The organism is Streptomyces sp. NPDC048604 (genome assembly GCF_043199435.1).
Lineage (GTDB): Bacteria > Actinomycetota > Actinomycetes > Streptomycetales > Streptomycetaceae > Streptomyces.
Map to the genome: position 1 here is coordinate 210,693 of NZ_JBICVX010000010.1, position 99,805 is coordinate 310,497.

82 protein-coding genes, 1 tRNA gene, 1 rRNA gene and 1 other RNA gene (1 of these 85 running past the window's edge) are annotated in these 99,805 nt (G+C 72.7%); 35 read left to right on the plus strand and 50 right to left on the minus strand.

What is annotated here, in order from left to right:
• The 9 genes from ACGFMM_RS21900 to ACGFMM_RS21940 all read left to right on the plus strand — a co-directional run.
• On the plus strand, positions 1 to 879 hold the 3' portion of the coding sequence (locus tag ACGFMM_RS21900) for a nicotinate phosphoribosyltransferase (protein WP_393648053.1). The gene continues 450 nt to the left of window position 1, outside the view; the window shows 879 of its 1,329 coding nt (coding positions 451–1,329); its start codon lies beyond the left edge, outside the window; the stop codon is at positions 877 to 879.
• A 211-nt stretch (positions 880 to 1,090) separates the two neighbouring features.
• Positions 1,091 to 1,681, plus strand: coding sequence for an isochorismatase family protein (locus ACGFMM_RS21905; RefSeq protein WP_393648054.1), 591 nt, complete (start codon positions 1,091 to 1,093; stop codon positions 1,679 to 1,681).
• 72 nt (positions 1,682 to 1,753) lie between these two features.
• Positions 1,754 to 2,833, plus strand: coding sequence for a LuxR C-terminal-related transcriptional regulator (locus tag ACGFMM_RS21910; RefSeq protein WP_393648055.1), 1,080 nt, complete (start codon positions 1,754 to 1,756; stop codon positions 2,831 to 2,833).
• A gap of 142 nt (positions 2,834 to 2,975) precedes the next feature.
• Positions 2,976 to 3,176 carry a hypothetical protein gene (locus tag ACGFMM_RS21915; protein ID WP_393648056.1) on the plus strand — a complete coding sequence of 67 codons (201 nt, stop codon included), beginning with the start codon at positions 2,976 to 2,978 and terminating at the stop codon, positions 3,174 to 3,176.
• On the plus strand, positions 3,167 to 4,120 hold the full coding sequence (locus ACGFMM_RS21920; RefSeq protein WP_393648057.1) for an aldo/keto reductase: 954 nt from the start codon (positions 3,167 to 3,169) through the stop codon (positions 4,118 to 4,120). The genes ACGFMM_RS21915 and ACGFMM_RS21920 overlap by 10 nt, the downstream gene beginning before the upstream one ends.
• Positions 4,117 to 4,929: a BTAD domain-containing putative transcriptional regulator gene (locus tag ACGFMM_RS21925; protein WP_393648058.1), complete on the plus strand. Its 813-nt coding sequence runs from the start codon at positions 4,117 to 4,119 to the stop codon at positions 4,927 to 4,929. The genes ACGFMM_RS21920 and ACGFMM_RS21925 overlap by 4 nt, the downstream gene beginning before the upstream one ends.
• 116 nt (positions 4,930 to 5,045) lie before the next feature.
• Positions 5,046 to 5,618: a hypothetical protein gene (locus tag ACGFMM_RS21930; RefSeq protein ID WP_393648059.1), complete on the plus strand. Its 573-nt coding sequence runs from the start codon at positions 5,046 to 5,048 to the stop codon at positions 5,616 to 5,618.
• A gap of 85 nt (positions 5,619 to 5,703) precedes the next feature.
• The gene (locus ACGFMM_RS21935) at positions 5,704 to 6,363 is read left to right on the plus strand and encodes an ATP-binding cassette domain-containing protein (RefSeq protein ID WP_393648060.1); all 660 of its coding nucleotides are present in this window, start codon (positions 5,704 to 5,706) and stop codon (positions 6,361 to 6,363) included.
• Between the two features lie 43 nt (positions 6,364 to 6,406).
• Positions 6,407 to 7,288, plus strand: coding sequence for a hypothetical protein (locus ACGFMM_RS21940; RefSeq protein WP_393648061.1), 882 nt, complete (start codon positions 6,407 to 6,409; stop codon positions 7,286 to 7,288).
• An 80-nt stretch (positions 7,289 to 7,368) separates the two neighbouring features.
• On the opposite strand, the gene ACGFMM_RS21945 is transcribed toward ACGFMM_RS21940, so the two are convergent.
• Positions 7,369 to 7,671 (minus strand): hypothetical protein, encoded by a 303-nt coding sequence (locus ACGFMM_RS21945; protein WP_393648062.1) that lies wholly within the window; start codon positions 7,669 to 7,671, stop codon positions 7,369 to 7,371.
• 122 nt (positions 7,672 to 7,793) lie between these two features.
• Complete coding sequence (locus tag ACGFMM_RS21950) at positions 7,794 to 10,229, minus strand: immune inhibitor A domain-containing protein (protein WP_393648063.1); 2,436 nt, start codon at positions 10,227 to 10,229, stop codon at positions 7,794 to 7,796.
• Between the two features lie 443 nt (positions 10,230 to 10,672).
• Between ACGFMM_RS21950 and ACGFMM_RS21955 the strand changes: the two genes are divergently transcribed.
• Complete coding sequence (locus ACGFMM_RS21955) at positions 10,673 to 10,930, plus strand: hypothetical protein (RefSeq protein WP_393648064.1); 258 nt, start codon at positions 10,673 to 10,675, stop codon at positions 10,928 to 10,930.
• 64 nt (positions 10,931 to 10,994) lie between these two features.
• Here the strand turns inward: ACGFMM_RS21955 and ACGFMM_RS21960 are convergent, their stop codons facing one another.
• Together ACGFMM_RS21960 and ACGFMM_RS21965 are read right to left on the minus strand one after the other, a co-directional pair.
• Entirely contained in the window at positions 10,995 to 11,813 is an 819-nt protein-coding gene (locus ACGFMM_RS21960) for an RDD family protein (RefSeq protein WP_393648065.1), read from the minus strand.
• A 62-nt stretch (positions 11,814 to 11,875) separates the two neighbouring features.
• Complete coding sequence (locus tag ACGFMM_RS21965; protein WP_393648066.1) at positions 11,876 to 13,345, minus strand: RDD family protein; 1,470 nt, start codon at positions 13,343 to 13,345, stop codon at positions 11,876 to 11,878.
• 302 nt (positions 13,346 to 13,647) lie between these two features.
• Between ACGFMM_RS21965 and ACGFMM_RS21970 the strand changes: the two genes are divergently transcribed.
• On the plus strand, positions 13,648 to 14,184 hold the full coding sequence (locus ACGFMM_RS21970; RefSeq protein ID WP_393648067.1) for an SsgA family sporulation/cell division regulator: 537 nt from the start codon (positions 13,648 to 13,650) through the stop codon (positions 14,182 to 14,184).
• 17 nt (positions 14,185 to 14,201) lie between these two features.
• Here ACGFMM_RS21970 and ACGFMM_RS21975 read toward each other — a convergent pair whose 3' ends face one another.
• A complete protein-coding gene (locus ACGFMM_RS21975; protein ID WP_393648068.1) occupies positions 14,202 to 15,569 on the minus strand; it encodes an FAD-binding oxidoreductase in 1,368 nt (455 codons plus the stop codon).
• Positions 15,570 to 15,667: 98 nt separating this feature from the next.
• Between ACGFMM_RS21975 and ACGFMM_RS21980 the strand changes: the two genes are divergently transcribed.
• Positions 15,668 to 17,212 carry a tetratricopeptide repeat protein gene (locus tag ACGFMM_RS21980; RefSeq protein WP_393648069.1) on the plus strand — a complete coding sequence of 515 codons (1,545 nt, stop codon included), beginning with the start codon at positions 15,668 to 15,670 and terminating at the stop codon, positions 17,210 to 17,212.
• A 292-nt stretch (positions 17,213 to 17,504) separates the two neighbouring features.
• Here the strand turns inward: ACGFMM_RS21980 and hppD are convergent, their stop codons facing one another.
• The gene (gene hppD / locus ACGFMM_RS21985; RefSeq protein WP_393648070.1) at positions 17,505 to 18,650 is read right to left on the minus strand and encodes a 4-hydroxyphenylpyruvate dioxygenase; all 1,146 of its coding nucleotides are present in this window, start codon (positions 18,648 to 18,650) and stop codon (positions 17,505 to 17,507) included.
• A gap of 121 nt (positions 18,651 to 18,771) precedes the next feature.
• Between hppD and ACGFMM_RS21990 the strand changes: the two genes are divergently transcribed.
• Positions 18,772 to 19,245 (plus strand): Lrp/AsnC family transcriptional regulator, encoded by a 474-nt coding sequence (locus ACGFMM_RS21990; RefSeq protein WP_393648071.1) that lies wholly within the window; start codon positions 18,772 to 18,774, stop codon positions 19,243 to 19,245.
• Positions 19,246 to 19,415: 170 nt separating this feature from the next.
• On the opposite strand, the gene ACGFMM_RS21995 is transcribed toward ACGFMM_RS21990, so the two are convergent.
• The 4 genes from ACGFMM_RS21995 to ACGFMM_RS22010 all read right to left on the minus strand — a co-directional run bounded on the left by ACGFMM_RS21995 (position 19,416) and on the right by ACGFMM_RS22010 (position 24,622).
• Positions 19,416 to 20,210: a S16 family serine protease gene (locus ACGFMM_RS21995; protein WP_393648072.1), complete on the minus strand. Its 795-nt coding sequence runs from the start codon at positions 20,208 to 20,210 to the stop codon at positions 19,416 to 19,418.
• A 91-nt stretch (positions 20,211 to 20,301) separates the two neighbouring features.
• The gene (locus ACGFMM_RS22000; RefSeq protein WP_393648073.1) at positions 20,302 to 20,943 is read right to left on the minus strand and encodes an IclR family transcriptional regulator; all 642 of its coding nucleotides are present in this window, start codon (positions 20,941 to 20,943) and stop codon (positions 20,302 to 20,304) included.
• Between the two features lie 261 nt (positions 20,944 to 21,204).
• Positions 21,205 to 22,995, minus strand: coding sequence for a DEAD/DEAH box helicase (locus ACGFMM_RS22005; protein WP_393648074.1), 1,791 nt, complete (start codon positions 22,993 to 22,995; stop codon positions 21,205 to 21,207).
• 157 nt (positions 22,996 to 23,152) lie between these two features.
• Positions 23,153 to 24,622: an MFS transporter gene (locus tag ACGFMM_RS22010; protein ID WP_393648075.1), complete on the minus strand. Its 1,470-nt coding sequence runs from the start codon at positions 24,620 to 24,622 to the stop codon at positions 23,153 to 23,155.
• A gap of 220 nt (positions 24,623 to 24,842) precedes the next feature.
• On the opposite strand from ACGFMM_RS22010, the gene ACGFMM_RS22015 reads away from it, so the two are divergent.
• Positions 24,843 to 24,914: transfer RNA gene (locus tag ACGFMM_RS22015), tRNA-Cys, on the plus strand.
• A 97-nt stretch (positions 24,915 to 25,011) separates the two neighbouring features.
• On the plus strand, positions 25,012 to 25,395 hold the full coding sequence (locus tag ACGFMM_RS22020; RefSeq protein WP_393648076.1) for a hypothetical protein: 384 nt from the start codon (positions 25,012 to 25,014) through the stop codon (positions 25,393 to 25,395).
• Positions 25,396 to 25,435: 40 nt separating this feature from the next.
• On the opposite strand, the gene ACGFMM_RS22025 is transcribed toward ACGFMM_RS22020, so the two are convergent.
• The 9 genes from ACGFMM_RS22025 to ACGFMM_RS22065 all read right to left on the minus strand — a co-directional run bounded on the left by ACGFMM_RS22025 (position 25,436) and on the right by ACGFMM_RS22065 (position 36,095).
• A complete protein-coding gene (locus ACGFMM_RS22025) occupies positions 25,436 to 27,751 on the minus strand; it encodes a xanthine dehydrogenase family protein molybdopterin-binding subunit (RefSeq protein WP_393648077.1) in 2,316 nt (771 codons plus the stop codon).
• A complete protein-coding gene (locus ACGFMM_RS22030) occupies positions 27,748 to 29,148 on the minus strand; it encodes a 2Fe-2S iron-sulfur cluster-binding protein (RefSeq protein WP_393648078.1) in 1,401 nt (466 codons plus the stop codon). The genes ACGFMM_RS22025 and ACGFMM_RS22030 overlap by 4 nt, the downstream gene beginning before the upstream one ends.
• Positions 29,145 to 30,020: an FAD binding domain-containing protein gene (locus ACGFMM_RS22035; RefSeq protein WP_393648079.1), complete on the minus strand. Its 876-nt coding sequence runs from the start codon at positions 30,018 to 30,020 to the stop codon at positions 29,145 to 29,147. Before ACGFMM_RS22035 ends, ACGFMM_RS22030 begins: the two co-directional genes overlap by 4 nt.
• 188 nt (positions 30,021 to 30,208) lie before the next feature.
• Positions 30,209 to 31,882, minus strand: coding sequence for a beta-N-acetylhexosaminidase (locus tag ACGFMM_RS22040; protein WP_393648080.1), 1,674 nt, complete (start codon positions 31,880 to 31,882; stop codon positions 30,209 to 30,211).
• Between the two features lie 83 nt (positions 31,883 to 31,965).
• Positions 31,966 to 32,796, minus strand: a complete 831-nt coding sequence (locus tag ACGFMM_RS22045; protein ID WP_393648081.1) for a carbohydrate ABC transporter permease — start codon at positions 32,794 to 32,796, stop codon at positions 31,966 to 31,968.
• Positions 32,793 to 33,677, minus strand: coding sequence for a carbohydrate ABC transporter permease (locus tag ACGFMM_RS22050; RefSeq protein WP_393648082.1), 885 nt, complete (start codon positions 33,675 to 33,677; stop codon positions 32,793 to 32,795). The genes ACGFMM_RS22045 and ACGFMM_RS22050 overlap by 4 nt, the downstream gene beginning before the upstream one ends.
• Entirely contained in the window at positions 33,674 to 35,002 is a 1,329-nt protein-coding gene (locus ACGFMM_RS22055; protein ID WP_393648083.1) for an extracellular solute-binding protein, read from the minus strand. Before ACGFMM_RS22055 ends, ACGFMM_RS22050 begins: the two co-directional genes overlap by 4 nt.
• A gap of 205 nt (positions 35,003 to 35,207) precedes the next feature.
• Positions 35,208 to 35,504, minus strand: coding sequence for a DUF3039 domain-containing protein (locus ACGFMM_RS22060; protein WP_393648084.1), 297 nt, complete (start codon positions 35,502 to 35,504; stop codon positions 35,208 to 35,210).
• 30 nt (positions 35,505 to 35,534) lie between these two features.
• A complete protein-coding gene (locus ACGFMM_RS22065) occupies positions 35,535 to 36,095 on the minus strand; it encodes a YqgE/AlgH family protein (protein ID WP_393648085.1) in 561 nt (186 codons plus the stop codon).
• 301 nt (positions 36,096 to 36,396) lie between these two features.
• Here ACGFMM_RS22065 and murA point away from each other — a divergent pair, with 301 nt between their 5' ends.
• Positions 36,397 to 37,737, plus strand: a complete 1,341-nt coding sequence (gene murA, locus ACGFMM_RS22070) for a UDP-N-acetylglucosamine 1-carboxyvinyltransferase (protein WP_393648086.1) — start codon at positions 36,397 to 36,399, stop codon at positions 37,735 to 37,737.
• A gap of 105 nt (positions 37,738 to 37,842) precedes the next feature.
• Here the strand turns inward: murA and ACGFMM_RS22075 are convergent, their stop codons facing one another.
• The 7 genes from ACGFMM_RS22075 to ACGFMM_RS22105 form a co-directional block, all read right to left on the minus strand.
• On the minus strand, positions 37,843 to 38,124 hold the full coding sequence (locus ACGFMM_RS22075) for an HU family DNA-binding protein (RefSeq protein WP_393648087.1): 282 nt from the start codon (positions 38,122 to 38,124) through the stop codon (positions 37,843 to 37,845).
• Between the two features lie 332 nt (positions 38,125 to 38,456).
• Positions 38,457 to 39,893 carry an NAD-dependent malic enzyme gene (locus ACGFMM_RS22080; protein ID WP_393648088.1) on the minus strand — a complete coding sequence of 479 codons (1,437 nt, stop codon included), beginning with the start codon at positions 39,891 to 39,893 and terminating at the stop codon, positions 38,457 to 38,459.
• A 374-nt stretch (positions 39,894 to 40,267) separates the two neighbouring features.
• On the minus strand, positions 40,268 to 42,625 hold the full coding sequence (locus ACGFMM_RS22085) for a HelD family protein (protein ID WP_393648089.1): 2,358 nt from the start codon (positions 42,623 to 42,625) through the stop codon (positions 40,268 to 40,270).
• 130 nt (positions 42,626 to 42,755) lie between these two features.
• Positions 42,756 to 43,652 (minus strand): anti-sigma factor family protein, encoded by an 897-nt coding sequence (locus ACGFMM_RS22090; protein WP_393648090.1) that lies wholly within the window; start codon positions 43,650 to 43,652, stop codon positions 42,756 to 42,758.
• Positions 43,649 to 44,284: a sigma-70 family RNA polymerase sigma factor gene (locus ACGFMM_RS22095; protein WP_393648091.1), complete on the minus strand. Its 636-nt coding sequence runs from the start codon at positions 44,282 to 44,284 to the stop codon at positions 43,649 to 43,651. The genes ACGFMM_RS22090 and ACGFMM_RS22095 overlap by 4 nt, the downstream gene beginning before the upstream one ends.
• A 22-nt stretch (positions 44,285 to 44,306) precedes the next feature.
• The gene (locus tag ACGFMM_RS22100) at positions 44,307 to 44,888 is read right to left on the minus strand and encodes an ABATE domain-containing protein (protein ID WP_393648092.1); all 582 of its coding nucleotides are present in this window, start codon (positions 44,886 to 44,888) and stop codon (positions 44,307 to 44,309) included.
• Between the two features lie 77 nt (positions 44,889 to 44,965).
• Positions 44,966 to 45,475 (minus strand): GNAT family N-acetyltransferase, encoded by a 510-nt coding sequence (locus tag ACGFMM_RS22105; protein ID WP_393648093.1) that lies wholly within the window; start codon positions 45,473 to 45,475, stop codon positions 44,966 to 44,968.
• 80 nt (positions 45,476 to 45,555) lie between these two features.
• On the opposite strand from ACGFMM_RS22105, the gene ACGFMM_RS22110 reads away from it, so the two are divergent.
• Positions 45,556 to 46,035: a DUF1772 domain-containing protein gene (locus ACGFMM_RS22110; RefSeq protein ID WP_393648094.1), complete on the plus strand. Its 480-nt coding sequence runs from the start codon at positions 45,556 to 45,558 to the stop codon at positions 46,033 to 46,035.
• A gap of 78 nt (positions 46,036 to 46,113) precedes the next feature.
• Here ACGFMM_RS22110 and ACGFMM_RS22115 read toward each other — a convergent pair whose 3' ends face one another.
• From ACGFMM_RS22115 to ACGFMM_RS22125, 3 genes are all read right to left on the minus strand, one after another.
• Entirely contained in the window at positions 46,114 to 47,253 is a 1,140-nt protein-coding gene (locus ACGFMM_RS22115) for a uroporphyrinogen-III synthase (RefSeq protein ID WP_393648095.1), read from the minus strand.
• Positions 47,254 to 47,344: 91 nt separating this feature from the next.
• On the minus strand, positions 47,345 to 48,697 hold the full coding sequence (locus ACGFMM_RS22120; protein ID WP_393648096.1) for a nitrate/nitrite transporter: 1,353 nt from the start codon (positions 48,695 to 48,697) through the stop codon (positions 47,345 to 47,347).
• Between the two features lie 131 nt (positions 48,698 to 48,828).
• Positions 48,829 to 49,797, minus strand: coding sequence for a LysR family transcriptional regulator (locus ACGFMM_RS22125; protein WP_393648097.1), 969 nt, complete (start codon positions 49,795 to 49,797; stop codon positions 48,829 to 48,831).
• A gap of 82 nt (positions 49,798 to 49,879) precedes the next feature.
• Between ACGFMM_RS22125 and ACGFMM_RS22130 the strand changes: the two genes are divergently transcribed.
• Positions 49,880 to 51,127, plus strand: coding sequence for an MFS transporter (locus ACGFMM_RS22130; protein ID WP_393648098.1), 1,248 nt, complete (start codon positions 49,880 to 49,882; stop codon positions 51,125 to 51,127).
• An 88-nt stretch (positions 51,128 to 51,215) separates the two neighbouring features.
• Here ACGFMM_RS22130 and ssrA read toward each other — a convergent pair.
• The 5 genes from ssrA to ftsE form a co-directional block, all read right to left on the minus strand.
• Positions 51,216 to 51,584, minus strand: a transfer-messenger RNA (tmRNA) gene (ssrA, locus tag ACGFMM_RS22135).
• Between the two features lie 80 nt (positions 51,585 to 51,664).
• A complete protein-coding gene (gene smpB, locus ACGFMM_RS22140) occupies positions 51,665 to 52,204 on the minus strand; it encodes an SsrA-binding protein SmpB (RefSeq protein WP_393648099.1) in 540 nt (179 codons plus the stop codon).
• Between the two features lie 18 nt (positions 52,205 to 52,222).
• Entirely contained in the window at positions 52,223 to 53,404 is a 1,182-nt protein-coding gene (locus ACGFMM_RS22145) for a S41 family peptidase (RefSeq protein WP_393648100.1), read from the minus strand.
• Between the two features lie 78 nt (positions 53,405 to 53,482).
• Positions 53,483 to 54,403: a permease-like cell division protein FtsX gene (ftsX, locus tag ACGFMM_RS22150; protein ID WP_393648101.1), complete on the minus strand. Its 921-nt coding sequence runs from the start codon at positions 54,401 to 54,403 to the stop codon at positions 53,483 to 53,485.
• 21 nt (positions 54,404 to 54,424) lie between these two features.
• Entirely contained in the window at positions 54,425 to 55,114 is a 690-nt protein-coding gene (gene ftsE / locus ACGFMM_RS22155; protein WP_393648102.1) for a cell division ATP-binding protein FtsE, read from the minus strand.
• 255 nt (positions 55,115 to 55,369) lie between these two features.
• Here ftsE and ACGFMM_RS22160 point away from each other — a divergent pair, with 255 nt between their 5' ends.
• The gene (locus ACGFMM_RS22160; RefSeq protein WP_393648103.1) at positions 55,370 to 55,564 is read left to right on the plus strand and encodes a hypothetical protein; all 195 of its coding nucleotides are present in this window, start codon (positions 55,370 to 55,372) and stop codon (positions 55,562 to 55,564) included.
• A gap of 79 nt (positions 55,565 to 55,643) precedes the next feature.
• Here the strand turns inward: ACGFMM_RS22160 and ACGFMM_RS22165 are convergent, their stop codons facing one another.
• The 4 genes from ACGFMM_RS22165 to ACGFMM_RS22180 all read right to left on the minus strand — a co-directional run bounded on the left by ACGFMM_RS22165 (position 55,644) and on the right by ACGFMM_RS22180 (position 61,119).
• A complete protein-coding gene (locus tag ACGFMM_RS22165; RefSeq protein ID WP_393648104.1) occupies positions 55,644 to 56,441 on the minus strand; it encodes a hypothetical protein in 798 nt (265 codons plus the stop codon).
• A gap of 415 nt (positions 56,442 to 56,856) precedes the next feature.
• Positions 56,857 to 57,963 (minus strand): peptide chain release factor 2, encoded by a 1,107-nt coding sequence (gene prfB / locus ACGFMM_RS22170; RefSeq protein WP_393648105.1) that lies wholly within the window; start codon positions 57,961 to 57,963, stop codon positions 56,857 to 56,859.
• A gap of 94 nt (positions 57,964 to 58,057) precedes the next feature.
• The gene (locus ACGFMM_RS22175; protein ID WP_393648106.1) at positions 58,058 to 59,293 is read right to left on the minus strand and encodes a serine/threonine-protein kinase; all 1,236 of its coding nucleotides are present in this window, start codon (positions 59,291 to 59,293) and stop codon (positions 58,058 to 58,060) included.
• A 128-nt stretch (positions 59,294 to 59,421) separates the two neighbouring features.
• Positions 59,422 to 61,119, minus strand: coding sequence for a serine/threonine-protein kinase (locus tag ACGFMM_RS22180; protein ID WP_393648107.1), 1,698 nt, complete (start codon positions 61,117 to 61,119; stop codon positions 59,422 to 59,424).
• A 538-nt stretch (positions 61,120 to 61,657) separates the two neighbouring features.
• Here ACGFMM_RS22180 and ACGFMM_RS22185 point away from each other — a divergent pair.
• The 4 genes from ACGFMM_RS22185 to ACGFMM_RS22200 all read left to right on the plus strand — a co-directional run bounded on the left by ACGFMM_RS22185 (position 61,658) and on the right by ACGFMM_RS22200 (position 68,927).
• Entirely contained in the window at positions 61,658 to 65,179 is a 3,522-nt protein-coding gene (locus ACGFMM_RS22185) for an FtsK/SpoIIIE domain-containing protein (protein ID WP_393648147.1), read from the plus strand.
• Positions 65,180 to 65,336: 157 nt separating this feature from the next.
• Complete coding sequence (locus ACGFMM_RS22190; protein ID WP_393648108.1) at positions 65,337 to 66,698, plus strand: ABC transporter substrate-binding protein; 1,362 nt, start codon at positions 65,337 to 65,339, stop codon at positions 66,696 to 66,698.
• A gap of 19 nt (positions 66,699 to 66,717) precedes the next feature.
• On the plus strand, positions 66,718 to 68,022 hold the full coding sequence (locus tag ACGFMM_RS22195) for a carbohydrate ABC transporter permease (RefSeq protein WP_393648109.1): 1,305 nt from the start codon (positions 66,718 to 66,720) through the stop codon (positions 68,020 to 68,022).
• Complete coding sequence (locus ACGFMM_RS22200) at positions 68,019 to 68,927, plus strand: carbohydrate ABC transporter permease (RefSeq protein ID WP_393648110.1); 909 nt, start codon at positions 68,019 to 68,021, stop codon at positions 68,925 to 68,927. Before ACGFMM_RS22195 ends, ACGFMM_RS22200 begins: the two co-directional genes overlap by 4 nt.
• A gap of 76 nt (positions 68,928 to 69,003) precedes the next feature.
• Here the strand turns inward: ACGFMM_RS22200 and ACGFMM_RS22205 are convergent, their stop codons facing one another.
• The gene (locus tag ACGFMM_RS22205; protein ID WP_393648111.1) at positions 69,004 to 69,615 is read right to left on the minus strand and encodes a TetR/AcrR family transcriptional regulator; all 612 of its coding nucleotides are present in this window, start codon (positions 69,613 to 69,615) and stop codon (positions 69,004 to 69,006) included.
• 153 nt (positions 69,616 to 69,768) lie between these two features.
• Here ACGFMM_RS22205 and ACGFMM_RS22210 point away from each other — a divergent pair, with 153 nt between their 5' ends.
• The 3 genes from ACGFMM_RS22210 to ACGFMM_RS22220 are packed head-to-tail and all read left to right on the plus strand — an operon-like array spanning position 69,769 to position 73,074.
• A complete protein-coding gene (locus ACGFMM_RS22210) occupies positions 69,769 to 70,680 on the plus strand; it encodes an ABC transporter permease (protein ID WP_393648112.1) in 912 nt (303 codons plus the stop codon).
• A gap of 46 nt (positions 70,681 to 70,726) precedes the next feature.
• Positions 70,727 to 71,485 (plus strand): ABC transporter ATP-binding protein, encoded by a 759-nt coding sequence (locus ACGFMM_RS22215; protein WP_393648148.1) that lies wholly within the window; start codon positions 70,727 to 70,729, stop codon positions 71,483 to 71,485.
• Positions 71,486 to 71,514: 29 nt separating this feature from the next.
• Positions 71,515 to 73,074 (plus strand): glycosyltransferase 87 family protein, encoded by a 1,560-nt coding sequence (locus tag ACGFMM_RS22220; RefSeq protein WP_393648113.1) that lies wholly within the window; start codon positions 71,515 to 71,517, stop codon positions 73,072 to 73,074.
• A gap of 141 nt (positions 73,075 to 73,215) precedes the next feature.
• Here ACGFMM_RS22220 and ACGFMM_RS22225 read toward each other — a convergent pair whose 3' ends face one another.
• Positions 73,216 to 78,165, minus strand: a complete 4,950-nt coding sequence (locus ACGFMM_RS22225) for an NAD-glutamate dehydrogenase (RefSeq protein WP_393648114.1) — start codon at positions 78,163 to 78,165, stop codon at positions 73,216 to 73,218.
• A gap of 383 nt (positions 78,166 to 78,548) precedes the next feature.
• Between ACGFMM_RS22225 and ACGFMM_RS22230 the strand changes: the two genes are divergently transcribed.
• The gene (locus ACGFMM_RS22230; RefSeq protein WP_393648115.1) at positions 78,549 to 79,106 is read left to right on the plus strand and encodes a DJ-1/PfpI family protein; all 558 of its coding nucleotides are present in this window, start codon (positions 78,549 to 78,551) and stop codon (positions 79,104 to 79,106) included.
• 162 nt (positions 79,107 to 79,268) lie between these two features.
• Here ACGFMM_RS22230 and ACGFMM_RS22235 read toward each other — a convergent pair whose 3' ends face one another.
• Both ACGFMM_RS22235 and ACGFMM_RS22240 read right to left on the minus strand, forming a co-directional pair.
• Positions 79,269 to 79,916, minus strand: coding sequence for an HAD family hydrolase (locus ACGFMM_RS22235; protein ID WP_393648116.1), 648 nt, complete (start codon positions 79,914 to 79,916; stop codon positions 79,269 to 79,271).
• 53 nt (positions 79,917 to 79,969) lie between these two features.
• On the minus strand, positions 79,970 to 80,476 hold the full coding sequence (locus tag ACGFMM_RS22240; protein WP_393648117.1) for a DUF6912 family protein: 507 nt from the start codon (positions 80,474 to 80,476) through the stop codon (positions 79,970 to 79,972).
• Positions 80,477 to 80,767: 291 nt separating this feature from the next.
• On the opposite strand from ACGFMM_RS22240, the gene ACGFMM_RS22245 reads away from it, so the two are divergent.
• Entirely contained in the window at positions 80,768 to 81,232 is a 465-nt protein-coding gene (locus tag ACGFMM_RS22245) for an Rv3235 family protein (protein WP_393648118.1), read from the plus strand.
• Between the two features lie 105 nt (positions 81,233 to 81,337).
• On the opposite strand, the gene secA is transcribed toward ACGFMM_RS22245, so the two are convergent.
• Complete coding sequence (gene secA / locus ACGFMM_RS22250; RefSeq protein ID WP_393648119.1) at positions 81,338 to 84,142, minus strand: preprotein translocase subunit SecA; 2,805 nt, start codon at positions 84,140 to 84,142, stop codon at positions 81,338 to 81,340.
• Positions 84,143 to 84,380: 238 nt separating this feature from the next.
• Here secA and ACGFMM_RS22255 point away from each other — a divergent pair, with 238 nt between their 5' ends.
• Both ACGFMM_RS22255 and ACGFMM_RS22260 read left to right on the plus strand, forming a co-directional pair.
• Complete coding sequence (locus tag ACGFMM_RS22255) at positions 84,381 to 84,953, plus strand: GNAT family N-acetyltransferase (RefSeq protein WP_393648120.1); 573 nt, start codon at positions 84,381 to 84,383, stop codon at positions 84,951 to 84,953.
• 30 nt (positions 84,954 to 84,983) lie between these two features.
• Positions 84,984 to 86,153, plus strand: a complete 1,170-nt coding sequence (locus tag ACGFMM_RS22260; protein ID WP_393648121.1) for a winged helix-turn-helix domain-containing protein — start codon at positions 84,984 to 84,986, stop codon at positions 86,151 to 86,153.
• Between the two features lie 54 nt (positions 86,154 to 86,207).
• On the opposite strand, the gene ACGFMM_RS22265 is transcribed toward ACGFMM_RS22260, so the two are convergent.
• From ACGFMM_RS22265 to mtrA, 6 genes are all read right to left on the minus strand, one after another.
• A complete protein-coding gene (locus ACGFMM_RS22265) occupies positions 86,208 to 86,963 on the minus strand; it encodes a response regulator (RefSeq protein ID WP_393648122.1) in 756 nt (251 codons plus the stop codon).
• 199 nt (positions 86,964 to 87,162) lie between these two features.
• The gene (gene hpf / locus ACGFMM_RS22270; RefSeq protein ID WP_393648123.1) at positions 87,163 to 87,852 is read right to left on the minus strand and encodes a ribosome hibernation-promoting factor, HPF/YfiA family; all 690 of its coding nucleotides are present in this window, start codon (positions 87,850 to 87,852) and stop codon (positions 87,163 to 87,165) included.
• Positions 87,853 to 88,126: 274 nt separating this feature from the next.
• Complete coding sequence (locus tag ACGFMM_RS22275) at positions 88,127 to 88,912, minus strand: ComF family protein (protein ID WP_393648124.1); 786 nt, start codon at positions 88,910 to 88,912, stop codon at positions 88,127 to 88,129.
• Positions 88,913 to 89,072: 160 nt separating this feature from the next.
• A complete protein-coding gene (locus ACGFMM_RS22280) occupies positions 89,073 to 90,839 on the minus strand; it encodes an LpqB family beta-propeller domain-containing protein (RefSeq protein ID WP_393648149.1) in 1,767 nt (588 codons plus the stop codon).
• A gap of 142 nt (positions 90,840 to 90,981) precedes the next feature.
• Positions 90,982 to 92,994 (minus strand): MtrAB system histidine kinase MtrB, encoded by a 2,013-nt coding sequence (mtrB, locus tag ACGFMM_RS22285; protein WP_393648125.1) that lies wholly within the window; start codon positions 92,992 to 92,994, stop codon positions 90,982 to 90,984.
• A 2-nt stretch (positions 92,995 to 92,996) separates the two neighbouring features.
• Complete coding sequence (mtrA, locus tag ACGFMM_RS22290; protein ID WP_393648126.1) at positions 92,997 to 93,674, minus strand: two-component system response regulator MtrA; 678 nt, start codon at positions 93,672 to 93,674, stop codon at positions 92,997 to 92,999.
• 431 nt (positions 93,675 to 94,105) lie between these two features.
• Here mtrA and ACGFMM_RS22295 point away from each other — a divergent pair, with 431 nt between their 5' ends.
• The 5 genes from ACGFMM_RS22295 to ACGFMM_RS22315 are packed head-to-tail and all read left to right on the plus strand — an operon-like array spanning position 94,106 to position 99,549.
• Positions 94,106 to 95,344 (plus strand): glycerophosphoryl diester phosphodiesterase membrane domain-containing protein, encoded by a 1,239-nt coding sequence (locus ACGFMM_RS22295; RefSeq protein ID WP_393648127.1) that lies wholly within the window; start codon positions 94,106 to 94,108, stop codon positions 95,342 to 95,344.
• Between the two features lie 4 nt (positions 95,345 to 95,348).
• Complete coding sequence (locus tag ACGFMM_RS22300; protein WP_393648128.1) at positions 95,349 to 96,038, plus strand: DUF4129 domain-containing protein; 690 nt, start codon at positions 95,349 to 95,351, stop codon at positions 96,036 to 96,038.
• Positions 96,035 to 97,249, plus strand: a complete 1,215-nt coding sequence (locus tag ACGFMM_RS22305; RefSeq protein WP_393648129.1) for a DUF4350 domain-containing protein — start codon at positions 96,035 to 96,037, stop codon at positions 97,247 to 97,249. Before ACGFMM_RS22300 ends, ACGFMM_RS22305 begins: the two co-directional genes overlap by 4 nt.
• Positions 97,246 to 98,229: an AAA family ATPase gene (locus ACGFMM_RS22310; RefSeq protein ID WP_393648130.1), complete on the plus strand. Its 984-nt coding sequence runs from the start codon at positions 97,246 to 97,248 to the stop codon at positions 98,227 to 98,229. Before ACGFMM_RS22305 ends, ACGFMM_RS22310 begins: the two co-directional genes overlap by 4 nt.
• Positions 98,230 to 98,238: 9 nt before the next feature.
• Complete coding sequence (locus tag ACGFMM_RS22315; protein WP_393648131.1) at positions 98,239 to 99,549, plus strand: DUF58 domain-containing protein; 1,311 nt, start codon at positions 98,239 to 98,241, stop codon at positions 99,547 to 99,549.
• Between the two features lie 164 nt (positions 99,550 to 99,713).
• Here ACGFMM_RS22315 and rrf read toward each other — a convergent pair.
• A 5S ribosomal RNA gene (gene rrf, locus ACGFMM_RS22320) occupies positions 99,714 to 99,805 on the minus strand; the annotation flags it as partial.

Below are 99,805 nucleotides of genomic sequence, written 5' to 3' on the forward strand. Positions count from 1 at the left end.
TCGCGGATGTCCGCCGCGGCCGGCGGCCGGCGGCTGATCGAGATGGGCGCCCGGCGCACCCACGAGCTGGCCGCCGTGGCCTCGTCCCGCGCCGCGTACGTCGGCGGCTTCGACTCCACCTCCGACCTGGCCGCCGGCTTCCGCTACGGCATCCCGACCGTCGGCACCTCCGCACACGCCTTCACCCTGCTGCACGACAGCGAGCGGGACGCCTTCCGGGCCCAGATCGACTCGCTCGGCAAGGGCACCACGCTGCTCGTCGACACCTACGACGTGGCCGAGGCCGTCCGCACCGCGGTCGAGCTGGCCGGCCCGGACCTCGGGGCCGTCCGGATCGACTCCGGCGACCTGCTCCTGGTCGCCCACCGGGTGCGCCAGCAGCTGGACGAGCTGGGGGCGACGGAGACCAGGATCGTGGTCACCTCGGACCTCGACGAGTACGCCATCGCCTCCCTGGCGGCGGCCCCGGTCGACGCGTACGGGGTGGGCACCCAGCTGGTCACCGGCAGCGGGCACCCGACCTGCTCGATGGTCTACAAGCTGGTCGCCCGCGCCGACTCCGCCGATCCGAAGGCCCCGCTGGTCCCGGTCGCCAAGAAGTCGACGGGCGGCAAGACGTCGATCGGCGGCCGCAAGTGGGCGGGCCGCAGGCTCGACGCCGAGGGCGTCGCCGAGGCGGAACTCATCGGCACCGGGCCCGTACCGGCCGAACTCGCCGACCGCCAGCTGCTGGTGGAGCTGGTGCGCGGCGGCGAGGTGATCGCCCGCGAGCCGCTCGACGAGGTCCGCGACCGGCACATGCGGGCCCGCGCCGGGCTGCCGATGTCCGCCATCCAGCTCTCCCGCGGCGAGCCGGTCATCCCGACGCAGTACGTGTAGGGCCTGTCCGGCGGATCAGGGTCGGCCCCGGCCATGATCCGCCGGACAGGCCCCAAGGCCGGACGCGCGTGTAGTCCGCCGGGGCGCGGGTAGCGCCCCGGCATGCCCCCTCCCGCCGGGCGGGGGAAGTCTCTACGCTCGACAGCACCCTCGACCGCACCGCCGCACCGCAGACCGACACCGTCCCCCCTCCCTTCGAAGGACTACCGCCATGCACCGCGCATTGATCGTCGTGGACGTTCAGAACGACTTCTGCGAGGGCGGCAGCCTCGCGGTGACGGGGGGTGCGGACGTCGCCGCCGCGGTCACCGACCTGGTCGGCGAGGCCGCGGGGGCTGTGTACCGCCACGTGGTGGCCACCCGGGACCACCACATCGACCCGGGCGACCACTTCTCCGACCGGCCCGACTACGTCCGCTCCTGGCCGGCGCACTGCGTGGCCGGCACCGAGGGCGTGGGCTTCCACCCGAACTTCGCGCCGGCGGTCGCCTCCGGCGCGATCGACGCCGTCTTCGACAAGGGCGCGTACGACGCCGCGTACAGCGGCTTCGAGGGCCACGACGAGAACGGCGAGACGCTCGCGCAGTGGCTGCGCGACCGCCAGGTCACCGAGGTGGACGTGGTCGGCATCGCGACCGACCACTGCGTGCGGGCGACGGCCCTGGACGCGGCACGCGAGGGCTTCCGGACGAAGGTGCTGCTGGACCTGACGGCCGGGGTCGCCAAGGAGTCCACCGACCGCGCCCTGGAAGACCTGCAGGCCGCCGGGGTAGAGCTGGCCGGGAAGCCGGTCGTCGTCTGAGCTGAAACGCCAGACCTCCACCCCGTCGGCGTGCGCCGCTACACTCCGCACCAAGATCCATTATCGGCCTGAATGGCCGAAATCACGGGGGTGGAAGCGATGGTGGGTGCCTCGGGCACGTCCGGCAGACGCCGCGCAGCAGGCAGACCGGGGGCGGCCACCCCGCTCCCCTCGCCGGACGGCGTGGAGTCCGCCCTCTACGCGTACGCCGCAGCGCGCGAGAGCCTCTCCCTGGACGAGCTGCTCGCCGAGGCGCAGATCCCGGAGGAGGAGGCTCGGGCCGCGGTAGGACGCCTGCTGGAATGGCGGCTCATCCGGCCGACGGGCGAGGAGGCGGACCGGTACGTGGCGGTGCCCCCGGCGACGGCCAGCACCCAGTTCCTGATGCCGGCCATCCGTGAACTCCACGAGCGCCAGCAGGAGATCAGCCGGGCCTGCGCCCAGCTCAACGCGCTGATTCCGGTGTACGAGTCCACCGCCCTCGGCATCACCACGCGCGACACGGTGCAGCGGCTCACCGACCTCGCCACCGTGCGCCAGGTCCTGACGGAACTCTCGGCCCGGGCCCAGGGCGAGGTGCTGACCTCGCAGCCCGGAGGGGCACGGCCCCAGCCCCAGCTCGACGAGGCGCTCAGCCGCACCACCCCGCTGCTCGACCGGGGCGTCAGGATGCGCACGATCTACCAGTACACCGCGCAGTTCCACCAGCCGACGGTGCAGCACGTCGCGCTGCTCACCGAGCGGGGGGCCGAGGTCCGCACCGTCGGCGACGCGCTGCCGCGGATGATCGTCTTCGACCGGGAGACGGCCTTCATCGACCTCGTCGGCACGAGGCAGGGCGCGGTCGTGCTGCGCGATCCCAGTCTGGTGACCTTCGTGGCGGACAGCTTCGAGCGGGCGTGGGCCCAGGCGCTCGCCTTCCCGCGGCCCGAGGACCGCGGTCAGGCCGCGCCGCCGGAGCAGCTGCGGCAGGAGATGCTGCGTCTGCTGACGGAGGGGCACGAGGACACCGTGGTCGCCAAACGGCTCGGCATGTCGGTGCGGACCCTCCAGCGCCACCTGTCCGAGATCATGCGGACCATCGGGGCGCGCAACCGCCTCCACGCCGGCTATCTCATCCACGAGGCGGGGCTCCTCAAACCGGCGAACTGACCCCCTCCCCGGGCCGGGCTGTCGCATCTGCGCCAGGCAGGGATCGGACACGGCAGCATCCTTGTCCCGCATTCCGCGCTCCGGGAGATTGTGATCGTTCCCGCACGACACAGGGGGAACGATCTTTGGGGAGGAGATCGCAATGATTCGTCGCACCGCTCTGAGCTGCTGCGTCGCCATGCTTTTCGTTCTCGGCCACGGGGCCGCGGCGCAGGCCGCCACCGTGGAGCGGGCGCCGGCGCGGAGCGCCGCCGCCGTCGATCCGGCCGACCTCTGCTCGCTGATCGAGCAGCTGATCGTGGCGCTGCCGGGTCAGATCGTGGACGACCTCGGGTGGGGCTGAGCACGGCGCCGCAGCGGGGCCTGTTCGGCCGGACCGGGCGCCGGGTGAGCCGGCTCGGGCTCACCACCAGCCAGCTGGTCTCGGCCAACTTCGTCCGGCACGAGGACGCGGTGGCGCTGGTCCGCGAGGCCGTACGGCTCGGCGTCGACGTCGTCGACACCGCTCCGCTGTACGGCCTGGGTGAGGCCGAGTACATGGTCGGCAAGGCGCTCGACCGGCTGCCCCACGAGGTCTTCCTGATCGGGAAGATCGGCCGCTTCGACCGGAGCATCGTCGCCGGCCACGGGGACGGCTGCTACCGCTCGGAGCCGCTGATCACCGCGCAGTTCGAGCACAGCCTGCGCCTGCTGCGGCGGGAGCGCCTCGACCTGCTGCTGGTGCACGAGAGCGACTGGCCGGAGTGGTGGGACGACGACTGGTGGAGCGCCGGAGGGGCGGCGGGCGTGCAGGGGCCGGTGCTCGACGTGCTGGAGCGCCTGCGGGAGCAGGGCCGGATCGGCGGCGCGGGCCTGTTCCCGAGCGGCCCGTCGCGTACCGCCCAACTGTGCGCCGGCGGCAGGTTCGACGCCCTGCGGCACCCGAACGACGTCCATCTGCTGCGTCAGGAGTCGCTGGCCGCGAGCGTCCGCTGTGCCGAGGCCCAGAACATGGGCGTGGCCGTCGGCACGGATGTCGGCACGACGCGTGCGGCGTTCTCCGCGCGGGCGGAACCGGCCCGGGCGCTCGCCCGGGAAGCAGGGCTCTCGCTGCCGGAACTCGGTCTGCGCTGGCTCCTGTCCCAGCCGGGCGTGCACACCGTCCTGGTCGGCCCGCGCGACCAGGAGGAGCTGGAGCGGGTCGTCGCCTGGGCGGCCGAACCGCCGCTGGAAGAACCCTTGATGTGTGCGGTGGCCGGTCTGAGCCCGACCGGCCGGGAGCACCCGAGAATCGACGGTGGAGAGTGAACGGTCAACCCGACTTCCTGATCCTCGGCCCGGTCGAGGTCGTGTCCATGGGCTGCTGGTACGGCGGCCTGCCCCCGACGACGCGCAAACTGCTGGCGCTGCTGCTGAGCGCCGGCCGCGAGGGTGTGACGGTCCCCCGGATCGTGACGAGCCTGTGGGGGGAGGACTATCCGGCCTCGGCCCGGCAGATGGTGCGTGCGCACGTGATGCGGCTGCGGGCGATGCTGGAGCCCAGTGGCCGGGCCGTCGTCCACCACCCGTATCTGGGCTACCGCCTGGAGACCGAGGACGGGGACATCGACGCCACGGTCTTCGAGGAGCTGCTGCGGCAGGGCCGGGGACTCATGCTCGCCGGCCGGTTCGACGCGGCGGCCGACTGCCTGGAGCGCGCCGTCGGCCTGTGGCGGGGTCACCACGCCCTGGCGGACGTGCGGGACGTACTGGACCTGCAGGCGGAGGCGGTACGGCTCGAGGAGCTGCGGCTGCTCTCTGAGGAGCTCCTTGCGGACTGCCAGTTGATGGAGGGCCGGGTGGAGGACCTGGTGCCACGCCTTGCGGCGCTGCGGGTGCGCTACCCGCTCCGGGAGAAGTTCCTGGCGCAGTTCATGGTGGCGCTGTCGGGGACCGGCCGGCAGGTCGAGGCGATGACCGCGTACCTCGGCTCGCGCGAGGTGTTCATCGAGCGGTCCGGACTGGAGCCCTCGGCGCGGCTGACGACCGTGCACGGAGCCCTGCTGCGCGGCGATCCGTGGCAGAGCGTGGTGCCCCTGATCTCGCTCGGCGGCGGACCCGTCGGTCACCGTGCGTAGTCAACCGCAAGCCTACGTCCGCGCACCGCCCGCCTCTACCGCGGCCCGGGAGGCTGAAGGCACCGGGGAAGAGCCCGGGGAGCTCAGGCTCGATGCCGCACTAGACAAGGAACACCATGAAGAACCGAGTGGTCTCCGTCGCCGCCGCCCTCGCGGCCGGTGTGACTCTCTCTGTGATGTCCCCGTCCATCGCCCTCGCCGAGGAGGTGCCCCCCACCCCGCCGACGGTCACGTTCGAGGAGCTCACCCCCGAGCAGCAGGCGGCCCTGACCGCCGAGCCGGCCGGTGACGCGGACACCGACCTCGTCGTCGAGCCGACCGGCCCCAGCTCGGTCGTGGGCGCCGACGGCACGGTGGCCTACTACGCCGCCACCAACTGCAAGTCCCCCAGCTACTACCGCGGTTCCGCGCTGATGTGGACCCGGGACTACGTCCGGTTCTGCTACACCGGCGGCGCCGTGACCTCGTCCAGCGGCTGGCAGACCAAGGGGTACATCTTCCCGAACGTCGCCAAGAACTCCGGCATCAGCCGCTACTACAACACCGCGAGCACCCACAAGTGGCGTGCCAAGAACACCATCGGTGCGGGCATCGTGACCCCGTGGGGCTCGGCGACCGTCTACGAGATCGACTTCCTGCACTACTTCTCCGGCGGCAAGACCGGCGGCTGGTCCTGGACCAGGGGCTGATGAGGCGCTCGGGCTGCGGTCGGCGGACCGCAGCCCGGCCCCCTCACTGACGCGAAGGTAATTCTCAGTGATTCGTATACACCAGTTGTCGAAGCATTACGGCGAACACCGGGTGCTCGACGACGTCTCCATCGAATTCCCCTCCGACCACGTCTCCTACATCATGGGGCGCAACGGCACGGGAAAGACCACTCTCTTCAAATGCCTGCTGGGTCTCGAGAGCCACGCGGGCAACATCACCTTCGACGGGAAACCCCTCGGGGAGTGCCGGCACCTGGTGTACACGGTCTTCGACGACTGCCCGTTCTATCCGCATCTGAACGGCTACGAGAATCTGAGCCTGCATCTGGGCAGGCCGCTCGGGAAGCGCGAGGTCGAGGAGGCGGCACGTGACGTGCTGACTTCGCAGGACCTGCGCCGCCGGGTCGGCAAGTACTCCTACGGACAGCGGAAGAAGCTGTCCGCGGTGGGAATGGCCCTTTCGGGTGCGCGTTTCATTCTGCTCGACGAACTGGCGAACGGAATGGACTTCGAGTCCGTGGAATGGCTCCAGGCTCTCGTCGCACGCGCCAAGAAGAACGCGACGATCATCGCCACCGGCCATCAGTTCGACTTCTACCACAAGATCGCCGACAGCGTGCACATCATCGCCGGAGGACATCTGGAAAGGGCAGACCATGACAGCGACGACCCCGGAAGTCTCGAATCCCTCTACCGCGAGCGGATTCTCTGCGACCTCGCATAGCCTGCGCTACCAGCGGGTCTCGCGTCACTGGATCTACGCCTCGGTGATCGGCGCGGTGGCCTTCGCCCTGTTCGCCCTCGGCGCGCCGACGACGGCGCTGTCGGCGGTCCAGTTCTTCGACTCCGAGCAGCGCTCGCTCGCCGAGGTCGGCATCACGCTGGACAGCGCGCTGACGAAGCCGGTGCACGAGGAAGTGACGCCGGACGGCGCCGGCGGGGAGTTCCGCACCGGCGACAACCCCCTGCGGACGGCGTACGAGAACGCCGGGCAGGCCGTCACCAACGTCAAGCCGCTGCAGTCGACGATCAACGGACTCGAGGCGCTGTGCTTCGCGCTGTTCCCGGTCCTGTTCTTCGCGTACGGCGTGATCGCCGCCACCCGGGACACCCGGCTGGGCACGCTCAAGATCAACGCCGTGCGGTACGGCGCCAACCGGCTGTTCCTCTCCGGGCTGGCCGCCGTGACCGCGTCCGTCGCGATCGTCGTCACGGCCTGCGCCGGCCTCGGACTGCTCGTCGCGACCGGGGTGTGGCTCGCCAACCCCCTGGACCTCGCCCACCCCGATCTCGTGCCCCCGCCGCAGGCGGGCCTCGGGCAGCTGGTCGTCACCCTGGCCGTCACCATCGGCGTCTCGGCCTTCTTCGCGGTCCTCGGGGCCGCCCTGGGGGCGATCTTCCGGCAGGCGATGATCATCATCCCGGCGTTCCTGGTGCTCTTCTTCGTCGTCCCGCTGTCCTGGCGCTTCGATCCGCGGAATCTGCTGATGGCGCTCGTCGGGGACTTCCTGGACTTCAAGGGCTCCTTCGTGCCGACACCGTCCCAGGGCGTGCCCCAGGTCCTCGCGCTGGTCGTGCTGCTCGCCGTGGTCGCGGCGGTCGTCGCCGCGGCGTCCCAGTTCGTCACGAGGCGCTCGCTCTACCGGTGAGCCGCCCGCCGGGCAGCCGGCCCCGCCGCAGGCCCGCCCCGCCCCCTCACAGGGGGCCGGGGCGGGCCTGCGGCGTCGGCTCAGGACATCGGCAGGGCCCGTATGGGGTGCCAGAGCTCCTGGGCGTCCTGCGGCGTCGACCGCCACAGCAGGCCGTCGGGGTGGTGCAGGACGGCCGTGATCTCGTCCGGGGTCGGGGGCTCCGTGTTGCCGCGCAGATACACCGCCCGCAGCCCCAGGTTCCGCAGCCGGGTCAGGGCGCGGGACCGGTTTCCGGCGTGCACCAGGAAGCGGACGGTGCGGCCGTCCCCGGCCGGGCTGGGCAGCCCGAGCGCGACGACCACACTTCCGCTGGGCAACTTGCTGAACCCTCCACCGGGCATCCGGAACCACTCCCCCGTGAGTCTGCTGTCAATAAGAACTTGGTCAGACGCACCTAAACACGATCGGCCGCCGCCCGCTAGAGGGCGACGGCCGATCATGGCTTGACCTGCAGATTCACCGCTTACTTGGTCGACGGACCAACCTGGACGGTGATCGTCTGGCCGTTCTTCGGCTCCTTGACGACCCGAATCTGGGTGTTCGTGTCAGTTACCTGGACACCGGCACGCTCGGTCTCCTTGTACCAGTACGTGCCCTTGCGGTCGTCGAAGACCGGGTTGCCGGCCTGCGACGGGACCCAGGTGCCGACGCCCGCCTTGTGCAGCTGGAAGCCGTCCGTGCGGTACGTGCCGAACGGCGCGTCGTACGACTGGATGCGGTTGCGCAGCAGCGAACCGTCGGACCACTTCATCGGGCTCGGGTGGGAGTCGATCGGAAGGATCAGACCCTTGCCCGGGTGGACGGCGGTGTTGTTGTCCTTCTGGGACAGGTCCCACTTCCAGATGAGCAGACCGTTCTGGTACGGGTAGTGCTCGACCCAGCTCGCCTTGTCGCCGGCGAAACCGAAGTTGTACGGGCCGACCTTGAGGGTGGCGTCGTACGAGACGTACTGACGGTTCTCGGCGATGTAGTACTGCTCGTAGTCCTTGGTGAAGGACTTGGCGATGCGCGAGAAGCCCTTCGGCGTCCAGCCGTTGTCGCCGTTCTCCGCGTTGTCCGCGAAGACCGCCGAGCCGTCCGCGGTCAGCGAGATGGCGTCGGCCGCGAAGCCCTTGCCGCCCGCGCCGCCGTCGGTCTGGTAGCGGAAGCGGAGGTCGAACTTCTTGCCCGCGTAGGCGTCCAGGCCGAAGACGAGCTTCTTGTACGCGCCCGAGACGTCGGTCAGCGCCGGGGCGCCGCTGGCGTCGCGGGGCAGGGCCTTGCCGTCGACGGTGCCGTCGACGGCCGTCCAGTTCTTGCCGCCGTCGGTCGACACCTCGGTGTAGAGGTAGTCGTAGCCCTTCTCGATGTCGTACCAGCCCTGGAGCTCCAGGGTGGCCTTCGACTTGCCGGTCAGGTCGACGGAGCGGGTGAGCGTGTTCTTGAGGTCGTCGCCCATGTCGCTCCACCACTGCATGGAGCCCTCGGCCGGAGCCGTGATCTCGGTGGTGACGGCCTTCTTCGGCAGCTCGACGATCAGCGCCTGCGGGTTCTTGGTGTTGTACTCCGCCACACCCAGCTTGTGGGTGGTCTTGGTGGCGCGCTGCCAGTCGTGCACCTTGCTGTAGTTCAGCCAGCCGAGCTGCAGCTTGTCCCAGGCGTTCATGTCGCCGGGCAGGTCGCCGATGGAGTCCTTGCCGCGGCCGAGCCACGAACCGGAGGACATCAGGGACCAGAAGCCGGTGGAGTTCTCGGCGCCGGCCTTGCCGGAGGTGTCGTACAGGTCCGGCAGGCCGAGGTCGTGGCCGTACTCGTGGGCGAAGACGCCGAGGCCGCCGTTCTCCGGCTGCATCGTGTAGTCGCCGACCCAGATGCCGGTGTCACCGATCTGCGTGCCGCCGGACTTGTTGTGCTCCGGACCGGTCTTGCCCGCGTTGGTGCCGAAGGCGTACCAGCGGTGCGCCCACAGGGCGTCGCCGCCCTGCGCGCCGCCGCCGGCCGACTCGTCCTCGCCCGCGTGGACGATCTGGAAGTGGTCGATGTAGCCGTCGGGCTCGTTGAAGTTGCCGTCGGCGTCGAAGTCGTACCGGTCCCACTGGTCGTACGCGGCCATGTCGGCCTTGATCTGGGCGTCGGTGCGGCCCTTGGCCTTCTGGTCGGCGACGAAGGCGTTCACGCCGTCGCGGACCACGTCCCAGACGTTGTCGCAGTTGCTGTCGCCGCAGTAGTTCGAGCCGTAACGGGCCTCGTTGTACTGGACCTTGACCCAGTCCGAGACGCCGCCCTCGACCGAGTAACGACCGGAGGAGGTCTTCTCGTAGTAGGTCTTCAGGGACTGCTTGGGCTGCCCCTTGGCGTCCTTGCCGGTGCCGAAGTACAGGTCCTCGAAGTGCTTCCGGCTGTAGTCCTTCTGCCAGGCCGTCGAGTTGTCCTTCGTACGGTCCGGCTGGGCTATCCGGTTGTGCAGCGGGCCGGGCGTGCCGCCGTACTTGGGCTTGAGCTCGTCCGTCTCGTCGTCCTCGCGGTCGACCAGGGTCGTGTCGTCGACCTTGTCGCCGAACTCGACGAGGATGGTGAAGATCTTGTCGGTCTTCTCCCGGCCCAGCTCGACGTACTTCTTGCTGTCGAGCTTGACGACCTTGGAGCCCCCGCGCTGCTCCACCTTGGCCTCGCCCGAGAGCACCTGCTCCAGGGCGGCCTTGCGCTGCTGCTCCTGCTGCTTGCTGTAGGGACCTTCGAGGTCGTGGTCGACCTTGGTCTTCTCCTCGGCGGCGCCCGGAGCCGGGTCGTTCCGCTCGATGCCGGCCGGCGAACCGGCCGCGTGGGTGTCCGCCTGAGCGGACAGGGTGACCGTGGCCGCGGTGGCGGCAAGGGTCACGACGATGGCGGACGCTCTCAGCGCCCGTCGCTTGTTGCTCACTTGAATGTGTCCTCCCCGGCGACAGCGGAACCGCGGACCGAGGGTGGGGTGTCCGTCGGCGCGTCGCACGTCACAAGTGACGTCATTCGACCGGAGTTAACGAAGAAAAGACAGACCTTGACTTGAAAGCGTCAACTGCACTATGCAGGAGCCGATTTCCGGTATCCGGACGGGGTGGGCGGGGTGAAGGCGAGGGGTATCCCTGCACCGCCCCTATTGCACCCCTGGACACCGCGGCCCCGACCGGCCTCGCCCGGCGCATCGACAGCGGCAATTGACGGTGGCAGTGACTCGGTGCGCCCCCCTGTGCACCGGCACCGTGGGTTAGGTCACGCTTACCAACGGTTTCGTCCGGGCATCCCCCGTCGTAGAGTCGCCGGAGAGTGCGACCCCGTGCGCGTCACCCCGACCGATGCACCCTTGCTTCGAGGACTGGACCCGTCATGCCGCGTCCCAATGCCGCACAGCTCGCCTACGGTTCGGCCACCGTCGTCTTCGCGACCGTCGCCCTGTTGCTCCTGTCCCGCGCCACCACCGGGCCGGGGATCGCCCTCATCGGCGTGACCTCGCTGCTGCTCGGGCTTCTCGTGGTGGTCACAATGCCGGTCGCGGCGCGCCGCCGGGCGCGGGCCGCCGGGGAGGCCGGCGCCGCCGCCCGGGCGCAGAACGCGGAGATCCGGGTGCCGGCCGCGCGCCCGTGAGCGCGGAGGCCGGCACCCGGACCGGGCCGACGCCGTGGTCCGCTCGTCGCGGACTGCCGCAGGGCTACTGCGGCGTGGACACCACCACCGTCTTGGCCGCCTTGTCGTGCAGGCCCTGCTTGTAGGGCTTGTCGACCAGGATCAGGATCAGCAGGAGCAGCGGCCACAGACAGGCGCAGCAGATCAGCGCGGGCAGCCAGAGCACGATCGCGCGGATCAGCGAGGCGTTCATCGGCGGCGTCGAGCCGTCGTTGAGCATCGCCACCCGCATCTTCATCAGCTTCTTGCCGAGGGTCTGACCGGCCTTGGCGTGCATCAGGGTGTCGTAGGCGACGAACGCCACGATGGTGAGCAGCTGGAAGACCAGACCGCTGCCGGTGCTGGTCTGGCTGATGGCGTCGCCGAAGTCGTCGCTGTCGGTGGTCCGGTCGTACACGTCGAACGGGATGCCGATGAGCGCCAGCGGCACCGCGATGATCAGCCAGTCGATGATCCGGGCCAGGATCCGCTTGCCCGACTCCGCCAGCGGCGGCATCCCGGAGAGCGGGTCCGGAGCGCCGTAACCGCCGCCGCCTCCGTACGGAGAGCCGTACGGGGGCGGCGGCGGCGCGCTGTCGTACGGGGAGCCTCCTCCGTACGGGGAGCCGGGCGGCGGGCCGGAGGGCGGCGGCTCGGACGGCGGGGGCTGCTGCGGCGGAGGCTCGGACGGCGGGGGCTGCTGCGGCGGCGGCTCGGACGGCGGGGGCTGCGATCCGGGCGGCTCGGACGGCGGGGGCTCGGACGGCGGTGGGGGGCCGCCGCCCTGGGGCGTCCCCTCGGGCGGCTTCTTGCGGAACGGGTCCTCGTCGGGCGGCGGACCGTGCGGCGGCTGATCGTTGCTCATGGGGGCAGTGCATCCCGGCCGCAACGGCCCCGCAACGCGTCGCCCCCCGTTCGGGGGACCGGTTACACCGCCGCGACGAAGGTGCGCGCCGCCTTGTCGTGCCAGCACTGCCGCCAGGGGCGGTCGAACACGCACCACAGCACGTTGACCACGCCGACGGCCAGCAGTCCGAGCACGCCGTATACCAGCCAGCGGCGCAGCGCGGCGCCGAAGGCCGGCGGCTGGTGCGCCTCGATGTCGCGGACCTGCAGACCGCAGAGCTTCTTGCCCAGCGTCCGGCCCCACTTGGCGGTGGGCAGCGCCTCGTACAGCACGCCGAGGACGAGCAGGATGCCGAGGGCGATGCCGAACTGGACGGAGGTCGTGCCGTCCAGGAGCCACACCTGCACGGTGGTGCCCGACTGCTTCGCCGCCTCGATCTTGTCGGCGATGTGGTCCAGCGCCTGCGCGACGAACGGGAACGCCGCGCCGCCGGCCAGCGCGCCGAGCACCACGGAGTCGATCAGCCGGGCCGCGAGCCGCTTGCCGAGAGCGGCCGGACGGGCGGACGCCTGCGCCTGAGCCGCCTTCAGGAACGGGTCCTCGACCGGCGGCTTCCACGGGACGACGGGCTGCTGCTGAAGCTGCTGCGGCGGCTGCTGCTGAAGCTGGTGCGGTGACTGCGGGGCCGCGGGCTCCGGGTGGGAGAGCCGGGCCACCTGCTGCGCCCAGGAGCCGGCGCCGCCGCCCTGGCCCGTGGTGACGGGCCCGGCGGCCGGGGCCTGCGGCTGCGCCTGGGCGGGGACCTGGGCGGCGGACGCCTGCGGCTGCGCGGTCTGCGGAGCCTGCGGGCTCTGCGGGGCCTTGGCGGCCGGGCCGCCGAGGGCGCGGATGGTCATGGTGCCGCCGTCGTCGCCGGAGGGCCGCCGCCGGATGGCGACCGTCCCCTCGGGCGCGTCCGGACCGGGCTGCGTCTGCCGTACGCCGGGCAGCGCGCCGCCGCTCGGGTCGGCGGGCACCACGCCGCTGCCGGGCACGGTGCCGGCGATCCGCATGCCGGGAGCGGCGGAGGACTCGGCGGCCGGGGCCCGGTCGGCGGGGGTGCGGTCGGCCGGCGTGCGGTCCGCCGGGGTACGGGGGTCCTGGCGCGGGGTCCGCGGGTCGGCCGCCTCGGGCGCGCCCCACGACACCTTCTGGTCGCGCTCGCCGCCGAAGCCGGTCTGCCGCGCGGTGTCGGCGCCCCAGGCCGAGGCCGGTTCGGGCCTGCTCTCCTCGGCCGGTTCCTCGTCCAGGAACACCGGCCCGGTCTCCTCGACGGAGGGCGTGGCCGGGGGAGCCTGCCGGGGCGCCGGGGCCTGGGAGGCGAGCACCGGGGCCGGCGGCAGCGCCGATGCGGGCGGCGCCGGCATCGGCTCGCCGTCCTTGGGCGCGGGACGGCTCGTCCCGGGCACCCAGGCGGCGCCGTTCCAGTACCGGACATATCCGGGAATGGACGGGTCCGGGTAGTACCCGGCCTGGGGTACCTCTCCGCCGCCGCCTGGAGGAGTAGCCACTGCCCCGACTCCGTTCCGTCACGCACCGCTGCCTCTGCCAAGGAGGACAGTAACGAAGAACCGTGCGAGGGGAAGAAGGAGGCCGCCAGAAAGCCCGCCTTCGAGCGACAACGTCCTGGTTCCCGTCACCCGGGCGTGGGGCCGGGCCTAGGGTGTCTGCCGACGGCCGGGCGGTCGACGGGCGCCCGGGCCGGAAAAGTTTCTCGAGAATTTCCAGGAAGTCGCGTCATAGCCGGTCACCACCCCGCTCTCACCTCATGCAGGCCCGCAAGGGGTCCGCAGGAGAACCAGGGAGAGCGGACATGCAGAACACCGAGAACACCGAGAACACCGTCGTGGAGCGCGAGCTGGAGCTGCGCCTGGTGCTGTCGCCCGAACGCAGTGTCCCCGTGCCCGCCCGGCTGACGTACCGCGCCGACGACCCCTTCGCCGTGCACATCGCCTTCCACATCGGCTCGGACCACCCGGTCAACTGGACGTTCGCCCGCGAACTGCTCGTCGAGGGCGTGTTCCGGCCGTGCGGCCACGGGGACGTGCGGATCTGGCCGACGAAGGTCGACGGCCGCAGCGTGGTGCTGATGGCGCTGTCCTCGCCGGACGGGGACGCGCTCCTGGAGGCCCCGTCGGCGCAGGTTTCCGCCTGGCTGGAGCGGACCCTGCGCGCGGTCCCGCCGGGCACCGAGGCCGACCGGCTCGGCCTCGACGACGGGCTCGCCCGGCTGCTCACCCCGTCCCCCAAGCTCTCGACTTCGCTCGAGCAGGGAGGTACCCCCATCGGGGACGACCTGTGGCTGCGCGACCCGTGGCCGTCGGACGAGTCCCAGGACGGCGAGCTGTGAGCCCGGGGACACCCTTCTCAGAACACCTTGCCGGGGTTGAGGATGCCCAGCGGGTCGAAGGTCTGCTTGATCCCGCGCTGCAGCTCCACTCCCACCGGACCCAGCTCCCGCGCCAGCCACTCCTTCTTCAGCGTGCCCACCCCGTGCTCGCCGGTGATCGTGCCGCCCAGTTCCAGGCCGAGCGCCATGATCTCGTCGAAGGACTCCCGGGCCCGGCGGGCCTCGTCCTCGTCGGTGTGGTCGAAGCACACGACGGGATGGGTGTTGCCGTCGCCCGCGTGCGCGCAGACGCCGATGGTCAGGTCGTACTTCTCGGCGATCGCGGCGGTGCCGTCGAGCATGGCGGCCAGCCTGGTACGCGGTACGCACACGTCGTCGATCATCGTCGCGGACTTCACGGCCTCCAGCGCGGTGAGGGACAACCGGCGGGCCTGGAGCAGCAGTTCGGACTCCGCCGCGTCGTCGGCCGGGACCACCTGGGCCGCTCCGGCGGCCGTGCACAGCGCGCCGACCGCGGCCAGGTCCGCAGCCGGGTCCGGGGTGTCGAAGGCGCACAGCAGCAGCGCCTCGGTCGTGTGCGGAAGACCCATGTTCGCCAGCTTGTTGACCGCCCTGATCGTGGTGCGGTCCATGATCTCGAGCAGCGAGGGCGTATGGCCGGCCTCCATGATCGCGCAGACCGCCGCGCAGGCGGCCCCCGTCGAGCCGAACTCGGCGGCCAGCACCAGCTGCTGCGGCGGGCGCGGCTTGAGCGCGAGCACCGCCTTCACCACGATTCCCAGACTTCCCTCCGAGCCGACGAAGAGCCGGGTGAGGTCATAGCCGGCCACTCCCTTGGCGGTGCGCCGGCCGGTGGACAGCAGCCGGCCGTCGGCGAGCACCACGTCGAGGCCGAGCACGTACTCCGCCGTCACGCCGTACTTGACGCAGCACAGGCCGCCGGACGCGGTGCCGATGTTGCCGCCGATCGTGCAGGTCTCCCAACTGGACGGGTCCGGCGGGTAATACAGGCCCTGTTCGTCGACGGCGCGGGAGAGCACCGCGTTGACGACGCCGGGCTCGACGACCGCGATCCGGTCGACCGGGTCGATCTCCAGGATCCGGTCCATCTTCACCAGTGACAGCACGATGCAGCCGTCGGTGGCGTTGGCGCCGCCGGACAGCCCGGTCCGGGCGCCCTGCGGGACGACGGGGACGCGCAGCTCCGTCGCGACCCGCATGACGTGCTGCACCTGTTCGACGGTGCGCGGCAGCACCACGGCCGCGGGCACGCCGGCCGGGCAGAAGCTCGCCATGTCGTTCGCGTAGGAGGCCATGACGTCGGGATCGGTCTGCAGGGCCTCGGCGGGGAGGCCGGCGCGCAGGCGGTCGAGAAGATCGTCCATGGCTCCAGCCTGGCACTCGGGGCCATCGGTGTGAACCCGGTGGACGTTCGGGTTCGTCGTCGACGATGTGCTCTTCGTACGGGCGCAGAGTGAGCGCCATGAAGAACGTCGGACGCAGAAACGTTCTCGTCGCCGGGGTGTGCGCGGCGGCGCTCGGGGGCGCCGCGCTGGTGTGGGGGCCGGCGCTGCTCGACGACGGGCCGGAGCCGCTGCCCGGCCCGGCCGCCCGGGCGATGACGGCCGCGCACGCCGGGGCGCCGGCCTCCCTGCCGGACCTGGCGGTGCTGATCGGCGACCGGAAGGCGTGGCTGCGGGAACACCCCGAGGACGACGCGTCCTGGGCGGTGCTCGGCGCGGCGTACACCGAGCGCGGGACGCGGACCGCCCGGGCCGCGGACTACGGGCAGGCGGAACGGGCGCTGCGGAAATCCCTCGCCGTGCTGCCGGCGAAGCAGGGGAACGTGGACGCGCAGCTGGCGCTGGGGGCGCTGGCCAACGCGCGCGGCGACTACGCGCAGGGCCGGGCGTGGGCGGAACGGGTACGCGCGCAGAAGCCGAAGCGCTGGGCCCCGTACCCGGTGCTGATCGACGCGTACACGGGGCTCGGCGACTACGCGAAGGCGCACAAGGCGGCCGAGGCGCTGAAGGGGCTGCTGCCCACCGCAGCGGCGCTCGACCGCGCGGCGCAGTCGTTCCGCGACCGCGGCTGGCGCGAGGACGCGAACGCGACGGCGATCGAGGCGGCGGGGCGCGCGCAGAGCCCCGCGCAGAAGGCGGCCTGTCTGTACCGGCTCGGCGAACTGGCCTGGGAACGGGGCGAACCGGCGGAGGCGGTGGCGCAGTACACCGCGGCACTGCGGCTGGCCCCCGCGCACGGCCCGTCGCTCGCGGGGCGGGCGCGGGCGCTCGGCGCGCAGGGGCGGACGGCGGAGGCGTTCCGGGACTACCGGGCGGCGCTGTCGGCGGCGCCGCTGCCGGAGTACGCCCTCGAGGCGGGCGAACTGTACGAGGCGGAGGGCCTCGACGGGGACGCGGCGACGCAGTACGAGACGCTGCGCGCGCGGGTGACGGAGGCGGGCTCGTACGGCGTGAACGGCGAACTGGTGCTCGCCCGCTACGAGACGGACCACGGCGCCCCGCAGGACGCGGTACGGCGACTGCGGGCCCAGTGGGCGAAGGGCCACCGCTCGATGGACGTCGCCGACGCGCTGGCCTGGGCGCTGTACCGCACGGGCGAGGCGGAGGAGGCGCTGCCGTACGCGCGGCGCGCGACGGAGGAGGGGCGGCGGAGTGCGCTGTTCACGTACCACCGCGGGCAGATCGAGCGCGCGCTCGGGCGGTACGGGGCGGCGCGCCGGCACGTGGCGGAGGCGCTCCGGATCAACCCGTACTTCTCGCCGCTCCTCGCGCCGGCGGCCAGAGAAGCCCTGACAGCAATGGGCGACCCGCCGGAGGGCGGCCCGAGGTCCTTGGAACCGGCGAAGAACGCCCCCCGCCGCCCGGTTACGGGCACCCGCCCCGCCGGGACGCCCTCAACCGTTGCGGGCAATCGCCCCGCGGGGGCGACCCCCACCCCCGCCCCCACCGTTGTGGGCAATCGTTCCGCAGGGCGGAACGGGTGGGCACAACGGACGGCGCCCTAGCGAGCGCCTGCGCCCGTTGCCGTAACCCGCACTCCGTGCGCGCCGCCCCCGTGGTGCGGGTCCAGGCCCGGAAGCTGAGCGTGCCCGCATGGGCGCCGTCCCGTGTGCCCACCCGTCCCTCCCCCAAGGACTTCGTCCAGGGGGGACCCCCAAGCGGGACGATTGCCCACACGGGCGGGGGCGGCGTGGTCCCGGAAACGCCGCGGCCCCACGGGGAGGGTGGTCCCGTGGGGCCGTGGCAGCGGCGGTGGCGGGCCGGGCGTCCCCCGGGCGGCCGGCTCGCCTGCCGCGGTCAGAGGTTGCCGCGGCGGTCCTGTTCGCGCTCGATCGCCTCGAAGAGGGCCTTGAAGTTGCCCTTGCCGAAGCCCATCGACCCGTGGCGCTCGATCATCTCGAAGAAGACGGTCGGGCGGTCCTGGACCGGCTTGGTGAAGATCTGCAGCAGGTAGCCGTCCTCGTCGCGGTCCGCGAGGATCTTCAGCTCGCGCAGCTCGTCGATCGGCACACGCGTGTCGCCGACCCACTCGCCGAGCGTGTCGTAGTACGCGTCCGGCACGGACAGGAACTCGACGCCCGCCGCCCGCATGGCCCGCACCGTCGCGACGATGTCGTTCGTGGCGAGCGCGATGTGCTGCACGCCCGGGCCGCCGTAGAACTCGAGGTACTCGTCGATCTGCGACTTCTTCTTCGCGATCGCCGGCTCGTTGATCGGGAACTTGACCTTCTTGGTGCCGTCGGCCACGACCTTCGACATCAGCGCCGAGTACTCGGTGGCGATGTCGTCGCCCACGAACTCCTTCATGTTCGTGAAGCCCATGACCCGGTTGTAGAAGGTCACCCACTCGTTCATCTTGCCGAGCTCGACGTTGCCGACGCAGTGGTCGATCGCCTGGAAGGTCCGCTTGGCCGGCGGCTCGACGATCGGGCTCGCGGCGATGAAGCCGGGCAGGTACGGGCCGTCGTATCCGGAGCGGTCGACGAGGGTGTGACGGGTCTTGCCGTACGTCGCGATGGACGCGAGGACGACGGTGCCGTGCTCGTCCTTCAGCTCGTACGGCTCGGCGATGCCGGTGGCGCCGTGCTCGACGGCGTGGGCGTACGCGGCGCGCGCGTCCGGGACCTCGATCGCCAGGTCGACGACGCCGTCGCCGTGCTCGGCGACGTGCTCGGCGAGGAAGCGGCCCCAGTCGGTGGAGGGCTTGATGACGGAGGTGAGCACGAAGCGGGCCGCGCCGTTGGTGAGGACGTACGACGCCGTCTCACGGCTGCCGGTCTCCGGTCCGGAGTACGCGACGAGCTTCATGCCGAAGGCCGTGGAGTAGTAGTGCGCGGCCTGCTTGGCGTTGCCGACGGCGAAGACGACCGCGTCCATTCCCTTGACCGGGAAGGGATCGGCCTCGCGCGCGGTGTTCGGGGTGGTGTGGAGGGTCTCAGTCATGTCCGCAGACTCTCTCCGTTCCACAAGCTGCGCAATAGTTCGCTGATTCACTGGTCAATCTGACCAGTGATACGTCAGGATCGGCGTACGTTCTGCACAGGATGACCAACGGGAGGCCGGCGTGGCGATCGATCATCTGGACGGGCGACTGCTGACCCTGCTGGCACAGGAGCCCCGCATAGGGGTCCTGGAGGCGTCCCGCCGGCTCGGGGTGGCGCGCGGCACGGTCCAGGCGCGCCTCGACCGGCTGCAGTCGAACGGGGTGATCCGCGGCTTCGGCCCGGACGTGGACCCGGCGGCCCTGGGCTACCCGGTGACCGCGTTCGCGACGCTGGAGATCAAGCAGGGCCAGGGCGGCGACGTACGGGCCCATCTGGCGACCGTCCCCGAGGTGCTGGAGCTGCACACGACGACCGGGCACGGGGACATGCTGTGCCGGCTGGTGGCGCGGTCGAACGCGGATCTGCAGCGCGTGATCGACCGGGTGGTCGGCTTCGAGGGGATCGTGCGGGCGTCGACGGCGATCGTCATGGAGAACCCGGTGCCGCTGCGGATCGTCCCGCTGGTCCAGCAGGCGGCGGAGGACGAGGGGTAGAACGCGGGAGGGGACGCGGGGGAGGTCGGGCGACGAGGGGTGGCGCGCAGGAGTACGGGCGGATGGTCGGCGGGCTCCTGCGGGCTCCTGCCGACGGCGGACTCCTGCCGCGGCCGACTCCCGCCTACGGCCGACTCCTGCCTACGGCCCTCCCGCCCCGCCCCGCCCCCTCAGCAGCGCGGGACCTTGGCCTCCTGGCCCTTGCCGAGGGCCGTGAGGGACGCGACCGCGTCGTCCAGGGTGCTGACGGGGATCAGCCGGATGCCCTTCGGCAGTTCGGCCTCCGCGTCGTCGCACTCCGCCTTGGGGACGAGGAACACGGTCGCTCCGTCCCGGCCGGCGGCCTGGGTCTTGAGGGAGACCCCGCCGACGGCTCCGACGGTGCCGTCGGCGTCGATCGTCCCCGTGCCGGCGACGATCTTGCCGCCGGTCAGTTCGCCGCCCGCGCCGTTGCCGACGAGCTTGTCGACGATCCCGAGGGAGAACAGCAGTCCGGCGCTGGGGCCGCCGACGTCCGCGAGGTGCAGGGTGACCTTCACGTCCTTCGGGCTCTTGCCCACGTGGTTCAGGGCCGCGAGCGCGGCGGCGTCCTGGGACTGCTCCATCTGCTGGAGGTTGTGCTTCGCGACCTCTTCGTCAGACTTCCCGCTCGGGTAGACCATCGCGCGCGGGTACACGGCCCGGTCGGTACGGAACCAGGCGTCGGCGACGTCGCCGAGGTCGACCTCGGTGCCCGGCCCGGTGGCCAGGATGGTCGTCATCCGCAGCTGGCCGGTGGTCGGGCGAACGGGGGCGCCGGTGATGGTGATGATCGGCCGCCCCTTGTCCTCGCCGAGGACGTCCGCGGTCGTCCCCGGCTGGGCCACCGCGAACGGCAAAGGCGCCGTCCCGACGACGGCGAGCAGCGCGACGACCGGCAGCGCGCAGAGCGCGAGCACTCGGGCACGGGAGAGGTTGCTGAACACGCCCCCCAAGATAACGCCCGCCCCGACCGGCTCCCCCGCCCCTCAGGGCACAGGGGCCGCCCGGGGCCGCTCCCCCGCCTACCGCGCCCGCCTACCGCAGCGCGTCCGCGACCTCGCGGGCCGCGTCGACCACGCGGGGGCCCACCCGCTCCGGGACCGCGTCGGCGAGCATGACCACGCCGACGCTGCCCTCGATGCCGGTGACGCCTATCAGCGGGGCGGCCGCGCCGCTCGCGCCCGCCTCCAGCTCGCCGTGGGTCAGCGTGAACGTCGGCTCGGTCAGTCCGCCCTGCCGGGCGGCGAGGATCGCCCGGCCGGCCGCGCCGCGGTCCAGCGGGTGCCGGAATCCGGCCCGGTACGCCACGTGGTAGTCGGTCCACGTCGGCTCGACGACGGCGACCGCGAGGGCCTCCGCGCCGTCGACCAGCGTCAGATGGGCCGTCGCGCCGATGTCCTCCGCGAGCGAGCGCAGCGCGGGCAGCGCGGCCTCCCGCACCAGCGGGTGGACCTGGCGGCCCAGGCGCAGCACGCCGAGACCCACGCGGGCCCGGCCGCCGAGGTCGCGGCGGACCAGGGCGTGCTGCTCCAGCGTGGCCAGCAGCCGGTAGACCACGGTGCGGTTCACGCCGAGTTTGTTGGACAACTCGGTGACCGTCAGGCCGTGGTCGGTGTCGGCGAGCAGTTTGAGGACACGCAGTCCCCGGTCGAGCGTCTGGGAGGTCTCCGCGGTCACGACGCCCTCTCCTTCGGAGTGAGTGCCGGCGGGCTCCTGCGGTAACGCGACACCGGTCCCGCGGCGACGCACGTCAGAGGCCGCCGGCGGATGGGGGTGCAGTACCGGCTGCGCTCCGCGGCGGCGTTGCCACGGGGCGTTCGTTTGCTTGGCGGGGACAGTAGCGACCTGCTCCGCTCAGCGGAAGACCTCGTCCAGAATCCGGGCGCGGGCGACCGGATACGGCCGGTTCGGGGCGCAAGTAGGCCGGTGAGCGGCTTTTCAGCGCATCCGGGTGGCCCACTCCTGGACCTTCTTGATCCGCTCGCGGATCTGCCCGGCGGTCGCCTCCGCGCTCGGCGGGCCACCGCACACACGGCGCAGTTCGGTGTGGATGACGCCGTGCGGCTTGCCGCTCTGGTGGACGTACGCACCGACCATGGTGTTGAGCTGCTTGCGCAGTTCGAGCAGCTCCTTGTGCGAAACGACGGGCCGCCGTTCGGCCGGAAGCTCCAGGAGGTCCGCCTCGCTGTCCGGCTTCTTGCGGCTGTGCGCGATCTGCCGCGCCTGGCGCTTCTGCAGCAGCAGCTGCACCTGGTCGGGTTCGAGCAGGCCGGGGATGCCGAGGTAGTCCTGCTCCTCCTCGCTGCCCGGGTGGGCCTGCATGCCGAACTCGGCGGCGTTGTACAGGACGCGGTCGAAGACGGCGTCGGACTCCAGCGCCTCGAAGGGCAGCATGTCCTGTTCGCCGGTGTCCTCGTCCTGCTGGCGCTCGGCCTCCGCCAGCTCCTTCTCGGACTCGGCGTACGGGTCCTCCTCGCCGTCCTTCTTCGGCTTGTCGAGCACGTGGTCGCGCTCGACCTCCATCTCGCCGGCGAATCCGAGGAGGGTGGGGATGGTGGGAAGGAACACGGACGCGGTCTCGCCGCGCCTGCGGGATCGTACGAAGCGGCCGACGGCCTGGGCGAAGAAGAGCGGGGTGGAGATGGTGGTCGCGTACACGCCGACGGCGAGGCGGGGGACGTCGACGCCCTCGGACACCATGCGGACCGCGACCATCCAGCGGTCGTCGCTGTCGCTGAAGTCGTCGATGCGCTGGGAGGCGCCGGTGTCGTCGGACAGGACGACGGTGGCCTTGGTCCCGGTGATCTCGCGGATCAGCTTGGCGTAGGAGCGGGCCGAGTCCTGGTCGGAGGCGATGACGAGGCCGCCGGCGTCGGGGATGGACTTGCGGACCTCGGTGAGCCGCTGGTCGGCGGCGCGCAGCACGTTCGGCATCCAGTCGCCGCGGGGGTCGAGCGCGGTGCGCCAGGCCTGGCTGATCGCGTCCTTGGTCATCGGCTCGCCGAGCCGGGCGGCGATCTCGTCGCCGGCCTTGGTGCGCCAGCGCATGTTGCCGCTGTAGGAGAGGAAGATGACGGGCCGGACGACGCCGTCGCCGAGGGCGTTCCCGTAGCCGTACGTGTAGTCGGCGGCGGACCGCCGGATCCCGTCGTTCCCCTCTTCGTACGTCACGAAGGGGATCGGGTTGGTGTCGGACCGGAAGGGCGTGCCGGTGAGGGCGAGCCGGCGGGTGGCGGGCTCGAAGGCCTCGAGGCAGGCCTCGCCCCAGGACTTGGAGTCGCCGGCGTGGTGGATCTCGTCGAGGATCACCAGCGTCTTGCGCTGCTCGCAGCGGTTGCGGTGCAGCATGGGGCGCACGCCGACGCCGGCGTAGGTGATCGCGACGCCGTCGTACTCCTTGCTGAGCGGCCCGGCGCTGTACTCGGGGTCGAGCTTGATCCCTATCCGGGCCGCGGCCGCCGCCCACTGCTTCTTCAGGTGTTCGGTGGGGGCGACGACGGTGACCTGCTGCACCACGTGGTGGTGCAGCAGCCAGGACGCGAGCGTGAGCGCGAAGGTCGTCTTGCCGGCGCCGGGCGTCGCGACGGCGAGGAAGTCGCGCGGCTGCGTCTGGACATACCGCTCCATGGCGCCCTGCTGCCAGGCACGCAGCTTGTTGGCGGTACCCCAGGGGGCGCGGCCGGGGAAGGCGGGAGAGAGGTGATGGGAGGAGCTGGCGGTGGTAGTCACGGTCTCCGGTTCGACGCTCGTCCAGATATGACAACCGGGCCACCTTACCGGTGAGGCCGAGTCGCCCCGCCGTCCACGAGGGCGTGGCGGGCCCGTGTGAGACGGTCCTCACAACTCCCGGAAGCGCGGCGCAGCATCCGAAATGTGGCTGAATTCGCTACGTCCCGGCGGGCGCGCGCAGGCGGGTGGCGACCCACGCGCCGGCCGCTGCCACCGCGGCCATCGGGAGGAAGACCGCGGCGAAGGCCGCCGGGTGGGACGACGCCGAGGTGGCCGCTCCGTGGGCGGCGGCGCCCAGGGCGCCGCCGCCCAGGGCGGCGAACGCCGCGCCGCCGGCCGTGAGGAGCAGGACGTTCGAGAGGCCGTCGGAGATCTGGAGGGCCGCCGAGTTCGTGCCCGCCTCCTCCGGCGCGGAGAGTTCGAGCAGCAGCACGCTCGTCGAGGCGATCACCACGCCCATGCCGAGGCAGCCGAACGCCCAGGCCACCGCGACCGTCCACACCGGCACCCCCGGGATCAGCACGCTCGGCGCGGCCGCGATCGCCGCCGCGACCAGGACCATCGCGGCCACCCGCGCCCGCTCCCGGTACGGAGCCATCCGCGGCCGTGCCTGGAGGTACGAGCCCAGGGCCCAGGTGAGCCCGCCGACCGCCAGCGACAGACCCGCCAGCGTCGGGCTCACGCCGCGCTCCACGACCAGCATCAGCGGGACGAACGACTCCGCCGCGATGAACGAGCCCGCGGCGATCCCCCGCAGCAGCACCACCGACGGCAGCCCCCGCCCCGCCCGGAACGTGCCCTTCGGCAGCAGCCCGAGCGCCGACGGCACGAGCAGCGCCGCGCCCACCGCGGCGGGCAGCAGCGAGAGCCGGCGCAGGTCCTGGCCCGCGTACTGCAGCAGTCCCGCGCCCAGCGAGATGCCGAGCGCCAGCCGGATGCGCCGCCGGTCGAACGGCGGCAGCGGCGCCGTCGGGTCGGCCGGCCCGGAGGCCGTGCGCCGGATCGCCGGCAGCGCGAGCGCCAGCGGGAAGACCACCAGGACCGGGATCCCGACGAAGACCCAGCGCCAGCCCAGGTGTTCCGTGATCGTCCCGGACGCCAGCGGTCCGACCACCGACGGCACCACCCAGGCCGCCGCGAACGACGCCATGATCGCGGGCCGCAGCGCCTCCGCGTACGCCCGGCTGACGACCACGTACAGCGCGACGATCACCAGCCCGCCGCCGAGCCCCTGCACCGCCCGTCCCAGGACGAACAGCCACATCGTCCCTGCGGTGCCGGAGAGCAGCAGTCCGGCCGCGAAGGACGCCATGCCGACGGCGAGCGGCGCGAGCGGGCCGCCGCGGTCGGACCACTGTCCCGCCAGCACCATCCCGAACAGGCTGGTCGTGAAGTACGCGGAGAACGCGAAGGCGTACAGCGCCACCCCGTCCAGCTCCCGCGCCGCGACCGGCATCGCGGTGCCCACCGCGGTCGCCTCGAAGGCGATGAGCAGGACCACGGAGACGATCCCGATGCTGAGCGCCCGGTGTTCGCGGTCGAGCACTCCGCCCGGGGCCTTGTCGGCGGCGGTCCGGTCGGACGGTGCGGCTGCGACGCCGGTGTCGCGGGGGTCGAGAGCGCTCATCCCCACAGCGTAAGAGGCGCACCCGCCCTTGGGGCCTGTCACGGGTCGGACCGGCCCTCGGACCTTGGTCGTACGACCGCACGCCCCGGGCGCCCCCGAGCGACCCCGTACAGCTCGAATCGCGCCTTTGTGAACGGGGTATGGCAGTCCCGTTGCAGGGCCCGCGTCGCCCTTCCGCGGCCGGTGCCCCCGCCCCTACGGTCGTTCATGTCGCCACCACGACCGTGTGCCCGAGAGGCTCAGGGGCTCGACTGCAACTCGAGTGACGCGGGTTCGAATCCCGCCACGGTCTCCGAGGAAGGACGGAGGGCCCGGGGTACACCCCCGGGCCCTCCGCAATTTCCTCAAAGGATCTTCACAGGGTCTGGTCGGCGTGCCACAGTCCCGCCATGACCATCACAACGGGCCGCAAGCTCGGCGCCCTCGTCGGCGTCGCCCTCGCCGGGGGACTGCTCCCCGGCATCACCCTCGGTCCCGGTTCCGACGCGTACATGTCCGTGCTGTTCGCGTTCATAGCCGTCGCGGTGCTGACGCAGCTGATCTACATAGGGCCGTCCGCGCACGTCGGCGGTCTGCCGCTGCTCGCCCTCGCCGCCGCCGGCGTCGTCCAGGACTCGCTGATCTGGTGGCTGCTGTCCTGGGCCGGCCCCGCCTCCGGGTCCGACCTGCGCGTCGACGGGTTCCTCACCATCGTGCTCGCCGGGCTGATCACCCGGATCGCGATCCTCGGCGTCTCGCTCCTCCTCGGCCGCCCGGCGGACGAGGAGGACTGAGCCGGCGGAGGACTGAGCCGGCGGGCACGCCGGACGGGCCCTAGCCCGCCGCCACCGCCGCCTGCGGGCGGATCGGCAGCCGGTTCACCGGACGCCCCGTCGCCGCCCGCACGGCCGAGGCGACCGCCGCCGGCGCCGTCACGACCGGCACCGCGCTCGCCGGCTTCGCGCCGAACGGGGCCACCACGTCCCGCTCCTCGACCAGCTTGACGATCCGGATGTCCGGCGCGTCGAGCGCGGTCGGCAGCGCGTAGCCCATGAAGTCCGGGTGCCGGACCACACCGCGCGCGGTGCGCAGGTTCTCGGTGAGCGCCGCGCCGACGCCCTGCGTGACGCCCGCCTCGATCCGGGCCGCCAGCTGCGCCGGGTTCAGGATCCGGCCGACGTCCTGGGCGACGGCCATCTCGACCACCCGTACCGAGCCCAGTTCGATGTCGACGTCCACCACCGCGCGGATCGCGCAGAACGCCAGGCCCACGAAGGCGTCGCCCTGCCCCGACTCGTCCAGCGGCTCCGTCGGGTGCGGGCGGCACTGCGCGGTGGCCCACAGCTCCTTGCCGTCCATCGCCTCGGTCACCGTCGTGGACAGCACGCCGTCGTACGAGGTGATCTTGCCGTCGGTGATCTGGAGCAGCTCCGTCGACATGCCGAACTTGTGCGCCAGCGGCTGCAGCAGCTGCGTACGGACCATCTTGGCCGCCCGCTCCACCGCGCCGCCGGACACCCATGTGTGCCGGCCGTGCGTCGCCGCGCCCGCCGTCGGCTGGTCGGTGTCGACGGAGGCGACGTGCACCTCCTCGATGCCGAGGGTCTCCTGGACGATCTGCCGGGCCAGCGTGCCGAAACCCGAACCGGTGTCCACCGCCGCGCAGATGACCGTCGCGACCCCGTCCTGCACCTTCACGGTGGCCGTCGAGACCTCGTCCGCGCCCTCCGCGCCGAGCATGTGGACCATGCCGAGCGCGTAGCCGACGCCCCGCCGCACGGCCCCCGGCTCGCCCGCGCCCTCGGGGCCGCCGGGCAGCAGCCAGTCCTCCTCCGGGTCGTCGAGCGGCAGCGGCGGCAGCGGGAAGTCCCGTACCGCGCCGAGCAGTTCGGCGACCGGGGCGGGGCAGGTGACGGTCTGGCCGGTGGGCAGCAGGTCGCCCGTCGCCAGCACGTTGCGCATCCGCAGCTCGGCCGGGTCGACCCCGAGCCTGACCGCCAGCTTGTCCATCTGCGCCTCGTACGCGGCGCACACCTGCAGCGCGCCCTCGCCGCGCATGTGGCCGGACGGCGGGTTGTTCGTCCGGACCGCCCAGCCCTCGACGAAGGCGTGCGGCACCACGTACGGGCCGCAGGCGAACGAGACGGCGGCGGCGAGGGATTCGGCGGAGTGGTCCGCGTAGGCGCCCGCGTCGAGCAGGATCTGCGCCTCGACCTTCACCAGCCGGCCCTCGGCGTCCGCGTGGTGGCGGTAGCGCAGCAGGGTGGGGTGGCGGTGGGCGTGGCCGAGGAAGGACTCCTCGCGGGTGGCGGTGAGCTTGACCGGGCAGCCGGTGCGCAGCGCGAGCAGACCCAGCGGGATCTGGAAGCCGGGGTCCTCGCGGTCGCTGGTCGCGCCGGGCACGCCGGTGACGACGACCTTGACCTGCTCGGGGGCGAGCCCGAAGCAGGCCGCGGCGAGGTCGCGGTCGGTGTGCGGGTCGGTGGAGGCGGTGTAGATCTCCACGCCGCCGTCCGGGCGCGGCACGGCGAGCCCGGCCTCGGCGCCGACCGGCGCGGGGTCTTGGCGGCCGATCCGGTACAGGCCCTCGACGATCACCTCGCCGGCGATGTCGGGGTCGCCGAAGCGGAGCGGGATGTGCCGGATCAGATTGCCGTCGGGGTGCAGCGGGGCCGCGGCGAAGGCCTTCTCCGGGTCGGTGACGGGTTCCAGGACCTCGTACTCGACGGCGATGGCCGCGGCGGCCAGCCGGGCGGTGTCGGGGTGGTCGGCGGCGACGGCGGCGATGGCCTCGCCGTGGTGCCGGACGATGTCGGAGGCGAACACCGGCCGGTCGGCGACGGTCCGGCCGTACGCCGGGTCGCCGGGCACGTCCGCGTGCGTGACGACGGCGCGGACGCCGGGCAGCTCCGCGGCGGCCGTGGTGTCGAGGGAGACGATCCGGGCGTGCGGGTGCGGGGAGCGCAGCACCGCCGCCCACAGCAGCCCCTCGGCCCACAGGTCGGAGGCGTACGGGAAGGTGCCCTCGGCCTTGGCGCGGGCGTCGGCCGCCGGCACGGAGGCGCCCAGGCCGTGCTCCCGCTCCTCCTGCTGGGGGCCGTCGAGCGCCGTGGGAACGGCGGGAACGGCGGTGGTCGCGTCGCTGCTCACGCCATGCCTCCGTCGAGCGGGTGGGGGATCTGCTGCGGGATGCGCGGCTCGCGGGCCTCGGACGACTCGCCGGCGGCCGCCGCCCGCTCGGCGACGACCTCCTGGACGGCGTCGAGGACGCCCCGGTAGCCGGAGCAGCGGCAGAGGTTGCCGCAGAGGGCCTGGCGGGCCTCCCGCTCGGTGGGCGCGGGGTTGCCCTCCAGCAGGTCGTGGACGGTCATGGCCATGCCGGGGATGCAGTAGCCGCACTGGACCGCGCCGCAGTTGGCGAGGGCCCGCTGGACGTCGGAGGGCTCCCCGTCGACGGCCAGGCCCTCGACGGTGCGGACCTCGCTGCCGGCGGCGGTCGCGGAGGGCACCAGGCAGGAGGCCACGAGCCGGCCGTCGACCTGGACGTTGCACGCGCCGCACTCGCCCTGCGAGCAGCCGTCCTTGGCGCCGGCGAGGCCGAGGCGCTCGCGCAGTACGTAGAGCAGCGACTCGCCGATCCACGAGCCGGTGACGGGCCGGTCGGCGCCGTTGACGCGCAGCACATACGAGATGTGCGGGTGATCGTCGCTGTCGCTGCTGCTGCCCGTGTCGAACGCCGGAGCGACCGGAGGCCCGGGAAGGGCCTCGGGGGACTCGTGGAACGCCTCGGCGCCCTCGGGGAGGATCTCGGGGCGGTCCTCGGCGGACGGAGCGGCGTGGGGCTCCTCGACGGCGTCGCCGGCGGCGTCCTCGGCGGAGGGCTCGGCGAGGGGCTCCGCGTACTCCTGCTCGTGCACCGGCTCCTCGGCGAGGTGCTCCGGCTGCTCCTCGCCGCCCTCGGGCTCCTGCGGCACCGCCCACGGCGCGGGCGCGCCGCCGGGCAGGGTCGCGGGCGCGCTGCTCGCGTACTGGGCCAGCATCGAGGTGGTGAACTCGCCCGACTCGTCCGCGCCCTCGGCCACGGTCGGAATGGTCCACTGCCCCGTGGACTGCGGCTCCTGGGCGAAGCTCCACTGCCCGGTGGCGTGCGGGTCCGGCTCGGGCGCACCGGCGCTCGCCTGCGGCGCCTGCGGCGGCTCCACGGCGTCCTGGGGCCCCACGTACTCCGCCTCGACCGGATCCTGCACCACCCAGGTGCCGGTCGCCGCCGGGTCGGTGGCGGCGGCCGGGGTGAGCGGCACGATCATCGGCGGCGGCACGTAGCCGTGGCCGGGGGCGGCCAGGGGCGCGGCATGCCCGGACGCGCCGAAGTCGAAGTCCGGCGGGAGCTGGACGAAGGCGGTGGCGTCGCTGTCGTAGCCCTCGCTCTGCGGGAGGGGCTGCCAGCCGCCGTGCGGGTCGTGCGCCGGGCCGCCCTGCGCGGGAACCTGGCCCGTCTCCTGCCCCTGCGGGGCCCCGTACAGGTGCTCGTTGTCCTCGGTGCTCACGACAGCGCCCTCCCCAGTGCCCGTCGGGCCAGCGCGGCGACGGTGCGCCGCAGGTGCAGTACGGCGGGCGGCAGCTGCTCGTCTCCCGCCGGGTCCGGGATGCAGGCCGCGGCCACGTACTCGCCGAAGGCGGTCAGCGCCTCCGGGGCGAGGCCGCGGTCGTTGTCCCAGTCGACCAGCGAGGCGATCCAGCGCTCCGCCTCCAGCGGCCGCAGCGGCATCGGCGCGATCGCGCCCACCGCGCAGCGCACCGCGCGATGCGCCGGGTCGAGCACGACGGCGACGGAGGCGGCGGCGCGGGCGGGACCGGTGCGGCCGGTGGCCTTGAGGAACACCTGCGGGGCGTGCAGCAGTGGGACGCGCACGAAGCCGACGAGCTCGCCGGGCGCGAGCAGGTCGCGGCCGGCCAGCAGGTGCGAGACGGGGATCTCGCGGCCGCCGTCGGGGCCGGTGACGACCAGGTCCGCCTCCAGGGCGGCCAGGACGGGCAGCGAGTCGCCGGCCGGCGCGGCGGAGACGACGTTGCCGCCGAGGGTGCCGGCGTTGCGGATCTGGGGCGGTCCGGCGGCGCGGGCGGCCGCGGCGAGCGCGGGGATGAGGGCGGCGAAGTCGGGCCGGCCCATCCGGGAGTGGGTGAGACCCGCGCCGAGCAGCGCGTGACCGTCCTGGTACTGCCAGCCGCGGATCTCGTTGATCCGGCCGAGGCCCACGAGCCCGGCGGGGCGCAGCTGCCCCCGGTTGACGGCCGCCATCAGATCGGTGCCGCCCGCCACGGGCACGGCGGCGGGCATCGCGGTGAGCGCGGCCACGGCCTCGTCGAGCGTGGCCGGCAGCGTCACCGAATGCGCCGTCCGTGGTGCGTGCGTGGTCAACCCGCTGCCCCTTCCCGGTGTCCCCGACTGTCCCCGGTCGTCCCGCCTGTGTGGCCGTACCGTACGTGCTCACAGCCCGGACGTGGCAACTCTGGCACATCTTCCGAGCCGTCCGGCGCGAGGGTCCGCGAAGGACGGTTCCGTCCCGGACCTCCCACGGCTCGGGATATGGCCGGATTTGTCGGTACTCACGCGTTCGGGGGCGGCGTCTCCGAGGGGCGTCCGGGCACCCCGGGGCGGCGCTGCCAGGGGCGGGGTCCGGAGGGGGGCCGGTAGTCGACGCCGAGGGCGTCGAGCCGGGCGTAATGGGCGGTCATGCGCCGCTCGAAACCGTCGAAGTCGCGCTCGGCGGGGGCGGGCAGGGCGGACCAGGCGACCTCGGCGAAGGCGGCGAGCCGGGGGAAGACCTGGTAGTCGACGCGGCCGCGGTCCTGCATGACCTCGGTCCACACGTTGGCCTGTGTGCCGAGCACATGCGCGGCGGCGGCCTCGGACAGACCCGGCGGCACGGGCTCGAAGCGGAAGACGTCCTCCAGGGTCCGTACATGGCCGATGGGCATCGGCTCGTCGTCGCCGGGGGCCTGACGGTAGTCCAGGTACACGGAGTGGGCGGGGCACATGACGACGTCGTGGCCGGCCTCCGCGGCGGCGATCCCGCCCTCGCAGCCGCGCCAGGAGGACACGGCGGCCCCGTCGGCGAGGCCGCCCTCCAGGATCTCGTCCCAGCCGATGAGCCGGCGGCCGCGGTCGGCGAGCCAGCGGTCGAAGTGTCGGATGAACCAGGACTGCAGCCCGTCCTCGTCCGCGAGGCCGAGTTCCCCGATGCGGGCCTGGGCGGCCGGGGACTTCCGCCACTGGTCCTTGGGGCACTCGTCGCCGCCGACGTGGACGTACGGCGACGGGAACAGGTCGAGGACCTCCTCGAAGACGCCCTCGTAGAAGCGGAGGACGGCGTCGGTGGGGGCGAGCACGTTGGGGTTGACGCCCCAGGTGTCCCAGACTCCGAGCGCGGCGGTGTCGACGACGTCGGTGTTGCCGAGCTCGGGGTACGCGGCGATCGCGGCCTGCGAGTGGCCCGGGAGGTCGATCTCGGGGACGACGGTGACGTGCCGTTCGGCGGCGTACGCGACGAGTTCGCGGATGTCGTCGTGGGTGTAGAAGCCGCCGTGCGGGGTCTCGTTCCAGTACGGCGAGTCCCGGTGCCCCCACTTGGTCCGCGCCCGCCACGCGCCGACCTCGGTGAGCCGCGGGTACCGCTCGATCTCCAGACGCCAGCCCTGGTCGTCGGTGAGGTGCAGGTGCAGCACGTTCAGCTTGTGCGCGGCGAGCAGGTCGACGTACCGCAGCAGGTCCGCCTTCGGCATGAAGTGCCGCGCCACGTCGAGCATGACGCCCCGCCAGCGGAAGCGGGGGGCGTCGGCGACGGTGAGGCACGGCAGGTCCCATTCGCGGCCGGCCGGGCCGACGGGGGCCCGGCGGTACGCGTCCGGCCCGAGCAGCTGACGCAGCGTCTGCAGGCCCCAGAAGACGCCCGCGGCGCCGCCTCCCTCGACGAGGACGGCAGCGCCGTCGACGGACCCGTCGGTCGACAGCCGGTAGCCCTCCGGGCCCTGCGCCGCCGCGATCTCCGCGCTGACGCGCAGTCGGATCGCGTACGGGCCGGCGCCGGGCGCGAGGGCGAGCCCGGTCGCCGCGCCGAGTTCGGCGCGCAGCAGCCGCGCCACGCCCTCGGTCCCCGGCCCCGCGTCGAGCGTCGTCCGCTCGTCGAGCGAGACATACCCGGGGCTCCCCGCGGGGACCTCGACGACGCGGGGCGCGGGGATCAGCTCTGCGCAGGGGTCGTGCGGCGGTTCGTCCTGCATGACATCGGCCTTTCGGAATCGCGAACGGAAGCCTCGGCCCCGGGACGCCCCGGGCCGCAGGGGGCGCGGGGGCGGAGCCCCCGTCAGTCCTTCACCGCGCCGCCGAGCCCGGAGACCAGGCGGCGTTGGACGAGCACGAAGAAGACGAGCACCGGGATCGTCATCACGGTCGACGCCGCCATGATGCCGCCCCAGTCGTTGTCCTCGGGCTGGAAGAAGACCAGCAGCGCCATCGGCAGCGTCGACTGCGAGGTGTCGCTGATGAGGAAGGACTTCGCGAACAGGAAGTCGTTCCAGGTCGAGATGAACGAGAACACGCTCGTCGCGACCAGGCCCGGGAACACCAGCGGGAACAGGATCGTCCACAGGAACCGCGCCCGGCTCGCCCCGTCCAGCGCGGCCTGTTCCTCCAGCGCCTCGGGCACCGCCTTCACGAAGCCGCGCAGCATCCAGATCGCGAACGGCAGCGAGAACGCGAGGTGCGGCAGGATCAGCGAGCCGAGCGTATTGAGCTGGCCGAGGTCCCGCATCAGGAAGAACAGCGGGATGGTCAGCGCCTCGACCGGCACCGTCTGGGCGACCAGGAACATCACGAGCAGCGTGGTCCGGAACCGGAACCGGAACCGGACGACGGCCGTCGCCGCGAGGAAGGCGATCACCGCGGAGGCGACCACCACCGTGCCCGCGACGAACAGGCTGTTGAGCAGATAACGGCCGAAATCCTGCTGCTCGAAGACCCGCCGGAACGAATCCAGGGATGGTGCGAGGGTCCACGGCCGGGCCTCGGTCGACTGGATCTCGCCGGCCGGCCTGAACGCCGAGAGCACCATCCAGTACAGCGGGAACGCGACGACCGCGGCGATGAGCAGCGTGGCGCCCTCGGTGAGGAGACGGCGGATGCGGAACCGGCTCACAGGTCTCCTCCCCGGCGCCGCAGCAGCCGCAGGTACACCAGCGTCACGGCCAGCAGGATCAGCAGCATCACGACGCCGATCGCCGAGCCGAGGCTGTACTGGGACGAGGCGAACGCCTTCTGGTACGCGTACACGTTGAGCACGAGGTTCTGGCCGGCGATGCCGCCGCCGTTCGTCATGACGTAGATCTGGGTGAAGACCTTGAAGTCCCAGATGACCGACTGGATCGTGACGACGAGCAGGATCGGCCGGAGGATCGGCGCGGTGACCGACCGCCAGATCCGCCACTGCGAGGCCCCGTCGAGCGCGGCGGCCTCCAGGACCTCGGCGGGGACGGCCCGCAGGCCCGCGTAGACGGTGACCATCACGAACGGGAACGAGCACCAGACGACCTCGAAGAGGACCAGCGCGAAGGCGCTGAGGCGCCCGTAGGTCCAGGAGAAGTCGCCGAGCCCGAGCAGCCGGTTGAGCGGCCCGTGGTCGGGGTCGAAGAGGAAGACCCAGACCGTGGAGCCGGTGACCGCCGGGGTGGCCCACGCGCCGAGCGCGGCGAGCATCAGCGCGAGGCGCGGGACGGCGCGTACCCGGGTCAGCAGCACGGCCAGCGCGCATCCGACGGCGAGCGTGGCGACGACGCAGGCGGCGGCGAACAGCACGGTCGCGAGCAGCACCTGCCGGAACTGCGGGTCGGAGAAGAGCGCGGTGTAGTTGCCGAGGCCCTGGAACGAGGTCGGCTCGCCGCCGCTGACCTGGGCCTGGGTGTACTCGAGGAGGGAGATCAGGCCGAGCTGCCAGATCGGGTACACCAGCAGCGCGCCGAGCACGGCGAGCGCGGGCAGCAGGTAGAGCCAGGGCGTCCAGCCGGGGCGTGCCGGGGTCATCGCGCCGCCGCGAACGCCGCGTCCATCTTCTTCGCCGCGTCGCCGGTGGCGGCGGCCACGTCCTTACGGCCGCTGACGATCTCCTGGAACATCGTCGGCAGCACCTGCTGGGCGTCGATCCGGCCCCAGGCCGGGGACGCCGGGACGAACCTGGCGCCCGCGTCGAGGGAGTCGATGAACGGCTTCACGAAGGGCTGCCGGCGGGCGGCCTCGGCGCGGACGTCGGTGTACGTGGGCAGGAAGCCCATCGCGTCGAACAGCTCGCCCTGGGTCTTCTTGCCGGCCAGCGTCTTCATCAGGTCGACCGCGAGGGTGCGGTGCGTGGTGCTCCTGAGCACACCGAGGTTGTTGCCGCCCGCGAAGGCCGGGGCTATGGAGCCGGGCGCGACGCCGGGCAGCGGGACCACGGCGTACTTGCCCTTCACCGCGCCGGCCTCCACGGCCGCGTGGCTGAAGTCGCCGCCGACGGCCATGGCGGCCTTGCCGGAGGCGAAGGCGGTGACGGTCGCGTTGCCGCCCATGGCGGCGCACTTGGCGGCCGGGCAGTTGTCGTCGCCGAAGAGCGAGGTGTACGCGGCGACGCCCTTGCGCGCGGCCTCGCTGTCGATCGCGGCCTTGTACGTGCCGGCGCTCCCCGTGGCGAGTTCGCCGCCGTTGGCCCACACGAAGGGCAGCGCGCCGTAGGTGTACGCGCCGCCGACGGCGAGCCCGTACAGCTCGGGCCGCGCCTTGTGGACCTTCTTCGCGGTGGCGATCAGCTCGGCCTGGGTCTTGGGCGGCCGCACGCCCAACTCGCGGAAGACGTCGGTGCGGTAGTAGAGCGCGCGGACGCCGACGAAGAGCGGGGCGCCGTAGACCCTGCCGTCGACGGTGACGGAGGCCCGCGCGGCGGGGTCGGTGTCCTTGGCGTCGGGCCAGGCACCGAACTCGGCGGTGACGTCGGCGAGTCCGCCGTCCTGCACGTAGCCGGCGGTGTCGGTGTTGCCGTACTCGATGAGGTCGGGCGCGGAGGCGGGGTCGTTGAAGGCGGCCTTGACGCGCTGGGCGCGGGTCTCGACGGGGATGTACTCGACCTCGACGGCGGCCCCCTTGTTCCTGGCCTCGAAGGCGGCGATCGCGTCCTCGACGACCTGTTGTTTCGGCCGGTTGTCGACCTCCCGGAAGAGCCAGACGCGCAGGGTGCCGCTCTTCTCGTCCTTCGCGGCCGCGCCGCCGGAGGTCTGCGGGGCGCAGGAGGTCGCGGCGAGCCCGGCCAGGACGGCGGCGGTGATCGGGGCGGCGATGCGGGCGGCGGTGCGGGCGGCGGTGCGGGCGGAACGCTTCATTCGGGGCTCCCGTGATCCGCGTTGCAACATGCGCAACGAGCGTTTCGTGGTGCACAACACGCGTGAGGTTAGAGGCGTGCGGACACCCCGACAAGTGGTCTCGACCACTCCGTGACCGACGGAAGCACCCCCTGCAACGCGAGACGGCCCCCGGGTGCGCGCCGCAGCACGCTCCCGGGGGCCGTCCCCGCGTCAGGACCGGTGGCTACTTGCCCTTGCCGCCCTTGTCCTTGTCCTTGTCCTTGTCCCCGCCCGAGCCCATGGACTCGTAGATCTCCTTGCACATGGGGCAGACCGGGTACTTCTTGGGGTCGCGCCCCGGTACCCAGACCTTGCCGCACAGCGCCACGACGGGAGTGCCGTCGAGGGCACTCGCCATGATCTTGTCCTTCTGGACGTAATGGGCGTAGCGCTCGTGGTCGCCGTCACCGTGGGACACCTGCGGCGTCGGCTCGACGAGGGTTCCCGTACCTGCCCCGCGCTCGGGCTCGAGAGTGCTCATGGGTCCCAAGAATACTGAAGCGCGGCGGCTTCAGTTCAGCGACGGGTCGTCGGGGTACGTGGCGATCATCGCGAGCTCGCCGCGCTGCCGGCGCAGGACCGCGCGCCACAGGGTCTCCGGGCGCGGACACGAGACGTCGCCGGGTTCGGACTCGACGACGTACCAGGCGCCCTCGTTGAGTTCCTGCTCCAGCTGGCCGGGGCCCCAGCCGGCGTAGCCGGCGAAGATCCGCAGCGAGCCGAGGGCGGCGGCGAGCAGCTCCGGCGGGGTCTCCAGGTCGACGAGCCCGATCGCCCCGTGCACCCGCCGCCAGCCGAGCGGGCCCTCGTCGCCGGGGATCACCGCGACGCCCAGCGCGGCGTCGAGCGAGACCGGGCCGCCCTGGAAGACCACCCCGGGCTCGCCGGCCAGCGGCGCCCAGGGCTCCAGGATGTCACCGACGGTGACAGGCGTGGGGCGGTTCAGGACCACGCCGAGGGAGCCCTCGTCGTCGTGGTCGAGCAGCAGCACGACCGCGCGGTCGAAGTTCGGGTCCGTGAGCGCGGGCGTGGCGACGAGCAGCCGTCCTGTGAGCGAGGACACCTCGGTCATGCGAGACATGATCCCGCATCCGGGCCCGCCGTGGGGACCCGGCGGCGGGACCGGTCCGGGGGCGGTGCGGCGGCGCAGGTGAGGCGTCCGGCGTCCGGTGTCCGGGGAACGACAGGGCAACAAACGGACGGTAACGCTCCGCAAGGTGACGGGAACGGAGGGTGTTGTGCCGAATTCATTACATCTGCGTGGCCGCCGCACTCTTACGAAAGGGGGGTGCTCGGCCCTTACCCTTTTCCCTGGCCCTGCCCGACCTCCCCCTCGCACGGCTTGTGGGGGACCCCTTCGGAACGCGAGATTCATGACCGGCACAGACGATGTCCTGCTTGTCCACGGCGGCACCCCGCTGGAGGGCGAGATCCGCGTCCGCGGCGCGAAGAACCTCGTGCCCAAGGCGATGGTCGCCGCCCTGCTCGGCGAAGCGCCGAGCCGGCTCCGCAACGTGCCCGACATCCGCGACGTGCGGGTGGTGCGCGGGCTGCTCCAGTTGCACGGGGTGACGGTCCGGCCGGGCGACGAGCCCGGGGAGCTGGTGCTCGACCCGACGCACGTCGAATCCGCCAACGTGGCCGACATCGATGCCCACGCCGGCTCGTCGCGCATCCCGATCCTGTTCTGCGGCCCGCTGCTGCACCGTCTGGGCCACGCCTTCATCCCGGGCCTGGGCGGCTGCGACATCGGCGGCCGGCCGATCGACTTCCACTTCGACGTGCTGCGGCAGTTCGGCGCGAAGATCGAGAAGCGGGCGGACGGCCAGTACCTGGAGGCCCCGCAGCGGCTGCGCGGCACCAAGATCCGGCTGCCGTACCCGTCCGTCGGCGCGACCGAGCAGGTGCTGCTCACGGCCGTGCTCGCCGAGGGCGTCACCGAGCTGTCCAACGCGGCGATCGAGCCGGAGATCGAGGACCTCATCTGCGTCCTGCAGAAGATGGGCTCGATCATCGCCATCGACACCGACCGGACGATCCGGATCACCGGCGTCGACAAGCTCGGCGGCTACAACCACCAGGCGCTCCCGGACCGCCTGGAGGCGGCCTCCTGGGCGTCCGCGGCGCTCGCCACCAGCGGCAACATCTACGTACGCGGCGCGCAGCAGCGCTCGATGATGACCTTCCTCAACACGTACCGGAAGGTCGGCGGCGCCTTCGAGATCGACGACGAGGGCATCCGTTTCTGGCACCCCGGCGGCCAGCTGAAGTCCATCGCCCTGGAGACGGACGTCCACCCCGGTTTCCAGACCGACTGGCAGCAGCCGCTGGTGGTCGCGCTGACGCAGGCGACGGGCCTGTCGATCGTCCACGAGACGGTGTACGAGTCCCGGCTGGGCTTCACCTCGGCGCTGAACCAGATGGGCGCGCACATCCAGCTGTACCGCGAGTGCCTGGGCGGCTCGGACTGCCGCTTCGGCCAGCGCAACTTCCTGCACTCGGCGGTCGTCTCCGGCCCGACCAAGCTGCAGGGCGCGGACCTGGTCATCCCCGACCTCCGCGGCGGCTTCTCGTACCTCATCGCCGCCCTGGCCGCCGAGGGCACCTCCCGCGTCCACGGCATCGACCTGATCAACCGCGGCTACGAGAACTTCATGCAGAAGCTGGTCGAGCTCGGTGCGAAGGTCGAGCTCCCCGGCAGTTCGTTGGTGTAGCCCTCAGGGCCCCTGAGGGGGCCTCAGGAGCGCGGAAGGGCCGGTGCCCACCCCCTGGGGTGGGCACCGGCCCTTGTGCGCTTCGTACGGGCGTACGGAGGGCGCTTACTTGCCCTTGGCGGCTTCCTTGAGCTTCGAGCCCGCGGAGACCTTCACGCTGAAACCGGCCGGGATGTCGATCGGGTCGCCGGTCTGCGGGTTGCGGGCGGTACGAGCGGCACGGTGGGTGCGCTCGAAGGTCAGGAAGCCGGGGATGGTGACCTTCTCGTCGCCCTTGGCGACGATCTCGCCGGTGATCTCGGCGAAGGCGGCCAGCACGGCGTCGGCGTCCTTGCGGGTCACCTCGGCGCGGTCGGCCAGGGCGGCCACCAGCTCACTGCGGTTCATGTTGTTACTCCCGTGTTCTTCTTGCCTGTGAGGCGGGCCACGCGGCGGAGCCGCATGTTGGGGCACAGCGAAGCCGATGCTGCCAGGGCCCTCGGACAGTCCCCGGACCCGGGTCTGTCGCCAGACCCTCGCGCCCGAATAGGCATCCTGCCCCCACCAGCGGCGGGAACGCCAATCCGGCACCCTCCGGGGTCACACGAAAAGCGCCAGAGGCCCTTCGCGGTGACGTTGCGTCGACTCCGCGAAGACGCTGCGGAGCCGAACAAAACCCTAAAGGCGGGTTTACGGCGCGACGTCCCGCGACGCGCCGTCAGACCCCGTTCGGCGAGGCGTCAGAGCCCGTTCGCCGCCGAGTCGGCCCCGGCGCCCGCCGCCTTCGCCGCGGTGCGCACAGCGCCCGCCACGGCGCCGGCGACCTTGTCGTTGAAGACCGACGGGATGATGTAGTTCGGGTTCAGCTCGTCGTCGGTGACGACGTCCGCGAGCGCGCTCGCCGCGGCGAGCATCATCTCCGTGTTGACGGTGCGGGACTGCGCGTCGAGCAGACCGCGGAAGACGCCCGGGAAGACCAGCACGTTGTTGATCTGGTTCGGGAAGTCCGAACGGCCGGTGGCCACCACGGCCGCGGTCTGGCGGGCGACTGCCGGGTCGACCTCCGGGTCCGGGTTCGCGAGCGCGAACACGATCGCGCCCTCCGCCATAGCCGCCACGTCCTCCGCGCCGAGCAGGTTCGGGGCCGAGACGCCGATGAACACGTCCGCGCCGGCGACGGCCTGCTTGAGGGTGCCGGTGGCGCCCTCCGGGTTGGTGTTGTCGGCGATCCAGCGCAGCGGCGAGTCGGCCGGCGCGTCCACCAGGTCCTCGCGGCCCGCGTGCACGACGCCGTGGATGTCGGCGACCACCGCGTGCTTGACGCCGGCCGCGATGAGCAGCTTGAGGATGGCCGTACCGGCCGCGCCGGCGCCGGACATGACGACCCGTACGTCGCCGATGCCCTTGCCGACCACCCGCAGCGCGTTGGTCAGCGCGGCGAGCACCACGATGGCGGTGCCGTGCTGGTCGTCGTGGAAGACGGGGATGTCCAGGGCCTCGCGCAGCCGCGCCTCGATCTCGAAGCAGCGGGGCGCGGAGATGTCCTCCAGGTTGATGCCGGCGAAACCGGGGGCGATGGCTTTCACGATCGCGACGATCTCGTCGGTGTCCTGGGTGTCCAGGCAGATCGGCCAGGCGTCGATGCCGGCGAAGCGCTTGAACAGGGCCGCCTTGCCCTCCATGACCGGCAGCGCGGCCTTGGGGCCGATGTTGCCGAGGCCGAGGACGGCGGAGCCGTCGGTGACCACGGCGACCGAGTTGCGCTTGATGGTGAGGCGGCGGGCGTCCTCGGGGTTCTCGGCGATCGCCATGCAGACCCGGGCCACGCCCGGGGTGTAGATCATCGAGAGGTCGTCACGGTTGCGGATGGGGTGCTTGGACGCCATCTCGATCTTGCCGCCGAGGTGCATGAGGAACGTACGGTCGGAGACCTTGCCGAGGACGACGCCCTCGATGGTCCCGAGCTTCGCCACGATCTCGTCCGCATGGGTGGTGGAGGTCGCCGCGACGGTGACGTCGATGCGCAGCTTCTCGTGGCCGGAAGCGGTCACGTCGAGACCGGTGACGTGGCCGCCGGAGGACTCGACGGCGGTGGTGAGCTGGGAGACCGCAGTCCCGCTCGCCGGTACCTCGAGACGGACCGTCATCGAGTACGAGACGCTGGGCGCCGTTGCCATGTCCGGGTTCCTCTGCTTTCCCTAGCTTCGTTGCTACGCCGCCCCGGCCGGCTGCCCGGCGGCGCCCTCCGATCGTCGCACCTACCAGCGGGTAGCAGGTAATGCGGTCATTTTGTTTTCGGAAAGTAGTTTCCACCATACGAGAACTAGAGGAAGAACAGAAGAGGCCCCCGTCACCAGTGGTGACAGGGGCCTCAACTTTGTGCATACGCACGAATCACTCTTGAGTGGCACCGACCCGCCATGCTCGCCTCGCGGCAAGTGGTCCCTCTGAGGGACGAAGGTTGGGCCCGGGGGCTTGGATCGAGCCGGTGCCACAGACAGGCTAACAAACCGCCCCCGGAAGTGATTCCTGCCGCGCAGGATGACCGGAATCAGTCCCGCAGCAGGTCCGGGACCCCGTCCTCGTCCGGTACGTCACGCGGCCCGGAGACCACCGTGAGCTGCTGCGTCGCCCGGGTCAGCGCCACGTACAGCACCCGCAGGCCGGCCGGGGACTCGTCGGCGATCTCCGCCGGCGAGACGACCACCGTGGCGTCGTACTCCAGGCCCTTGGCCTCCAGGGAGCCCAGCGCCACCACCCGGTCGCCCAGGTCCGCCAGGAGCCGGGCGGCCTGCTCGCGGCGGTGCATGGCCACCACGACGCCGACCGTGCCGTCCACCCGCTCCAGGAGCCGCGCCGCCTCCGCGTGCACAGCCGCCGGCAGGGCGCCCGGCTCCGGCACGGCCGTGAACCGGGGCTCCACCCCGGTCGAACGGACCGCGCGCGGGGACTCCTTGCCGGGCATCGCCAGCGCCAGGACCTTGGCGGCCAGCTCGGCGATCTCCGCCGGGTTGCGGTAGTTCACGGTGAGCTCGAAGCGGCGCCGCGGCCGGCTGCCCAGCGCCTCCTCCCGGGCCTCGGCAGCCTCGTCGGGGGTGGACCAGGACGACTGGGCCGGGTCGCCGACGACCGTCCAGGTGGCGTGCCGGCCGCGGCGGCCGACCATCCGCCACTGCATGGGCGTGAGGTCCTGCGCCTCGTCGACGATGACGTGGGTGTACTCGGTGCGCTCCGCGGCCAGCCGCTCGGCCCGCTCCCACTGGGTCTCCTCGCGCACCGGCATCAGCTCCTCCAGGCCGGTGAGCTGGTCCAGCGGGTCGTACTCGCGTCTCTTCTTCGGCCGGGCCGGGGTGCCGAGCAGGGCGCCCAGCTCGTCGAGCAGGGCCACGTCGTGGACCGAGTACCCCTCCCGGCGCAGCGAGCGGGCCACCCGGCGCACCTCGCCCGGGTTGAGCACCCGGCGCGCCCAGCGGGACAGCCGCTTCTCGTCGGCCATGGCGTCGAGGACCCCGCGAGGGGTGAGTTCCGGCCACCAGGCGTCCAGGAAGCCGAGGAAGGCGTCCTCGGTCGCGACGTCCTCGTCGAAGGAGGACCGCAGCTCGGCGGCCAGCTCGGGGTCCGTGTGCCGAGAGCCCGCGCCGGACTTCGCGTACAGGGCGTCGAGCAGCAGCCGGCGGGCGCGCGGGCGCAGCAGGTTGACCGGGGCGGTGCCGCCGAGCACGATGTTGCGGATCCGCTGCAGGTCGTCGGCCTCCAGCTCCAACCGGCGGCCGAAGGCGACGACCCGCAGCCGGGTGGGCGTGCCGGGGGCGGCGGCCCCGGGCTCCTCGCCGAGGGCGAGCTGCCCGTCCCTCGCGGCGGGCGCGGGCGTCTCCAGGGCGCCCCGGGCCGCCTTGTGCAGCACCTTCAGCATCCGCGAGGAGCCCTTGACCCGGGCGACCGGCGGCTCGTCGTACACGGTGGCCTCGACGCCGTCGACCAGCGAGCCGACCGCGCGGATGGCGACCTGGCCCTCCTCGCCGAGCGAGGGCAGCACGCCCTCGGTGTACGAGACGAGCAGCGGCGTCGGGGAGACGATCAGGATGCCGCCCGCGTACCGCCGCCGGTCCTGGTAGAGCAGGTACGCGGCCCGGTGCAGCGCCACGGCCGTCTTGCCGGTGCCGGGACCGCCCTCGACGTACGTGACGGAGGCGGCGGGCGCGCGGATGACCAGGTCCTGCTCGGCCTGGATGCTGGAGACGATGTCCCGCATGGTGTGGCTGCGGGCCTGGCCGAGCGCGGCCATCAGCGCGCCGTCGCCGATCGCGGGGAGCTCCGCGCCGCCGAGGAAGGCGGTCAGCTCGGGGCGCATCAGGTCGTCCTCGACGCCGAGCACCCGGCGGCCCTTGGAGCGGATGACCCGGCGGCGCACCACCCGGCCGGGGTCGACCGGGGTGGAGCGGTAGAACGGGGCGGCGGCGGGGGCCCGCCAGTCGATGACCAGCGGGGCGTACTCCTCGTCGAGCACGCCGATCCGGCCGATGTGCAGGGTCTCGCCGATGTCGGCGATCTGACGGGTGCCGTCGGACCGGATCGCGTCCTCCGCCGGCTCCACCGAGGTGTACGCGCCGTCCGGGCCCTTCTTGCCGTCCTTGCCGTTCAGCAGGTCGATCCGGCCGAAGAGGAAGTCCTCGAACTCGTTGTTGAGCCGGTTGAGGTGGACTCCGGCCCGGAACACCTGGGCGTCGCGCTCGGCGAGCGCGCCGGGCGTGCCGACATGTCCGCGCTGGGCGGCGTCGTGCATCAGGAACTCCGCCTCGTGGATCTTCTCCTCGAGACGCCGGTAGACCCGGTCCAGATGGTCCTGTTCGACACCGATCTCGCGGTCCCGGACGGTGTCGACCACACCGTCGGCTTCCTGCGCGGCCACCGAGGCCCCCTTCTCAACGTGCACTGGGCAGCCGTCGAGCGTACGCCACGGTGGCCGGTATGTCAGGCGTGGTCCCTTCCGGAGAGCCTCGGGAGTGTTCGCGTGCGCTGCGGGAGTCGTCGGACGGGCCTCAGGCGTCGACCTCCACCAGGCGGTCGCCGTCGAAGGTCCTGACCTCGAAGCGGTCGATCTCGTCCCGGTTCATGGCCGCGCCGCCGTGGACGTACAGCGGGTTCTTCGCGGCCTCATTGGGACTGTCGGGGATGCCGTAGCCCCACTTCGGGACGGCCCAGGAGGTGACGATCTCCTCCTCCCCCGTCTTGGAGACGGCGACCAGGGTGCACTTCAGCGGGCCCTTGACGTTCTTGAGCTCCAGGACGGTGTGGGTGCCCCAGCCCTTCTTCTCGATGCCGACGGTGGCGCTGACCTTGGTGGTCGCGTCGGTGGCGGCGAGCTTCTCCTCCATGTGGTGGAAGAAGGCGTCCTCGGCGGGGCTGGTGGGGTGCGGATCGGCGGCGACGTTGCTGCGGCCGTCGCCGGACGTGGCGACCACGGCGACGGCGGGCCCGCCGATGATCAGCGCGGCGGCCGCGGCGATCAGGTAGCGGGTGCGGCGGCGGCGCTGGGCGCGCCGGGCGCCGACCTCGTCGACCAGCCGGTCGAGCAGCTCCGGCCGGGGCGCCACGGGCGGCTCGACCAGGGCCGGGCGCGGGATCGCGGGCCGGGGTGAGGGCGGGCGGGGGGCGAAGGCGTCGAAGGTGTCGTCCGCGTACGGGTCGACGCCCGGCGTGCCGGCGCCGGTGCGCTGTCCGGGGACGGCGGCGGGGCCGGGGCCCTCGGAGAGCAGGGCCAGCATCGGTTCGAGCCCGGAGAACTCCTCCAGATGCTCGGCGCAGCGCTCGCAGCCGGCGAGGTGGGCCTCGAAGGCGGTGGCGTCCGCGTCGTCGAGCACGCCGAGCACATACGCGCCGACGGCGTCGTGCGGCGACTCGCGGTCGTACGCCGGTCCGCTGTCGAACGCGGTCATACCGTCACCCCCCTCTCCTCCAGCGCGAGTTTCATCGAACGCAGTGCGTAGAACACCCGGGACCGGACGGTCCCGCTGGGTATGCCGAGCGTCTCGGCCGCCTCGTTGACGGTACGCCCCTTGAAGTACGTCTCGACCAAGACTTCCCGGTGCGCCGGGGTCAAATCGTCGAGGGCGTCGGAGAGGGTCATGAGCCAGAGAGCCTTGTCGATCTCGTCCTCCGCGGGCATGACCTCCAGCGGCGACGCGTCGACCTCCTGCGGCCGGGCCTGCCGGCTGCGGTGACCGTCGATGACGATGCGCCGGGCGACCGTCACCAGCCAGGGTCTGACGGAACCGGTGGCCTGGCCCAGGCTGCCGGCGTTCTTCCAGGCACGGATGAGCGTCTCCTGTACGACGTCCTCGGCGCGCTGGCGGTCGCCGGCGACGAGGCGTAGTACGTAGGCGAGCAGCGGGCCGGCGTGCTCCCGGTACAGCGCCCGCATCAACTCCTCGTCGGGAAGTGACGCTTGGAGCCGTGCGGGACTGCCGCGGTGCCGGGCCCGGTGCGGACGGTCATCGTGCACGGCGGCATCCTTGCGCACGCTGAACCTCCCGGTCGAGACCTTGTCGGACTGTTGTCCTCCTCCCATACGCGCCGGACCGGGGCGGTGTTCAACGCGCGGCGGAATTTCTTCGCGCCGGATGCCGGCGGCGGTGCCGGGCCACGCGCTCGCGGTTGCCGCAGACCTCGCTGGAGCACCAGCGCCGGCGGCGGCCGCGGGAGGTGTCGAGGTAGCAGCGGTGGCAGTCGTCGCTCTCGCACTGCCGCAGCAGGGTGCGGGCGACGGGGTCGGTGAGCAGGTCGACCGCGTCGCGGGCGACGGCGGCGAGCAGGGCACGGCAGTCGGGTTCGGCGCTCAACTCCCGGACGAGGCCGCCGGTCTCGCTGCGCACGGCGCGGGGTGCGGGCGGGGCGGCGGCCGCGGCGAGGGCGTTGAGCCGGGCGAGGGCGGCCGGGTCGGGGCCGGCGCCGCGGAGCTGGCCGTGCACCAACGCGTTGACGCAGTCGCCGAGTTCGCGGAACCGGGCGACCCAGCGGGCGTCCACGGAGGGCAGCCGGGTGGCGCCGGGGACGAGGCCCTCGGCGTGCAGCCAGCGGTCGAGCGCGTCGGCGCGGTCGGGCGGCTGGGCGGCCAGGTCGAGACAGATCCGTCCGGCGTCGATCCGTACGGGGGGACCGGCGAGCACGGTCATGACCCTGTCACCACCTCGCGGTCGGGGGACGGTCGGCGCGGTGCCGCCACCAGAGTGCCCACGCGGGGCGCGGCCGACTAGGGGTGCGGCGGAGGATCGTCGTGCAGGATCCGCTGGAAGAGGTGGTGTTCGCGCCAGGCGCCGTCGATGTGCAGGTAGTCCGGGGCGGTGCCGATGCGGACGAAGCCGGACTTGGCGAGGACGCGCTGGGAGGCGTGGTTGTCGAGCAGGGTGCACGCCTCGATCCGGTGCAGCCCGGACTCCTCGCGGGCGGCCCGGCACACGTCGTCGACGAGCCGGGTGGCCAGGCCCTGCCCGGCGTAGGCGGGATCCACCCAGTACCCGAGGGAGGCGCTGCGGAACGGCCCTTCGACGATCCCGGAGAGCATGGCCAGGGCGACGATCGCCTCGCCGTCCACGGCGACCCGCCGCCGCCCGCCGTCCGCGAGCCGCTCGGCCTGCCCCTCGGCGGTGTAGTACCGCTCGGCCCGGTAGGGCTCCCAGGGGCGCAGATACTCCCGGATGCGCACCAGCGCGGCGGCGAGGGCGGGGGCGTCGGAGGGGCCGGCGGGCCGTATGTCGATCATCGGGCCACGGTAGACGCCCGCATATGGAACGTGGACGGATATCCATGGTCCCGCGGGCCGCCCATCGATTGACTGTGCCCATGACAGAGAACAGGGGCGGGACGGGACGGGGCGCCGTGCTCGGCGCGGCGACGGCGGCGACGGGACTGGTCGCGGGGGTGTGGCTGGCCTATGTGTGCTCGGTGATGCCGGCGCTTGGGCGCAGTGACGACGAGACCTTCGTCGAGGTGATGCGGAACATCAACGACGTGATCCAGAACCCGGTGTTCTTCACGCCGTTCTTCGGCGCGCTGGTCCTCACCGGGATCGCGGCCTGGCAGCAGCGCCGCACCCGGGCGAGGGGCTGGGTGCTCGCGGCGCTCGCGCTCTACGTCGCGGTCTTCGTGGTCACCTCGGCGGTCAGCGTCCCACTGAACGACGCCCTCGCGGCGGCCGGGGACATCGCCGTGGCCCGGGCGGACTTCGAGACCCCGTGGGTCGCCTGGAACCTGGTCCGCCTGGTGCTGACGGTCCTGGGCTTCGGCTGCCTGCTGCGGGCGACGGCACTGCGGGAGCGCTGAGAGGCGCGGGGGCGCCGACCGGCCGGAGCCGGGCCCCTCAGAACCCTGGGGCCGGCCCCGGGCTCCCTCGGAACCTCCCTACGCGTCCGCGTACTTCGTCTCCGCCGCCTGGTCCACGGCCAGCCGGTAGCCGCGCTTGACGACCGTCTGGATCAGCTTCGGGGCGCCCAGGGCGGTGCGGAGGCGGGCCATCGCCGTCTCCACCGCGTGCTCGTCGCGGCCCGCGCCCGGCAGCGCGCGCAGCAGGTCCGCCCGGGAGACCACCCAGCCCGGCTTGCGGGCCAGTGCGCCGAGCAGCGCCATGCCCGCCGGCGGCACCGGCCGGAGCACTCCGTCGACGAGCACCGCGTGCCCGCGGATCTCGACGCTGCGGCCGGCCACCGGCAGCGTACGGGCCCGGGCCGGCAGCTCCCGGCAGAGCAGCTGCACCAGCGGCCCGAGCCGGAACCGCTCCGGCTGGAGCGTGTCGATGCCCCGCGCCTGAAGCGGCAGCGCGGTCACCGGCCCCACGCACACCGCGAGCACCTCGTGCCGCAGCGCGGCGAGCAGCTCCGGGAGGACGCCCCGGTCCTCCGCCCGGGTCAGCAGCGAGGCCGCCGCCGGCGCGCTGGTGAACGTCACCGCGTCCAGCGAACCGGCCAGCGTCTGGTCGAGCAGCCGGTCCAGCGGCGCGAGGTCCTCCGGCGGCATCCACCGGTACACCGGCACCCCGACGACCTCCGCGCCGCCCGCCGTCAGCGCCTCCACGAACCCCGGCAGCGGCTCCCCGTGCAGCTGCAGGGCGATCCGGCGGCCCGCCACGCCCTCCGCGAGCAGCCGCTCCAGGACCTCGGCCATGGACTCCGAGGAGGGCGACCAGTTCTCCGTGAGCCCGGCAGCCCGCACCGCGCCCTTCACCTTCGGCCCGCGGGCCAGCAGCTCCACCCCGCGCAGACAGTCGAGGAGCTCATCCCCGTGGCCCCAGCCCTCGGCCGCCTCGATCCAGCCGCGGAAGCCGATCGCCGTGGTGGCGACGACGACGTCCGGGGCGTTGCCGATGAGTTCCTTCGTCGCGGCGAGGAGCTCGGTGTCGTCGGCCAGGGGGACGATCCGCAGTGCCGGCCCGTGCACCACGGCCGCGCCGCGGCGGCGCAGCAGCGCGGCCAGCTCGTCCGCGCGCCGCGCCGCCGTGACACCGACGGTGAACCCCGCGAGGGGCCCCTGCTCTTGCTCGTTCATGGGAACCGAGACTGACGGCACCGCGTGACAGTCTCGGTTCTCCTGTATTTCCCGGTCGTTACGGACCCCTGTGTCGCCGACCACTGCCGGCTCACACCTCGGCGTATCCGGGCTGCGCCTCGTCGGCCGCCGCCTCCGCGGTGTCCGGCACGGCGACCGTCCCGCGAAGGTATACCGCCCAGGTGACGACGATGCACGCAGCGTAGAAGGCCAGGAAGGCGAGGAAGGCCGAGGTGCCGGAGCCCGCGGTCTGGAAGGACTGCCGGAAGGCGAGGTTGATACCGAGCCCGCCGATCGCCCCGACCGCGCCGATCAGCCCCATGGAGGCCCCGGAGAGCCGGCGGCCGTACGCCTCGGCCTCCTCCCCCGCCAGGCCCTTGCGGTGGCCCTGGGCGAGGAAGATCGCGGGGATCATCTTGTACGTGGAGCCGTTGCCGAGGCCGCTGAGCACGAACAGCCCGATGAAGCCGACGAGGAACACGGTCAGCGACTCGATCACCGAGGCGTAGACGACGACGCCGGTCGACGCCGCCATCGCGACGAAGGTCCACAGCGTGATCCGCGCGCCGCCGTACCGGTCGGCCAGCGAGCCGCCGACCGGCCGGATCAGCGAGCCGAGCAGCGGGCCGACGAAGGTCAGCGAGGCGGCCTGCAGCGGGGTCCGGCCGAACTGCGTCTGGAGCACCAGGCCGAAGGCGAAGCTGTAGCCGATGAAGGAACCGAAGGTGCCGATGTACAGGAACGCCATGATCCAGGTGTGCCGGGCCCGGGCGGCCTCCTTCACCGCGCCGGTGTCGTTCTTCACCGGGGCCAGGTTGTCCATGAAGAGCGCCGAGCACACCGCGGCCACGACGATCAGCGGAAGGTAGACGCCGAGCACGATCCGCGGGTGCGCCGCGCCGGCCGTGCCGATGACCAGCAGGCCGACCAGCTGGACCACCGGGACGCCGATGTTGCCGCCGCCCGCGTTGAGACCGAGCGCCCAGCCCTTCTTGCGGAGCGGGAAGAACGCGTTGATGTTGGTCATCGAGGAGGCGAAGTTGCCGCCGCCGACGCCGGTGAGCGCGGCGACCAGCAGGAACGTCCCGTACGAGGTCCCCGGCTCCATCACCGCGTACGCCAGGCCGGTCGGCAGGAGCAGCAGCAGCGCGCTGACGATCGTCCAGTTCCGGCCGCCGAAGCGGGCGACCGCGAAGGTGTACGGGATGCGGACGAAGGCGCCGACGAAGGTGGCGGTCGCGATCAGGAAGAACTTGTCCGCAGGACCGATCCCGTACTCCGGCCCCATGAACAGGACCATCACCGACCAGAGGGTCCAGATCGAGAAGCCGACGTGCTCGGAGAACACGGACCACAGCAGATTCCGCTTGGCGATCCTCTCTCCCTGCTCACGCCAGAACGTCTCGTCCTCCGGCTCCCAGCGTTCGATCCACCGACCGCCCATGTCCCACCTCCGTGTCGTGTCCCAACCTGTTCCCCGACGCTAGGGAGGGCGCGTTTCAGGCCGATGCCGCGAGGTGACGGGTACGGAACCTTGCTCTCACGGGGCCGCGGCGGGTCGTGTGAGCAGCCGCGTCAGGCCGCGGGCAGGCCCGGCTCCCCCTCCGGGAGCCAGGCCCCCGGAGGCCGTACGAGCCACCCCTCGCTGCCGCCGAGCTCCGCCGCCGCCCGGCGCACCGCGTCCAGACCGGGATGCCGCAGCCCGCGCCGCCACACCAGCGACACCGGGGAGAGCGGTACGGGGCCGGTGAGCGGCCGCAGCACGGAGCCCGGCATCGGCGGGAAGCCGACGACGGCGAGCACGGGCGTGCGGTGCTTGGCCATCAGCCGCCGGAACTCCTCCTTGCCGACGGCGAGCGGCGCGGGCGGCGCGATCTCGATGCCCCGCCCGGCGAACAGCCGGACCGCCAGGTCGGTCCACTCGGGGGTGCGCTCGTTGCCCGCCCCCGCGTAGATCCGCTCGCCCGCGAGCGCGCCGAGCGGCACCTCGGGCAGGCCGGCGAGCCGGTGGTCCTCGGGCAGGATCACGGCCATCGGCTCGTACCGGACGAACTGCGCGTCGAGCCGGGCCCGCGTCGCCGCCGCGAGCCCCCCGTACCGGCCGAAGGAGACGTCGAGCCCGCCGGCCACGATCTGCGCCGCGGCCCCGGTGAGCCCGCTCTCGTACCGGGCCATCAACTCCTGCTCGGGGGCGAGTTCGCGGGCCCGGGACAGGACGCGGCAGGGGGTCTTGAGGTCCGGGCTGTTGAGGTCGACGAGCAGCGGGCGAGCCGCGTCCCGGAAGGCGTCGGCGAGCGCGTCGTGCGCGGCGAGGACCTGCCGGGCGTACGGCAGCAGCCGCTCGCCGTCCGCGGTGAGGGTGACCTGCCGGGTGGTGCGCACGAACAGGTCCGTGCCCAACTCCCGTTCCAGACGGCGGATGTCCCGGCTGAGGGCCTGCTGGGCCACGTACAACCGGGCGGCGGCGCGGGTGAAGTGCAGTTCGTCGGCGACGGCGGTGAAGGCGCGCAGCAGTCGCGGGTCGAGATCGGTCGAGGAGGCCACCCGGCATTTAACAACGCAGGTGCGTGAATGGCCATCGGTTAGGTGTTGGACCGGGCCGGGACGCCTCCGTGAACCTTGATCCATGCCTCGGATCCCCCTGACCCTGACCCCGCACGGCCCCGCCCTCGCCCCCCGCTACGACGCCCGTCCCGCAGCGCCGCGGCGGCGCAGCGCCAACCCCTACGTCCGGCTGTTCGCCGCCCCCGGGGCCAAGGCGTTCACGGCGGGCAACCTCGTCGCCCGGCTGCCGATGGGCATGTTCAGCGTCTCCGCGGTGATCATGATCTCCGCGGCGTACGGCTCGTACGCGCTGGCCGGCGCGGTCACCGCGACCGGGCTGGCCGTCGGCGCGGTCGTCGCCCCGTGGACGGCGCGGCTGGTCGACCGGTACGGGCAGGCCCGGATCGCCGTCCCCGCCACGGTCCTCGCGGTGCTCGGCCATCTGGCGCTGCTGCTGTGCGTACGGGCCGGGGCGCCGGCCTGGACGCTCTTCGTCAGCTGCGCGGCGACCGCGACCACCCCCAACACCGGGGCCATGTCGCGGGCCCGCTGGGCCCATCTGTACCGGGACGACCCGGCGGCCCGGCACACCGCGAACGCCTTCGAGCAGGCCACGGACGAGCTGTGCTTCATGCTCGGGCCGGTGCTCGCCGCGTTCCTGTGCGCGGCGCTCTTCCCGCAGGCCGGCACGCTGGTGGCCGCGGCGCTGTTCCTCGGCGGGGTGCTGCTCTTCGCCGCGCAGCGCTCCACGGAACCGCCGGTGGCCCCGCGGACCCGGGCCGGCTCGCCGCTGCGCGCCCCGGGCATGGCGCCGCTGCTGGGGGTCTTCCTGGCGACGGGCGCGGTGTTCGGCGCGATGGAGGTGGTGACGCTGGCGTACGTGGACGGTCCGGTCGCCGGTCCGGTGCTCGCCCTGCAGGCGGCCGGATCGTGCGCGGCGGGCCTGGTCTACGGCCGGGTCCGCCGGGCCGCCGGGCTCGGCGCCTGCCTGGCGGCGATGACGACGCTGATGACGCTGCCGCTGCTCGCGGCCACGGTCACGAGGGGGTCCCTCCTCGCCCTGGCGGGCGGGCTGCTCCTCGCGGGCATGGCGACGGCCCCGACGATGGTCACGGGCATGTCGCTGGTGCAGCGGCTGACGCCCGCGGCGCAGCTGAACGAGGGCATGACGCTGGCGGTGACCGCCCTGCTCGGCGGGATCGCGGCCGGCTCTGCGGCGGGCGGCTGGGCCGCCGAGCACGCCCCGGCGGCGGCGTACGGCTACCTCGCCCCGCCGCTGGCGGCGGCCACCGCGCTGCTGCTGTACATGACGAAGGCCCGGCGGGCATGACGAAGGCCCGGCGGTCGTGAGACCACCGGGCCTTCGCCCACATGGGATGAGGGGGTCTGGGGGGCATGCCCCCCGGACCAACTCCAACGCGTGGAGATGGCGGGAATCGAACCCGCGTCCAACGGTGCGGAATCAGGGCTTCTCCGTGTGCAGTCTGGTACGAGTTTCTCAGCCCTCCGGATCACCCAGACAAGTCCGGAACGGGCTCAGTCACTGTTTGATTTCCCTCTTCACCCCGTGACCGGGATCAAGGTTTAGTCCCCTGGATGATGCCAGGATCCGGGTCGGGAACAGCCCCGGGCTGACACTTCGCAAGTCGCTACTTAGGCAGCGAGGGCGAAGGAATCGCGCTTGGTGTTGGCGATTATAGGTTTCGGCGCGTGGTTTACGAGATCATTGCCGCTTCCTCGACACGCTTCCCCTGCTTCGACATCCGCTGTCGAAACCGATCATCCCCATGTTGTTTTTTCAAGGTGTGCACCCGCTGTGAGGTGCAGGGCCCATGGTACGTGACCACCGGGCCCGGTTGCCAGCGAGTTAACGCTCCCGCGCGCGCTGCCGCCGGCGGGCGGCCGCGATCGCCCGGCTCGCCTCGCGCGTGTCCTGCTGCTCGCGCAGGGTCTGCCGCTTGTCGTACTCCTTCTTGCCCTTGGCCAGCGCGATCTCGCACTTCACCCGGCCGCCCAGGAAGTACAGCGCGAGGGGCACGATCGTGTGACCCGTCTCGCCCGCCTTCTGCTCCAGCTTGTCGATCTCGGCGCGGTGCAGCAGCAGCTTCCGCTTCCGCTTCGCCGAGTGGTTGGTCCAGCTGCCCTGCGAGTACTCCGGCACGTGGATGTTGTGCAGCCACGCCTCGTGCCCGTCGATCTGCACGAAGCCGTCGACCAGCGAGGCCCGGCCCATCCGCAGCGACTTCACCTCGGTGCCCATGAGGGCGAGGCCCGCCTCGTAGGTGTCGAGGATGTGGTAGTCGTGCCGCGCCTTCTTGTTCTGCGCGATGAGCTTGCGCTCCGGACCCTTGTCCTTGGTGTTCTTCTTGGCAGGCTTGCCCTGCACGTTCACGAGTCCCTTTGCCATAGTGCGGTCATTTTCGCACTACGAGCCCCTCCTGAGGCCACTCAATACCGAGCGGGCCTGCTCCTCGGCGCGCGGACCCGAGCCGTCGCCGACGGTGAGGTCCGGGGTGATCCCGCGGCCGTCGACGCCGCGCCCGGCCGGGGTGCGGTAGTGGCCGACGGTGAGCTCGGCGACGGAGCCGCCGGGCAGGGCGCTGGGCATCTGCACGGAGCCCTTGCCGAAGGTGCGGGCGCCGACCGTGACCGCCCGGCCGCGGTCCTGCAGGGCGCCGGTCAGCAGCTCGGCCGCGCTCATGGTGCCGCCGTCGATCAGCGCGACCACGGGCCGGCGGGTGTCGCCGCCGCCCTGCGCGTACACCGCGCGCTGCTCGCCGTCCACGTCGTACGTGGCGACCAGGCCGCCGTCGAGGAAGGCGGAGGCGGCCACCGCGGCCTCGGCGACCAGGCCGCCGGAGTTGCCCCGCAGGTCGAGCAGGACGCCCACGCCGGCCGGGGCGGACCGGACCGCCTCGCGCACCCGGTCGCCGGCGCCGCGGGTGAAGGCGGTGACCCGGATCAGCACGGCCCCGTCGTCGAGCCGCCGCACGGTGACCGTCTCGGTGGCCAGCCGGGCCCGCTTCAGGGTCGCCGTCCAGACGGTCCCGCCGCGGGCCATGCCGAGCACGACCGGCGAGCCGGGGACGCCGTCGCCGCGCAGTAAGGAGACCACCTCGGAGACGGACAGCCCGTGGACCGGGCGGCCGTCGACGCTCCGCAGCCGGTCGCCCGCCCGCAGCCCGGCCCGTCCGGCGGGGCCGTCGGCGCGGGCGTCCGCCACCTCGACGCCCCCGTCGGCGGCGTGCCGGGCGGAGAGCCCGACGCCGGTGTACCGGCCGCCGAGGGTCTGCTCGAACTCCTGGTATTCCCGGCTGTCGTACACCGCGCCCCAGCGGTCGCCGCTGCGGCTGACGAACTCCTCGGCGGCCTGGGTGCCGGACTTGCCGTCGGCGATCGCCTCCGCAGCGGCCTCGGTCAGCGCCTCGCGGTCGACGGTGCCGCCGGCCGGGCGGGCGGCCCCGCTCAGGGCCGGCGGCTCCTCGGGCCGGACGCGCGGCAGGGTGTCGGTCACCACGGCGGCCGCGAGCACGCCCGCGAAGACCAGCGTCAGGGCGGCCCCGACGCCGTGGCGACGGGGCCTGCGACAGAAGCCTGGGCCCACCATGCCGCCCACTCTAGGACAAGCACCGAGCGCCGTACGGCGGTTGCCCGTACGGCGCTCGTGGTGTGGAGGCGGCGCTCGTCACACCTTCAGGTACTTGCGCAATGCGACGAAGGCGGCCATGGCGGGCATCAGCAGGCCGATGACGAGGACCAGCGGGAGTTTGGCGAACACGGCGTCCCAGCCGATGAAGTTGACCAGCTGCATCTTCTCGGCGAGCGCGAGCCCGTGGTCGATCAGGAAGTACCGGCCGACCAGCAGCAGGATGCAGGCCACGGCTCCGCCGAGGAGTCCGGCGAACGCGGCCTCCATGATGAACGGCATCTGGATGTAGAAACTGGACGCGCCGACCAGCCGCATGATGCCCGTCTCGCGCCGGCGACTGAAGGCGGAGACGCGCACGGTGTTGATGATCAGCATCAGCGCGATGATCAGCATCAGGCCCATAACGCCGAGCGCGGCCACGTTCATGCCGTTCATCAGGTCGAACAGGTTCTGCAGGATGCTCCGCTGGTCCTGGACGGACTGCACGCCGTCCCGGCCGGCGAAGGCCGTCGCGACGACCTTGTACTTCTCCGGGTCCTTGAGCTTGACCCGGTACGACTCCTGCATCTGGTCGGGGGTGATGGTGGCGGCGATGGGCGTGTCGCCGTACTGCTCCTTGTAGTGCGTGTAGGCGTCTTCGGCGGACTCGTAGTGGACCTTCTCGACGAGGCCGTCCATCTTCTCCAGATCGGACTTGATCTGCTCCTTCTGCTGCCCCGTGACCGCGCCCTTGGCGCACTTCGGCGTGGTCGCCGCGTCACTCTTGTTGCAGAGGAAGATGGAGACGTTGACCTTGTCGTACCAGAAGTCCTTCATGGTGCTGACCTGCTCGCGCATGAGCAGGGCGCCGCCGAACAGGGCGAGCGACAGGGCCACGGAGACGATCACGGCGAAGGTCATCGTCAGGTTGCGCCGGAGGCCGACGCCGATCTCGGAAAGCACGAACTGAGCGCGCATGATGTGCTGTCTCCCGCCCGCTCAGTGCTGGTAACCGTAGACGCCGCGAGCCTGGTCGCGGACGAGGCGCCCGCCTTCGAGCTCGATGACGCGCTTGCGCATCTGGTCGACGATGTTCTGGTCGTGGGTCGCCATGACGACGGTGGTCCCTGTCCTGTTGATGCGGTCGAGCAGCTTCATGATGCCGACGGAGGTCTGCGGGTCCAGGTTGCCGGTGGGCTCGTCCGCGATCAGCAGCATCGGCCGGTTGACGAACGCCCGGGCGATGGCGACGCGTTGCTGCTCACCGCCGGACAGCTCGCCGGGCATCCGGTCCTCCTTGCCGCCGAGGCCGACGAGGTCGAGCACCTGGGGCACCGCCTTGCGGATCTCGCCGCGCGGTTTGCCGATGACCTCCTGCGCGAAGGCCACGTTCTCGGCGACGGTCTTGTTGGGCAGCAGGCGGAAGTCCTGGAAGACGGTGCCGAGCTGGCGCCGCATGTGCGGCACCTTCCAGTTGGAGAGCCGGGCCAGGTCCTTTCCGAGGACGTGCACCTGACCGTGGCTGGCGCGCTCCTCGCGCAGGAGCAGCCGCAGGAAGGTGGACTTTCCGGAGCCGGACGAGCCGACGAGGAAGACGAACTCGCCCTTCTCGATCTCCAGGGAGACATCCCGGAGCGCGGGGCGATTCTGCTTCGGATAGGACTTGGAGACGTTGTCGAATCGGATCACAAGTGCACCACGGTCGGCCGGGAGTATGGGTGTGCGTGACACTACGCGACGGGGGACCGCCCGCGCAGTCGCTGCCCCGGCTTGAGCGTTATATCCTTTTCGCCCCTCCGGGCGGAACCGGCGGAATCCGGCGGTACACGGGCGGGGCGCGCCGAAACCCGCGAGAGCTGGCACAGTGGGAGGGGGAACGGCTGCGTTCCCCGGAGCGTTGTACGGGGAGAACGCCGCGCGGAAGACCGCGGGAGAGGAGAGCGCATGACCTACGACCGACTGGTGTGCGCCAACTGCGCGGCGCCCGTCGCGGAGGGGCGGTGCCCCGTCTGCCGGGCGAATCGGGAGCGGATGCAGCAGGAGGGCCCCTTCGGCGGCCTGAACCCCGCGATGCTGCTGGCGCTGGTGCTCGCCCTGGTGGCGGCGGCGGCGCTGATCACGGCGCTGCAGACCGCGTAGCGGCGCAGCACACGCACACGAAGGGCCGGGGCGGCTGGAAGGAACAGCCGCCCCGGCCCTCTGCTGTGTGCGCTACGCCTTAGGCAGCGGCGCCACGGCCGCCGGAGACCAGACGCGGCAGCATACGGAAGCCGATGCCACCGGCGATCATGGTCGCGGCGCCGATGAGCAGGAACGTGGTCTCGGCGGCGCCGGTCTCGGCCAGCTCCTCCTTGGCCTTGCCCTGCTCGACGGGCTGCGAGCCGGCGTTGTTGGTGCCCGGGTCGTTGTCGACGCACTCGGCGCCGTCGAGGTCCACGGTGCAGGTACCCGCGCCACCGTCACCGTTGCCGGGGTTGGTGGGGTCGGGGTCGGTGGTCCCGGGGTTGGTCGGGTCCGGGTTCGTCGGACCGGGGTTGGTCGGGTCCGGGTTCGTCGGGCCCGGGTTGGTCGGGTCCGGGTTCGTCGGGCCCGGGTTGGTCGGGTCCGGCGTGGTCGGGTCCGGGGTCGTCGGGTCCGGCGTCGTCGGGTCCGGCGTGGTGGGATCCGGCGTCGTCGGGTCCGGGGTCGTCGGGTCCGGCGTCGTCGGGTCCGGCGTGGTGGGATCCGGCGTCGTCGGGTCCGGGGTCGTCGGGTCCGGCGTGGTGGGATCCGGGGTCGTCGGGTCCGGCGTGGTCGGGTCCGGCGACGTCGGGTCCTCACAGCCGGGCGAGCCCGGGATGCAGGGGTCGTCGTCCTGGCCGTTCTCCTCGCCGATCTTCGCCTCGACGCTCAGCCCGGCGATCTCGACGTCCACACCCACGGCCGAGGCCGCACCCGCCGCCGTGAGCGACGCACCGGCGGCGATCACCGCGCCGGCCGCAATCCGCGCGACGCGGACGCGCGTCTTCTTCGTCATCTGGTTGCTACCCCCAGTAGCTCATCGTTTGTGGAGCAGCGCTCGGGGCAACGGCCAAAGGGGGCGGTCTCGTTACTGGATCGGCCCCCGTTCACACACGCCCCAGAAATGCGCATGCCACGCGCCAGCCTGGCGAGTTTTCAAAGCACCGTCAAGCACGTTGCGCGCGCAATGCCCGATACCTCCAAGCTTGCCCGCCATGCGGTGAAGCAACTGTGACGTAAACCCGGAACTTCCGCCTCCCCTAGCGCAGTTGCCGTGTCGACAAAGCGAGGAAAAAGCGCCGCTTCCACTTGCGTCAGCGAATCGGCTTGCCCACGCCGGGCTTTGGGCCCGGCCCATGACGACCGGGATGACGACGACGGCGCCGGCCCCCGACAGGGGACCGGCGCCGTCGTGGATGCCCGGGCGGAGGTTACTTCTCCGTCTGCTTGCGCCAGCGGATGCCCGCTTCGAGGAAGCCGTCGATCTCGCCGTCCAGGACGGACTGGGGGTTGCCGACCTCGAACTCGGTGCGGAGGTCCTTGACCATCTGGTACGGGTGGAGGACGTAGGAGCGCATCTGGTTGCCCCAGGAGCTGCCGCCGTCGCCCTTCAGGGCGTCCATCTTGGCGCGCTCCTCCTGGCGCTGGCGCTCGAGGAGCTTGGCCTGGAGGACGTTCATCGCGCTGGCCTTGTTCTGGATCTGGCTGCGCTCGTTCTGGCAGGAGACCACGATGCCCGTGGGGATGTGCGTGATGCGGACCGCGGAGTCCGTCGTGTTGACGCCCTGGCCGCCGGGGCCGGAGGCGCGGTACACGTCGATGCGCAGGTCCGACTCGTCGATCTCGACGTGGTCGGACGACTCGACGACCGGGAGGATCTCGACGCCGGCGAAGGACGTCTGGCGGCGGCCCTGGTTGTCGAAGGGCGAGATGCGGACCAGGCGGTGCGTGCCCTGCTCCACCGAGAGCGTGCCGTAGGCGTAGGGGGCCTTGACCACGAAGGTGGTCGACTTGATGCCGGCCTCTTCCGCGTACGAGGTCTCGTAGACCTCGGTCGAGTAGCCGTGGCGCTCGGCCCAGCGCAGGTACATGCGCTGCAGGCGCTCCGCGAAGTCGGAGGCGTCGACGCCGCCGGCCTCGGCGCGGATGTTGACCAGGGCCTCGCGCTCGTCGTACTCGCCGGACAGGAGGGTGCGGACCTCCATCTCGTCCAGCGCCTTGCGGACGGCGACGAGCTCGGTCTCCGCCTCGGTGCGGGTGTCCGGGTCGTCCATCTCCTCGGCGAGCTCGAAGAGCACGCCGAGGTCGTCGATGCGGCCGCGCAGGGCCTCGGCCTTGCGGACCTCGGCCTGGAGGTGCGAAAGCTTGCTCGTGATCTTCTGGGCCGCCTCCGGGTCGTCCCACAGGGACGGCGCCGCGGCCTGCTCCTCGAGCACGGCGATGTCTGCCCTCAACTTGTCGAGGTCCAGGACGGCCTCGATCGACCCCATGGTCGAGGAGAGGGACTTCAGCTCTTCGGATACATCGACGACTGCCACGCGTCCAGCGTAACGGCTCCGGCAACCGGGAGGGACCGCTGTACGGGCCGGAGCCCGCTGAGGGCCGCCCCCGGCCGTACGGCGGCCCTCCCGCCTACGGCTGCGTCGTCTGCTTCGAGTCCTGCGGCGGGGCCTCCTCGCCGCCGCTCGTCGCCGCGTACGCGCCCGCGCCGAGCGCCGCCGCCAGGAGCACCCCGGCGACCGTCAGCGTGATGCGGCGCTTGCGCACCGCCTCCGCCTTGTGGCGGGCCGAGCCCGGGCGTCGGGCGCCGGCGGCCCTGGGGGCGCGGGCGGTGCCCAGGGGGCCGCCGGAGAGCTCGTCGGGGGCCGGGACGCGCATCGAGGTGTGGGTGTCCCGGTTGGAGTCCGGGGACGCGCCGGGGACGAGGGGGACGGAGCCGCGGCGCGGGCCGGGCTCGCCGCCGCGGCCGGCGTGCGGCTCCTCCTCGTACGGCTCCGCTGCGGCCGGCTCCGCGTCCGGCTCGTCGACGTCCAGCGGCGGGATGCCCTTGAGCATCGGCAGCACGTCCCGCAGCCGGGTCGCCAGCTCGGAGGCGCGCAGCCGGGAGGCGGGGGCCTTGGCGAGGCACTGGACGATCAGCTGCCACAGCTCCTCGGGGATGCCGGGGAGCGGGACCACGGTCTCGGTGACGTGCCGGCGCAGCACCGCGCCGGGGTGTCCGCCGCCGAAGGGCGTGAAGCCGGCGAGCAGCTCGTACAGGACGGTCGCGAGGGCGTAGATGTCGACGGCGGCGCGCGGCGGCAGGCCCTCGACGATCTCGGGGGCCAGGTAGTCCGGGGTGCCGATGATCCGGGTCGCCTTGGTCCGCTTCGGCGTGTCGATCAGTTTGGCGACGCCGAAGTCGGTCAGGAGGGCGGGGTGCGCGCCGCCGGGGCCGAGCGGGCCCTCCATGTCGAGCAGGATGTTCTCCGGCTTGACGTCGCGGTGTACCACGCCGGCCTTGTGCGCGGCGGCGAGCCCGTCGGCGACGTCGGCGATGATCGCGACGGCGGCCTCGGGGGCGAGCCGGCGTTCCCGGTCGAGGCGGGTGCGCAGGTCGGTGCCGCGCACCAGGTCCATGACGAGGGCCAGGTCGTTGCCGTCGACGACGAGGTCGCGGACGGCGACGACGCGGGGGTGGTCGAGCCCGAGCAGGGCGGTGCGCTCCTGGACGAAGCGCCCGACGAGCTCCTGGTCCGAGGCCAGGTCCTCGCGCAGCAGCTTGATGGCGACGGGGCCCTCGGGGCCCTCGCCGAGCCACACCGTGCCGGCGCTGCCCCGCCCGAGGATCTGGTGGGCCGTGTAGCGGCTGCCGATTTTGCGTGCCAAGACTGCTCCCTCAGCGGCTGGAGTTCGCGTCAAAGTTACGCGGACCCGGTCGCCGGTCTCGACTCCCGGGGGGAAATCACCCCCTGGAAGTCGACAAATCGGCAGAGTCGGCGGCCCTGCGGGGGCTCCTACTGCCCCGTACCGCCGGTAGCACCCCCACTGCCGCTGATGGTGTCGGCGCTGCTGGTGATCTCTTCGATCCACGTGGTGAAGCTGTCGATGCCGTCACCGATCGCCTCCCAGTAGCTCTGGCCCTGGGCGACCAGGTCCTTCAGCCCGGTGAACTCCCAGATCAGCCAGCCCGCGACCACGAACAGCACGATCGTGAACAGGCAGCCCTTGAGGCAGCCGAGCCCGGGGATGCGCATCGGGTTGGCGCTGCGCCGACGCGGCTCGCGCGGCGGCCGCGGCGCGGGCCGCTGGGGCGGCGGCTGCGGGGGCGCGTACTGCTGCTGCGGAGGCGGGGCGTACTGCTGGCGCTGCGGCGGCTGAGGCTGCTGCCGCTGCTGCCGGCGGCTCGGGGCCTGTTGCGGGTACGGCGGCTGCGGCTGCTGGTAGGGCTGCTGCTGGTACGGCTGGGGCTGCTGCTGGTACGGCGGCGGCTGCGCGGCGCGGCGCTGGGGCCGGCGGCGCAGCGGGTCCTCGTCCGGGTCCAGGTACTGGATCTGGGTCTGCTCGTTGCGGTCCCGGACGCCCTGCAGCTGGGTCTGCCAGGGGTGCGGGTCCTCCGGCTGCGGCGGGCCGTCGGGGCGCGGAGGGACCGGCGGCATGACCGAGGTCGCGTCGCCTGCGCCGTTCACCGGCAGGACGCTGGTCGCGGCGCCGGGGTCGTACTGCGAGGCGGAGCCGGACGGCAGGAACTGGGTGGCGTCGGCGGAGCCGGGGACCGCGGGGGTCTGCGGCACGGGCGCGGGGGCCGGGTCGGGCGCGAGCAGCGCGCCGACGCCCTCGGCGGCCTCGATCTGGGCCGGGCTGGAGTGCACGCCGATGCCGTCGGCGACCACGCGCAGGCCGCGGGCCAGGTTCTGGGCGCTCGGGCGGCGCGCCGGGTCCTTGCTGAGGCAGCGCTCTATGACCGTCCACAGCGGGGCGGGGACGGTGGAGGGGCGGCGCGGGTCCTCGCTGAGGTGCCGGTGCAGCACCTCGAGGGCGGTGGCGCCGGCGAACGGGGGCCGGCCGGTGACCAGCTCGTACAGCAGGATGCCGGCGCCGTAGATGTCGACGGCGGAGGTCTGCGGACGGCCCTCGGCGGACTCCGGCGCGACGTACGCGGGGGTGCCGACGAACTCGTGGGTACGGGTCAGGCCCGGGGAGTCGGCGAGGCGCGCGATGCCGAAGTCGGTGAGCATCGGGTGCATCTGTCCGTCGCGCTCGGCGAGCAGCACGTTGGCCGGCTTGAGGTCGCGGTGGACCACGCCGTCGGCGTGGCTGGCGGCGAGCGCGTCGGCGATCTGCGCGGTGAGCAGCGCGGCGGCGACCGGGGTGAGCGGGCCGTTCTCGCGGATGTAGCGGTGCAGGTCGGGGCCCTCGACGAGGTCCATGACCAGGGCGAGGACATCGCCCTCGACGACCAGGTCGCGGGTCCGCACGATGTTGGGGTGGGTGAGCCGGAGCAGCACGGACCGCTCGCGCAGGAAGCGCATCACGATGTCCGCGTCGTTGGCCAGCTCCTCCTTCAGGACCTTGATCGCCACGGTCTCGCCGGGCTGGCCGGGCACGGCCGCCTCGGCGCCCGCCGTCTCCCGCTGGCGGGCTCGCCAGACAGTGCCCGTGGCGCCGCGGCCGAGCGGCTCCTCGAGCAGGTACTTGCTGCCGATTGGCCGCACGTCACGCGCTCCCTGCTGATCGTGGTCCTGGGGTCCGGGGTCTGTCGTGACCCGTAAGGGTGTCCGACCCACTTTAGTGCCGTCGAACCGGCCACGGCCCGGTCGGCGGAGGTCGCGTGCGCCGTACGGCCGGTGTCCGACCTGTCCGAAACGCGACATGGATCTAGACGCTTCTCGGCCGCCGGCGGTTGCCGGAGGCGTGCCGGAGGCGGGCCGGAGGCGGGCCGGAGGCGGGCCGGAGGCGGGCCGGAGGCGGGCCGGAGGCGGGCCGGAGGCGGGCCGGAGGCGTCGGGAGTCGGACGCAACCAGGCACTTTTGCGTCCACAGCCGACCATTCAAGATCGTTTATGGCCGACCCGGGGACAGGTTGTCCGCGGCAGGTGCAAGGATGCCCTCAGCACGGCGTCGTGGGGTCGGGAGCCCCCGGTCCGTGCCGACCTGTACCGGACGACGCGTCCGTCCCGGGTCAGGGGGAGGCGCCGGTCCGCCGGTGCGGCCCCCTGCCGGGCGCACCGCGCAGAAGGGACCGCTGACGGCGATGCAGATCCGGCTGACCGTCCTCGCGCCGCACACCGGCCACGGCCACTCCGGCGCGGCCGGGCGCTCCTGCGACGTGCTCGTCACCGCTCCGGCGGGGACGGCCCTGGCCGCCGTGGCCTCGGGTCTCGCCGCGGCCGTCGCCGGCCCGGACTCCACCGGACCGGTCTCCACCGGCCCGGTCGTGCTGTACGCGGGTCAGGAACGCCTCGACGCGCAGCGCTGCGCGCTCGGAGAGCCGCCGCTGGTCGACGGCGCGGTGCTCTCCCTCGGCGGCCCCGGACCCGGCTCGGACGAGTCCCCCGGCGCGGGCGAGCCGGCGGCCCGGCTGCACGTGGTCGCGGGGCCGGACGCGGGCGGGGTGCATCTGCTGCACGGCGGCGCGATCCGGGTGGGCCGCTCCCTGGACGCGGACGTGCCGCTGGACGACCCGGACGTCTCCCGGATCCACTGCACGGTCACGGTCGAGGCCGGCGGACGGGTCACCGTCGCGGACCTCGGCTCGACGAACGGCACCAGTCTGGACGGCGCCGAGGTCGGCGCCCGCGCCGTACCGCTGCCGCCCGGCGCGCTGCTCCGCCTCGGCGAGTCCGCGCTGCGCCTGACGCCGCCGGCCTCCTGCGGCGCGGACGCGATGACCACGGCGCCGGACGGCGAGGGCCACCTGCGCGTGACCCGCCCCGGCGACGCCCCCGCCGCCGTCCCCGCGCCCGCGGCCCCGCCCGCAGTGGAGGGCCAGGTCTCGGGCGGGACGGTGTCCACCGGGGCGCACGGCCGCGGCGGGTACGGCTCCCCCGCACACCCGGGCGCGGACGACCGTACGCACGGCGGGCGCGGAATCCCGTACGCGGCGCAGCCCGCCGCCGGCGGTACGGGCCCGGGCGCGGACGATCGCACCGCCGACCGCACCGCCCCCGCAGCGCACCCGTACGGCGCCGACGAGGACGCGCACGCCCGGGCCCGCGAGCACGAGGGCGACCACGGCGTCGCGCAGCACAGCCGCACCGGACAGACCCGCCGCCAGGCCGGGCCCGCGCCCGACGGCGGCCGCAAGCGCGGCCTCGGCGCCTGGGCGCGCCGGCTCGCCGGAGGCAAGGACGAGGCGGTCCCGCTCCCCGGCGGCGCCCCGGCGCGGCCCGCCGCCCCCGCGCCCGCCGTCCCGGAGCCCGCCGCCGACACCTGGCCGGACCCCGCCGCCGTCCTGCTCACCGCGCTCGGCCCGGGCCCCCGGCTCTGGGAGCGCGGCCCCGAGCACCCCGAGGCGCTGGGGGTCCGGCTCGGCACGGCCGACCGGGCCGAACTGGCGGCGGTCCCGGTCACCGTCGGCCTGCGCGAGGCCGGTTCGCTGGGCCTGGCCGGTCCGCGCGAGCGGCTCGCCGGGCTCGCACGCTCCGTCGTGGCACAGCTCGCCGCGCTGCACTCCCCCGCCGATCTGGAGCTGGTGCTGATCGCCGCGGACCGGGCCCGTCCGCTGGAGGAGCGGCGACGGACCTGGGGCTGGCTCGGCTGGCTGCCGCACCTGAGGCCCGCGCACGGCCAGGACTGCCGGCTGCTGCTCGCGTACGACCGCGAGCAGGCCGCCGCCCGTACGGCCGAGCTGACCCGCCGGCTCGACGACGGCCCGCTCGGCCCGGGCTGGGCGAGCGCCGACCGCCCGGCGGTCGCCGAGGCCGCCGCCCGGTACGAAGGGCCGCGCACGGTCGTGATCGTGGACGGCGACCCCGGCTCGGCCGCGCTGCGCGAGACCACCGCGCGCCTTGCCGGCGCGGGCGCGGCGGCCGGCATCCATCTGATCTGCCTCGCCGAGGCCCCGTCCGCCTCCCCGACGTCCCCGGTGGCGGCGACGTACGAGACGGCCTGCGCGGCCGCGCTGCCGTTCCGCGAGTGCGGGGCGGCCGCCCTGCTGAGCGGCGACGTGGCGACGGCGCTGCGGCTGCTGCGCACGGCCGGCGGCCGCCCCGCCGGGCACGGCACGATGGCGGCGGTCGACGCGGTGTCGCCGGCCTGGGCCGAGCGGTTCGCCCGCGCGCTGGCGCCGCTGCGGGCGGAGGCCGCCGCGCCGCGGGGCGCCCGGGTGGCGACGGCGCTGCCGCCGTCGGCGCGGCTCCTGGACGAGCTGGGGCTGGCCCGGGCCACGCCGGCCTCGCTGATGGCCCGCTGGGCGGCCGCCGGCGAGGGCACGGCGGTGCTCGGCGCGGGTCCGCACGGGCCGGTGGCCGTGGACCTCGTCGAGGAGGGCCCGCACCTGCTGATCGAGGGCGGGCCGGGCAGCGGCCGCACGGAGCTGCTGCGCGCGCTCGCCGCCTCGCTGGCGGCGGCGGGCCGGCCGGACCGGCTCGGGCTGCTGCTGGTCGACGGCGCGGGCGGCGAGCGCGGCGAGGGCCTCGCGCCCTGCACAGAACTGCCGCACGTCACCGAGCATCTGGTGGCCTCGGACCCGGTCCGGATGCGCGCGTTCGCGCAGGCCCTCGGCGCGGAGCTGAAGCGCCGCGCGGAGCTGCTGGCCGCGGCGGGCGCGCCGTCCCGGGAGCCGCGCGTCCCCGACGCCCGCACCAGCCCCGACGACCTGACGTCCCGTCCGAGCGCCCGCACGTCCCGCTGGTCGGACGTTCCGCAGGCGCGGGGGCAGCGGGCCGGCGGGTACGACCCGGGCGCGGACGTGGACGACCGCCCGAGCGGCCGTCTCCCCCGCCCCGGCGCGGCCTCGGCCGCGTACGACGCCGCCGCCGACCTCGGCGACCGCCCGAGCGGCCGTCTCCTCCGCACCGCCGACGTGGGCGACGCCCCCAGTACGCGCACGGCCCGCACGCCCGCGTACGACACGGCCTCCGACCTGGGCGACACGCCCAGCGCCCGGGCGCGGAGGGCGAGCGCGTACGACCCCGGGGCGTACGACCCGTCCGCCGACGCCGGCGACCGGGTCGGCGGGCGGATCCCGGGCCAGGCCTCGCCCCAGGACGCCGAGCGGGGGGGCCGGGCCGACGCCGCGGGGCTGCCGCGGCTGGTGGTCCTGGTCGACGACTACGACGCGCTGGTCGCGCCCGCCCTGGGCTCGCCCGGCAGGCCCGCGGCCGGCTCCGTCGTACGGGCCCTGGAGGCCGTCGCCCGCAACGGGGAGCGGCTCGGGGTGCACCTGGTGGCGACCTCGGGCCGGCCGGACCGCACCGCGGACACCGAGCTGGCGCACGGCGCGCGGCTGCGGATCGTGCTGGACGCCCCGCCGGCGTCGGCCGGCCCGGACGACCCCGCGCCCGGCCGCGGCCGGCTCGGCCATCCGGACGGGCGGGTGACGCCGTTCCAGGGCGGCCGGGTCACGGGCCGCATCCCGCGCACGGCGACGCTCCGCCCGACCGTGGTCCCGCTGGAGTGGGAGCGGATGGGCGATCCGCCCTCCCGCCGCCCGGTCCGCGAGTTGGGCAACGGGCCGACGGACCTCGCCCTGCTCGCCTCCGCGCTCGACCGCGCCGCGCGCTCCGTGAACGCCGCCCCACTGGCCCCGCTGACCCCCGCGAACCACGCCTGACGGCGGCCCCGCGCGCCGGGGCCGCCCGCGCTGACGGCACGTCACGAGCGGATCACGATCCCCCGTTCGACCCCGAACGCGGTATTGCGGGCCCCGTGCCCCCGGCGTAGACCTGTCGGCACGGGACGAGCTCGCGCACGAAAGAGACGGGGCAGAAATGCGGACAACTCTTCGTACACGCAAGGCCGCACTCACGATCACCGCCCTCACCACGGCCGCCGCCCTCGGCCTCGCCGGCTGTGGCGGCGAGGGCGCGGAGAAGGAGCCGAAGGCGGGGCCGAGCAACGGCCCCGGCATCTCCTTACCGTCCCTCAAGGGCGAGAAGATCGAGGTCGCGGCCGTCTGGACGGGCCCCGAGCAGGAGAACTTCACCAAGGTCCTGGACGAGTTCGAGAAGCGGACCGGCGCGGAGGTCACCTTCGTCCCCGCGCAGGACCCGATCGTCAACTTCCTCGGTACGAAGATCGCCGGCGGCAGCCCGCCGGACATCGCGATGCTCCCGCAGGTCGGCGCGATCCAGCAGGCCGCCGCGCAGAAGTGGATCAAACCGCTCGGCGCGGACGCCAAGGCGCAGCTCGCCAAGAACTACGGCAAGGGCTGGCAGGACCTCGGCACCGTCGACGGCACCCAGTACGGCGTGTACTTCAAGGCCGCCAACAAGTCCCTGATCTGGTACAACAACGCCGCCTTCGAGAACGCGGGCGCGGCCGAGCCGAAGACCTGGAAGGACTTCCTCGCCACCGCCGAGACGATCTCGGCGTCCGGCGTCACCCCGGTCTCGATCGGCGGCGCGGACGGCTGGACGCTCACCGACTGGTTCGAGAACGTCTACCTCTCCCAGGCGGGCCCGGAGAAGTACGACCAGCTGGCCAAGCACGAGATCAAGTGGACGGACCCGTCCGTCGCTCAGGCCCTCACCACCCTCGGCGAGCTGTTCGGCAAGCCGCAGCTGATCGCGGGCGGCGCGGCGGGTGCGCTGCAGACCGAGTTCCCGGTCTCCGTCACGCAGACCTTCAGCGGCGGCGACCAGCCGAAGGCCGCGATGGTCTTCGAGGGCGACTTCGTGGCCGTCAACATCGGCCAGACGCAGGCGAAGCTCGGCACCGACGCGAAGGTGTTCCCGTTCCCGGCGGTGGGCTCCGGCCCGGCCCCGGTGGTGACCGGCGGCGACGCGGCGGTGGCGCTGAAGGACACCAAGGGCGCGCAGGCGCTGCTGACCTTCCTGGCCTCGCCGGACGCGGCGGGCATCTGGGCGAAGCAGGGCGGCTTCCTCTCCCCCAACAAGGCGCTGGACCCGGCCGCGTACCCGAACGACGTGCTGCGCACCATCGCCAAGGCGCTGATCGCCTCCGGCGACGACTTCCGCTTCGACATGTCGGACCAGATGCCGCAGTCCTTCGGCGGCACGCCCGGCAAGGGCGAGTGGAAGGCGCTGCAGGACTTCCTGAAGAACCCCGAGGACGTCGCGGGGACCCAGGCGCGCCTGGAGGCCGACGCGGCCAAGGCGTACAAGAACTGAGCCGGCGGACGCAGACGTCATGTCCTCGGTCCGGCACAACGTGACCGGCGCCCGCAGGGCCGTCGCGGCGGGCTTCCTGCTCCCCGCGCTGGTCCTGCTGGGCGCGCTCGTGGTCTACCCGATCGGGTACTCGGTCCAGCGGTCCTTCTTCGACAGGTCCGGGGACTCCTTCGCCGGACTCGACAACTACGTCGAGCTGTTCACGGACGACACGATCCTGACAGCCGTCGAGAACAACGCGATCTGGGTGGTGTTCGCCCCGACGGTCGCCACCGCGCTCGGCCTGATCTTCGCGGTGCTCACCGAACGGGTGCGCTGGGGCACGGCGTTCAAGCTGATCGTCTTCATGCCCATGGCCATCTCGATGCTCGCCGCCGGCATCATCTTCCGGCTGGTGTACGAGCAGGACCCGGACCGCGGGGTCGCCAACGCGGTCTGGGTGGGCGTGCACGACACGTTCGCGGAGTCCTCGGTGTTCCCGAAGGCGCGCCCGCTGCCCGTCCATCCGCTGAAGGCGACGGGCGACGGCGGGTACGTGACGAAGAGCCCGGTCCGCGCGGGCGAACCGGCCCTGCTCCCGCTGGTCGGCGTCCCGCCGGCGCAGATGCCGCAGGGCGCCCGGCCGGCGGTCCGGCCCGGGGCGGAACCGGGCGGCATCACCGGAACGGCCTGGCTGGACTTCACCAGGGGCGGCGGCGGCAGACCCAATGCCGTGGACCCGAAGGAACTCGGGCTCAAGGGGCTGCGGGTGGAGGCGGTGAAGGACGGGAAGGTCGTCGCCTCGGCGACGGCCGGCGCGGACGGCTCGTTCCGTCTGCCGGCGGCGGCCGAGGGGGCGCTGCTGCGGCTGCCGGAGAGCAACTTCCGGGAGCAGTACAACGGCGTCCACTGGCTGGGGCCCTCGCTGGTCACTCCTGCCGTCATCGGCAGCTACGTGTGGATGTGGGCGGGCTTCGCGATGGTGCTGATCGCGGCGGGGCTCGCGGCGGTGCCGCGCGAACTCCTGGAGGCGGCGCGGGTCGACGGGGCGAACGAGTGGCAGGTCTTCCGGCGGGTGACGGTGCCGCTGCTCGCGCCGGTGCTCGCGGTGGTCCTGGTGACCTTGATGATCAACGTGCTGAAGGTCTTCGACCTGGTGTTCATCATCGCGCCCGGCTCGGCGCAGGACGACGCGAACGTGCTGGCGCTCCAGCTGTACCGCTCGTCGTTCGGCACGGACGCGGACCTGGGCGTCGGCTCGGCGATCGCGGTGCTGCTGCTGTTGCTGGTGCTTCCGGTGATGGCCTTCAACATCCGCCGGATGCGAAGGGAGGGGCGGCGATGACGACCACGACGCGGACGCGTGCACGCGCGTCCACGGCGACGAGCGGCGCGCCCACGGCGTCACTGGGTTCGCGGCTCGCGGCGCGGGCGGCGGGCGGGGCGATGCGGGTCTTCCTCGTCCTCGTCGGGCTGTTCTGGCTGATGCCGACCGTCGGGCTGCTGCTGTCCTCGCTGCGCAGCCCCTCCGACATCGCGTCGAGCGGCTGGTGGGAGGTCTTCACCGCGCCGGCGCGGCTGACCACGGAGAACTACGCGGGGCTGCTCGGCGACGCGCGCATCACCGACTCCCTCCTCTCGACCGTGCTGATCACCGTCCCGGCCACCGTCCTCGTCGTGGTGATCGGCTCGCTCGCCGGGTACGCCTTCGCCTGGCTGGACTTCCCGGGCCGCGACTGGTGGTTCCTGGCGGTGGTGGCACTGCTCGTGGTGCCGGTGCAGGTGGCGCTCGTCCCGGTGTCCAGGCTGTTCGGCACGCTCGGCATCTTCGAGACGACGTTCGGCGTGGTGCTCTTCCACACCGCGTTCGGTCTGCCCTTCGCGATCTTCCTGCTGCGCAACTTCTTCGCGGAGATCCCGCGCGAGCTGCTGGAGGCCGCGCGGCTGGACGGCGCGGGCGAGGTGCGGCTGTTCACCCGGGTGGTGCTGCCGCTGGGCGGCCCGGCGATCGCCTCGCTGGGCATCTTCCAGTTCCTGTGGGTCTGGAACGACATGCTGGTCGCGCTGATCTTCGCGGACTCGGAGTCCCCGCCGATCACGGTGGCGCTGCAGCAGCAGGTCAGGCAGTTCGGCAACAACATCGACGTGCTCGCGCCGGGCGCGTTCGTGTCGATGGTGATCCCGCTGGTGGTCTTCTTCGCCTTCCAGCGGCAGTTCGTGTCGGGCGTGATGGCGGGCGCGGTGAAGTAGCCCAGGCGCGATGACGTAGCGGGCGCGGTGCGACGGCCGCCGTGCGGTGCCGCGGCCGCCGTACGGCGGTACGCGGCTACGCCGTGAGCGCGGCGACCGCAGAGCGCGCGAGGTCGTCCAGGTACCCGGCCGGCAGCTCGCCGCGCACGACGACCAGCCGCCAGTACAGCGGCCCGACCACCAGGTCCAGGGCGCGGTCCGGGTCCGCGCCCTCGGGCAGCTCCCCGCGGGCCACGGCCTCGCGCACCACCTGGGCCACCACGCCCTGCTGCCCGTCGAGCAGCACGGCCTTGACGGCGTCGGCGATCTCGGGGTTCCGGTGGGCCTCCACCAGCAGGTCGGGGATGACCTGCGAGGCCACCGGGTGCCGCAGGGCGTGCGCGGCGACCTCCAGGAGGGCACGGACGTCTCCGTACAGCGAGCCGGTCCCGGGCGCGGGCAGGCCCCGGACGGCGACCGCGCCGACGAGGTCGAGGACGAGGGACAGCTTGGACTTCCAGCGCCGGTAGACGGCGGTCTTGCCCACGCCCGCGCGGCGCGCGATGCCCTCGATCGACATCCGGGCGAAGCCGACGGCGGCCAGTTCCTCGAAGACGGCGGCGCGGATCGCGTCGGTGACGTCCTCGCGCAGCACGGCCGCGCCGGCGGGGGTGCGGCGGGGGGCTCCGGAACCGGGGGGTGTGGTCATGAACAGGATGATAGCCACGGCCACGTCACGACGAGACGGTTGCGTTCCGACGTCGGGGAGGCCTACGCTCACGTCACGACGATACGCACCCGTTCCGTCGGACGGTTCCGTCCCGACGACGAAGGTCCCGTTCAGCCGAGCGAAAGCGAGCCCGTGACCCTCATCGACACCCCGCCGACGGTGGCGGCGCCGCCCGCCGAGGACCTGCGCGCCCTCGCCCTGCGCCACGGTCTGGCGGTGAGCGGCGCGCGGCCGGGCCTGCCCGCGTACGTCCGGCAGCTCTGGTCGCGCCGGCACTTCATCGCCGCCTTCGCGACCGCACGGCTGACCGCGCAGTACAGCCAGGCGAAGCTGGGCCAGCTGTGGCAGCTGATGACCCCGCTGCTCAACGCGGCCGTCTACTACGTGATCTTCGGCGTGATCATGGACGTCCGGCACGGCGTCCCGGACTACGTGCCGTTCCTGCTCACCGGCGTTTTCGTCTGGACCTTCACCGCCCAGTCGATCCTCGCCGGCACCCGCGCCATCAGCGGGAACCTGGGCCTGGTCCGCGCCCTGCACTTCCCCCGCGCGAGCCTCCCGGTCGCGCTCGCGCTCCAGCAGCTCCAGCAGCTGGGCTTCTCGCTGGGCGCGCTGGCCGTCATCCTGTGCTGCTTCGGCGAGTTCCCCGACGCGACCTGGCTGCTCGCCGTCCCGGCCCTGGCCCTGCAGGCCCTGTTCAACACCGGGCTCGCGCTGGTGATGGCCCGGCTCGCCGCCCGCACCCCGGACGTCTCGCAGCTGATGCCGTTCGTGCTGCGCACCTGGATGTACGCCTCGGGCGTCATGTGGTCGCTGCACCACCTCGAGGCGGCGGGCCGGCTCCCGGACGCGGCCGTCAACGCGCTGCAGGCCAACCCGGCCGCGCTCTTCATCGACCTGGTCCGCTACGCCCTGGTGGACAGCTTCACCGCGGCGCAGTTGCCGCCGCACGCCTGGGCGCTCGCCGCCGGCTGGGCCGTGCTCGCCTTCGTCGGCGGCTTCGTCTGGTTCTGGCAGGGAGAGGAGACATACGGCCGTGGCTGACCGCACCGAACGCACCCCGACCGTCGTCGTCGACGGCGCGCACGTCATGTACACCGTCCAGGGCGGCCGCGCCCCCCAGGCCGGCGCCGTGTCCGCACTGACCCGGCTCCTGTCGCGCCGGCCCGGCCCCGCCGCCCGCACGGTCCACGCGGTCAAGGGCGTGAGCTTCGCCGCGTACCGGGGCGAGGCGATCGGCCTGATCGGCTCGAACGGCTCCGGCAAGTCGACGCTGCTCAAGGCGATCGCCGGACTGCTCCCGGTGAACCGCGGCCAGGTCTACACCCAGGGCCAGCCCGCCCTCCTCGGGGTGAACGCGGCCCTGATGAACGACCTGACCGGCGAGCGGAACGTGATCCTCGGCGGGCTCGCGATGGGCATGACCCGGGCCGAGATCGAGGCCCGCTACCAGGAGATCGTGGACTTCTCGGGGATCAACGAGAAGGACGACGCGGTCTCCCGCCCCATGCGCACGTACTCCTCCGGCATGGGCGCGCGGCTGCGTTTCTCGATCGCCGCGGCCAAGTCGCACGACGTGCTGCTGATCGACGAGGCGCTGTCGACCGGCGACGCGAAGTTCCGCGCCCGCAGCCAGGAGCGGATCGACGAACTGCGCGCCCAGGCGGGCACGGTGTTCCTGGTCAGCCACAGCAACTCGACGATCACCCGGACCTGTGACCGGGCGCTGTGGCTGGAGGCGGGCACGCTGCGGATGGACGGGCCGGCGGCGGAGGTGGTCGCGGCGTACGAGGAGTTCACCAAGAAGGCGGCCGGGACCGGGAGTCGGGCCGGGAAGACCGGGAGTTAAGGGGCGAACCGGACTAGAGTGCGGCGTTGATGACGAACGATCACGCCGCCGCCCCGCCCGAACCGCCCCTCGACCCCCTCGACCCCCTCGACCCGTCCGGCCCGACGCACGCCTCCCTCGACCCGCCCCACGCACCCGCACCACCCGCCCCGCCCGAAACGACCGGCGCCACCGACCCGGCCGAGGACGCTCCCCCGCGCCCGTCCGCCCCCGCCCGCCGGTCCTCCGCCCTGCGCCGGGCCCGGGAGGCCGTCGCGGGCGGCGGGTTCGGCGGACTGCGGTCCGGTCGCGCCGCCGGTCACGGCACCGGCGCCGGAAGCCGTTCCCTCGGGCGCACCACCGCCCCTCCGCCGTCGGTGACCCGTTCGCCGTTCGACTCGGAGAGCTTCACCTCCGCGAGCTACGTCGCCACCACCCACACGCCGCACATCGCGCTCGCCTCCGTCTGGGTCCTGACCCGGCTCGGCATGCTGGTGCTGCTGTGGCGGGACAGCCTCGGCATCGGCGGCGTCGGCCGCGAGGTGCACGTGCTCTACCGGCTCTGGTACGACCGGCTGGCCCACGGCACCTTCCCGCCCGACGACCCCACCTGGCAGTACCCGCCCGGCGCCGCCCTCGTCATCGGCTCCCCCGCCGCACTGCCCTGGCTCACGTACTTCCAGGCCTTCGTCGCCCTCACCCTGCTCGCCGACGCGGTCGTCGCCCTCGCCCTGGCCCGCGCCGACAGCGACCGCGTCACGCACGGCGCCTGGATGTGGGTCTGCGGGCTGCCGCTGCTGCTGCACATCCCGCTGGCCCGGTACGACGTCCAGACCACCGCGGTCGCCGTGATCGCCCTGCTCGTGCTGCGCTCCCGGCCCGCCCTCGGCGGCGCGCTCGCCGGCCTCGGCGCGATGATCAAGGTCTGGCCGGCGCTCACCCTCATCGGCACGCCCCGCGGCCGGTCCACCCGGGAGGCGTGGACGGCCGCCTGCTCCACCGCGATCGCGCTGCTGATCACCCTGGGCGTGCTGTTCCGGCACTCCCTGGACTTCCTGCTCCAGCAGGGCGCCCGGGGCGTCCAGATCGAGTCCCTCGGCGGCACGGTGCTCGCGCTGGCCCGCGCCGCCGGGCTCTGGCCGGGCCGGATCCAGTACCGCTACGGCGCGTTCGAGTACGTCGGCCCGCACATCTCGTACGTCGGGGTGCTCGCGCTGTCCGCCACCCTGGCCGCCTGCTGCTGGCTGGTCGTGTGGCGGGTGCGGGCCCGCCGCTGGACCCCGGCGACCCCGCTGGACGCGGCCTTCGCCGCGGTACTGCTGTTCACCCTGACCAGCCGGGTGATCAGCCCCCAGTACCTGGTCTGGCTGCTCGGCCTCGCCGCCGTCTGCCTGACCTGCCGGGAGACCGTGATGCGCCCGGCGGCCCTGCTGCTCCTGCCCGCGACGGCGCTGAGCGCGCTCGCGTACCCCGTCCTGTACGAGGACGTGCTCGCCGGCGCCCCGGCGGGGCTCGCCGTGCTGACCGCCCGCAACGGGCTGCTGCTCGCGGCCGGTTTCCTTGCCTGCCGCGCCCTGTGGCGGACGTCGGTCGGCGAGCCGAAGGGCTGAGCGCCGTCCACGCGAAAGGCCCCCGCCGGAGAACTGGCGGGGGCCCTTGAGCGACGGCGTGACGAGCAGAGTCAGCCGTCAGCCGGACGTGCCTGCCGTCGCCGGCCGCGTCTGTCCGCAGCCGGCCGTCGCGGCCGTCGGCTAGCCGTGCGTGCGGAGCATCGAACGGATCGTCCGCATCGCCACCGACAGGTTGGCCAGGTCGAAGGCGTCCGAGCCCTGGATCTCCTCCAGCGTGGTCCGCGCGCGGCCGAGGATCGCCGCGTTCTTCTCCTCCCAGGCCTTGAACCGCTCCTCCGGGGTGGATGTGCCGTTGCCGGCCGACAGCACGTCCGCGGTGAGCGAGGCGTGCGCGGCGAACAGGTCCTCGCGGATCGAGGCGCGGGCCATCGACTGCCAGCGGTCGTTGCGGGGCAGCTCGATGATCCGGTCCATCAGCTCCGTGATCCGCAGCCGGTCGCCGAGGTCGTAGTAGACCTCCGCGACCGCCAGCGGGTCCTTGTCGGTCCGGTCCGCGATGGCGACGACGTCGAGCGTCGGGAAGGCGGACGAGAAGCCCGCGACCCGCAGGGCCAGCTCCTCGGGAACGCCCACGGAGGTCAGCTCCTCGAGGATCGACTCGTACCACTCCAGGTCCGAGCCGCGCAGCAGCTGCGGCAGCTTCGCCCAGACCTGCTCGACCCGCTCGGAGAAGAACTCGATCGTCTCGGCCAGCTCCAGCGGCTGCGGCCGGTTGCCGAGCAGCCAGCGCGTACCGCGCTCGACCAGACGCCGCGAGTGCAGCCGCATCCGGGTCTGGACCTCGGCCGGCACCTTGTTGTCGAGCGCCTCGACCGCGTCCCAGACCTCGCCGAGCCGGAAGATGGCGCGGGCGGCGGTCTGCGCGCGGACGATCTCCTCGATCGACGCGCCGGTCTCCTCGCGGAGTCGGTGCAGGAAGGTCGAACCGCCGCTGTTGACGGTGTCGTTGACCAGGATCGTGGTGACGATCTCGCGGCGCAGCGGGTGGCCCTCGACGGCCTCGGGGAACTTCTCGCGCAGCTGCGTCGGGAAGTACGCGTGCAGCAGACCCTTCAGGTAGGGGTCGTCCGGCAGGCCGGTGCCGATCAGCTCGTCCGCCACCGTGATCTTGGTGTAGGCGAGCAGCACGGCGAGCTCCGGCTGGCTCAGGCCCCGGGAGGTGTTGAGCAGCTCGCGGACCTGCCGGTCGTTGGGCAGGAACTCGAGCGAGCGGTCCAGGGCCCCGTCGCGGCCCAGCCGGCGCATGAAGCGCTGGTGGGCGTGGAGCAGCGACGGCGACTGGGCGACGGCGTTGGCCAGGGCCGTGTTCTGGGCGTAGTTGTTGCGCAGAACCAGCGCGCCGACCTCGTCGGTCATCTCCGCGAGGATCTTGTTGCGCTGCTTGACGGTCATGTCGCCCTCGGCGACCAGCCCGTTGAGCAGGATCTTGATGTTGACCTCGTGGTCGGAGGTGTCCACGCCGGCGCTGTTGTCGATGGCGTCGGTGTTGATCTTGCCGCCCAGGCCCTCGGGGCCGCCGGTGCGGGCGAACTCGATGCGGCCCAGCTGGGTCGCGCCGAGGTTGCCGCCCTCGCCGACGACCTTGGCGCGCACGTCCTGGCCGTCGACGCGGATGGCGTCGTTGGCCTTGTCGCCGACGTCCGCGTTGGACTCGGCGGAGGACTTCACGTACGTGCCGATGCCGCCGTTCCACAGCAGGTCGACGGGCGACTGCAGGATGGTCTTCATCAGCTCGGCGGGGGTCATCTTGGTGACCCCCTCCTCGATGCCGAGGGCGGCCCGCATGTGCGCGTTGACGGGGATCGACTTGGCGGTGCGCGGGTGGATGCCGCCGCCCGCGGACAGCAGGTCGGTGTCGTAGTCGGCCCAGGAGCTGCGCGGCAGCTCGAACAGGCGGCGGCGCTCGGCGTAGCCGGTGGCCGCGTCCGGGTTCGGGTCGATGAAGATGTGCCGGTGGTCGAAGGCGGCGACCAGGCGGATGTGCTCGGAGAGCAGCATGCCGTTGCCGAACACGTCGCCGGACATGTCGCCGACGCCGACGACCGTGAAGTCCTCGGTCTGGGTGTCGTGGCCCAGCTCGCGGAAGTGCCGCTTCACGGACTCCCACGCGCCGCGGGCCGTGATGCCCATGCCCTTGTGGTCGTAACCGGCCGAGCCGCCTGAGGCGAACGCGTCGCCGAGCCAGAAGCCGTACTCCTCGGCGACGCCGTTGGCGATGTCGGAGAAGGTGGCGGTGCCCTTGTCGGCGGCGACCACGAGGTACGTGTCGTCCTCGTCGTGGCGGACCACGTCGGCCGGCGGCACGACCTCGCCGCCGACGAGGTTGTCGGTGATGTCGAGCAGCGCCGAGATGAAGGTCTTGTACGAGGCGACGCCCTCGGCCAGCCAGGCGTCCCGGTCCACGGACGGGTCCGGCAGCTGCTTGGCGACGAAGCCGCCCTTGGCGCCGACCGGCACGATGACGGTGTTCTTCACCATCTGCGCCTTGACCAGGCCGAGGATCTCGGTACGGAAGTCCTCACGGCGGTCGGACCAGCGCAGGCCGCCCCGGGCGACCTTGCCGAAGCGCAGGTGCACGCCCTCGACGCGCGGCGAGTACACCCAGATCTCGAACGCCGGGCGCGGGGCCGGCAGGTCCGGGATGGCCTGCGGGTCGAACTTCATCGACACGTAGGAGTGCGGGGTGCCGTCGGCGCCCTTCTGGAAGAAGTTGGTCCGCAGCGTGGCCTTGATCAGGGTGAGGAAGGCGCGCAGGATGCGGTCCTCGTCGAGGGAGGCGACCTGGTCCAGGGCGCCGTCCAGCTCCTCCAGGAGGCCGTCGGTCAGCTCGGTGCCGGCGCGCTGGCGCTCCGGCGACATCCGCGCCTCGAACAGCGAGACCAGCAGCCGCGTGGTGTGGACGTTGTTGCGGAGGGTGTCCTCCATGTAGTCCTGGCTGAAGGCCCAGCCGGCCTGCCGCAGGTACTTGGCGTAGGCGCGCAGCACCATCGCCTCCCGCCAGCCGAGACCGGCGGACAGCACCAGCGCGTTGAAGCCGTCGTTCTCGGCCTCACCCGTCCAGGTCGCGGAGAACGCCTCCTGGAACCGCTCGCGGGCGTCGTCGCCCAGGTAGTCGCCGTTGGCGGTGGGCATCCGCAGACCGAAGTCGTACACCCAGGCGTTCGTCCGGTCCGCGCAGCGCAGCTCGTACGGGCGCTCGTCGACGACCTCGACGCCGAGCCGGTTGAGCACCGGCAGGACGGCGGAGAGGGAGACCTGCGGTCCGGACTTGTAGATCTTGAAGCGGCGCTCGCCGGGGCCGCTGCCCACGGGCTCGTACAGCGAGAGCGCGAACTCCCGGCCGCTGCTCTTGAGCTGCTCCAGGTGGACCAGGTCGGCGACGGCGGCGCGCGGCGAGTGGTCGGCCTTGTAGCCCTCGGAGAACGCGTTGCCGTAGCTGCGCAGCAGCTCGGCGGCGCGCTCCTCGCCGAACTCGGCGTTGAGCGCCTCGCCGAAGCCGTCGGCCCAGGAGCGGGCGGCGTCGGCGAGCCGGGCCTCGATGCGCTCCTTGTCGGAGTCGGACAGGTGGGTCAGCTCGGTGCCGGGCGCGACGCGCACCACGAAGTGCAGCCGGGTCAGCACCGACTCGGTGCTCATCAGGGTGAAGTCGACGCTGGTGCCGTCGAGCTCCTCCTTGAGGATGTCCGTCAGCCGCTCACGGACCGTGGTGTTGAACCGGTCGCGCGGCAGGTAGACGAGGGCCGAGTAGAAGCGGCCGTACTCCTCCTGGCGCAGGTAGAGCCGCAGCCGGCGGCGTTCCTGCAGGTAGAGGACGGAGGTGACGATGGAGCGCAGCTCGTCGACCGGGGTCTGGAACAGCTCGTCGCGCGGGTAGGTCTCGAGGATCTGCAGCAGGTCGCGGCCGTCGTGGCTGTTCGGCGAGAAGCCGGCGCCCTCCAGGACCTCGGCGACCTTGCGGCTGATGACCGGGACGCGGCGGACGGACTCGGTGTACGCGGCCGAGGAGAACAGGCCGAGGAAGCGGCGCTCCCCGACGACGTTGCCCTGCGCGTCGAACTTCTTGACGCCGATGTAGTCGAGGTACGAGGGCCGGTGCACGGTCGCCCGGCTGTTGGCCTTGGTCAGGATCAGCAGCTTGTGCTCGCGCGCCTTGGCGCGGGCGTCGGCGGGCAGCCGGCTGAAGGACTGCGAGACCGGGTGGGCGTGGTGGTCGTCGCCGCTGTGGTGCGGGTCGGAGCGCAGCACGCCGAGGCCGGTGCCGGGGACGGCCGTCAGGGCGTCACCGTTGACCAGCTCGTACTCGCGGTAGCCGAGGAAGGTGAAGTGGTCGGCGGACAGCCAGCGCAGCAACTCGCGGGCCTCGTCCACCTCGGTGGGGCGCAGGTCGTCGGCGACCGGCTCCTCGGGCAGGCCCTCGGCGATGCGCAGCGCGGCGTCGCGCATCTTCTCCCAGTCCTCGACGGTCTCGCGGACGTCGGACAGGACGCGCAGCAGGTCGGAGGTGATCTGCTTGAGGTCGGCGCGGTCGGTCTCGCGGTCGATCTCGACGTGGATCCAGGACTCGGTGACCGCGTCGTGCGGCAGCTCGCCCTTGGGCTCGCCGGTGAGCACCTCGATGAGCTTGCCGGTGACGTCGCGGCGGACGACGATCTGCGGGTGGATCACCACGTGGATGCCGCGGCCCTGGCGGGACAGCTCGTTGGTGACGGAATCGACCAGGAAGGGCATGTCGTCGGTGACGACCTCGACCACGGAGTGGCTGGACGTCCAGCCGTTCTCGTCCTGGGTGGGGGTCTGCACGCGGACGTTCGCGGTGCCCTGGGGACGGTTCTCGGCCAGCCGCGCGTGCGACATCGCGGCGCCGTAGAGGTCCACCGGTTCGCGGTCCTGCAGGTCCTCGGGGGCGGTGTGCAGGTAGTAGCGCTGGAGGTACGCGAACAGGGTGTCCCGGTCCGGGCGCTCCCCGCCCTCCGGGCCCGTCGGAAGTCGCCCCCCGACCGGGCTGTTCTCAGCTACCCGGGCGGCCCTCGTGAGCAGCTCGGCCTTGGCTTCGTCCAGCTTGGTCTGCATGTCCTCTGGCTCCTGTCGCGCGCCGTTGCGTGACGTCGGTGGAAGAAATGGCACAACGCCGCGACGCGGGGTGCCCGCTCGTGGTCGACGTTAGGCCGTGATGAGAGATGTCCGGTGCTTTATCGGCCATTTTCGGCGAGGGCACGGGACGGAGAAGATCAGCGATCGCCCTGCTCGCCCGGGCGCGGTGGCACTCCGGGCGCGGGCCGGGGGCTTCGCTGCCCCCTCGGCGTATGGCGCTGATCACGGGAAAAGCCTATCGCTCCGGACCCCTGGATCGTCATGAGCCGTATGTGTACAAAAGCAGGGGGCGAAGTTTGACGTTCTGGACAGCGACACATGTCCTTGTGGCAGGGCGGCACCGAGAGTCCGGGAGGCGTCACATGACACCGAAGATCCTGATCGTGACCGGGGACGCGGCGGAATCGCTGGAAGTCCTCTACCCGTACCAACGGCTCCAGGAGGAGGGGTACGAGGTCCACATCGCGGCCCCGACGCGCAAGCAGCTGCGCTTCGTGGTGCACGACTTCGAGCCGGGCTACGACACGTACACGGAGAAGCCCGGCTACACCTGGCCGGCCGACCTGGCGTTCTCCGAGGTGGCCCCGGCGGACTACGTCGCCCTGGTGATCCCGGGCGGCCGCGCGCCGGAGTACCTCCGCAACGACCTGGAGCTGCGGAAGATCCTCAAGGCCTTCTTCGACGCGGACAAGCCGGTGGCCCAGATCTGCCACGGCCCCCTGCTGACGGCCGCGGTGGGCGGCCTGGAGGGCCGCCGCGTCACGGCGTACCCGGCCCTGGAACCCGACATGCAGGCCGCCGGCGCCACCTTCCAGGACACGGAAGCGGTCGTGGACGGCGTCCTGGTCTCCTCAAGGGCCTGGCCGGACCACCCCACCTGGATGCGAGAGTTCCTGAAGATCTTGCGCACCAAGACCTGAGGCCGGCTCCGGCGCTGGTGGTTTGTGGGCGGCACCCGCCGTCCGCCGGTGGTTTGTGGGCAATCGTCCCGCAGTGGGGGTCCCCCTGGACGAAGTCCTTGGGGGAGGGACGGCTGGGCACAAACCACCCACCGGGGCCGCACCCGGCAACTCGCGGGCGGGCTAGGCCAGCTCGTCCGCGACGGCAACCGCCTCCGCCAACGAATCCACCACCGGCACACCCACCCGCGCGAGCGAGGCCCGGCTGTGCGAGCCGCCCGTGAAGAGCACAGCCTTCGCCCCCACATGCGCCGCCGCAACAGCGTCATCCGCCGCATCCCCGATGACGACGACACTCGACGGCGCAACCCCCAGCGCCTCCACATGCCGCACCATGTGCCCCGCCTTGCCCGACGTCGACGCGTCGAGCCGCCCGTCCACCCGGACGAACCGCTCCTCGATGCCGTGCCGCCGCACGATCGGTATCAGCCGGTCGTGCGGGGCCAGGGACAGCAGCGACTGCGTCCGCCCCGCCGCCTGCCGCTCCGCGAGCAGCTCCGCCGCCCCCGCCATGAGCCCGCAGGCATCCGCCCGAGCCCAGTAGTGCTGGTGGAACGCGTCGTCCATGACGACCCACTCCGCGTCCGTGGGCAGCCGCCCCATCAGCCGCTCGTAGAACTTCGGCACCGGCACCGTGTACAGCTCGCGGTACCGCTCCAGCGTGATCGGTTCGAGGCCGAGCTCCTCGAAGGCCGCGTTCGTCGCCCCGATGACCGCGTGGATGTCGTCGAGCAGCGTGCCGTTCCAGTCCCAGACCAGGTGCTTCCCCATGACCTGAAACCGTACAGCCCGCCTCCGACAGCCCGGTTCCCACCGGCTTTCCGTCAGGCGAGCAGCCCGGGAATCTCCTGCACGCCGTACCAGAGCAGCTCGTGGTCCTCCGCCCCGTCCACGGTGAACCGGGCGTCGTCGTCGCCCTGGTCCGCCGCGCCGAGCGCGTCCGCCGCGGCGGTGACGTCGGTCTCGGCGTCGTCCGCGTCGGCGTGCACCGCGGCCGCCTTGGCCAGCGGCACCGCGGCGGCGATCCGGACCTCGCCGAGCGCGGACGCGTCGAGCCCGCGGTCGGGGTCGACGACCGCCTCCCGGTCCGGTACGTCCACGGCGACGACGACCCGGCGGCGCGCGGCCGCGGGGTCCCCCGCCAGCAGCCGCAGCGACGCGGCCGCGGCCCGGTTGAGCGCCGCGTACTCGAGTTCCTCGATGTCGTCGGAGACGTACCACTCCCGCAGGGCGGGGGTGACGGCGTAGGCGGTCAGCGGGCCGGGGCCGAGTTCGCCGGTCTTGTGCGCCTGTGCGAGTCCGGGGAGGGTCAGGGGGACGTAGACGCGCATGGCTGGCCGCTTTCGTAGTCGGAAACGCCCTCAGGATACGTGCGCAGGTCCCCTTTCGGGGCTGCGGAGCCCGCGCGGGCCCGTCCACCGGTGCGTGGCCGCTCACCTGGTCCGTCCGCCCGTCGCGACGCCCGGAGCGGGCCGGTCTCACTCTGATAGGTGAATCCGCCGGTCGCCCTGCCGGCCCGGTGTGCGCCTTGCAGGCCCTCGCGGCCCGCCCGTACAAGATCCCCAACAGAAGTTACCGCCCGGTATCCCTCGCCGGGCGCGACGGAATCGGGGACCCCCACCATGACCGGCTCCACCCGCCCTCGCAGCACCCGCCCCCGCACCACCACCGGCCCGGGCAACGTCCGCCCGGGCGGCCTGCGCCCCGGCGACGGGCTCCGCCGCGCGCCCCTGCGGGCCCTGCCCCCGTACGCGCTGTTCGCCGAGCGGCTGCTCGCCGTCCTGAGCGGCGAGCGCCCGGTGCACTGGATGCTGGGCCAGACCGTGGGCCCCGCGTACGAGCAGCTGGTCCGGCTGGCCCCGGACGTCCCCTTCGGCGGCGTACGGCCGGTCCTGCGCCGCTGTCGCGTGCAGGCCGACACCACGGTCATGGAGGTCTCCGCGATCGTGGCCGCCGGCGAGCGCGTACGGGCCATGGCCTTCCGCCTGGAGCGGCCGGCCCCCGACCACCGCTGGCGCTGCTCCGCCGTGGAGCTGGACGACCTCCCGCCCCGCGTCCCGGCCCAGTCCCGCGGCCCGCGCGCCTGACGACCACGGGGACGCCGGCGAAGGCCTGGGAAAGCCGGAGGGGCCGGGCGGCCCGTACCACGGGTGCCCGACCCCTCCAGGGTGGCCCTCACCAGGGCCTACGGCTTACTTCTTGCGGCGCCGGCCGCCGCCCTTCTGAGCCTTGCGGCGCTCCGCGCGGGTCATCCCCTCGCCGCCCGCGGCCTCGTCCGACGCCCAGTCGCCCTCGACGACCGAGCCGTCGCCGTCGACCTTGGGCGCGGAGAAGTGCAGCCGGTCCGGGCGCTGCGGCGCGTCCAGGCCCTTGGCGCGGATCTCCGGACGGCCGCCCGCCGGGGCGCCCTCCTTGGCCAGCGAGGTCTTCTCCGCGGCGTCCTGGACCGGGACCTCCTCGACCTGCTGCTCGACCTGGACCTCCAGGTTGAACAGGTAGCCGACGGACTCCTCCTTGATGCCCTCCATCATCGCGGAGAACATGTCGAAGCCCTCGCGCTGGTACTCGACCAGGGGGTCCTTCTGCGCCATCGCGCGCAGACCGATGCCCTCCTGGAGGTAGTCCATCTCGTAGAGGTGCTCGCGCCACTTGCGGTCGAGCACGGACAGCACCACGCGGCGCTCCAGCTCGCGCATGATGTCCGAGCCGAGCTGCTGCTCACGGGATTCGTACTGCTCGTGGATGTCGTCCTTGATCGACTCGCCGATGAAGTCGGCGGTGAGCCCGGCGCGGTCGCCGGTCGCGTCCTCCAGCTCGTCGATCGTGACCTTGGCCGGGTAGAGCTGCTTGAACGCGTTCCACAGCCGGTCGAGGTCCCACTCCTCCGCGAAGCCCTCGGCGGTCTCCTGGCGGATGTAGTCGTCGATCGTGTCGTCCATGAAGTGCTGCACCTGCTCGTGCAGGTCCTCGCCCTCCAGGACGCGGCGGCGCTCGCCGTAGATGACCTCGCGCTGCCGGTTGAGGACCTCGTCGTACTTCAGGACGTTCTTGCGCGTCTCGAAGTTCTGGCCCTCGACCTGGGACTGGGCGGAGGCGATGGCGCGGGTGACCATCTTGTTCTCGATCGGGACGTCGTCCGGCACGTTGGCCATGGCCATCACGCGCTCGACCATCGCGGCCTTGAACAGGCGCATCAGGTCGTCGCCGAGGGAGAGGTAGAAGCGGGACTCGCCCGGGTCGCCCTGACGGCCGGAACGGCCGCGCAGCTGGTTGTCGATACGGCGGGACTCGTGGCGCTCGGTGCCCAGCACGTACAGCCCGCCGAGGTCCTTGACCTCCTCGAACTCCGCCTTGACGGCCTTCTCGGCCCGCTCCAGGGCGCCGGGCAGGGCCGCGGCCCACTCCTCGACGTGCTCGACCGGGTCCAGGCCCGCCTGGCGCAGCTCGGCCTCGGCGAGGTCGTCCGGGTTGCCGCCGAGCTTGATGTCCGTACCGCGGCCGGCCATGTTCGTGGCGACGGTGACGGCGCCCCGGCGGCCGGCCTGGGCGACGATCGCGGCCTCGCGCTCGTGGTGCTTGGCGTTGAGCACCTCGTGCGGCACGCCGCGCTTGGCGAGCTGCTGCGAGAGGTACTCGGACTTCTCGACGGACGTGGTGCCGACGAGGATCGGCTGGCCCTTCTCGTGGCGCTCCGCGATGTCGTCGACGACCGCCGCGAACTTGGCGACCTCGGTCCGGTAGATCAGGTCCGGCTGGTCCTTGCGCTGCATGGGCCGGTTGGTCGGGATCGGGACGACGCCCAGCTTGTAGATCTGGTGGAACTCGGCGGCCTCGGTCATGGCCGTACCGGTCATGCCGGAGAGCTTGTCGTAGAGGCGGAAGAAGTTCTGCAGGGTGATCGTGGCGAGGGTCTGGTTCTCGTCCTTGATCTGCACCCCTTCCTTCGCCTCGATCGCCTGGTGCATGCCCTCGTTGTAGCGGCGGCCGGCGAGGATACGGCCGGTGTGCTCGTCGACGATCATGACCTCGCCGTCGATGACGACGTAGTCCTTGTCCTTCTTGAACAGTTCCTTCGCCTTGATGGCGTTGTTCAGGTATCCGACGAGGGGGGTGTTCACCGACTCGTACAGGTTGTCGATGCCCAGCCAGTCCTCGACCTTGGCGACGCCGGCCTCGTGGATGGCGACGGTGCGCTTCTTCTCGTCGACCTCGTAGTCGCCGGTCTCCTCGATGCCCTTCAGCGGGTTGCCGGGCTCGCCCTTGACGAGGCGGGTGACCAGCTTCGCGAAGTCGCCGTACCACTTGGTGGCCTGGTCGGCCGGGCCGGAGATGATCAGCGGCGTACGGGCCTCGTCGACGAGGATCGAGTCGACCTCGTCGACACAGGCGTAGTTGTGGCCGCGCTGGACGAGCTCCTCCGACGACCAGGCCATGTTGTCGCGCAGGTAGTCGAAGCCGAACTCGTTGTTCGTGCCGTACGTGATGTCGCAGGCGTACTGCTCACGGCGCTGCGCCGGGGTCATGTTGGCGAGGATGCAGCCGACGTCCAGGCCCAGGAAGCGGTGGACGCGGCCCATCATCTCCGAGTCGCGCTCGGCCAGGTAGTCGTTGACCGTGATGATGTGCACGCCCTTGCCGGACAGTGCGTTGAGGTACGCCGGGAGGGTGCCGACGAGGGTCTTGCCCTCACCGGTCTTCATCTCGGCGACGTAGCCGAGGTGCAGCGCGGCGCCGCCCATGAGCTGGACGTCGTAGTGGCGCTGGCCGAGGACGCGCTTGGCCGCCTCGCGGACGGTGGCGAAGGCCTCGGGGAGCAGGTCGTCCAGGCTCTCGCCGTCGGCGTAGCGCTCCTTGTACTCGTCGGTGAGCGCCCGCAACTCGGCGTCGGAGAGGTTGACGAAATCCTCTTCGATGGAGTTGACCTGGTCCGCGATGCGGTGCAGTTTGCGCAGGATCTTGCCTTCGCCTGCACGCATGAGCTTGTTGAAGACGGACACTGAGGTTGGTCTCCTTGCCGATCGGGCCTGGCACTGGGTCTTGTCATGGACACTGGCACGGGCGCGGCAGGTGGACCCCGCCGCACCGGCCATCGTAAGCGAGGAGGCCGCCGCGCAGGGAGGGCCACCGGCCTCGATGCGAACTGCCGCCCGGAAAGAGAACGCACAAGGCGCGCGGAAGGTGCCGCAAGTCCGAAAAGTGTTCGCACACGCTCCGCGGCACGACCACAATCCCGTCATGGAGCCCGTGACGCTGACCACCGACCGTCTGCTGCTGGACGCCTTCGTCCCCGAGGACGCCGAGGCGGTGCACGCGAGCTGCCAGGATCCCGACATCCAGCGCTGGACGACAGTCCCCTCGCCCTATGCCCGGAGCGACGCCGAGTACTTCCTGAACGGCATGGTCCCGGACGGCTGGCGCAGCGACTCCGAGTACAACTTCGCCGTGCGCCTGCGCGACGGAGGCCGGCCGGTGGCGGCCGCCGGCCTGCACCACCCGAACGCGGGGACCTGGGAGATCGGCTTCTGGACGGACAAGGAGCACCGGGGCCGCGGCTACATGACCGAGGCCGTGCTCGGCCTGGCCCGCTGGGCCTTCACCTCCCTCGGCTGCACCCGCCTGGAATGGCGGGCCGAGGTCGGCAACGCGCCCTCGCGCGGCGTCGTGGAGAAGGCCGGCTTCACCATGGAGGGCGTGCTGCGGGCGGGCATCGCGAACAAGGGCACGCTGCGGGACTGCTGGGTCGGCGCCCTGCTCCCGTCGGACCTCGGGCTGCCGTCCCCCCTGCCGTACCTTCCGGCCCGCCCCTGACTGTCAGTGCCGGCGCCTAGGGTGCGAGACATGACGACCGTGCCGCAGCCGCGCCCCGCCGCCGAACTGTCCGCCGACGAAGCCCGCCGGATCGCGCTGCGCGCCCAGGGCTTCCTGGGCGCCCCGGACCGGCGCGGCGGAGTGCGGGGCGTGCTGCGGCACCTTGGCGCGGTCCAGCTGGACACGATCTCGGTGCTGGCCCGCTCGCACGAGCTGATCCCGTACGCGCGCCTGGGCGCGGTGGGCCGGACCACGGTCGAGGACGCGTACTGGACGCAGACGCACGCCTTCGAGTACTGGTCGCACGCGGCCTGCATCCTGCCCGTCGAGGAGTGGCCGCACTTCGCCTTCCGCCGCCGCGCCTACCGCACCCGGCCGCACTGGGGCCACGAGCTCGCGGACAGCGCGTACGACGCGGTGATCAAGCAGCTGCGCGCCGAGGGGCCGCAGACGGCGACGGAGCTGGGCGGCGCGAAGAACAAGGGCGAGTGGTGGGACTGGTCCGAGTCCAAGGTCGCCGTCGAGCGGGCGCTGATGTACGGCGAGGTGGTCTGCGTCGAGCGGCGCGGCTGGAAGCGGGTGTACGACCTGGCCGAGCGGGCCGTGCCGGCCGCGCTGCTGCACGACGAGCTGGACGACGCCGAGTGCGTGCGCCGGCTCGTACGGCAGGCCGGTGAGGCGCTCGGCGTCGGCACCCGGGCGGACATCGCCGACTACCACCGCCTCAAGGCCGAGCAGTTCGACGCGGTGGTGGCCGACTCGGGTCTGGTGCCGGTGACGGTGGCCGGCTGGTCCAAGCCCGCCTGGGCGGACCCGGCGGCGCTGGCGTCCGAGCCGCGCGGCCGGCACCGTACGACGCTGCTCTCGCCGTTCGACTCGCTGATCTGGGAGCGGGCGCGCACGGAGCGGATCTTCGGCTTCACGCACCGCCTGGAGGCGTACGTGCCGAAGCAGAAGCGGGTGCACGGCTACTTCGCGATGCCGCTGCTCGCCGGAGGGAAGCTGCTCGGCCGGGTCGACCCGGCGCGCGAGGGGCGCACGCTGGTGGCCCGCCAGGTGTCCCTGGACACCCCGAAGGCGGTCGAGCCGATGGCCCGGGCGCTGCGCGAGGCGGCCGAGTGGGTGGGCTGCGACGCCGTCCGCGTCGAGCAGGTGAACCGCCCCGAGCTGGCGGCCGCGCTGGTCGCCGCCCTGGACTGACAGCGACGGGCCCTCCGCGGCGGCCGAGCATCAGCGGTTCACCGGATCGGCAGGTCAGCGGATCTCGAGGATCTTCTCCCGCATCGCGTAGACCACGGCCTCCATCCGGGAGTGCAGCTGCAGCTTCTCCAGGATGTTCCGGACGTGGTTCTTCACCGTGTTCTCGGAAATGAACAACTCCTTGGCGATGTCCCGGTTGTTCATTCCGGTGGCGACCAGTTTGAGCACTTCCAGTTCCCGGTCGGTCAGCCGGGGCGCCGGCACCAGCCGGCGCTCGTCGGTGCGCTGGATCATCGACTTGAACTCGGTGAGGAGTTTCGACGCCATCGACGGACTGATCTGGGACTGCCCGTCGGCGACCGCGCGAATCGCGGTGGCGACCTCGTCGGTGGAGATCTCTTTCAGCAGGTAGCCCGTCGCGCCCGCCTTGATCGCGTCGTAGAGGTCCGCCTCCTCGTCGCTGATCGTCAGCATGATGATCTTCGCGCTGGGGGCCACCTCCTTGATGGAGGTGCACGCCTCGATGCCGCCGCGCTTGGGCATCCGCACGTCCATCAGCACGATGTCCGGCAGCAGGTCGGCGGCCTTGTCGACGGCCTCCGCGCCGTCCCCGGCCTCGCCGACGACCTGGATGTCCTCCTCCTGGGCGAGCACGATCTCCAGACCTCTGCGGAACAGGGCATGGTCGTCCACCACCAGGACGCGAATCGGCTCCTTGCGGGACCCCCCGCTGTCCGGATCCCGTCCCTCCGGGGTGGCCGCGCCGTCGGGCATCCGCCCGCCGTGCACCGGCCCGAAGCTGTCCGCCATCGTTCCGCCCCCTGAAGGCCGTGGCCTGAAGTACGTGTTCGGTCGGCCAACCGCAGTCCGTGGACCACCGGTTGGCGTGCTGGCCATGATTCCATGCCCGGGCGACAGCCCGCTGATCCCGCGGTCGCACGAGGGTGCCCCTGGGGGCGCACGGGGCGCTCCAGGGGCACCGAGAGGGTTTGTGTGGGGTCGGCGGCCGTCAGCCGCCGAGCGCTCCGCCGGCTCCGCCGGCGTCCTCCCCGGCGAGCGGGTCGGACTCCAGGTGGATCACGCCGTAGTCGTACGCGTGTCGGCGGTAGACCACGCTGGGCTGCTTGTTGTCGGAGTCGACGAACAGGTAGAAGTCGTGTCCGACCAGCTCCATCTCGTAGAGCGCCTGGTCGAGCGTCATGGGGGCGGCCTTGTGGGTCTTCTCCCGGACCACCAGCGGCCCTTCGCCCTTCACCTCGACGCTGCCCATCATCGTGGTGGGCACACCGTCCAACTCCTCCGTGGGTACCGGCTCGCCGCTTCCGTTCAGGGTGGCGACGTCCGGGACCACCTCGGGTACTTCGGCCGCCGACAGCCGTCCGTTGCCGCGGCGCGTGGACCTCTTCGAGTGCTGCTTGCGCAGCCGGGCCTCGAGCTTGCCGTGGGCGAGGTCGAGCGCTGCGTACGGGTCGCCTGCTGCTGCTTCCGCCCGGATGACCGGGCCTCGGGAATGGACGGTGATCTCCACGCGGTCGGACCGGTCGGCCTGCCGCGGGTTGTGTTCCTTGGACACCTCGACGTCGAGGCTGATCACCTTGCCGTCGAGCTTCTGGATCTTCTCCAGGTTCAGCTTCTCGGCCACGTGCTTGCGGAACCGCTCGGGCACCTCGGTCTTGCGGCCCTTGACGACGATGTCCACGCAGAACTCCGTTCCCGGATCGCTCAGGTCGGCTCTGCTGCCGCTGAGCATCTCCCTTTGCACCAAGCCCCGGTCGATGGCCGGAGCTTCGGACTGGCGACTTTGACCCTCCTCCTCCCCAGTCGGCAAGATCCCCACCCCACCGACGAGAGGTTAATTCGCCTTGAACTCCTGTCCTGTAGGCGCACTCGTGCTTTCGCCGAGGAGTAGCATTCGCTTTCCTCTCACCCGAACATAGCTCGCTCGGACGGGTGTCGGCACCTGCTATCAGCACTTACCTCCGAAGAGGTGCTTTTCCCCTCTCACCACCTGCAACGTTGCGTGTTCCCCGGTAGTTCCGGTTTATTTCGAACGGACGGGGAACGGCGGCCACGACAGCCGCCCCCGACCGGGTGAATCCGTCGGTGAACGCAGCATGAACGGCACTCAGTGCCCTCGCGGCCTCCGCGAGCGAGGCGCCGGTGGTCATCAGGTCGTCGACGAGCACCACCGGCCCGTCCCCGAGCAGCCGTTCGGCGCCGGGGACGACTTCCAGGGCGCCGCGCATGTTGACGCTCCGGGCGTGTGCGCCGAGCCCGGACTGGTCGGCCACCTCACGGCACTGGCGCAGCACGGGGAGCACCCGCGCCGGCCGTCCGGAGCGCCTCAGCCCGGCCGCGGCGGCCCGCGCGATCCGGCGGGTCGGATCGTGGCCACGCGCCCGTACGGAGCGTCGCGAGGAGGGCACCGGCACCAGGAGAAGGGGGCGGGCCCCGGAGGCCTCAGACGGGCCGGCAGCGGCCCGCACGGCCCCGGCCAGTGCCGTCCCCAGGGGTCCCGCGAGCCCCAGCGCACCGCGTTCCTTGTGGGCGAGCAGCACGGCGCGCACCGGGCCTTCGTACGGCGCGGCGGCATGGACGGCCGGTAGCCCGGCGGGCGCAGGCGTCGGCCGCACCCGGCGCGCGGCCGAACCGTGCAACGCCCGGGCGCAGGACGCGCACAGCGGCGTACGGGGGCTGCCGCAGCCTCCGCAGGCGACCGGCAGCACCAGCCCGGCGATCTCGCGCCACCAGCCCTGCATGACCCCACTGTGCGCCGGTCCGGGGAATCCGGCCACCCCTGTGGAAAACCCCTGTCGCCGGCCCCGCCCGACGGGCGTTCACGGCCCTCCGTGCCACCCACCGGGCTGTTCGAATCCGGTGCAACGGAGTGGGCCCACCCGGACGAGTGACGACCCCCGGCTACCCCGGGTAGACGGGCGACGCGCCGGCCTTGATCATCGGCTGCCAGCTCGCGCCGGTCGCCAGCCGCACGATGCCGTCGCTCTGCGAGTTCGCCACGACCGGCGACCGGTCGTCGTGCGGCGCGGCGACCTCCTTGACCTCGTTGAGGCCGGGCAGCACGGACGTGGCCGACGTCGAGCCGTCCGTCTGGATGTACCGGACCTGCTCCACGCCCCCGGCCTCCGTGCCGACCACGACGAGCCGGCTGGGACCGGCCCAGGAGACCGCCGAGACGGACTCCAGACGCGGCGCGGCGTGCTGCGGGTCGACCACGGACACCACCGTCCGGCCCCCGGGCCCGGACTGCCGCTCCACGCGTCCGATCTGCAGGGTCGTACGGCCGTGCTCGTTCAGCAGCAGCGCCACGCGGACGCCGTCCGCGGAGACCCGCAGCGCCTCGACGCGGGTGCCGCTCTCCAGCCACGGGGTGCGCACCTGGACCGCCGTGCCCTCGCCGTCCGGCACCATCAGCAGCCGCGGCTTGAGCGGGTTGCGGTCGGCCACCCACAGGTCGCCGCGTCCGTCCCAGCTCGGAGCGGACAGCCGGTCCTGCGGCCGGACCGCGGAACTGACCACCTTCGCCGGCCGCGGCTCGTGGTCGGAGATGATCGACGAGACGCGCAACTGGCGGCCGTCGTGGCTCACCCCCGCCGCACGGCTCTCGTCCCGGGACACGGCGACGGACTGCAGCGGCGCGAGGCCCTTGCCGAACGGTCCGAGCGTGGCGCTCGGGCTGCCGACCTCCTTGCCGCCGGTGGGCAGCATCATCAGCGTGCCGTGACCGTCGACGAAGAACGCGTTCTCCGCGCGGCCGGACTCCCGGACCGGCGCGAACTCCTCCGCCTGCGCCTTGCTGCCCACGCACAGCTGCGAACCGTTGGACCGCTGCAGTTCGACCTGCTCGATCCGCACCGACTGCAGGTCGGCGAGCGTGAACAGCAGCTGCGCCGCCATCCGCCGGCACTGCTCGCGGCCCACGTGCGCCGCCTTGTCGTTGAGCGGCACCTTGAGGGTGCTCTGGTCGTCCGTGGCGAGGGTGGTGACGCCCTCCTTCAGCGCGGTACCCGTCGGGAAACGCGAGTCGACGACCTGCTTCAGCCAGTTCGTCGGCCCTTCGAGCAGCGCCTTGACGGTCTGCGCCACCGGGTCCATGCGGGTGACCGGGTCCTGGCGGTTGCGGATGTAGACCGGGTCCGCGACCACCCAGTCCTCGCCGGAGGCGAAGTAGTACTTGTTGATCGACCGGTAGTTGCGCTGGAAGTCGGACTCGCTGAGCACCAGACCCTGCGGCAGCCGGTCGATCCGCCACTCCTTGCCCTTGCCGTCCTCGTCGTCCACCGGCACCAGGTGAATCGAGCGCGAGAAGTCGGCGGGGCTGATCGGCTGGTAGGCGTGCCGGGCGTCGACGGTCGCGATCTGCCGCCCGACGATCGGGTACGTCAGCTCCCGCGCGTCGCGGTCCTCCGGCTGGTCGGACTGCTCGCGGTCGGGCGCGGTGGCGAGCACGGTGATGCGCTCCTCCGGCTTCCAGGTGAGCGCGGCTTCCTTGGTCAGGTACTTGCGCGCCGTCGCGAACCCGGCGTCGTCACTGGTCATCGCCTCCAGGAAGCCGGTGACGATCTCGTCCGGCGCGGCCCCTTCGCGCGGCTGCACGGCGTAAACCCGTACCTGCGAGTCCCCCGGGTTGGAGGCCCGCACCTGACGCACGTCCCCCCGGTCCGGCATCCCCGCGCACCCACTGACCAGCACTCCGCCGACCGCGAGCACCACGGCCCCACGGGCGACCCGTGCGGGCCCCCGCTCGCCGTTCGCCCCGCCCTGACCGTGCTCCGTGCCGCCGGCCGGGCCCGGGGCCCGGCGTCCGCTGTCAGCCCCCACTGGTCGTGCCCTCCCGCTCCGCCGCCGACGGCGTCCTCGTCGCCTCACTGCCCTCGCCGCCCGTGCGGGCGACCACGCGGGACACCCCGCCCGGCAGCGCCGTCGGGTCGGCCGCCTCGCGCGGCAGCCGCGGCGGGCCGGGCCGGCCCACGGCCATCGTCAGCCCGGGGCGCTCGCCGCCCGGCTGGGCCGGCAGGGCCGGCCGACGGGCCCGGCCGGCCTCGTCCGGGGACACCCCGGCCGCGGCCTGCTCGCGGTTGCGCCGCGAGTCCTCGGGCTCCAGGGGGATCGGGGAACCGCGCAGCGGCTCGTCCGCCGTCCGCGGCAGCGTGAGCCGGAACTGGGAGCCGCCGCCCGGCTCGCCCCAGGCCTGCAGCCAGCCGCCGTGCAGCCGCGCGTCCTCAACGGCGATGGACAGGCCGAGGCCCGTGCCGCCGGTGGTGCGGGCGCGGGCCGGGTCGGCCCGCCAGAAGCGGTTGAAGACCCGCGTCGCCTCGCCGGGCTTGAGCCCGACGCCGTAGTCGCGCACGGCCACGGCGACCGCGCCGCCGGCCGAGGCCATGCGCACGATCACGTCCTTGCCGTCGCCGTGCTCGACGGCGTTGACGACCAGGTTGCGCAGCACCCGCTCGACCCGGCGGGCGTCCGCCTCGGCCACGACCGGCTGCTCGTCGCCGACGACGACGATCCGGCCGCCCTTGCGCTCGGCCAGCGGCTCCGCGCCGCCTATGACGCGCCGTACGACCTCGCGCAGGTCTATCGGCTCGGCCTCCAGCGCGGCCGCGCCCGCGTCGAAGCGGCTGATCTCGAGCAGGTCGGCGAGCAGCGACTCGAAGCGGTCGAGCTGGTCGCCGAGAAGTTCCGCGGAGCGAGCGGTCACCGGATCGAAGTCGCTGCGGGCCTCGTGGATGACGTCCGCGGCCATCCGCACCGTCGTCAGCGGGGTGCGCAACTCGTGCGAGACGTCGGAGACGAACCGCCGCTGCATCCGGGACAGCTCCTCCAGCTGCTGGATCTTGCCCTGGAGGTTCGCGGCCATCTTGTTGAACGCCTCGCCGAGCCGCGCGATGTCGTCCTCGCCGCTGACCTTCATGCGTTCCTGCAGGCGGCCCGCGGAGAGCCGCTCGGCGATGCCCGCGGCCATCCGCACGGGCGTGACGACCTGTCGCACCACGAGCCAGGCGATCGCCCCGAGCAGGACGACGACGAACAGCCCGGCGGTCGCCAGGGTGGTCTTGACCAGGGCGAGGGAGTCCTCCTCCTGCGTCAGCGGGAACAGGTAGTACAGCTCGTACTGGGTGCCCTCGCGGTCGTTGAGCCGCTTGCCCACGACCAGGCCCGGCTCGGACGCCTTGCCGGAGGCGTACTGGATCCGCGTGTACGACTGGAACGTGCCCGCCCCCTGCGCCACGGCGTGCCGCAGGTCCACGGGGATGCTGGTGGTGGGGTCGACCTCGCCCGAGGCCCGGGCGCCGCGGCTCGCGGTCCCTTCGGACTCGAGGCTCAGCGCGACCACGTTGTAGGCGCTCTGCCCGCCGCTGGCGAGCATGGCGACCAGCTCGGACCGCCAGTTCACCGAGGAGCCGGCGCGGCCGCCGTCCTGGCCGCCGGGCGCGGTCGCCGTGCTCGCCCGGTCCTGCGCCGCGGCGAAACCGCCGGCGGCCTGGCTCTGCGCGGCCTTCTCCTTCGCGTCGAGCAGACCGTTGCGCACCTGGCCGATGACGACGATCCCGAGCAGCAGCACCACGCCGAGCGACATCAGCAGCGTGGCCGCGACGACCCGCAGCTGGATGTTCCGCCTCCACAGCCGTACGGCGGGCAGCAGCGGACGCCGCACCCAGCGCACGAAGAGACGGAGCACCGGTCCACCCGGTGCCCTGTCCTGAAGCAGCCGCCCGCCGAGCGGACGGCCGAACCTCAAGGGCCCGCGTCTGGGCCCGGCAGTCCGCCCCGTACGGACTCCCGGCTCCCCGGGCTTCGGAGCAACACTGCCTACGCTCATGATCAGCTCGGTCCGGCCTTGTAACCGACGCCTCGGACGGTCACGACGATCTCCGGCCGCTCCGGGTCCTTCTCGACCTTGGAGCGCAGCCGCTGGACATGCACGTTCACCAGCCGGGTGTCGGCCGCGTGCCGGTAGCCCCACACCTGCTCCAGCAGGACCTCGCGGGTGAAGACCTGCCACGGCTTGCGGGCGAGGGCCACCAGGAGGTCGAACTCGAGCGGCGTCAGGGCGATGGACTGCCCGTCGCGCTTCACCGAGTGGCCGGCCACGTCGATGACGAGGTCGCCGATGGCGAGCTGCTCCGGAGCGGGCTCCTCCGACCTCCGCAGCCGCGCCCGGATGCGGGCGACGAGCTCCTTCGGCTTGAACGGCTTGACGATGTAGTCGTCAGCCCCGGACTCCAGGCCCACGACCACGTCGACGGTGTCGCTCTTGGCGGTGAGCATGACGATGGGCACGCCGGACTCGGCGCGGATGAGCCGGCACACCTCGATGCCGTCCCTGCCGGGCAGCATCAGATCGAGCAGCACCAGGTCAGGCTTGGCTTCCCGGAAAGTGGCGAGTGCCTTGTCTCCGTCCGCCACGAACGACGGCTCGAAGCCTTCGCCCCGCAGCACGATCCCGAGCATTTCGGCCAGTGCGGTGTCGTCGTCGACGACGAGAACGCGTCCCTTCATATCGACATCATCCCATTTCCGTATCAGTCTCAAGGCGGCTGGTGAGATAGCTCACTGGCCGGCACCGACGTTCCCCATGATCGTCCGGCGCTGGTCACCTCGTGCGTGGGTGTCGACGTCAGGCGTGCAGGTCACCCCGTGGCCCCCGTGGCCGGCCAGCACCGTACCCCGAGCAGCCGGAAGATCACCGCTCCTTCACCGGCCCCTCTTGCGCCGTCTACTCGTGAGTTTGTACGGACTGGTCGCACTCCGCCCCTTCTGCACCCGGTGACCTGCGCAGCCGAGCCGTGAAGGAGCTCCCCGGGCCCGCCCGCCGGCGGGCCCCGCGTGGCACGATGGCAGCCGGCCGGCCGCCCCACAGGGCTGCCGGGCGCTGAGACCGGGCCGGCTCGGTGAGCCGGCCCCGCGACCGAAACTCGAGGTGGACGACAGTGAACGACACTCCGGGCTGGGCCTCGCCCGGATCTGCGCCCTCCGATCCCTCCGACGGCCGCGACGACGCCGCGATCCCGCGGCCCGCCGGCCCCGCCGACGCGGACGAGTCCGGCGTGAAGTGGTCGAAGGAACAGCCGCCCGCGGGCCAGTGGTCGCCGCCCACCGCGCCCGCCGCGGGCGACGGCGCTCCCGTCCCGCCGCAGCAGCAGCCCCAGCAGGGCTGGGGCGGCGGCTGGGGTGCCCCGGCGCCCGCGGCCGCCAAGCCCGGAGTGATCCCGCTGCGCCCGCTCGGCATCGGCGAGATCCTCGACGGCGCGGTGTCGACGCTGCGTACCCACTGGCGTCCCGTGCTGGCCATCTCGATCACGGTCGCGGTGATCTCGCAGATCGCGACGATCCTGGTCCAGCGCTATCTCGTACCGACCCCGCCGGACGTCAACCCGGACGCGTCCCCGTCCGAGGCGATGGCACAGGCCGCCGACAGCCTGCAGTCCTCGCTCCTCGCCAGCGTCCCGGCCCTGCTGATCACACTGGCCGCCACCATCGTCAGCTCGGCCCTGCTCACCGTCGTCATCAGCCGCTCCGTCCTCGGCCGCGGCGTGACGCTGGCGGACGCCTGGCAGGAGGCCCGCCCCCGGCTGCTGCCGCTGCTCGGGCTGACAATGCTGCTGCCGGTGTTCGCGCTGGTGACCCTGACGATCGGGCTGGTGCCCGGCCTGCTCATCGGCGGCGTCGGCGGCGGACTGCTCGCCGCGCTCGGCGCGCTGGCCGCGTTCCTCCTCATCACCTGGGTCGTCTTCCGCTACAGCCTGGCCCCGCCGGCGCTGATGCTGGAGCGCCGCGGCGTCGTCGACTCGCTCAAGCGGTCCGCGAAGCTGGTCAAGGGCTCCTGGTGGCGGATCTTCGGCGTTCAGGTGCTGATGGCGATCCTCTCCGCGCTGGTCACGATGATCATCCAGCTCCCGTTCATGTTCGTGGCGCTCCTGTTCGACGGCGACTTCATCAGCAGCCTGATGCGCGGCGACACCCCGGAGTACAGCTGGGCCTTCCTGATCGTCACGGGCATCGGCGCGGTGATCGGCTCCGCGATCACGTACCCGATCTCCGCCGGCGTCGTCGTCCTGCTCTACGTCGACCAGCGCATCCGCCGCGAGGCGCTCGACATCGAACTCGCCCGGGCTGCGGGCCTGAGCGGTCAGGACCCCGCCACCGGCGCCCAACCCGCCGGGAGCTGACGGGGTGATCACCACGGGGGGAACGATCGCGGCGCGCCTGCTGCTCCGCGTACGCACGGACGTGCCGGTGGACACGCCCCGCGACCCCGCCCGCGAGGCGGCGGAGCGGGAGCTGTCCAAGCCGATGTACCACGAGAACGACCCGAGCCTGCTCCAGCGTGCGCTGGACAAGTTCTGGGAGTGGGTCGGCGGACTCTTCGAGTCGGCCTCGGGCGTCGGCTCCACCGGCTGGTTGGGCCTGACCGCCATCGCGGTCGTCGTCGTCGCGCTGATCGCCGCCCTGTGGTGGCGGCTCGGCACCCCGCAGCGCACACCGGGCACCGCGGACTCGCTCTTCGACGAGGGCCCCCGCACGGCCGCCGAGCACCGGACCGCCGCCGACCGCCACGCGGCCGCCGGCCGCTGGAACCAGGCCGTCCAGGAGCGGATGCGCGCCGTCGTCCGCTCCCTGGAGGAGCGCACCGTCCTCGACCCCCGGCCCGGCCGCACCTCCGACGAGGCAGCCGCCGAGGCGGGCCGCGCCCTGCCCGGGCACGCGGACGAACTGCGCGCCGCGGCCCGCACGTTCGACGACGTCACGTACGGCGGCCGCAGCGCGGACGAGTCCGCGTACCGCCGGGTGGAACGCCTGGACGGAGCCCTGGAGCGGACGAAGCCGAAGCTCGAAGCCGCCACCGAGGGGGCCGCCCGATGAGCAGGACTCCCACGAGCCCGACCTCGACGGCCGTACCCGCCCGTGTGGTGTGGACCCGCACCCGCGGACTGCTCGCCGGTCTCGCGATCCTCGTCATCGGCGCGATCGCCCTGGCCGCCGTGCGCTCCGGGGACCATCACGGCCGGCTCGACCCGCGCTCCGCCGACAAGCTCGGCAGCCGCGCCGTCGCCGAACTCCTCAAGGGCCAGGGCATCACGGTCACTCCGGCCACCACGCTGGCCGAGGTCACCGCCGCCGCCGGCCCGGACACCACCGTGCTGGTCACCACCCCCGACCTGCTGACCCCGCGTCAGCAGCGAACCCTGAGCTCCGCGGTCAACGGCGCCGGCCGCACGGTCCTTCTCGCCCCCGGTCCCGCCTCCCTGGGCACCCTCGCCCCGGGCGTCACCAACGCCTCCGCCGCCCCGGTCGAGAACCTGCAGCCGGCCTGCGACCTCCCGGCCGCCACCCGCGCCGGCAGCGTCCTCCTCGGCGGCGAGACGTACACCTCCTCCCTCCCCGCGTCGCAGACCGAGCTCTGCTACCCGAGCGACGGCGACCCGGCTCTCGTCCGCGTCAAGGGCGTCGACGGCGACCTCGTCGTCCTGGGCGCTCCCGACCTGCTCTACAACGACCGTCTCGACGAGCAGGGCAACGCCTCGCTCGCGCTTCAACTCCTCGGTTCCCGCACCCATCTGGTCTGGTACCTCCCCTCTCTGTCCGACCCCTCGCTCGCCGAAGGCTCCTCCGACGAGTCGTCCGAGGAAGGCGACGTCGCCACAGGCTTCCTCTCGCTCGTCCCGTCCGGCTGGCTGTGGGGCACGCTGCAGCTCGCCGTCGCGGCCCTGCTCGCCGCCGTCTGGCGGGCCCGCCGCCTCGGCCCCCTGGTGACGGAACGTCTCCCGGTGGCCATCCGCGCCTCCGAGACCACCGAGGGCCGCGCCCGCCTCTACCGCAGGGCCGGCGCCCGCGACCGCGCCGCCACCGTCCTGCGCACCGCGACCCGCACCCGGATCGCCCCCCTGCTCGGCGTCGCCCCGCGCGACGCCCACGCCCCCGACGCCCTGCTCCCCGCGGTCTCCGCCCGGCTCCCCGAGAGCGGCCGCGACCTCAGGGACCTTCTCTACGGCCCGGCTCCCGCCGACGACGCCGCCCTGATCCGCCTGGCGGACCAACTCGACGCCCTCGAAAGAGAGGTACGCACCTCATGACCGCCCCGACCCCCGCGACCGTTGAGAACTCGGACGTCGCCCGCGCCTCCCTGGAGGCCCTGCGCGCCGAGATCGCGAAGGCCGTGGTCGGCCAGGACCCCGCCGTCACCGGTCTCGTCGTCGCCCTGCTCTGCCGTGGCCACGTCCTCCTGGAAGGCGTTCCCGGCGTCGCGAAGACCCTGCTCGTCCGCGCACTGGCAGCCGCACTCGAACTCGACACCAAGCGCGTCCAGTTCACCCCCGATCTGATGCCCGGTGACATCACGGGCTCGCTCGTCTACGACGCCCGCACCGCCGAGTTCTCCTTCCAGCCCGGCCCGGTCTTCACCAACCTGCTGCTCGCCGACGAGATCAACCGCACCCCTCCGAAGACCCAGTCCTCCCTCCTGGAGGCCATGGAGGAGCGTCAGGTCACCGTCGACGGCACCCCGCGCCCGCTGCCCGAGCCCTTCCTCGTCGCGGCGACGCAGAACCCGGTGGAGTACGAGGGCACTTACCCGCTCCCCGAGGCCCAGCTCGACCGCTTCCTGCTCAAGCTGACGGTGCCTCTGCCGTCCCGCGAGGACGAGATCAGCGTCCTCACCCGGCACGCCGACGGCTTCAACCCGCGCGACCTCCAGGCCGCCGGCGTCCGTCCGGTCGCCGGACCCGCCGAACTCGAGGCCGCCCGCGCCGCCGTGGCGAAGACCTCGGTCTCCCCCGAGATCGCCGGCTATGTCGTCGATATCTGTCGTGCCACGCGTGAATCCCCCTCACTGACGCTCGGGGTCTCTCCCCGAGGAGCCACCGCACTGCTGTCGACCGCCCGCGCCTGGGCCTGGCTCACCGGCCGGGACTACGTGATCCCGGACGATGTGAAGGCCCTCGCTCTGCCCACCCTGCGTCATCGCATCCAACTGCGGCCCGAGGCCGAGATGGAGGGAGTCACCGCCGACTCCGTCATCACCGCGATCCTCGCCCACGTACCCGTCCCCCGCTGAGGCAGCGACGTGGCCCTGACCGGACGAACCGCGCTCCTCGCCGCCATAGGCTCGCTCCCCGTCGGCATCCTCGCCCCCAGCTGGGCGGGGATGCTCGCGGTGAACGCGCCCCTCTCCCTCGCAATTCTGTGCGACTACGCGATGGCGGCGCCAGTGCGAACGCTGCGTTTCACCCGAAGTGGTGATACGTCAGTTCGACTCGGTGACGCGGCGGAAGTGCAGCTCACCGTCACCAACCCCTCGCGCCGGAAGCTGCGGGCCCATGTCCGCGACGCCTGGCCGCCCAGCAGCTGGCTCCCCGGCACCGAACAGGCTGCGTCCCGCAACGAACTGACGATCCCCGCAGGGGAACGCCGACGCCTCACCACCGTCCTGCGGCCGACCCGCCGCGGCGAACGCAAGGCCGCCCGCGTCACCGTCCGCTCCTTCGGCCCGCTCGGCCTGGCGGCCCGTCAGAGCAACCACGAGGTGCCTTGGACGGTCCGCGTCCTGCCCCCGTTCACCAGCCGCAAACACCTGCCCTCCCGGCTGGCCCGGCTCCGCGAACTCGACGGCCGCACCAGCGTGCTCACCCGCGGCGAGGGCACCGAGTTCGACAGCCTCCGCGAGTACGTCCCCGGCGACGACACCCGCTCCATCGACTGGCGCGCCACCGCCCGCCAGACCACCGTCGCCGTCCGTACCTGGCGCCCCGAGCGCGACCGCCACATCCTCATCGTCCTCGACACCGGCCGCACGTCGGCCGGCCGCGTCGGCGACGTCCCGCGCCTCGACGCCTCGATGGACGCCGCCCTGCTCCTCACCGCCCTGGCCTCCCGCGCCGGCGACCGCGTCGACCTCCTGGCCTACGACCGCCGCGTCCGCGCCCAGGTCCTCGGCCGGTCCGCGACGGACGTCCTGCCGGCCATGGTCAACGCCATGGCCCCGCTCGAGCCCGAACTGGTCGAGACCGACGCCCGAGCCCTCGCCGCGACCGCCCTGGCCAAGGCCCCGCGCAGTTCGCTCCTGGTCCTGCTGACCAGCCTGGACTCCGCCCCCGTCGAGGAGGGCCTGCTGCCGGTCCTCCCGCAGCTCACCCAGCGGCACACGGTCGTGGTCGCCTCCGTCTCCGACCCGCACACCGCCGAGATGGCCCGCGCCCGCGGCTCCGTCGACGCGGTGTACGAGGCCGCCGCCGGCGCCCAGGCCCAGGCACAGCGCCTCCGCTCTGCGGAACAGCTCCAGCGCCACGGCGTCACGGTCGTCGACGCGACACCGGACAACCTCGCGCCGGCGCTGGCGGACGCGTATCTCGCACTGAAGGCGGCCGGCCGTCTGTGACGGCTGCTGCTTTCTGAGCAGGTGAGTGGATCTCTTCTGATCGCCTCTGATCACCTCTGATGAGGAAATCCACTCACCGTCGCGCCCTGTTCTCCGTGCAGAGCCAAGAACCCATAACGCAGAAAAGCCCCGCACCAGAGGTGCGGGGCTTTCCCGTAAAATTTGTTCGGCGGCGTCCTACTCTCCCACAGGGTCCCCCCTGCAGTACCATCGGCGCTGAAAGGCTTAGCTTCCGGGTTCGGAATGTAACCGGGCG

Excerpts from the sequence above, each read along its gene's own strand:
- ACGFMM_RS21905 (WP_393648054.1), top strand. The coding sequence starts at position 1,091 with ATGCACCGCGCATTGATCGTCGTGGACGTTCAGAACGACTTCTGCGAG.
- ACGFMM_RS21910 (WP_393648055.1), top strand. The coding sequence starts at position 1,754 with ATGGCCGAAATCACGGGGGTGGAAGCGATGGTGGGTGCCTCGGGCACG.
- ACGFMM_RS21915 (WP_393648056.1), top strand. The coding sequence starts at position 2,976 with ATGATTCGTCGCACCGCTCTGAGCTGCTGCGTCGCCATGCTTTTCGTT.
- ACGFMM_RS21930 (WP_393648059.1), top strand. The coding sequence starts at position 5,046 with ATGAAGAACCGAGTGGTCTCCGTCGCCGCCGCCCTCGCGGCCGGTGTG.
- ACGFMM_RS21945 (WP_393648062.1), bottom strand. The coding sequence starts at position 7,671 with ATGCCCGGTGGAGGGTTCAGCAAGTTGCCCAGCGGAAGTGTGGTCGTC.
- ACGFMM_RS21955 (WP_393648064.1), top strand. The coding sequence starts at position 10,673 with ATGCCGCGTCCCAATGCCGCACAGCTCGCCTACGGTTCGGCCACCGTC.
- ACGFMM_RS21960 (WP_393648065.1), bottom strand. The coding sequence starts at position 11,813 with ATGAGCAACGATCAGCCGCCGCACGGTCCGCCGCCCGACGAGGACCCG.
- ACGFMM_RS21970 (WP_393648067.1), top strand. The coding sequence starts at position 13,648 with ATGCAGAACACCGAGAACACCGAGAACACCGTCGTGGAGCGCGAGCTG.
- ACGFMM_RS21975 (WP_393648068.1), bottom strand. The coding sequence starts at position 15,569 with ATGGACGATCTTCTCGACCGCCTGCGCGCCGGCCTCCCCGCCGAGGCC.
- ACGFMM_RS21980 (WP_393648069.1), top strand. The coding sequence starts at position 15,668 with ATGAAGAACGTCGGACGCAGAAACGTTCTCGTCGCCGGGGTGTGCGCG.
- hppD (WP_393648070.1), bottom strand. The coding sequence starts at position 18,650 with ATGACTGAGACCCTCCACACCACCCCGAACACCGCGCGCGAGGCCGAT.
- ACGFMM_RS22010 (WP_393648075.1), bottom strand. The coding sequence starts at position 24,622 with ATGAGCGCTCTCGACCCCCGCGACACCGGCGTCGCAGCCGCACCGTCC.
- ACGFMM_RS22020 (WP_393648076.1), top strand. The coding sequence starts at position 25,012 with ATGACCATCACAACGGGCCGCAAGCTCGGCGCCCTCGTCGGCGTCGCC.
- ACGFMM_RS22040 (WP_393648080.1), bottom strand. The coding sequence starts at position 31,882 with ATGCAGGACGAACCGCCGCACGACCCCTGCGCAGAGCTGATCCCCGCG.
- ACGFMM_RS22050 (WP_393648082.1), bottom strand. The coding sequence starts at position 33,677 with ATGACCCCGGCACGCCCCGGCTGGACGCCCTGGCTCTACCTGCTGCCC.
- ACGFMM_RS22055 (WP_393648083.1), bottom strand. The coding sequence starts at position 35,002 with ATGAAGCGTTCCGCCCGCACCGCCGCCCGCACCGCCGCCCGCATCGCC.
- ACGFMM_RS22060 (WP_393648084.1), bottom strand. The coding sequence starts at position 35,504 with ATGAGCACTCTCGAGCCCGAGCGCGGGGCAGGTACGGGAACCCTCGTC.
- ACGFMM_RS22065 (WP_393648085.1), bottom strand. The coding sequence starts at position 36,095 with ATGACCGAGGTGTCCTCGCTCACAGGACGGCTGCTCGTCGCCACGCCC.
- murA (WP_393648086.1), top strand. The coding sequence starts at position 36,397 with ATGACCGGCACAGACGATGTCCTGCTTGTCCACGGCGGCACCCCGCTG.
- ACGFMM_RS22075 (WP_393648087.1), bottom strand. The coding sequence starts at position 38,124 with ATGAACCGCAGTGAGCTGGTGGCCGCCCTGGCCGACCGCGCCGAGGTG.
- ACGFMM_RS22080 (WP_393648088.1), bottom strand. The coding sequence starts at position 39,893 with ATGGCAACGGCGCCCAGCGTCTCGTACTCGATGACGGTCCGTCTCGAG.
- ACGFMM_RS22090 (WP_393648090.1), bottom strand. The coding sequence starts at position 43,652 with ATGACCGCGTTCGACAGCGGACCGGCGTACGACCGCGAGTCGCCGCAC.
- ACGFMM_RS22095 (WP_393648091.1), bottom strand. The coding sequence starts at position 44,284 with ATGGGAGGAGGACAACAGTCCGACAAGGTCTCGACCGGGAGGTTCAGC.
- ACGFMM_RS22100 (WP_393648092.1), bottom strand. The coding sequence starts at position 44,888 with ATGACCGTGCTCGCCGGTCCCCCCGTACGGATCGACGCCGGACGGATC.
- ACGFMM_RS22105 (WP_393648093.1), bottom strand. The coding sequence starts at position 45,475 with ATGATCGACATACGGCCCGCCGGCCCCTCCGACGCCCCCGCCCTCGCC.
- ACGFMM_RS22110 (WP_393648094.1), top strand. The coding sequence starts at position 45,556 with ATGACAGAGAACAGGGGCGGGACGGGACGGGGCGCCGTGCTCGGCGCG.
- ACGFMM_RS22115 (WP_393648095.1), bottom strand. The coding sequence starts at position 47,253 with ATGAACGAGCAAGAGCAGGGGCCCCTCGCGGGGTTCACCGTCGGTGTC.
- ACGFMM_RS22120 (WP_393648096.1), bottom strand. The coding sequence starts at position 48,697 with ATGGGCGGTCGGTGGATCGAACGCTGGGAGCCGGAGGACGAGACGTTC.
- ACGFMM_RS22130 (WP_393648098.1), top strand. The coding sequence starts at position 49,880 with ATGCCTCGGATCCCCCTGACCCTGACCCCGCACGGCCCCGCCCTCGCC.
- smpB (WP_393648099.1), bottom strand. The coding sequence starts at position 52,204 with ATGGCAAAGGGACTCGTGAACGTGCAGGGCAAGCCTGCCAAGAAGAAC.
- ACGFMM_RS22145 (WP_393648100.1), bottom strand. The coding sequence starts at position 53,404 with ATGGTGGGCCCAGGCTTCTGTCGCAGGCCCCGTCGCCACGGCGTCGGG.
- ftsX (WP_393648101.1), bottom strand. The coding sequence starts at position 54,403 with ATGCGCGCTCAGTTCGTGCTTTCCGAGATCGGCGTCGGCCTCCGGCGC.
- ACGFMM_RS22160 (WP_393648103.1), top strand. The coding sequence starts at position 55,370 with ATGACCTACGACCGACTGGTGTGCGCCAACTGCGCGGCGCCCGTCGCG.
- ACGFMM_RS22165 (WP_393648104.1), bottom strand. The coding sequence starts at position 56,441 with ATGACGAAGAAGACGCGCGTCCGCGTCGCGCGGATTGCGGCCGGCGCG.
- ACGFMM_RS22185 (WP_393648147.1), top strand. The coding sequence starts at position 61,658 with ATGCAGATCCGGCTGACCGTCCTCGCGCCGCACACCGGCCACGGCCAC.
- ACGFMM_RS22190 (WP_393648108.1), top strand. The coding sequence starts at position 65,337 with ATGCGGACAACTCTTCGTACACGCAAGGCCGCACTCACGATCACCGCC.
- ACGFMM_RS22195 (WP_393648109.1), top strand. The coding sequence starts at position 66,718 with ATGTCCTCGGTCCGGCACAACGTGACCGGCGCCCGCAGGGCCGTCGCG.
- ACGFMM_RS22200 (WP_393648110.1), top strand. The coding sequence starts at position 68,019 with ATGACGACCACGACGCGGACGCGTGCACGCGCGTCCACGGCGACGAGC.
- ACGFMM_RS22205 (WP_393648111.1), bottom strand. The coding sequence starts at position 69,615 with ATGACCACACCCCCCGGTTCCGGAGCCCCCCGCCGCACCCCCGCCGGC.
- ACGFMM_RS22215 (WP_393648148.1), top strand. The coding sequence starts at position 70,727 with ATGTACACCGTCCAGGGCGGCCGCGCCCCCCAGGCCGGCGCCGTGTCC.
- ACGFMM_RS22220 (WP_393648113.1), top strand. The coding sequence starts at position 71,515 with ATGACGAACGATCACGCCGCCGCCCCGCCCGAACCGCCCCTCGACCCC.
- ACGFMM_RS22225 (WP_393648114.1), bottom strand. The coding sequence starts at position 78,165 with ATGCAGACCAAGCTGGACGAAGCCAAGGCCGAGCTGCTCACGAGGGCC.
- ACGFMM_RS22230 (WP_393648115.1), top strand. The coding sequence starts at position 78,549 with ATGACACCGAAGATCCTGATCGTGACCGGGGACGCGGCGGAATCGCTG.
- ACGFMM_RS22235 (WP_393648116.1), bottom strand. The coding sequence starts at position 79,916 with ATGGGGAAGCACCTGGTCTGGGACTGGAACGGCACGCTGCTCGACGAC.
- ACGFMM_RS22240 (WP_393648117.1), bottom strand. The coding sequence starts at position 80,476 with ATGCGCGTCTACGTCCCCCTGACCCTCCCCGGACTCGCACAGGCGCAC.
- ACGFMM_RS22245 (WP_393648118.1), top strand. The coding sequence starts at position 80,768 with ATGACCGGCTCCACCCGCCCTCGCAGCACCCGCCCCCGCACCACCACC.
- ACGFMM_RS22255 (WP_393648120.1), top strand. The coding sequence starts at position 84,381 with ATGGAGCCCGTGACGCTGACCACCGACCGTCTGCTGCTGGACGCCTTC.
- ACGFMM_RS22260 (WP_393648121.1), top strand. The coding sequence starts at position 84,984 with ATGACGACCGTGCCGCAGCCGCGCCCCGCCGCCGAACTGTCCGCCGAC.
- ACGFMM_RS22265 (WP_393648122.1), bottom strand. The coding sequence starts at position 86,963 with ATGGCGGACAGCTTCGGGCCGGTGCACGGCGGGCGGATGCCCGACGGC.
- ACGFMM_RS22275 (WP_393648124.1), bottom strand. The coding sequence starts at position 88,912 with ATGCAGGGCTGGTGGCGCGAGATCGCCGGGCTGGTGCTGCCGGTCGCC.
- ACGFMM_RS22280 (WP_393648149.1), bottom strand. The coding sequence starts at position 90,839 with ATGCCGGACCGGGGGGACGTGCGTCAGGTGCGGGCCTCCAACCCGGGG.
- mtrB (WP_393648125.1), bottom strand. The coding sequence starts at position 92,994 with ATGAGCGTAGGCAGTGTTGCTCCGAAGCCCGGGGAGCCGGGAGTCCGT.
- mtrA (WP_393648126.1), bottom strand. The coding sequence starts at position 93,674 with ATGAAGGGACGCGTTCTCGTCGTCGACGACGACACCGCACTGGCCGAA.
- ACGFMM_RS22305 (WP_393648129.1), top strand. The coding sequence starts at position 96,035 with ATGAGCAGGACTCCCACGAGCCCGACCTCGACGGCCGTACCCGCCCGT.
- ACGFMM_RS22310 (WP_393648130.1), top strand. The coding sequence starts at position 97,246 with ATGACCGCCCCGACCCCCGCGACCGTTGAGAACTCGGACGTCGCCCGC.